Annotated in this window: 125 protein-coding genes, 1 pseudogene and 1 riboswitch (2 of these 127 running past the window's edge); of the genes and pseudogenes, 111 read left to right on the top strand and 15 right to left on the bottom strand. The window is 37.1% G+C overall.

What is annotated here, in order from left to right:
- The 5 genes from G3O09_RS22750 to G3O09_RS08585 all read left to right on the top strand — a co-directional run.
- Window positions 1-1,090: the end of a S8 family serine peptidase gene (locus tag G3O09_RS22750; RefSeq protein ID WP_163101084.1), read on the top strand. It extends 2,429 nt beyond the left edge of the window; the window shows 1,090 of its 3,519 coding nt (coding positions 2,430-3,519); its start codon lies off the left edge, out of view; its stop codon occupies window positions 1,088-1,090.
- 180 nt (window positions 1,091-1,270) lie between these two features.
- Window positions 1,271-1,474, top strand: a complete 204-nt coding sequence (locus tag G3O09_RS08600; protein ID WP_163101083.1) for a DUF3311 domain-containing protein — start codon at window positions 1,271-1,273, stop codon at window positions 1,472-1,474.
- Window positions 1,474-2,973: a sodium:solute symporter family protein gene (locus G3O09_RS08595; RefSeq protein WP_163101122.1), complete on the top strand. Its 1,500-nt coding sequence runs from the start codon at window positions 1,474-1,476 to the stop codon at window positions 2,971-2,973. Before G3O09_RS08600 ends, G3O09_RS08595 begins: the two co-directional genes overlap by 1 nt.
- Before the next feature lie 559 nt (window positions 2,974-3,532).
- Window positions 3,533-4,075 carry a DoxX family membrane protein gene (locus G3O09_RS08590; protein ID WP_240338382.1) on the top strand — a complete coding sequence of 181 codons (543 nt, stop codon included), beginning with the start codon at window positions 3,533-3,535 and terminating at the stop codon, window positions 4,073-4,075.
- Window positions 4,076-4,458: 383 nt separating this feature from the next.
- Window positions 4,459-5,715 (top strand): DUF445 domain-containing protein, encoded by a 1,257-nt coding sequence (locus tag G3O09_RS08585; RefSeq protein ID WP_163101082.1) that lies wholly within the window; start codon window positions 4,459-4,461, stop codon window positions 5,713-5,715.
- Window positions 5,716-5,822: 107 nt separating this feature from the next.
- Here the strand turns inward: G3O09_RS08585 and G3O09_RS08580 are convergent, their stop codons facing one another.
- Window positions 5,823-6,017 (bottom strand): hypothetical protein, encoded by a 195-nt coding sequence (locus G3O09_RS08580; protein ID WP_163101081.1) that lies wholly within the window; start codon window positions 6,015-6,017, stop codon window positions 5,823-5,825.
- Window positions 6,018-6,195: 178 nt separating this feature from the next.
- Complete coding sequence (locus G3O09_RS08575; RefSeq protein ID WP_163101080.1) at window positions 6,196-6,861, bottom strand: C40 family peptidase; 666 nt, start codon at window positions 6,859-6,861, stop codon at window positions 6,196-6,198.
- Between the two features lie 398 nt (window positions 6,862-7,259).
- On the opposite strand from G3O09_RS08575, the gene G3O09_RS08570 reads away from it, so the two are divergent.
- A complete protein-coding gene (locus G3O09_RS08570; RefSeq protein ID WP_163101120.1) occupies window positions 7,260-8,501 on the top strand; it encodes a Y-family DNA polymerase in 1,242 nt (413 codons plus the stop codon).
- Between the two features lie 33 nt (window positions 8,502-8,534).
- Window positions 8,535-8,867: a YolD-like family protein gene (locus tag G3O09_RS08565; RefSeq protein WP_163101079.1), complete on the top strand. Its 333-nt coding sequence runs from the start codon at window positions 8,535-8,537 to the stop codon at window positions 8,865-8,867.
- Between the two features lie 148 nt (window positions 8,868-9,015).
- Here the strand turns inward: G3O09_RS08565 and G3O09_RS08560 are convergent, their stop codons facing one another.
- Entirely contained in the window at window positions 9,016-9,225 is a 210-nt protein-coding gene (locus G3O09_RS08560) for a CDGSH iron-sulfur domain-containing protein (RefSeq protein WP_163101078.1), read from the bottom strand.
- Window positions 9,226-9,390: 165 nt separating this feature from the next.
- Between G3O09_RS08560 and G3O09_RS08555 the strand changes: the two genes are divergently transcribed.
- The gene (locus G3O09_RS08555; protein ID WP_163101077.1) at window positions 9,391-9,717 is read left to right on the top strand and encodes an iron-sulfur cluster biosynthesis family protein; all 327 of its coding nucleotides are present in this window, start codon (window positions 9,391-9,393) and stop codon (window positions 9,715-9,717) included.
- A 6-nt stretch (window positions 9,718-9,723) separates the two neighbouring features.
- On the opposite strand, the gene G3O09_RS08550 is transcribed toward G3O09_RS08555, so the two are convergent.
- Window positions 9,724-10,638, bottom strand: coding sequence for an alpha/beta hydrolase (locus G3O09_RS08550; RefSeq protein WP_240338381.1), 915 nt, complete (start codon window positions 10,636-10,638; stop codon window positions 9,724-9,726).
- A 360-nt stretch (window positions 10,639-10,998) separates the two neighbouring features.
- Here G3O09_RS08550 and G3O09_RS08545 point away from each other — a divergent pair, with 360 nt between their 5' ends.
- Entirely contained in the window at window positions 10,999-11,259 is a 261-nt protein-coding gene (locus G3O09_RS08545; protein ID WP_163101075.1) for a YqkE family protein, read from the top strand.
- 148 nt (window positions 11,260-11,407) lie between these two features.
- Here the strand turns inward: G3O09_RS08545 and G3O09_RS08540 are convergent, their stop codons facing one another.
- Window positions 11,408-12,328, bottom strand: a complete 921-nt coding sequence (locus tag G3O09_RS08540) for an aldo/keto reductase (protein ID WP_163101074.1) — start codon at window positions 12,326-12,328, stop codon at window positions 11,408-11,410.
- Between the two features lie 68 nt (window positions 12,329-12,396).
- Window positions 12,397-12,552: a Z-ring formation inhibitor MciZ gene (mciZ, locus tag G3O09_RS08535; RefSeq protein WP_163101073.1), complete on the bottom strand. Its 156-nt coding sequence runs from the start codon at window positions 12,550-12,552 to the stop codon at window positions 12,397-12,399.
- 79 nt (window positions 12,553-12,631) lie between these two features.
- On the opposite strand from mciZ, the gene G3O09_RS08530 reads away from it, so the two are divergent.
- The 8 genes from G3O09_RS08530 (at window position 12,632) to G3O09_RS08495 (ending at window position 19,989) form a co-directional block, all read left to right on the top strand.
- Entirely contained in the window at window positions 12,632-13,183 is a 552-nt protein-coding gene (locus G3O09_RS08530) for an NUDIX domain-containing protein (protein ID WP_163101119.1), read from the top strand.
- A 453-nt stretch (window positions 13,184-13,636) separates the two neighbouring features.
- Window positions 13,637-14,290, top strand: coding sequence for a stage II sporulation protein M (spoIIM, locus tag G3O09_RS08525; protein WP_163101072.1), 654 nt, complete (start codon window positions 13,637-13,639; stop codon window positions 14,288-14,290).
- Window positions 14,291-14,397: 107 nt separating this feature from the next.
- Window positions 14,398-14,859 (top strand): ferric iron uptake transcriptional regulator, encoded by a 462-nt coding sequence (fur, locus tag G3O09_RS08520; RefSeq protein WP_163101071.1) that lies wholly within the window; start codon window positions 14,398-14,400, stop codon window positions 14,857-14,859.
- A gap of 308 nt (window positions 14,860-15,167) precedes the next feature.
- Window positions 15,168-15,392: a YqzK family protein gene (locus G3O09_RS08515; RefSeq protein WP_163101070.1), complete on the top strand. Its 225-nt coding sequence runs from the start codon at window positions 15,168-15,170 to the stop codon at window positions 15,390-15,392.
- A 4-nt stretch (window positions 15,393-15,396) separates the two neighbouring features.
- Window positions 15,397-16,290 (top strand): site-specific tyrosine recombinase XerD, encoded by an 894-nt coding sequence (gene xerD, locus G3O09_RS08510; RefSeq protein WP_163101069.1) that lies wholly within the window; start codon window positions 15,397-15,399, stop codon window positions 16,288-16,290.
- A 352-nt stretch (window positions 16,291-16,642) separates the two neighbouring features.
- Window positions 16,643-17,830, top strand: a complete 1,188-nt coding sequence (deoB, locus tag G3O09_RS08505) for a phosphopentomutase (protein WP_163101068.1) — start codon at window positions 16,643-16,645, stop codon at window positions 17,828-17,830.
- A gap of 15 nt (window positions 17,831-17,845) precedes the next feature.
- Window positions 17,846-18,658: a purine-nucleoside phosphorylase gene (locus G3O09_RS08500; RefSeq protein WP_163101067.1), complete on the top strand. Its 813-nt coding sequence runs from the start codon at window positions 17,846-17,848 to the stop codon at window positions 18,656-18,658.
- 26 nt (window positions 18,659-18,684) lie between these two features.
- A complete protein-coding gene (locus tag G3O09_RS08495; RefSeq protein WP_163101066.1) occupies window positions 18,685-19,989 on the top strand; it encodes a pyrimidine-nucleoside phosphorylase in 1,305 nt (434 codons plus the stop codon).
- A gap of 121 nt (window positions 19,990-20,110) precedes the next feature.
- Here the strand turns inward: G3O09_RS08495 and G3O09_RS08490 are convergent, their stop codons facing one another.
- A complete protein-coding gene (locus G3O09_RS08490; protein WP_163101065.1) occupies window positions 20,111-20,482 on the bottom strand; it encodes a VOC family protein in 372 nt (123 codons plus the stop codon).
- Between the two features lie 175 nt (window positions 20,483-20,657).
- Here G3O09_RS08490 and G3O09_RS08485 point away from each other — a divergent pair, with 175 nt between their 5' ends.
- The 10 genes from G3O09_RS08485 to lysA all read left to right on the top strand — a co-directional run bounded on the left by G3O09_RS08485 (window position 20,658) and on the right by lysA (window position 29,832).
- Entirely contained in the window at window positions 20,658-21,830 is a 1,173-nt protein-coding gene (locus tag G3O09_RS08485; RefSeq protein ID WP_163101064.1) for a D-alanyl-D-alanine carboxypeptidase family protein, read from the top strand.
- A gap of 158 nt (window positions 21,831-21,988) precedes the next feature.
- A complete protein-coding gene (gene spoIIAA, locus G3O09_RS08480) occupies window positions 21,989-22,339 on the top strand; it encodes an anti-sigma F factor antagonist (protein WP_163101063.1) in 351 nt (116 codons plus the stop codon).
- On the top strand, window positions 22,339-22,779 hold the full coding sequence (spoIIAB, locus tag G3O09_RS08475; protein WP_163101062.1) for an anti-sigma F factor: 441 nt from the start codon (window positions 22,339-22,341) through the stop codon (window positions 22,777-22,779). Before spoIIAA ends, spoIIAB begins: the two co-directional genes overlap by 1 nt.
- Window positions 22,780-22,792: 13 nt before the next feature.
- Complete coding sequence (gene sigF, locus G3O09_RS08470) at window positions 22,793-23,551, top strand: RNA polymerase sporulation sigma factor SigF (protein ID WP_163101061.1); 759 nt, start codon at window positions 22,793-22,795, stop codon at window positions 23,549-23,551.
- Window positions 23,552-23,804: 253 nt separating this feature from the next.
- On the top strand, window positions 23,805-25,097 hold the full coding sequence (locus G3O09_RS08465) for an NCS2 family permease (protein ID WP_163101060.1): 1,293 nt from the start codon (window positions 23,805-23,807) through the stop codon (window positions 25,095-25,097).
- A gap of 144 nt (window positions 25,098-25,241) precedes the next feature.
- Entirely contained in the window at window positions 25,242-25,862 is a 621-nt protein-coding gene (locus G3O09_RS08460; RefSeq protein WP_163101059.1) for a stage V sporulation protein AA, read from the top strand.
- Entirely contained in the window at window positions 25,852-26,274 is a 423-nt protein-coding gene (locus G3O09_RS08455; protein WP_163101058.1) for a stage V sporulation protein AB, read from the top strand. Before G3O09_RS08460 ends, G3O09_RS08455 begins: the two co-directional genes overlap by 11 nt.
- 28 nt (window positions 26,275-26,302) lie before the next feature.
- Window positions 26,303-26,902 carry a stage V sporulation protein SpoVABEA gene (spoVAEA, locus tag G3O09_RS08450; protein WP_163101057.1) on the top strand — a complete coding sequence of 200 codons (600 nt, stop codon included), beginning with the start codon at window positions 26,303-26,305 and terminating at the stop codon, window positions 26,900-26,902.
- A complete protein-coding gene (locus G3O09_RS08445; RefSeq protein ID WP_163101118.1) occupies window positions 26,886-28,352 on the top strand; it encodes a spore germination protein in 1,467 nt (488 codons plus the stop codon). Before spoVAEA ends, G3O09_RS08445 begins: the two co-directional genes overlap by 17 nt.
- Window positions 28,353-28,512: 160 nt before the next feature.
- On the top strand, window positions 28,513-29,832 hold the full coding sequence (lysA, locus tag G3O09_RS08440) for a diaminopimelate decarboxylase (protein WP_163101056.1): 1,320 nt from the start codon (window positions 28,513-28,515) through the stop codon (window positions 29,830-29,832).
- A gap of 47 nt (window positions 29,833-29,879) precedes the next feature.
- Here the strand turns inward: lysA and G3O09_RS08435 are convergent, their stop codons facing one another.
- Window positions 29,880-30,752 (bottom strand): DUF1002 domain-containing protein, encoded by an 873-nt coding sequence (locus tag G3O09_RS08435; protein ID WP_163101055.1) that lies wholly within the window; start codon window positions 30,750-30,752, stop codon window positions 29,880-29,882.
- A gap of 455 nt (window positions 30,753-31,207) precedes the next feature.
- On the opposite strand from G3O09_RS08435, the gene G3O09_RS08430 reads away from it, so the two are divergent.
- Window positions 31,208-31,558 carry a GNAT family N-acetyltransferase gene (locus tag G3O09_RS08430; protein WP_163101054.1) on the top strand — a complete coding sequence of 117 codons (351 nt, stop codon included), beginning with the start codon at window positions 31,208-31,210 and terminating at the stop codon, window positions 31,556-31,558.
- A 32-nt stretch (window positions 31,559-31,590) separates the two neighbouring features.
- Here G3O09_RS08430 and G3O09_RS08425 read toward each other — a convergent pair whose 3' ends face one another.
- Window positions 31,591-32,121: a DUF309 domain-containing protein gene (locus G3O09_RS08425; RefSeq protein ID WP_163101053.1), complete on the bottom strand. Its 531-nt coding sequence runs from the start codon at window positions 32,119-32,121 to the stop codon at window positions 31,591-31,593.
- Between the two features lie 196 nt (window positions 32,122-32,317).
- Window positions 32,318-32,410, bottom strand: a complete 93-nt coding sequence (locus G3O09_RS08420) for a YjcZ family sporulation protein (RefSeq protein ID WP_163101052.1) — start codon at window positions 32,408-32,410, stop codon at window positions 32,318-32,320.
- Window positions 32,411-32,600: 190 nt separating this feature from the next.
- Between G3O09_RS08420 and G3O09_RS08415 the strand changes: the two genes are divergently transcribed.
- The 18 genes and pseudogenes from G3O09_RS08415 to G3O09_RS22890 form a co-directional block, all read left to right on the top strand.
- Window positions 32,601-33,365 (top strand): segregation/condensation protein A, encoded by a 765-nt coding sequence (locus G3O09_RS08415; protein WP_163101051.1) that lies wholly within the window; start codon window positions 32,601-32,603, stop codon window positions 33,363-33,365.
- Window positions 33,355-33,933 carry an SMC-Scp complex subunit ScpB gene (gene scpB, locus G3O09_RS08410; protein WP_163101050.1) on the top strand — a complete coding sequence of 193 codons (579 nt, stop codon included), beginning with the start codon at window positions 33,355-33,357 and terminating at the stop codon, window positions 33,931-33,933. Before G3O09_RS08415 ends, scpB begins: the two co-directional genes overlap by 11 nt.
- Before the next feature lie 398 nt (window positions 33,934-34,331).
- Entirely contained in the window at window positions 34,332-34,742 is a 411-nt protein-coding gene (locus G3O09_RS08405) for a hypothetical protein (RefSeq protein ID WP_163101049.1), read from the top strand.
- A 101-nt stretch (window positions 34,743-34,843) separates the two neighbouring features.
- A complete protein-coding gene (locus tag G3O09_RS08400; RefSeq protein WP_163101048.1) occupies window positions 34,844-35,332 on the top strand; it encodes a YpuI family protein in 489 nt (162 codons plus the stop codon).
- A gap of 201 nt (window positions 35,333-35,533) precedes the next feature.
- On the top strand, window positions 35,534-36,685 hold the full coding sequence (locus G3O09_RS08395) for a D-alanyl-D-alanine carboxypeptidase family protein (protein WP_163101047.1): 1,152 nt from the start codon (window positions 35,534-35,536) through the stop codon (window positions 36,683-36,685).
- Window positions 36,678-37,271, top strand: a complete 594-nt coding sequence (locus G3O09_RS08390; protein ID WP_163101046.1) for a nucleoside recognition domain-containing protein — start codon at window positions 36,678-36,680, stop codon at window positions 37,269-37,271. Before G3O09_RS08395 ends, G3O09_RS08390 begins: the two co-directional genes overlap by 8 nt.
- Window positions 37,271-37,804, top strand: a complete 534-nt coding sequence (locus G3O09_RS08385) for a spore maturation protein (protein ID WP_163101045.1) — start codon at window positions 37,271-37,273, stop codon at window positions 37,802-37,804. Before G3O09_RS08390 ends, G3O09_RS08385 begins: the two co-directional genes overlap by 1 nt.
- A 533-nt stretch (window positions 37,805-38,337) precedes the next feature.
- Entirely contained in the window at window positions 38,338-39,072 is a 735-nt protein-coding gene (locus G3O09_RS08380) for a pseudouridine synthase (RefSeq protein ID WP_163101044.1), read from the top strand.
- Between the two features lie 98 nt (window positions 39,073-39,170).
- Complete coding sequence (gene resA, locus G3O09_RS08375; RefSeq protein WP_163101043.1) at window positions 39,171-39,698, top strand: thiol-disulfide oxidoreductase ResA; 528 nt, start codon at window positions 39,171-39,173, stop codon at window positions 39,696-39,698.
- 16 nt (window positions 39,699-39,714) lie between these two features.
- Complete coding sequence (gene resB, locus G3O09_RS08370) at window positions 39,715-41,337, top strand: cytochrome c biogenesis protein ResB (protein WP_163101042.1); 1,623 nt, start codon at window positions 39,715-39,717, stop codon at window positions 41,335-41,337.
- Between the two features lie 14 nt (window positions 41,338-41,351).
- Window positions 41,352-42,530 carry a c-type cytochrome biogenesis protein CcsB gene (gene ccsB / locus G3O09_RS08365; protein ID WP_163101041.1) on the top strand — a complete coding sequence of 393 codons (1,179 nt, stop codon included), beginning with the start codon at window positions 41,352-41,354 and terminating at the stop codon, window positions 42,528-42,530.
- A gap of 135 nt (window positions 42,531-42,665) precedes the next feature.
- Window positions 42,666-43,382, top strand: coding sequence for a response regulator transcription factor (locus G3O09_RS08360; protein ID WP_163101040.1), 717 nt, complete (start codon window positions 42,666-42,668; stop codon window positions 43,380-43,382).
- A complete protein-coding gene (locus G3O09_RS08355) occupies window positions 43,379-45,163 on the top strand; it encodes an ATP-binding protein (RefSeq protein WP_163101039.1) in 1,785 nt (594 codons plus the stop codon). Before G3O09_RS08360 ends, G3O09_RS08355 begins: the two co-directional genes overlap by 4 nt.
- A gap of 180 nt (window positions 45,164-45,343) precedes the next feature.
- Window positions 45,344-45,898 carry an RNA polymerase sigma factor SigX gene (gene sigX, locus G3O09_RS08350; RefSeq protein ID WP_163101038.1) on the top strand — a complete coding sequence of 185 codons (555 nt, stop codon included), beginning with the start codon at window positions 45,344-45,346 and terminating at the stop codon, window positions 45,896-45,898.
- On the top strand, window positions 45,870-47,096 hold the full coding sequence (locus tag G3O09_RS08345; RefSeq protein WP_163101037.1) for a hypothetical protein: 1,227 nt from the start codon (window positions 45,870-45,872) through the stop codon (window positions 47,094-47,096). The genes sigX and G3O09_RS08345 overlap by 29 nt, the downstream gene beginning before the upstream one ends.
- Window positions 47,097-47,592: 496 nt before the next feature.
- Window positions 47,593-48,285 carry a peptidoglycan DD-metalloendopeptidase family protein gene (locus tag G3O09_RS08340; protein WP_163101036.1) on the top strand — a complete coding sequence of 231 codons (693 nt, stop codon included), beginning with the start codon at window positions 47,593-47,595 and terminating at the stop codon, window positions 48,283-48,285.
- A 102-nt stretch (window positions 48,286-48,387) separates the two neighbouring features.
- A complete protein-coding gene (locus G3O09_RS08335; RefSeq protein WP_163101035.1) occupies window positions 48,388-49,200 on the top strand; it encodes a histidinol-phosphatase in 813 nt (270 codons plus the stop codon).
- A 379-nt stretch (window positions 49,201-49,579) separates the two neighbouring features.
- Window positions 49,580-49,708 (top strand): annotated as a pseudogene (locus G3O09_RS22890) (transposase); the annotation flags it as partial.
- 247 nt (window positions 49,709-49,955) lie between these two features.
- Here the strand turns inward: G3O09_RS22890 and serA are convergent.
- Window positions 49,956-51,530: a phosphoglycerate dehydrogenase gene (gene serA, locus G3O09_RS08325; RefSeq protein WP_163101034.1), complete on the bottom strand. Its 1,575-nt coding sequence runs from the start codon at window positions 51,528-51,530 to the stop codon at window positions 49,956-49,958.
- A 288-nt stretch (window positions 51,531-51,818) separates the two neighbouring features.
- A riboswitch (FMN riboswitch) is annotated at window positions 51,819-51,954 on the top strand.
- 167 nt (window positions 51,955-52,121) lie between these two features.
- Between serA and G3O09_RS08320 the strand changes: the two genes are divergently transcribed.
- On the top strand, window positions 52,122-52,706 hold the full coding sequence (locus tag G3O09_RS08320) for an ECF transporter S component (protein WP_163101033.1): 585 nt from the start codon (window positions 52,122-52,124) through the stop codon (window positions 52,704-52,706).
- A gap of 424 nt (window positions 52,707-53,130) precedes the next feature.
- Here G3O09_RS08320 and G3O09_RS08315 read toward each other — a convergent pair whose 3' ends face one another.
- Complete coding sequence (locus G3O09_RS08315; RefSeq protein ID WP_163101032.1) at window positions 53,131-53,379, bottom strand: ferredoxin; 249 nt, start codon at window positions 53,377-53,379, stop codon at window positions 53,131-53,133.
- 282 nt (window positions 53,380-53,661) lie between these two features.
- Between G3O09_RS08315 and G3O09_RS08310 the strand changes: the two genes are divergently transcribed.
- From G3O09_RS08310 to G3O09_RS08255, 12 genes are all read left to right on the top strand, one after another.
- Window positions 53,662-54,693, top strand: coding sequence for a YpbB family protein (locus G3O09_RS08310; RefSeq protein WP_240338387.1), 1,032 nt, complete (start codon window positions 53,662-53,664; stop codon window positions 54,691-54,693).
- Window positions 54,690-56,195 (top strand): RecQ family ATP-dependent DNA helicase, encoded by a 1,506-nt coding sequence (locus G3O09_RS08305; RefSeq protein WP_163101030.1) that lies wholly within the window; start codon window positions 54,690-54,692, stop codon window positions 56,193-56,195. Before G3O09_RS08310 ends, G3O09_RS08305 begins: the two co-directional genes overlap by 4 nt.
- Complete coding sequence (locus tag G3O09_RS08300) at window positions 56,185-56,790, top strand: CPBP family intramembrane glutamic endopeptidase (protein ID WP_163101029.1); 606 nt, start codon at window positions 56,185-56,187, stop codon at window positions 56,788-56,790. The genes G3O09_RS08305 and G3O09_RS08300 overlap by 11 nt, the downstream gene beginning before the upstream one ends.
- A complete protein-coding gene (locus G3O09_RS08295) occupies window positions 56,790-57,443 on the top strand; it encodes a LysM peptidoglycan-binding domain-containing protein (RefSeq protein ID WP_163101028.1) in 654 nt (217 codons plus the stop codon). The genes G3O09_RS08300 and G3O09_RS08295 overlap by 1 nt, the downstream gene beginning before the upstream one ends.
- A 321-nt stretch (window positions 57,444-57,764) precedes the next feature.
- A complete protein-coding gene (locus G3O09_RS08290) occupies window positions 57,765-58,223 on the top strand; it encodes a YpbF family protein (protein WP_163101027.1) in 459 nt (152 codons plus the stop codon).
- 165 nt (window positions 58,224-58,388) lie between these two features.
- Window positions 58,389-59,021 carry a CBS domain-containing protein gene (locus tag G3O09_RS08285; RefSeq protein WP_163101026.1) on the top strand — a complete coding sequence of 211 codons (633 nt, stop codon included), beginning with the start codon at window positions 58,389-58,391 and terminating at the stop codon, window positions 59,019-59,021.
- Between the two features lie 58 nt (window positions 59,022-59,079).
- Window positions 59,080-59,472 carry a hypothetical protein gene (locus G3O09_RS08280; protein ID WP_163101025.1) on the top strand — a complete coding sequence of 131 codons (393 nt, stop codon included), beginning with the start codon at window positions 59,080-59,082 and terminating at the stop codon, window positions 59,470-59,472.
- 17 nt (window positions 59,473-59,489) lie between these two features.
- On the top strand, window positions 59,490-60,263 hold the full coding sequence (locus tag G3O09_RS08275; RefSeq protein WP_163101024.1) for a metallophosphoesterase: 774 nt from the start codon (window positions 59,490-59,492) through the stop codon (window positions 60,261-60,263).
- Between the two features lie 86 nt (window positions 60,264-60,349).
- Entirely contained in the window at window positions 60,350-61,258 is a 909-nt protein-coding gene (locus tag G3O09_RS08270) for a MerR family transcriptional regulator (RefSeq protein ID WP_163101023.1), read from the top strand.
- Between the two features lie 83 nt (window positions 61,259-61,341).
- A complete protein-coding gene (locus G3O09_RS08265) occupies window positions 61,342-61,923 on the top strand; it encodes an adaptor protein MecA (RefSeq protein ID WP_163101022.1) in 582 nt (193 codons plus the stop codon).
- Window positions 61,924-62,134: 211 nt separating this feature from the next.
- Window positions 62,135-63,409, top strand: coding sequence for a Glu/Leu/Phe/Val family dehydrogenase (locus tag G3O09_RS08260; protein ID WP_163101021.1), 1,275 nt, complete (start codon window positions 62,135-62,137; stop codon window positions 63,407-63,409).
- Between the two features lie 374 nt (window positions 63,410-63,783).
- Window positions 63,784-64,761, top strand: coding sequence for a YpdA family putative bacillithiol disulfide reductase (locus G3O09_RS08255; protein ID WP_163101020.1), 978 nt, complete (start codon window positions 63,784-63,786; stop codon window positions 64,759-64,761).
- A gap of 60 nt (window positions 64,762-64,821) precedes the next feature.
- Here the strand turns inward: G3O09_RS08255 and G3O09_RS08250 are convergent, their stop codons facing one another.
- Window positions 64,822-65,799, bottom strand: coding sequence for an asparaginase (locus tag G3O09_RS08250; protein ID WP_163101019.1), 978 nt, complete (start codon window positions 65,797-65,799; stop codon window positions 64,822-64,824).
- A gap of 157 nt (window positions 65,800-65,956) precedes the next feature.
- Here G3O09_RS08250 and prsW point away from each other — a divergent pair, with 157 nt between their 5' ends.
- The 9 genes from prsW to fni all read left to right on the top strand — a co-directional run bounded on the left by prsW (window position 65,957) and on the right by fni (window position 74,584).
- The gene (prsW, locus tag G3O09_RS08245) at window positions 65,957-66,631 is read left to right on the top strand and encodes a glutamic-type intramembrane protease PrsW (protein ID WP_163101018.1); all 675 of its coding nucleotides are present in this window, start codon (window positions 65,957-65,959) and stop codon (window positions 66,629-66,631) included.
- Between the two features lie 561 nt (window positions 66,632-67,192).
- A complete protein-coding gene (sleB, locus tag G3O09_RS08240) occupies window positions 67,193-67,996 on the top strand; it encodes a spore cortex-lytic enzyme (RefSeq protein WP_240338386.1) in 804 nt (267 codons plus the stop codon).
- A 315-nt stretch (window positions 67,997-68,311) separates the two neighbouring features.
- The gene (gene ypeB / locus G3O09_RS08235) at window positions 68,312-69,661 is read left to right on the top strand and encodes a germination protein YpeB (protein ID WP_163101016.1); all 1,350 of its coding nucleotides are present in this window, start codon (window positions 68,312-68,314) and stop codon (window positions 69,659-69,661) included.
- Window positions 69,662-69,831: 170 nt separating this feature from the next.
- A complete protein-coding gene (locus tag G3O09_RS08230) occupies window positions 69,832-70,488 on the top strand; it encodes a flagellar brake protein (protein ID WP_163101015.1) in 657 nt (218 codons plus the stop codon).
- 61 nt (window positions 70,489-70,549) lie between these two features.
- On the top strand, window positions 70,550-70,726 hold the full coding sequence (locus G3O09_RS08225; RefSeq protein ID WP_163101014.1) for a DUF5359 family protein: 177 nt from the start codon (window positions 70,550-70,552) through the stop codon (window positions 70,724-70,726).
- Window positions 70,727-70,990: 264 nt separating this feature from the next.
- Window positions 70,991-71,662 (top strand): (d)CMP kinase, encoded by a 672-nt coding sequence (gene cmk, locus G3O09_RS08220; protein ID WP_163101013.1) that lies wholly within the window; start codon window positions 70,991-70,993, stop codon window positions 71,660-71,662.
- Between the two features lie 5 nt (window positions 71,663-71,667).
- On the top strand, window positions 71,668-72,249 hold the full coding sequence (locus G3O09_RS08215; RefSeq protein WP_163101012.1) for a lysophospholipid acyltransferase family protein: 582 nt from the start codon (window positions 71,668-71,670) through the stop codon (window positions 72,247-72,249).
- Between the two features lie 146 nt (window positions 72,250-72,395).
- Window positions 72,396-73,529 carry a 30S ribosomal protein S1 gene (gene rpsA, locus G3O09_RS08210; protein WP_163101011.1) on the top strand — a complete coding sequence of 378 codons (1,134 nt, stop codon included), beginning with the start codon at window positions 72,396-72,398 and terminating at the stop codon, window positions 73,527-73,529.
- Between the two features lie 11 nt (window positions 73,530-73,540).
- The gene (gene fni, locus G3O09_RS08205; RefSeq protein WP_163101010.1) at window positions 73,541-74,584 is read left to right on the top strand and encodes a type 2 isopentenyl-diphosphate Delta-isomerase; all 1,044 of its coding nucleotides are present in this window, start codon (window positions 73,541-73,543) and stop codon (window positions 74,582-74,584) included.
- 61 nt (window positions 74,585-74,645) lie between these two features.
- On the opposite strand, the gene G3O09_RS08200 is transcribed toward fni, so the two are convergent.
- Complete coding sequence (locus G3O09_RS08200; protein ID WP_163101009.1) at window positions 74,646-74,780, bottom strand: YpzI family protein; 135 nt, start codon at window positions 74,778-74,780, stop codon at window positions 74,646-74,648.
- A gap of 111 nt (window positions 74,781-74,891) precedes the next feature.
- Between G3O09_RS08200 and G3O09_RS08195 the strand changes: the two genes are divergently transcribed.
- From G3O09_RS08195 to G3O09_RS08040, 32 genes are all read left to right on the top strand, one after another.
- Window positions 74,892-75,491 carry a YphA family membrane protein gene (locus G3O09_RS08195; RefSeq protein WP_163101008.1) on the top strand — a complete coding sequence of 200 codons (600 nt, stop codon included), beginning with the start codon at window positions 74,892-74,894 and terminating at the stop codon, window positions 75,489-75,491.
- Between the two features lie 3 nt (window positions 75,492-75,494).
- Window positions 75,495-76,400: a YIEGIA family protein gene (locus tag G3O09_RS08190; protein WP_163101007.1), complete on the top strand. Its 906-nt coding sequence runs from the start codon at window positions 75,495-75,497 to the stop codon at window positions 76,398-76,400.
- A complete protein-coding gene (locus tag G3O09_RS08185) occupies window positions 76,390-76,575 on the top strand; it encodes a capping complex subunit for YIEGIA (RefSeq protein ID WP_163101006.1) in 186 nt (61 codons plus the stop codon). The genes G3O09_RS08190 and G3O09_RS08185 overlap by 11 nt, the downstream gene beginning before the upstream one ends.
- Before the next feature lie 272 nt (window positions 76,576-76,847).
- Window positions 76,848-78,158, top strand: coding sequence for a ribosome biogenesis GTPase Der (gene der / locus G3O09_RS08180; RefSeq protein WP_163101005.1), 1,311 nt, complete (start codon window positions 76,848-76,850; stop codon window positions 78,156-78,158).
- A gap of 15 nt (window positions 78,159-78,173) precedes the next feature.
- Window positions 78,174-79,220, top strand: coding sequence for an NAD(P)H-dependent glycerol-3-phosphate dehydrogenase (locus tag G3O09_RS08175; RefSeq protein ID WP_163101004.1), 1,047 nt, complete (start codon window positions 78,174-78,176; stop codon window positions 79,218-79,220).
- 214 nt (window positions 79,221-79,434) lie between these two features.
- Window positions 79,435-79,635, top strand: a complete 201-nt coding sequence (locus G3O09_RS08170) for a DUF2768 domain-containing protein (RefSeq protein ID WP_163101003.1) — start codon at window positions 79,435-79,437, stop codon at window positions 79,633-79,635.
- The gene (locus G3O09_RS08165) at window positions 79,628-80,386 is read left to right on the top strand and encodes a hypothetical protein (protein WP_240338379.1); all 759 of its coding nucleotides are present in this window, start codon (window positions 79,628-79,630) and stop codon (window positions 80,384-80,386) included. Before G3O09_RS08170 ends, G3O09_RS08165 begins: the two co-directional genes overlap by 8 nt.
- 388 nt (window positions 80,387-80,774) lie before the next feature.
- On the top strand, window positions 80,775-82,253 hold the full coding sequence (spoIVA, locus tag G3O09_RS08160; protein ID WP_163101002.1) for a stage IV sporulation protein A: 1,479 nt from the start codon (window positions 80,775-80,777) through the stop codon (window positions 82,251-82,253).
- A gap of 853 nt (window positions 82,254-83,106) precedes the next feature.
- On the top strand, window positions 83,107-83,379 hold the full coding sequence (gene hbs, locus G3O09_RS08155) for a non-specific DNA-binding protein Hbs (RefSeq protein WP_163101001.1): 273 nt from the start codon (window positions 83,107-83,109) through the stop codon (window positions 83,377-83,379).
- A gap of 180 nt (window positions 83,380-83,559) precedes the next feature.
- Window positions 83,560-84,126 carry a GTP cyclohydrolase I FolE gene (gene folE, locus G3O09_RS08150; RefSeq protein ID WP_108671119.1) on the top strand — a complete coding sequence of 189 codons (567 nt, stop codon included), beginning with the start codon at window positions 83,560-83,562 and terminating at the stop codon, window positions 84,124-84,126.
- A 26-nt stretch (window positions 84,127-84,152) separates the two neighbouring features.
- Window positions 84,153-84,377 (top strand): trp RNA-binding attenuation protein MtrB, encoded by a 225-nt coding sequence (gene mtrB / locus G3O09_RS08145; RefSeq protein WP_163101000.1) that lies wholly within the window; start codon window positions 84,153-84,155, stop codon window positions 84,375-84,377.
- A gap of 143 nt (window positions 84,378-84,520) precedes the next feature.
- Window positions 84,521-85,342 carry a heptaprenyl diphosphate synthase component 1 gene (locus G3O09_RS08140; protein ID WP_163100999.1) on the top strand — a complete coding sequence of 274 codons (822 nt, stop codon included), beginning with the start codon at window positions 84,521-84,523 and terminating at the stop codon, window positions 85,340-85,342.
- 3 nt (window positions 85,343-85,345) lie between these two features.
- The gene (locus G3O09_RS08135; protein WP_163100998.1) at window positions 85,346-86,053 is read left to right on the top strand and encodes a demethylmenaquinone methyltransferase; all 708 of its coding nucleotides are present in this window, start codon (window positions 85,346-85,348) and stop codon (window positions 86,051-86,053) included.
- A 167-nt stretch (window positions 86,054-86,220) separates the two neighbouring features.
- A complete protein-coding gene (hepT, locus tag G3O09_RS08130) occupies window positions 86,221-87,183 on the top strand; it encodes a heptaprenyl diphosphate synthase component II (RefSeq protein ID WP_163100997.1) in 963 nt (320 codons plus the stop codon).
- 108 nt (window positions 87,184-87,291) lie between these two features.
- Window positions 87,292-87,738 carry a nucleoside-diphosphate kinase gene (gene ndk, locus G3O09_RS08125; protein ID WP_163100996.1) on the top strand — a complete coding sequence of 149 codons (447 nt, stop codon included), beginning with the start codon at window positions 87,292-87,294 and terminating at the stop codon, window positions 87,736-87,738.
- Window positions 87,739-88,115: 377 nt separating this feature from the next.
- Entirely contained in the window at window positions 88,116-88,889 is a 774-nt protein-coding gene (locus G3O09_RS08120) for a CheR family methyltransferase (protein WP_163100995.1), read from the top strand.
- A 156-nt stretch (window positions 88,890-89,045) separates the two neighbouring features.
- Window positions 89,046-90,215 carry a chorismate synthase gene (gene aroC / locus G3O09_RS08115; RefSeq protein ID WP_163100994.1) on the top strand — a complete coding sequence of 390 codons (1,170 nt, stop codon included), beginning with the start codon at window positions 89,046-89,048 and terminating at the stop codon, window positions 90,213-90,215.
- Between the two features lie 4 nt (window positions 90,216-90,219).
- Entirely contained in the window at window positions 90,220-91,299 is a 1,080-nt protein-coding gene (aroB, locus tag G3O09_RS08110) for a 3-dehydroquinate synthase (RefSeq protein ID WP_163100993.1), read from the top strand.
- 27 nt (window positions 91,300-91,326) lie between these two features.
- The gene (aroH, locus tag G3O09_RS08105; protein ID WP_163100992.1) at window positions 91,327-91,698 is read left to right on the top strand and encodes a chorismate mutase; all 372 of its coding nucleotides are present in this window, start codon (window positions 91,327-91,329) and stop codon (window positions 91,696-91,698) included.
- A gap of 13 nt (window positions 91,699-91,711) precedes the next feature.
- On the top strand, window positions 91,712-92,803 hold the full coding sequence (gene hisC, locus G3O09_RS08100; protein ID WP_163100991.1) for a histidinol-phosphate transaminase: 1,092 nt from the start codon (window positions 91,712-91,714) through the stop codon (window positions 92,801-92,803).
- A gap of 53 nt (window positions 92,804-92,856) precedes the next feature.
- Window positions 92,857-93,960 (top strand): prephenate dehydrogenase, encoded by a 1,104-nt coding sequence (locus tag G3O09_RS08095; protein WP_163100990.1) that lies wholly within the window; start codon window positions 92,857-92,859, stop codon window positions 93,958-93,960.
- 16 nt (window positions 93,961-93,976) lie between these two features.
- On the top strand, window positions 93,977-95,269 hold the full coding sequence (aroA, locus tag G3O09_RS08090; RefSeq protein WP_163100989.1) for a 3-phosphoshikimate 1-carboxyvinyltransferase: 1,293 nt from the start codon (window positions 93,977-93,979) through the stop codon (window positions 95,267-95,269).
- Window positions 95,270-95,408: 139 nt separating this feature from the next.
- On the top strand, window positions 95,409-96,275 hold the full coding sequence (locus G3O09_RS08085; RefSeq protein ID WP_163100988.1) for a hypothetical protein: 867 nt from the start codon (window positions 95,409-95,411) through the stop codon (window positions 96,273-96,275).
- Window positions 96,276-96,339: 64 nt separating this feature from the next.
- Window positions 96,340-97,602, top strand: a complete 1,263-nt coding sequence (locus G3O09_RS08080; protein WP_163100987.1) for a tetratricopeptide repeat protein — start codon at window positions 96,340-96,342, stop codon at window positions 97,600-97,602.
- Window positions 97,603-97,641: 39 nt separating this feature from the next.
- The gene (locus G3O09_RS08075; protein ID WP_163100986.1) at window positions 97,642-98,181 is read left to right on the top strand and encodes a ReoY family proteolytic degradation factor; all 540 of its coding nucleotides are present in this window, start codon (window positions 97,642-97,644) and stop codon (window positions 98,179-98,181) included.
- 161 nt (window positions 98,182-98,342) lie between these two features.
- Window positions 98,343-98,801 (top strand): YpiF family protein, encoded by a 459-nt coding sequence (locus G3O09_RS08070; protein ID WP_163101116.1) that lies wholly within the window; start codon window positions 98,343-98,345, stop codon window positions 98,799-98,801.
- A gap of 268 nt (window positions 98,802-99,069) precedes the next feature.
- Window positions 99,070-99,573, top strand: coding sequence for a QcrA and Rieske domain-containing protein (locus G3O09_RS08065; protein ID WP_163100985.1), 504 nt, complete (start codon window positions 99,070-99,072; stop codon window positions 99,571-99,573).
- Window positions 99,574-99,576: 3 nt separating this feature from the next.
- On the top strand, window positions 99,577-100,251 hold the full coding sequence (gene qcrB / locus G3O09_RS08060; RefSeq protein ID WP_163100984.1) for a menaquinol-cytochrome c reductase cytochrome b subunit: 675 nt from the start codon (window positions 99,577-99,579) through the stop codon (window positions 100,249-100,251).
- 53 nt (window positions 100,252-100,304) lie between these two features.
- On the top strand, window positions 100,305-101,066 hold the full coding sequence (locus tag G3O09_RS08055) for a menaquinol-cytochrome c reductase cytochrome b/c subunit (protein WP_163100983.1): 762 nt from the start codon (window positions 100,305-100,307) through the stop codon (window positions 101,064-101,066).
- Between the two features lie 102 nt (window positions 101,067-101,168).
- On the top strand, window positions 101,169-101,759 hold the full coding sequence (gene lhaT, locus G3O09_RS08050) for a lipoprotein heptaprenylglyceryl N-acetyltransferase LhaT (protein WP_163100982.1): 591 nt from the start codon (window positions 101,169-101,171) through the stop codon (window positions 101,757-101,759).
- An 84-nt stretch (window positions 101,760-101,843) separates the two neighbouring features.
- Window positions 101,844-102,635, top strand: coding sequence for a sporulation protein YpjB (gene ypjB / locus G3O09_RS08045; protein ID WP_163100981.1), 792 nt, complete (start codon window positions 101,844-101,846; stop codon window positions 102,633-102,635).
- A gap of 55 nt (window positions 102,636-102,690) precedes the next feature.
- Complete coding sequence (locus G3O09_RS08040) at window positions 102,691-103,365, top strand: zinc metallopeptidase (protein WP_163100980.1); 675 nt, start codon at window positions 102,691-102,693, stop codon at window positions 103,363-103,365.
- A gap of 164 nt (window positions 103,366-103,529) precedes the next feature.
- Here the strand turns inward: G3O09_RS08040 and G3O09_RS08035 are convergent, their stop codons facing one another.
- Window positions 103,530-104,402, bottom strand: a complete 873-nt coding sequence (locus G3O09_RS08035; protein WP_163100979.1) for a YitT family protein — start codon at window positions 104,400-104,402, stop codon at window positions 103,530-103,532.
- A gap of 255 nt (window positions 104,403-104,657) precedes the next feature.
- Between G3O09_RS08035 and G3O09_RS08030 the strand changes: the two genes are divergently transcribed.
- From G3O09_RS08030 to dinG, 11 genes are all read left to right on the top strand, one after another.
- Window positions 104,658-105,011 (top strand): nucleotide pyrophosphohydrolase, encoded by a 354-nt coding sequence (locus G3O09_RS08030; protein WP_163100978.1) that lies wholly within the window; start codon window positions 104,658-104,660, stop codon window positions 105,009-105,011.
- Window positions 104,998-105,798, top strand: coding sequence for a 4-hydroxy-tetrahydrodipicolinate reductase (gene dapB / locus G3O09_RS08025; RefSeq protein WP_163100977.1), 801 nt, complete (start codon window positions 104,998-105,000; stop codon window positions 105,796-105,798). The genes G3O09_RS08030 and dapB overlap by 14 nt, the downstream gene beginning before the upstream one ends.
- A 12-nt stretch (window positions 105,799-105,810) precedes the next feature.
- Entirely contained in the window at window positions 105,811-106,224 is a 414-nt protein-coding gene (gene mgsA / locus G3O09_RS08020; RefSeq protein WP_163100976.1) for a methylglyoxal synthase, read from the top strand.
- A complete protein-coding gene (gene bshB1, locus G3O09_RS08015) occupies window positions 106,221-106,934 on the top strand; it encodes a bacillithiol biosynthesis deacetylase BshB1 (protein WP_163100975.1) in 714 nt (237 codons plus the stop codon). Before mgsA ends, bshB1 begins: the two co-directional genes overlap by 4 nt.
- Entirely contained in the window at window positions 106,934-108,061 is a 1,128-nt protein-coding gene (gene bshA, locus G3O09_RS08010) for an N-acetyl-alpha-D-glucosaminyl L-malate synthase BshA (RefSeq protein WP_163100974.1), read from the top strand. The genes bshB1 and bshA overlap by 1 nt, the downstream gene beginning before the upstream one ends.
- A gap of 20 nt (window positions 108,062-108,081) precedes the next feature.
- Entirely contained in the window at window positions 108,082-109,272 is a 1,191-nt protein-coding gene (locus G3O09_RS08005; protein ID WP_163100973.1) for a CCA tRNA nucleotidyltransferase, read from the top strand.
- On the top strand, window positions 109,257-110,240 hold the full coding sequence (locus tag G3O09_RS08000) for a biotin--[acetyl-CoA-carboxylase] ligase (protein ID WP_163100972.1): 984 nt from the start codon (window positions 109,257-109,259) through the stop codon (window positions 110,238-110,240). Before G3O09_RS08005 ends, G3O09_RS08000 begins: the two co-directional genes overlap by 16 nt.
- Window positions 110,241-110,493: 253 nt before the next feature.
- On the top strand, window positions 110,494-111,327 hold the full coding sequence (panB, locus tag G3O09_RS07995) for a 3-methyl-2-oxobutanoate hydroxymethyltransferase (RefSeq protein ID WP_163100971.1): 834 nt from the start codon (window positions 110,494-110,496) through the stop codon (window positions 111,325-111,327).
- Entirely contained in the window at window positions 111,327-112,172 is an 846-nt protein-coding gene (panC, locus tag G3O09_RS07990; protein WP_163100970.1) for a pantoate--beta-alanine ligase, read from the top strand. Before panB ends, panC begins: the two co-directional genes overlap by 1 nt.
- A 74-nt stretch (window positions 112,173-112,246) precedes the next feature.
- Window positions 112,247-112,633 carry an aspartate 1-decarboxylase gene (gene panD, locus G3O09_RS07985; protein WP_163100969.1) on the top strand — a complete coding sequence of 129 codons (387 nt, stop codon included), beginning with the start codon at window positions 112,247-112,249 and terminating at the stop codon, window positions 112,631-112,633.
- 114 nt (window positions 112,634-112,747) lie between these two features.
- Window positions 112,748-115,343: the 5' portion of an ATP-dependent DNA helicase DinG gene (gene dinG / locus G3O09_RS07980; protein ID WP_163100968.1), read on the top strand. 203 nt of this gene lie beyond the right edge of the window; only the first 2,596 of its 2,799 coding nucleotides appear in the window; it begins with the start codon at window positions 112,748-112,750; the stop codon falls past the right edge of the window.

Raw genomic sequence — 115,343 nt, 5'->3', positions numbered from 1 at the left:
CAAAAATAGCGATTCAGCCGTCCCGTTAACAGTCCCTTACATGGGCTTCTATGGAAAATGGGATCAAGCGCAGAACCTTGACCCTGTTGCATGGGATAAAGATGCGTTCTTAGGATATACGGTTCTGTGGAATGATGAGCCATTCTCAGAAGGCACATTCCCATTAGGTTATGACCCAAGAAAAGGAACGTTTAATATGGATCGGATCGTAATTTCACCGAACTCGATCTATCCAGGTGTATTCCCAACATTCACCACACTTCGCAACTTACAGAAAACAGAAATGTACGTGGAGAATGAAAAAGGAGAATTGGTTCAATATCTTGGTGATTTTAGTGAATATACTGGGAAGCCGTGGAAGTTCCGGAAAAATATTATGTCATTCCGTGACTATCTGAATGGTGGTTATTTATGGAATGTAAAAGACCAAAGCGGACAAGTTGTCAATGATGGTACTTACAACTATGTAATTAAAACAACACTAGATTACAAGGATGCAAAACCGCAAGAAGTAAAAATTCCGGTGAATGTAGATTCTGTTGCTCCAGTAGTATCCGATATTCAAGTACAACCAAAAGACGGACAATATGAAATTTCCTTCAAAGCGAAAGACAACGAAAAAGGTAGCGGCTTTAACGGTGCAATCGTTTGGTATAACGGTAAGTATAAGCCTTTAGAAGAGGGACAAACATCGGTATTGGTAAAAGAAGAGCCTAAGAGTGTGGTAGTTTTAGGTGCCGATTATGCTCTAAACCATAGCTATACTGTTTGGGGAGATCCTTCCTATGTTAATGAAGGAATGCTTGTAAGTTGGTTCAGCGTATATCCAAATAAGAATGTTAATGCTAGTACTCCAGCAGGAATTAATGCCTTTGCCAATAACCGTGTAGATTGGAAAATAAACATTAAAGATGTAAACGGCAAGATCGTCGATTCTATCGAGGTTGAAAATGAGCATGAAATCCATTTGAACTGGACTCCGGAAGCGGATCTTCCTAGCGGGACGTATTCTGTCTCAGCGGATGTGGTAAACAAGCAAGGCTTTAAAGTAACGACAAGTTCTCAAACAGTGACAGTAGTTCAACAATAATTTTCATAAGTTTTGTAGATTGATAGTGCTGGAAAAAGCTCATCTTTGTAGAGGTACAAAGGATGAGCTTTTTCTGTGTGTTTTTTACCATTTTTAAACATTGTACTTGTTTTACTATAAATTAATTGATATATTCATAATATTCTAAAATAATATATTGTAAAAATAAGGAGGGTTAATATGAGTAAAAAAATCGTAAGTGTAATGCTAGTCGCAATACCTTTTATACTAATGCTAGTCGCAATACCTTTTGTAAATCGAATTGAGCCTATTATTCTAGGATTGCCTTTCCTCCATTTTTGGCTATTTTTAGGAATGATCATCACACCATTGTGCACGTATGGGATTTATCGAATCCAGAAATCTGAAGGGAGCATTGAATGATGCATGGAAATCTAACAGCCTTGTTAATCACAAGTTTCATTGTTTTAACTGTTGTATTAATCGGATTTATAGCTGGACGAGATAAAGCGAGTAGAAGCTCTGTGGAAGAGTGGTCTGTTGGTGGGAGACGATTTGGACCATTGCTAGTTTGGTTATTAGTAGGTGCTGATTTATATACGGCTTATACTTTTTTAGGGTTAACTAGTACAGCCTATGTAGGTGGGAGTCTTGCTTTCTTTGCCATTCCGTATACAATTATCGCTTTCTTTATTTCTTATTTCTATCTACCAAAGCTTTGGGAAGTTTCTAAAATACATAAATTAACAACACTTGCGGATTATGCAAAAGAAAGGTTCGATAGTAAATTTCTTTCTTTATTAATCGCAATTGTTGGTGTGTTAATGTTGATACCATATATAGATTTACAATTAGCAGGAATTCAAGATACGTTAACAGTAGCTGGAACAGGATACATCAATATAAAAGTTGTTGTAATCTTATCGTTCTTATTAGTAGCCCTGTATACATTCTTTAGTGGGATTAAAGGACCGACCTATACTGCGATTATTAAGGATATTTTAGTTTGGGTCATTATGTTATTCCTAGTTGCGTCGCTTCCAATCATTCATTTTGGAGGTTGGGGATCAATGATGGATAAACTGGTAGTGGAATCTCCACAGCTTTTAACCATTCCTACTACAGGTCCAAAAGGTATACCATGGTTTGTCACAGCATCATTAGTTTCTGGATTAGCATTATTTATGTGGGCCCATGCGGCAACGGGCGTATTTACAGCCAAAAGTGCTGACACTCTTCGCAAAAATGCAATTTATTTGCCACTATATAATATTGTATTGATTCTTGTTATTTTCTTAGGTTTCGTTGCATTTCATGTTCTTCCTGAAGGAAGCGATCCCCGTTTCGCATTATTAAATTTAATTCAAATGTCTTATGGCGGTGTCGTTCAAGGACTAGCATATTCTACAATTGCACTAGCCTCGCTTATTCCTTGTTCAATTATGGCAATTGGTGCTTCAAACCTTTTTGCGAACAACATTTACCGTGATTTTATTAATCCAAAGGTAAAACCTGCAAAATTAACGATGATTACCCGCTCGATGGTATTTGTCGTCATTGGACTAGCATTAATCTTTGGGATGCTATTCCCGACAGCACTTGTATCACTTCAGCTTTTAGGTGTTTCTGGAATGGTTCAAATCTTCCCTGCAATCGTCTTTAGTCTGTTCTGGAGACAACAAACTAGAGAGGCTACCATAATCGGTTTACTCGTTGGTTTAATTGTAACCTTTACTGTTTACGCAACTGGAAATTCATTAGGTATTTATGAAGGCTTCTGGGGATTACTTGCAAACGTCCTATCACTTCTTGTTCTAAATCCTATTTTCGTTAAGAAGAAAGTACACAAATCTAATCCAATATTCGATTACTTATTTTCGAAACAACAAGACTCAGAGATGAAAATAAGGAAAGGCGCTTAATGTTGCGTCGTACCTAAGGAACCTATCAACTAAAGATGAAAAGTCGTGACTTGGATGCAATTCACAACTTGTAAAAAGAGATAAATTAATAGAGTATGAGTGAGTAAAAAGCCTTTCCATCCGGAGAGGCTTTAACTTTTTTATGAAGGATACAAGAAATTCATTAGGATGCTATTCTACGTCAAATTTTTATTCAGTAATGAAGAAATCAACTCAATGATGGAGCAGGCGTACCAATAGATAAACCTAGATTTCTAAAACTCTAATTTAATGGTGTTTTTGCTATCCCACCATTGAAATAATCCATACGCACAAGCCGATAATATTTATTATTAAAAAAGAAATAATGGCAAGATTTTTTATTCGATGCATATTTCCTCCTGATTCTTATTACCTAGTATTCATTAATTAATAAATAATACTATCATTCTAACAGATTTTTGCAAGTTGGAATCATATTACCATTGACTATGCTTATCATTCTTGATAAATTTTAAATCGTATGATAATGATATTCATTTTCAATTATAAAATTTATAAGGATATAGAGGATGGTTATATGATGACATTACCAAAAATGCATTTTGAAAACAGGATTTTGCAATCATTGATTTTTTTATTGAGAATTCTTTTTGGGGTAGGATGGCTCTTGGCAGGAGTAACGAAAATTACTGAAAAGCATTGGTTTAGTGAACCAGGGGTATTTATTGAAAAGTATTTGTTAACAGCATTAGAAAAATCGAATGTCCCGGAATTTTACAAACATTTTATTGAACAGACAGCATTAGATCATGTTCTTTTTTTCAATTATACAATTCCTATTGCACAAATCATTGTGGGTATTTGTTTAATCGTTGGATTTATGATCATTCCATCCGTTTTTATTTGTCTTTTTATGCATGTTAACTTTATTCTTTCAGGCAATATGAATTTAATAAGCTTGACTCTTTATACAAGCGCATTTGGAATCTTACTTTTTATTGAACGTAGTTATGTTTTTAGTGTAGATCGTTATTTTGGAATAGACAAAAAGTTTTCATTAAAGAAGGTAAGAATGGTTGAGCCTATCATACAAAAAGAGCTCATTAAGAAAACTTCCTAATTTATATAAAATATGTTTTTAAGCTGTTAATATTGAAATACATAAAAACTGTGGTCATTTTCAGAATCATATGATGAAAAGCAACTGACTAACGCTCCTCCTGATTAGGAGCGTTAGCTGGTTGTAAGGAAATGCAAAATAACTATGTACATTCAATAGAATAGAAGATTAGTAAAAGAAGCTTTTTAACCCCTTCACCACCCTCTACTATGAATCTGGTTCCAGTTTCTGCTCCAACAAAGCTACTGCCTATATCAAACCTGTTGCATACCTGTAAATTTCCCAATCTCTATTCAATCAAGCAAGGAATGTTTGATTGGATAATTTGTATTTTGTTAAATTATTGATATAGTAAATTTATATTAATAACCGAGGGAGTTACAATGACGAAGCAAGAAAAAAAATCAAAGTATTTAGCAAAAATTTCATTAGGAATTATGGGTGCAGGATTTTTCATAACGATTCCTTTTCAAGATTCTTTAATGGGTAGATTACTGCAAGGGGGATTTGAGGCAGGATTAGTAGGAGGCCTTGCTGATTGGTTTGCAGTGACAGCCCTTTTCCGACATCCACTGGGTATACCAATTCCACATTCAGCCTTACTCCCAAAAAATCGCGATAGAATGATTAGGGCTGTAATTTCAATGCTAGAAAATGATTGGCTCACGAAAGAAAGTATACAGGGGAAATTTAAACAGATTAAAGTTACCGACAAGCTACTACAAAAAGCAGAGAAAGAATTGTATTCAGGCACCTTTAAAAATGGTATAGCTTCCATTCTTGAGCAAGTAATCAGCAATGTTGATTTACAAAAAATATCTCCTTTCATTGAGAAAGAGCTGAAGAATTATCTTTACACTCTAGATACGGGCGTTTTTCTTCAACCGGCTATCAATCAAGCACTGGCCCGCAAAATGGATGATAAAGCAATGGACTATATTCTGAATGAGACTGAACAGTGGGTGTCTAAAGAGGATACAAAAGTAAAAATGGGAATAATGGCAAAACAGTTTCTTGACAATACTGAAGCGGATGGCTTCATGAAGTTTGCTATCAATTCTTTTAGCAATTTAATAAATGAAGAAAAGCTCGGAAACATTCTTCAATCCTTTATTATTAAAAGAATCAGCAATCTGAATAAAAATGATAATAAATATAGGCTCCTAATCCTGGCTCGAATTCGTAAAGAGTTGCAAAGTATACACCAGCGAAAAGATCTAGTTTCTGAAATAAATCATTGGAAAGATACCCTGATAAATGATTGGAATCCTGGTGATCAAATTACGGAGATGCTTAGACAGCTTCAGAAGAAATTAGTTGATCTGATTCAAGATGAAGCCTTTATTGAAAAATATGTCCTTTCATTGATCAAGAATTTCTTGGATAGAGTGAATGCAGATCCTTTAAAAATCGAGGGTATCGAAAATTGGATTCATAATCAGATTTCCTATTTGATCGATAAAAATCATTCTAAAATTGGCATTCTTGTAAAAGAAAACCTTGAAAAGCTAGATAATGAAACTCTTATTGATATGTTGGAAAATAACGTAGGAAAAGATTTACAGTGGATTCGAGTAAATGGGGCTATTTGCGGGTTTATAATTGGTATCCTGGTGACTATTTTTAAGGCCATAGTATAAATGAAAACTGTCCTTAAGGGGTCAAGTGGACGTTATTCTATAGACAGACTGGAGGGTGACTCCAAAATCATGCACTGATTTGAGAATCACCCTCTGGGCTTTCATCCTTAGAAAAAACTAGGTGCATATTTAATCCAATAGTATAAAACATAAAACCAACTGAAAATGCCGTGTATGATTGCCCAACCGATTGACTGATAGGCTGTGTATGAGATTACCATTGCTAGGCAGCTTCCAAAACCTACCCCACTTTTTAGAACTGTTTTCGATTTATGGGGTTTATGCTGATAGGTGTGACTCATTTGATTTCCTCCATTTGACTTTCATTTTTTATTTACTTAATTAATGATACTGAGTAAATAAGGAAAATATTTCAATAGAACAAAATTTAATTAGCATCTATTCCAAATAAAAAAGCCAACCTATGGACTCATCAATCACATGAGAACTAGGTTGGCTTTTTCAATTATTCATTTGTTTTTATAACGTTTTCGCTCCTAAGTAACGAGGCTTCCAGTATGTGCTGCTCATATAGTCGATTTTGATGCCTTTTGAAGATGTCGCACTGATGAACTGGTTGTTACCTATGTAAATCCCTACATGTGATGGTCCAGTTGAATACGTTTGGAAGAATACAAGGTCTCCAACAACTGGAGCACTTACTTTTAAACCTACGTTTGAGAAAAGGCTTGCGGCTGTTCTCGGTAGGGCAATCCCTTGAGAGTTTTTGAATACGTAGTAGATGTAGCCAGAACAGTCAAATCCAGTCGGGCTCGTTCCACCCCATTTATAAGGAACTCCGATGAATTTTTTTGCATAACTGACTAAGGAAGTAGTGTTGACAGGATACACACCCAATTTATTGAACGTGTTACGTCCAGAAACGCCATCTGCAGTCAAACCTTTTGCGCTTTGAAACTTTTTAACAGCTCCAGTTGTAGATGTTCCGTAATATTTAGTTAAAGATCCACCATATGTAAGATAGCCTTTTTGTTTTAACAATGTTTGAAGCTGTAAAACGTCATAATGTGTCATAGTTGGTCGTAATGTTTGGTCTCCGATATTGGCAGATGCACCCGTTGGCGAAAAGAGAAGTGTAGAAGCTAAGACAGTGGCAGCGGCAGCGGATGAAATCCATTTTTTCATGTTGATTTGTTTCCCCCTATAACTCTTTTACTCTATGTATTTGATATTATCCTACGATAAATATGTAACAATAAACGCTCATTTTGATTACAGTTTTATTACAGATTTTAGGAGGTAAAACTTACTAAAAAAATGGGTATTGACTTAAGTTAATGCCATTAATTTTACAGATTTTAGTATGTATTTTGTATTAGTGCTTTTAGATTATATGTAAATATTTTCCTGTATTTCCATAATAGTGAAATAGTAATTTAGGGTCTATTTGGAAATGAAGTCGAATTGTAGAAGGGTGTCAGAAAATTACCATTGAATACGAACGTATATTCTATTACTATTAAGGAGAAGATAAATACGAACATATATTCTGTTTTGAGGTGAGTACCGTGGACTATGACAAAATGCCAAATCATCATATCATGTGTGTGGATATGAAAAGCTTTTATGCAAGCTGTTCGGCTGTCATGAGGGGAGAGGATCCGCTCGAGTCATATATCGCCATTGTTGGGAATGAACAACGTAAAGGGAGTGTCGTTTTAGCGGCCTCACCGCGATTAAAAAAAGAGTTCGGGATTAAAACCGGCTCTCGGATGTTTGAAATCCCGAATGATCCACGCATTCAATTCGTCGAACCGAAGATGGCGACGTATTTGCGGATTTCTACTGAAATTACCCGATTGTTTCAGCGTTACGTACCAAAGGAAGCAATTCATACGTATAGTGTCGATGAAAGTTTTTTAAAGGTCGATGGGGCATTACCTTTATGGGGGGATGTCAAAACCATCGCCCAAAAAATCAAGGATGAAATTGAACGGGAATTCCAGCTTCCATGTGCGATTGGAATTGGTCCGAACATGCTGCTGGCAAAATTGTGCCTGGACTTGGAAGCGAAGAAGAAAGGCATTGCGCAGTGGACATATGAAGACGTGAAGGAAAAACTTTGGAAGGTTTCACCACTCAGTGAAATGTGGGGTATCGGAAGAAGGGTTCAGAAAACATTGAATGGAATGGGGATTTTCTCAGTCGGCCAACTCGCTAATTATAGCCTGGAAAAGCTGGAGAAAAAATTCGGTGTCATGGGTAACCAGTTGTATTACCATGCATGGGGAATCGACTTGTCTGAGATTGGGGCCCCAATTATGGAAGGGCAAATCAGTTTTGGAAAGAGTCAAATCTTGCTTCGGGATTATAAAGAGGAACATGAAATCAAACACGTCATTCTTGAAATATGTGAGGAGGTGGCCCGTCGGGCACGTACCCATCACAAGGCAGGAAGAACGATCAGTCTTGGGATTGGCTATAGCCAGGATGAGTTCGGGGGAGGATTTTTACGGTCTAGGTCGATTGAGCAGCCTACCAACATCACCATGGATTTATATAAAATTTGCCTCGAACTGTTCCACGAAAATTATGAAAGGAAAACGGTCCGGCAAATTTCCCTTTCGCTATCGAATATTACCGATGACGTACAAATGCAACTAACCTTATTTGAACCGAATCGATGGAAAAAAAGGGAGCTCGGATATACAGTGGATCGAATACGTGGTCGTTTTGGCTCTAAATCATTACTTCGCGCCGTCTCCTACACAGAAGCAGGAACAGCGGTCTATAGAAGTAAGCTAGTAGGGGGGCATAAAGCTTAGGCTAAGTGTTATTGAAAAAGGGGAGGGATGATCATGATTCGAGATCGAGGTCGTATTAAATGGACAGCGATGATGCTGCCTGAGCATGTGAAGATGCTACGGGATTGGGCGCACGAAGATACGTATGAACAAAAGGCATTACTCGATGAACAGCAGTTAGAAGAGATGAATTCCGTCATCGGGGAAGCGATGGAGTGCCGCTCTCTTGTTGCCATTACGTACTACGAAAACCGTCGTCATCATTTACTGATTGGATTCATTCATTATTACAATGATTTTAAAAAACAGCTCCATGTGGTAGATCGCTTTGAGGATAAGCATTATGTGGCTCTAATCGATATTGTGGATGTCCGTTTTTACTCGTAACAAGAAAAAGCGTAAGCGCCATCAAAACAATCCGAAAGCAGATTGTTCTACGGGTTTAAGGCGCAGACGTCATGTGGTCATAGCTGGCACTGCTCTGACTTCAAAAAGAAGCAGCACAAATTTGTGTGCTGCTTTAATAGAAAGCTCATTATTCAGTTGGTTTTTCCACGCGTACGACAGATTCGAATCTCCCTTTATGTGAAGCATCACAATATGGCATTTTAGCAGAAAGGCCACAGCGGCAAAGAGAAAATGCTGGTTTGGGTTCAAACACATTGCCTTCCCCATCGATAAGTTCAACATCGCCAGTAACACGGAATGAACCGTTATCATTTACTTTGATTTGTACTTTAGACATAAAAATCCTCCTTCAAAAGTTCACAGTATTGCTACATTTTACCTTAATCCTACCGATAAGTCTTTCCTTTTTCAATGCTTTTCTAAACATGCTACAATTATAGCGGGAACCTGATGAGTATTAGGTATAGGGCGTTTAAACTTTTTCAATTAAGGAGAGGATTCTATGATAATCACCTGGACAGATACAGCAAAAGCCAAACTGATTGAAAAAACGCAAGAACAGGACGGATATCTAAAATTAAAGTATGATACAGAAGGCTGCGGATGTGTAGTGAATGGAGTCCCTACGTTATGGTTTGTTTCTGAACTGGATGATGACGATCAAAAGGTAGAGACGAACGCAGGCGACATCTATGTGGAGAAATCAAAACAAATTTTCATGGATGACATCATGAAGATTGATTTTGTTAAAGATGCAAACTGCTTTCAATTAAAGAGCCCTGGCGGTATGCTGAATCCTAGAATGGGATTCGTAAAAAAAGTGCACTGATTCAAATCAGTGCATTTTTCCATATTGGACTAAAAATTCATCCACTGCTTCTTCATATTCCTTCATATTTTCATTCAATGATTGGGCATGAACTCCTTTAGACGCGATAAACAACTGTTTCGGTCCTTGCTTCTGTTCGTATAGACTACGGGTCATATCAGCAAGGATGAAGTCATCACTCGCGCTATGGATAAACAAAATAGGCTTTTGAATCTGTTTAATGGACGAAATAGGAGATACCTCCTTAAAAGTATAGCCTTCGCGAAGCTTCAAGAAGGCATCAGCAATCGGAAGGACAAGAGGAGAAGGTATTTTGAAATCGACTTTCAGTCGGTGCTTCAATTGGTCGGTGAAATCTGAGAATGGGCAATCGACAATATAAAAAGCTGGATCATCGGCAATCGTTCCGCCATACAACAATGCTGTGACAGCCCCCATCGATTCACCGTGAATGCCGAATTGCACATCCACTCCTTCACGTTTTTTTAGTTCGTCAATGACTGCCTTCAAATCCCATTTTTCATAATGGCCGTAGCTGCTCGTTTTGCCGCCAGAAAGCCCATGTCTGCGATGGTCGTATATGATCGCGTTAAAGCCACGTTCAATAAAAAGATTCATATATTTTACAGAGTTATATTTGTTCTCTGTAATTCCATGACAGAAAATCATCCATTTATTATAGGGATAAGGATGTACGAATAGACAATCCAATTCATAGCCAAAGGGAGAAGACACTTTTATCTTTGATTGAGGTAGTTGCTGCAGTGCCTGTGGAGAAATTCGTTTTGCTCCGACTTCGCGTTGCCAAATGAACTCATCCTCTTTTTTCTTCAAAAACATGATGCGATTAGTGAAAAACACACCAATCCCGACTATATATAAGATGAAACCAAACAAAATCCAAAGTCCGCCTTTTTTCAAAGTCCATCCCTCCATGAACGTGGAACTTCATATATAGTATATGAATTAGTGTATCACTAAATTTGAAAAAGTTCCCAAAAAAGGCGTGTAACTATGAAAAATGTGCTTTATGTTAAAAAGCAAACCCATCGAGTAAGAAGCACAATGGTATGTTAAAAGGCAAATCCATCACGTAAAAAGCAAAAACGGACACTAAAAAGCGCAAAATTTCATTATCAAGCGCATTTTTATAATAAAGTGCACAAATGTTTAATTATCGTGCATAAAAGCAGAGATTATTAAGAAATCAAATCCAAAATCATTAATCCAAAACCGCATTATGCTATAATACATACACAAGTAACCGTGGAGGATCATCAAATGAAAAAGAAAAAAACTCAGTCTCAGCGACCACAATCAAACAGTCAAAAAAAGGAGAAATTGACGCTTGGGGATATGCTGAATGCGCAGATACTAGACAAACTAAAAGAAACGAAATCTCAGTTGTCTGCTGAGGAACAGGCGAAAAAAGAGCAGGAAGAATTGAAACGAAAAGAAGAGCTAAAACGAAAAGAGAAAAATAAAACGTTTGAAGAATTATTAAATGAGAACCCAATGAATTGGGCTGATTATAAAAAATAATTACAGAAAAGGCTCCTGTCAACGATGAGACAGAAGCCTTATTTTATTCTTTTAATATAGAAGGAAGTCGAAGTAGAGACCAATTTTTATGAACAAGTGGAAATCATCGCCGGCAAAGCTTGCGCAGCCAAGTGTTCTGAAAAAAACACTAAATCCGATGGTCCAAATACACACTCGCCTTCGAAATATCTTTAATCCAATCCACCTCTTCACGCGTCAAATGTCCAGCTTTGACAGCACGGGCATTTTCGCGAACCTGTTCGATTGAACTCGCACCGGGAATCACGGTCGCAACGGTAGGATGGGAAAGTACATAATGAAGCGCTACTGCATTCATGTTTAGCTCAGCAAACTTTTCACGTAGTGACTCGAGTAACTCCTTCAAATCGTTAAAGGAATAATCCAGATATCCTTTTTCCAAAATACTTGGAGACGCTTTATCGAGCAATTTTTCGCTTAACAAACCTTTAGCCAAAGGTCCTCGAGCAATCATGCTGATTCCGTTCGCATCCAAAACAGGCATGACTTCCTCTGGACGACGATCCAAAACGCTATATTGCATCATAACAGATGAAAGGGAAGCTTTCTTAGAAAATGAGTGTATGACATTCGGTCGAATAGAAGAAATTCCATAATTCAAAATTAGCCCTTCACGTTTTAATTCTTCGAATGCTTCAATTACTTCATCGTGGTTGTCTTCCATCGTTCCGCCATGTAATTGATATAAATCGATATAATCTGTTTGGAGGCGTCGAAGGCTACCCTTGACTGCTTCAAAAATATACGATTTGGAAGCATCCCATCTCCAGCCTTGTTTGTCATCATTCCACCGATTACCAACCTTTGTTGCAAGAATGATATCCTTACGGCGAGATTTGATGGCATGTCCAACCAGCTCTTCATTCAATCCATAATCATAAAGGTCAGCCGTATCAATGAAATTGATGCCTTCCTCTAGAGCAGCTGAAATAATTGCAGCAGATTTTATTGGATTTGTGCCAAGCGACATCGCACCAAGTCCAATTTCTGAAACATACAAATTGGATTTGCCTAATTGTCTTTTTTTCATATGACCGCTCCTTCGAACCAATTTATCTATATTGTATCGAAAGAGAATGAACTTTCCTAAATAAACGCCTATTCTTTCACTTTTTTACAAGAGTTGTTTTGAGAGATTCCATCGATCCATTGCTGAACATATTGATATTGCTGACTGTATTCTTTCAATTTGTGTTTGATTTCCCATGCCTTGCCACTAAGAGTAATTCCTTTTTCATGCACATAGATTTTCATAGGATAACCTCCGATTGGTATAATGGTAAAATGTATGAACAATAGGTCAAAAAATAGAACTAGGAGATTCAATATGGATATGAAAAAATTTGAAGAAGTCACGATTTCAACAAAGCCTATCTATTCTGGAAAGGTGATCAGCCTTCAAGTGGATGAAGTTACTCTTCCAGATGGGAAAACAAGCAAAAGAGAAATCGTCAAGCACCCAGGGGCTGTGGCCGTAATAGCAATTACAGATGAGGGAAGAATCATCATGGTAGAGCAATACCGTAAAGCGATGGAAAGAAGCTTGGTAGAAATACCTGCAGGTAAGCTTGAACCTGGGGAAGAGCCATTGAATACAGCCAAACGAGAGTTAGATGAAGAAACAGGATACGAGTGTGAAACAATGGAGCCACTAATCTCTTTTTACACATCACCTGGATTTGCAGATGAGATTATCCATCTTTTTGTAGCTAAAGGGTTAAAGAAAAAAGATGAGTCGGCAGCGTGTGATGATGACGAATTTGTTGAATTGCTAGAGCTGACGTTAGAAGAAGCAATGCAATATATAAAAGAAGAAAAAATTCAAGACGCCAAGACTGCGTACGCTGTTCAATATTTACAACTACAGCAGCTGATGGGGAAATAATACAGAATGCATCGGATATTAGCCGGTGCTTTTTTTTGTTTTTGGTTGGTTTCGTAAAGTTTGGTTGATTTTTGAATGTAATTTAATTTTAACGATCTGAGTTGATTGTAGCGGAGGGTACTTGACTCCTCGAAAATGTATTCGCATTTCCTTGGTACGGTGTTTATTCGAGGAAGTTTATTCAATGTCCGGGGGGAAAAAGTGGGAAGTGGGAGACCCTACAGGCGGTAACGCCGAGGAGGCCCCCATCCCTCCCCGCGGAAAGCAACAAATAAACTTTATAGTCTATAAACAATAACCTATACGAAAAGAGCTTTTTTGCAGAAAAATAAAAGGCTAGATTAACAGAGCCTTTCTATAAAACTACCAAATTGAAAAATGTAATCCTCCTGTCATAAATGGCTTAGATCATCCATACAATCTAGTAAGCATAAAACAGGAGGAAAAAATAGAATGAAGAAAAAATCGGCCTTTCAAAACGTAGCAATCGCTCATTTCAATGAACATTCCTCATTGTATGTATTTATCATTGTCTTATTTTTGATGGGGGTTATCTTCGGGGCAGTCATCGTCAATAGTTTAAGCTTTACTCAAAAGGAAGATTTGTTCTATTATTTGGGACAATTTTTCGGACAAGTTTCAGAAGGGAATTTATCCCCTTCTTATGATATGTTTCTTCAAAGCCTTCAGCATAATATGAAATACATTGTCCTAATATGGATATTAGGAGTTTCAATCATCGGCATTCCGGTCATATTGATATTATTGTTTTTAAAAGGGATGGTCGTAGGGTTCACTGTAGGATTCCTTGTGAATCAAATGGGGTGGAGTGGATTTGGTGTAGCCTTTGTATCGATACTTCCACAAAATATATTGATTGTACCTGTTTTTATCTTCATCACCACGTTAGCGTTATCATTAACCATTAAAATTGTTCGACGGATTATAATGAAGAACGTTCGTGAACCATTGAAGCCAATCATTTTTAAATATGTATTTTCCTTACTCATTAGCTTCTTGCTTTTGTCAGGAGCGGCTGCAATAGAAGCTTATTTTTCCCCTCCCTTAATGAAAACTGTAATTGGTGATAATTTTATTAAAAAATAATAATTTTTATTTAATAATCATTATTTATATTTATTTATAATAATTGTATTTTGACAGTTCCCTCCCATTTGATATAATAGTAAGGAAGTGGCGAGGGAGGGATTATTGTGGAAACAAGACTAGATAGAATAAAAAAGCAGTTGCACTCGTCCAGTTACAAATTGACTCCTCAACGGGAAGCTACCGTCCGAGTTTTACTAGAGCACGAAGAGGATCATTTAAGTGCTGAAGACGTGTACCTCCTAGTAAAAGAGAAATCGCCGGAAATTGGGTTAGCAACTGTATACCGAACACTGGAATTATTAACTGAACTTAAAATAGTCGATAAAATCAATTTTGGGGATGGCGTTTCCCGTTACGACCTGAGACAGGAAGGGGCTGCACATTTTCATCATCATTTAGTATGTATTGAATGTGGTGCTGTTGATGAGATTCAGGACGACCTGCTAGAAGATGTGGAAGCCATTGTAGAGCGGGATTGGAATTTCAAAATCAAAGACCATAGATTGACATTCCATGGAATCTGCCATCGTTGTCATTCTAAAGAAGAAAATAACGAACAAGAATAATACATAAAAATGCTTTATTTTCTAAAGGGAAAATAAAGCATTTTTTATTTTTGCTGTTTTCTTAAAGTTTATTGCTTTTTTGTAATTTATTTAACTATCTGAGTTGATTGTAGTGGAGGGCACTTGACTCCAGCGGGAAAAAGAGGGAAGTGGGAGACCCCACAGGCGGTAACGCCGAGGAGACTCCCTCCTCCCCACGGAAAGCAAGTGCCTCTCGTTACAATCAACGGACCTTTTTCCTCCAAATAACGTATAAATCTTGTCCGACGTGGCATAGATTGTAATATCAAGTGTTCGGAGGAAAGCAAATGAAGCAATCCATTAAACTAATCCTGCATACGACAAAAGTATTTATACTATTCGTAGGCTTTACTATTCTTTTTTATTTTGGAATGGTATGGTTAAATCAAGAATATGAGAATTATCATCGATACGATGAACCAAATGGGACCGCGATCAAGGCTTCAGCTCCCGTAGCAGAGGAGGGTAACTGGATTGATCGCTTGAAGCTGTTCTATATGAGTGGGGAGTAATGGGATGCAGGATCAAATTCGAGATTTCATACATTTTTTAACCGTTGAAAAGGGACTTGCTAAAAACACGCTCGTCTCGTATACAAGAGACTTGAAATCCTATCTAAAATATCTTCAACAAATCGAACAAATAACAAATTGGAATACTGTTTCTAGGGGACAAATCGTCCATTTTCTTGGGCATCTCAAGCAGCAAGGGAAGTCTTCAAGGACATTGGCGAGACATATTGCTTCCATCAGATCTTATCATCAGTTTTTGCTAAGGGAAAAGGTGACGGAGCAAGATCCTTCTGTACATATTGAAAGCCCTCAACCTGAACGATCTCTACCAAAAGTGATGAGCATGGAGGAAGTAGAAGCCCTCTTAGAGGTTCCTGAAAAAAATGATGTATTTGGAGCACGGGACAAAGCAATGCTCGAATTATTGTATGCGACTGGAATGAGGGTCAGTGAACTAATAGGATTAGATGTTTCGGATGTTCATGCGACGATGGGCTTTGTGCGTTGTGTGGGGAAGGGAAATAAGGAAAGGATTATTCCTATTGGGAGAACAGCTCTTTCTGCAATCGAGCATTATCTAGGAGCCAGTAGACAAACGCTTATGAACCGTAAGAATAAAACAGATGCTCTCTTCCTGAATCATCATGGCAATCGTCTTACACGGCAAGGATTTTGGAAAATCCTAAAAAAACTTGCTAACGAAGCAAGGATTGAAAAGGAACTTACACCTCATACGTTAAGGCACTCGTTTGCGACACATTTATTGATGAACGGGGCAGATTTAAGATCGGTACAAGAAATGTTAGGACACGCCGATATTTCTACAACTCAGATATACACACATGTAACCAATGTTCGCTTGAAGGATGTCTATAAAAAATTCCATCCTCGTGCCTGAAATTACTAGACTCAAAGATTAATAGAAGTGCAAAAGAAATCAGGGTACCCTGATTTCTTTTGTAGCTATAGCAATGCTGCCCGTTTCCGGTTCAAGAGAAAGAAAAAGGGAATCACACGAGCCCAATGAGGATTATTTTAAATCAACGAAGGAAAAGGCACCGAAAAGGAAAAATTACTAGTTGAAGGTTTTGTGAATATTACAGGAGATTTCTTTACTTTGGATTGATCAATCGATTACAATGTAGAGGTCAGACTTCCGACGAATGTTGTGTATGAAAAACGGTTATTTCTACCCTAACAAGGGGAAGATACAGAATTAGAGACGACTAAGATCAGAATGGGAGGATCTCATGAAATCATATAAAAATTTTAAGCGTATTTTTTTGGTAGTTATGGACTCCGTCGGGATTGGTGAAGCACCAGATGCTGAGAAGTTTGGAGATAATGGGGCTCATACGCTAGGTCATATCGCTGAGAAAATGAACGGTTTGAACATGCCAAATATGGAAAAACTAGGCCTTGGAAATATCGAGGATATAAAAGGGATTTCTAAAGTAAATGAGCCAATGGCTTATTATACAAAAGTTCAAGAAGCTTCAAACGGCAAGGATACAATGACAGGTCACTGGGAAATCATGGGCTTGAACATTGAAACTCCTTTCAAAGTCTTCCCAGAAGGTTTTCCGCCTGAATTGATTCAAGAATTAGAAGAAAAATCAGGAAGAAAAGTAATTGGTAATAAACCAGCGAGCGGCACTGAAATATTAGATGAGCTCGGAAAAGAGCATATGGAAACAGGAGCGTTAATTGTGTATACGTCTGCTGATTCTGTTTTGCAAATAGCTGCTCATGAGGAAATCGTACCTTTAGATGAATTATACAAAATTTGTGAATTAGCACGTAAAATGACATTACGTGAAGAGTATATGATTGGAAGAATTATCGCTCGACCTTTCTTGGGAGAAGCAGGAAACTTTAAGCGCACTTCGAATCGCCATGACTATGCATTAAAGCCGTTTGATCCAACGGTAATGAATGCATTAAAGGATTCAGGATATGATGTGCTTGCAATCGGGAAAATTTCTGACATTTTTGATGGTGAAGGGGTAACTCAATCGTTACGTACAGTTTCGAACATGGATGGCATGGACAAATTGCTTGAAACAATCAATATGGAGTTTACAGGCATGAGCTTTTCAAACCTAGTAGATTTTGACGCATTGTTTGGACATAGACGTGATCCAATTGGTTATGGAAAAGCTTTGGAAGAATATGATGTGAGACTGGCAGAAGTGTTGCCACAGCTTCAAGATGAAGATTTACTTATTATCACTGCTGACCACGGAAACGATCCAGTACACCCTGGAACGGACCATACTAGAGAATATGTACCTTTATTAGTGTATTCGAAGTCTTTACAAACACCGGGCAAGCTTCCAATCATGGATACTTTCGCAGATATTGGAGCAACAGTTGCTGATAATTTCGAAGTGAAAATGCCTGTTTACGGTAAAAGTTTTTTACAAGAATTGAAATAGAACGGAGAGAGAACCATGTTTGAACAAGCTCAAAAAGCCGCTCAATCTATTGAAGCAAAAATAAGCAATAAGCCGGAAATTGGACTAATCCTAGGTTCTGGTCTGGGAGTATTGGCAGATGAAATCGAAAACCCAGTAAAAATCCCTTATGAAGAAATTCCAAATTTTCCAACGTCTACTGTCCAAGGACATGCAGGGCAATTAGTCATTGGTGAATTGAATGGTAAAACGGTCATTGCGATGCAAGGTCGCTTCCATTTCTACGAAGGATACTCAATGGATAAAGTTACGTTCCCAGTACGAGTAATGAAATTACTTGGGGTTGAAAAGCTGATTGTGACGAATGCTGCAGGTGGAGTGAACGAAAGTTTCTCAGCTGGAGATTTGATGATTATCACAGACCATATTAACAATTTCGGAACAAACCCATTGATGGGCCATAATGATGAACGATTTGGACCAAGATTCCCAGATATGTCTCAAGCTTATGATGCTCAGTTTATTGCAATTGCAAAGGATGAAGCAAGAAAACAAAGCATAGATGTCAAAGAAGGAGTCTATGTAGGAAACTTTGGCCCTGCATACGAAACTCCAGCTGAGGTACGACTTGCACGTATTTGGGGTGGAGATGCAGTTGGTATGTCTACTGTACCGGAAGTAATTGTGGCTCGTCATTCGGGTATGAGAGTCCTAGGAATTTCTTGTATCACGAACATGGCAGCAGGAATCCTTGATCAGCCACTATCTCATGATGAAGTGATTGAGACGACAGAAAAAGTAAAATCAAGCTTTTTAAGCTATGTAAAAGGATTAGTTGAGAGCATTTAACAACTGATAAAGGATGGTAACCCAACATGAGAATGGTTGATTTAATTGAAAAGAAACGCGACGGACTTGAATTATCGACTGAAGAAATTACATTCATAATTAATGGCTTCACGAATGGAAGTATCCCTGATTATCAAATGAGTGCACTTAGCATGGCAATTTTCTTTAAAGGCATGACTGATAAGGAACGCGCTGATTTAACAATGGCTATGGTCAAATCAGGAGATCAAATTGATTTGTCGGCCATTGAAGGTGTAAAAGTAGATAAACACAGTACGGGCGGTGTAGGCGATACGACTACACTTGTACTTGGCCCACTAGTCGCTGCCTTAGATGTACCTGTTGCAAAAATGTCAGGTCGTGGACTTGGCCATACAGGTGGAACAATTGATAAACTTGAGGCTGTTGAAGGCTTCCATGTGGAAATTGAAAAAGAAGAATTCATCGATTTAGTGAATAAGAATAAAATCGCGGTTATCGGACAGACAGGTAATTTAACGCCTGCTGACAAAAAGTTATATGCATTGCGTGACGTAACTGCGACAGTAGATAGCATCCCATTAATAGCAAGCTCCATTATGAGTAAGAAAATAGCTGCTGGTGCAGATGCAATCGTTTTGGATGTAAAGACAGGAGCAGGGGCTTTCATGAAAACAGTGGAAGATTCTGAAGCACTTGCAAAAGCGATGGTAGGCATCGGAAACAATGTAGGACGTAAAACAATGGCGGTTATCTCAGATATGAGTCAACCACTCGGATATGCAATCGGAAACGCTTTAGAAGTAAAGGAAGCGATCGATACATTAAAAGGCGAAGGTCCAGAAGATTTAACCGAACTTTGTCTTGTTCTAGGTAGCCACATGGTTTACCTTGCTGAAAAAGCGTCTTCATTAGAAGAAGCAAGAAAAATGCTAGTTGAAGTGATGGAAAATGGAGCGGCTTTGGAGAAGTTTAAATTGTTCCTATCTTCACAAGGTGGAGATGGATCAGTCATCGACGATCCAACAAAGCTTCCTAAGGCACAATATACTTTTGAACTTGAAGCAAAAGAAGATGGTTATGTAAGAGAAATCGTTGCGGATGAAGTAGGGACAGCTGCAATGCTTCTAGGTGCTGGCCGTGCGACGAAAGAATCCGTGATTGATTTAGCGGTAGGTTTAATGCTGAATAAAAAAATCGGAGATGAAGTCAAAAAAGGCGAATCATTAGTAACGATTCATAGCAATTTCGAAGATGTAGAAAAAGTAAAAGAAATGTTATATGAAAACATTATCGTTTCTTCAGAGAAAGTAGAAAAACCAACACTTATTTATAAAGAGATTATGCTGTAGTAAGAAAAGCCACGGACTAGCACGTCTTGTGTGTCGGTGCTAGAAACTGGTCTAACTTCAAAAGTTATACTTCCTAATCTATTAATAAAGGCTGTTCCCAAAAATGGGAGCAGCCTTTTTCTTATTTATGAAATTCTAAAAACTCAATTCTATTCCCAAATGGATCACTGACAAAAAAGCGTGATCTTCCAGCAATCGGGGTATCTTCCTTAATTGCCACACCGCATTCCTCTAAGCGAGCCTGAAGCTGTTTAAGCTCCACGATTGTAAAAGCGGGGTGTGCTTTTTTGGCAGGACTAAAGTTTTGTTCAACCCCAATATGAAGTTCTTGGTTACCTACCTTGAACCATACCCCTCCTCGTCCTTGAAGGGACTCTGGTTTAGGGATCTCTTCCATGCCAAGAATGTCACCAAAAAATTTCCTTGCTGCCACTTCACAACCTTGAGGTGCTGCCAATTGGATATGTTCAATTCCTAAAATTTTATAATTCATTGTAATGTTACCTCCCCAAAAAAAGCATACTTCTATCCAATTCTAGATAAGTTTAACATCCCCTTTGTAATTAGTAAAAAAATCCATTAATAAGTCTTTTATAAAGAGGAAACATTTGTATAAAACAATTTTTATTGGAAAAAATGGAAGCTATTACTGATTGGAGGGTTTGGAGATGAAACGCTTTATTTCAATATGCCTAATTACTACATTCCTGTTTGGCTTTACCGTTCCAACAGCATTAGCTGCCGAGAAAAAAGGTGCGGATCTAGCGGAGCAATCGAAGTCAGCGATCTTGATTGAACGCGATACAGGAGCGATTTTGTATGAAAAAAATCGAGATGAGCAGCTACCACCTGCAAGTATGACAAAAATAATGACCATGGTATTAATCATGGAAGCACTTGATACAGGCAAGCTAACAATGAAAGAAAAAATTCGTACAAGCGAGTATGCTGCATCAATGGGCGGATCTCAAATTTTCCTTGAACCTGGTGAGGAAATGACTACTGAGCAAATGCTTAAAGGAATCGCGATTGGTTCGGCGAATGACGCATCAGTCGCATTAGCTGAGAGGATAGCAGGCTCAGAAGAAGCGTTTGTGGAAATGATGAATGACAAAGCGAAAGATTTAGGGTTGAAAAATACAAAGTTTCAAAATGCAACAGGATTGCCTGCTTCTGACCACTATAGCACAGCCCACGATATGGCTATGATGGCAAAAGAGTTACTGAAGTACGATACCATCACAAAATTCACTGGAACTTACGAATCTTATCTTCGAGAAAACACAAACAAAAAATTTTGGCTAGTCAACACGAACAAACTAGTCAGATTCTATACAGGTGTAGATGGCTTAAAAACAGGATTTACCAATGAAGCAAAGTATTGTCTGACAGCCACAGCGAAAAAAGGAAATATGAGAGTCATTGCTGTGGTGTTCGGTGCACCTTCACCAAAAGAACGTAATGCCCAAGTGACAAAAATGTTGGACTATGCGTATTCACAATATATGACTCATCCAGTCTATGAACGCGGATTCCAATTAAAAGACGTCCACGTTAGCAAAGGGAATCAAAAGACCGTGGCAGCAGTAACAAGTGAACCAATTTCCGTTCTAACGAAAAAAGGTGAAACCATCAAAGATATTAAAAAAGTAGTGGAATTAAAGAAAAATTTAAAAGCACCTATTCAAAAGGGTGACGAAATCGGAACGCTAAAAGTTATCAAAGGTGATAAAGTCATGGTTGAATCCCCGATTGTCGCCAAGAAGAACATTAAAAAAGCTAGCTGGTGGGACCTTTATAAAAGAGCCTTCGGCATGTTCACCCTATCAGACAGTAAATAAAGGAGGGTGGGGGCAAGCCCCTACTCATTTCGATTGTAGTATTTTATCGAATTTCGGCAAGTTTTCGAGAATGAACACTAGTTTTGTCAACTAGAAGGATATTACACCTTGGATATAGAAATTGACTCACTATAAGACAGTGAAGGAGGCTGTAAATAGTGGGTCTTGCTATTGACTTAGAGATTAAAGAAGATGTATTGTGCATCAGGCTAAAGGGTGAGCTTGATCATCATACCGCTGAGGAGTTGAAGGATAAAGCCTCTTCAGCTATCGAGAAGCATGGAATCAAGCACATCATCTTGAATTTAGATGAACTTTCTTTTATGGATAGTTCAGGTTTAGGTGTCATTCTTGGGCGCTATAAACAAATTAAACAGAATCACGGCGAAATGGTAGTTTGCGCAATCTCCCCAGCTGTAAAGCGATTGTTTGAGATGTCTGGTTTATTTAAAATTATTAAGCAGGAACCATCAGAAGAAAATGCTTTACTTAGATTGGGGGTTGCGTAATGAAGAATACAATGGATTTACAGTTTTCAGCATTAAGTCAAAATGAATCGTTTGCAAGGGTGACAGTAGCGGCATTCATTGCCCAGCTAGATCCAACCATGGATGAATTAACAGAAATCAAAACGGTTGTTTCAGAGGCGGTTACCAACTCAATTATCCATGGATATGAAAATGATCCAAAAGGAATTGTCTATATTTCTGTTAGCATTGAAGGCAATACAGTAGAGATGACAATCCGTGATGAGGGAATAGGAATTGAAGACATTGAAGAAGCACGTCAGCCTTTATTCACGTCAAAACCAGAACTTGAACGTTCAGGGATGGGCTTTACGATTATGGAAAACTTTATGGATGAGCTGAGCGTCGTGTCTCACAAAGAAGAAGGCACGATTATTCGATTGCGAAAACAGTTGATGTATAGCAAAGCTTTATGCAATTAAGGGAGATCTGCTTATGGATGTGGAGGTCAAAAACAGCAAGCAAACGGCCCATTTAAAGGATGAAGAAGTGAAAAAATTGATCCGCCTCAGCCAGAATGGGGACCAAAGCGCCCGAGACACCATAGTAAAAAGCAACCTAAGATTAGTTTGGTCAGTCGTTCAACGTTTCTTGAATAGAGGATATGAGCCGGATGACTTATTTCAGATAGGATGTATCGGTCTATTAAAATCAGTGGATAAATTTGATTTATCCTTTGATGTAAAATTTTCTACGTATGCTGTTCCAATGATTATTGGTGAAATCCAACGATTTATTAGGGATGACGGAACCGTAAAGGTTAGCCGCTCTCTAAAAGAAATGGCGAATAAAATACGTAGGGCAAAAGAAGAGTTGACTAAAGTCGTTGGAAGAAACCCAACCGTGAATGAACTGGCTGAATTCTTGCAAATCAGCCCAGAGGAAATTGTGCTCGCTCAAGAAGCGAGTAGGATGCCATCTTCCATCCATGAAACGGTGTATGAAAATGATGGGGACCCAATTACATTATTGGACCAAATTTCTGATAACCAAGAAGGTAAATGGTTTGAAAAACTTGCATTGAAGGATGCGATTCTCGAGCTGGATGAAAGAGAGAGATTGATTGTCTATCTTCGCTATTACAAAGATCAAACTCAATCTGAAGTAGCTGATCGTTTAGGCATTTCTCAAGTACAGGTTTCGAGACTGGAAAAAAAGATTCTACAACAAATGAAAGTCCGTATGAATGATTAATTCATACGGATTTTTTTTTTGCTCTGAAGCTACAATAAACAGAGAAAAAAGTAAGTAGAAGTAGGTAAGAGTTGCAGAAATAATGTATAGGTATAGCTATCCGTTTAATTAAAGTGTTTAGTCTATTCCAAAAAAAACAAAAAAAATAATGGGGAATCACCCTTGTATTTTTGATTAAAAACGAATATTATAGTTTAGGTTGTTTTTATTATTCGTATTTTAAATAGTTATTTGTAAGTCCGTTGGAGGTAATATGATGGAAAAGTATTTTCATTTAAAAGAATATGGTACAAATGTAAAAACGGAGGTTTTCGCAGGGATTACTACCTTTTTGACAATGGTGTATATCGTGATTGTTAACCCTGCTATTCTTTCTTCTGCAGGAGTCCCGTTTGAACAAGTATTCATGGCGACGATTATTGCTGCCGTGACAGGGACACTTATTATGGGTCTTGCGGCAAAATATCCAATTGCAATTGCACCAGGAATGGGACTGAATGCATACTTTGCAAGTGTCGTTGGAACACAAGGTTTGTCTTATCAAACGGTATTTGGAGCAGTCTTTGTGGCTGGTTTAATATTTATTTTGTTAAGCGTAAGCAAATTACGAGAATTGTTAATCATGGCAATTCCTCCGAGTTTGAAATATGGTATCACGTCAGGAATTGGATTGTTCATTGCATTTATTGGTTTGAAGTCTGCTGGTATCATCGTTCCAAATGAAGCTACGATGATTACTTTAGGTGATTTGCAAAATCCTGTCACAGTCTTATCCATTTTCGGTTTATTACTGACGCTTGCGTTAATGTCTAGAAGAGTAAATGGAGCATTGTTCTTAGGTATGATTATAACTGCAATAGTGGGTTATTTCTTTGATATGCTTCACTTCAAAGGAATTGCCTCAGTACCGCCTGCACCAGTGTTCTTTGATTTAGATTTAAGTGGTGTATTTTCAAATGGTTTGTATGCGGTTATCTTTGCTTTCCTACTCGTCACGATTTTCGATACTACTGGTACGATGATTGGAGTTTCTGAACAGGCTGGATTAATGAAAAATGGAGTTTTTCCTAGAGCGAAACAAGCTTTCTTAGGTGACTCCTTAGCAACGACTGTTGGAGCCATGTTCGGAACGAGTCCATCAACTGCATACATTGAATCAAGTACGGGGGTTGCAGCAGGTGGAAGAACAGGATTAACGGCGGTAGTGGTAGCCATCCTATTTACAATATCCATGTTCTTTTCTCCGGTGATTTCAGCGATTTCTGCATTGCCAGCTATCACAGCGCCAGTATTGATTATTGTAGGTTGTTTCATGATGGAAGGCTTGGCAAAAGTGAAATGGAATGAATTTGATGATGCATTTCCTGCATTTATCATCATCCTAACTATGCCATTAACATCGAGCATCGCAACTGGAATTGCAATTGGATTCATAACGTATCCACTATTAAAACTCTTCAGTGGAAAAGGAAAACAAGTTCATCCCATAATTTATTTTTTCGGGATCGTTTTCCTGATCCAAATGATTTTCTTCCCAGCACATTAATAGGAAAAAAACATCAGTCAACGGCTGATGTTTTTTTGTATTATTCCTCATTAGTAAATTATGGTTACTTTACTTCTGTATGTACTTCTTGGAAAAAAAGCATAATAAATCTACAACCTTTAAAGTGTGCGGGGTGAAAGTAATATGGAAAATGTCATTTATATCAGGATGAGACACCGTGTCCAATTACGGAAGAATCACCGTGTAAAAGTAAAGGACATTGCCAGGGTTGTGGGACCTGATCGTGTAGTAGAACAGGTTGAAGAAATGGATATCTATCAAATTACTGATGGAGACCAAAATATTGTCATTATTGATTTCATACAGTTGTTGCACATCATCTTGCAAAAGTTGCCTCAATTAGAATTACAGGGCATAGGGCCAACTCAGACAATTATCGAAGTTATTCATGAAAAGAAAAAAATGAATGTTCCTTTTTTTATCATCGTTTGGCTTCTGCTATTTGTCGGCGCTGCACTGGCAGTCATGAATTTTCATGAAGATGTAAGCATGCAATCTGTCCATCAGAAACTGTATACGATCATCACAGGAAAAACAGAGGAAAAGCCACTCCTTTTTCAAATTCCATATAGTTTTGGACTAGGGATAGGGATGATATTATTCTTTAATCATTTCTTTAGAAAAAGATTCAATGAAGAACCTAGTCCATTGGAAGTTGAAATGTTTAATTACCAACAGGATTTGGACCGATATGTAGTCATGAATGAAAACAAAGAAAGCGTGAAGCAGTTAGATGACAGGTGAAATCTTAATCTTACTCTTTATTGGTTTTGCAGGAGGGCTTGCAGTCGGGGCAGGATTCGTGGCTTTCTTAACAGTTTTAGGTGTAATACCACGACTTACACAGTTAACCAAAACAATGAAAATGATTCATTACTATGAGTTAGCAGTCGTTATGGGAGCAGTATTAGGAGGTTGGGTTAGCCTTCGAGAATCAATTTTGGGCCTTCCACCATTTATTCTACTCTTCTTGGGGATATTAAGCGGAGTATTTAATGGGATGCTTGCATCTGCATTGACTGAAGTGCTGAATGTTCTCCCTCTTTTGGCTAAACGTGTTGGTGTTCAAGAAAAAATCGTCTATTTATTAATGGCGATTGTATTTGGGAAAATTTTCGGCTCCCTTTTTCAATGGATATACTTCGTCGATCGATAAAGTTTCAACTAGGAAAGGAAAACCATCTATGAGTACTAGACGAAAAGTCATTTTGATTACGGATGGAGATGAATATGCAAGACACGCAGTGGAACTGGTAGCTAAAGAGATTGGTGGGCGATGCATTACCATGTCACACGGCAACCCTACTAATCGTTCTGGGAAAGAATTGGTCAGGATGATCAAAAAGGCTCCTTACGATCCTGTACTTGTGATGTTTGATGACAGTGGCTTTATTGGCGAAGGTAGTGGTGAAAAGGCGTTAATGTTTGTCGCGACCCATAATGATATTGAAGTATTGGGTATCATAGCAGTCGCATCAAAGACTAGGCAAAGAGAATGGACCAAAGTAGACGTGTGCATTGATCGCGACGGGAATTTGACGCCATATGGAGTCGATAAATTCGGAAATCCCGAACTAGAATTAGGCAAGATTACTGGAGATACGGTATATTGCTTAGACCAACTCGATGTTCCAGTGATTGTAGGGGTAGGGGATATTGGAAAAATGGGCAAGAATGATTCTTCAAAGACAGGTGCTCCTATTACGAAATTAGCAGTACAAATTATCCTTGAAAGGAGTGGGTTTCTTGAAAAACCAAACTCAAGCCATGATGCCGATTCCTAACAGTCTTACGAAGATTGAATCATTTATGAAAGAAAGGATTGGATTAGGAGAGAGCTTTGATCTTGGCATCCGGAAATTAAAAATATTAAAAAAGGATGTAAATCTTTATTTCTTAAATGGATTATGTGATACACAATTCATCGTTGAAATTTTACAAGAGATAGTAGTAATCAATAATGATGCTAGTAATCATAATCACAGGATTGATTTGTATGAGTTGATAGAAAATCGCTTAGTGCATCAATCAGTGAGCCAGGTGAAAACGCTAGACGAAATTGTCGATCAATTATTAACAGGACTAATTGTCTTTGTTGTTGAGGGAGAAACAAATGCACTAATTGTCGATGTAAGGAGTTATCCTGGAAGAACACCACAAGAACCTGATACAGAAAAGGTAGTCCGGGGTTCACGTGATGGGTTTGTTGAAAATATTATTGTCAATACTGCGTTGACGCGCAGAAGAATTAGAGACGAGCGTTTACGTTTTGAAATCATAAAAGTGGGGGAACGTTCAAAGACCGATATTGCGATTGCTTACATAAAAGATGTTGCCAATGAAGATTTGGTAGAGATAGTAAAGAAAGAAGTCCAGAATATAAAAGTCGATGGATTGACGATGGCTGATAAAACAGTGGAAGAATTCATAGTAGACCAAGGATTCAATCCATACCCGCTTGTACGTTATACGGAACGTGCTGACGTCGCTGCGACGCACTTACTTGAAGGTCATGTATTGATTTATGTGGATACATCACCAAGTGTCATCATCACGCCAACCACATATTTCCATCATGTACAGCATGTTGAGGAATATCGGCAATCACCAACGGTAGGTACATTTGTTAGATGGATCAGGTATTTGGGAATTTCATCCTCACTTTTCCTATTACCTTTATGGTTCTTATTCGTAGTAGAGCCACAAATGCTTCCAGAAAAGTTGGCATTTATTGGACCGAACGAGGAAACGAATATCCCGGTGATCATCCAAATATTTTTAGCGGAAGTTGGAGTTGAATTTCTGAGGCTTGCTTCTATTCATACTCCTAGTGCTTTATCAATTGCGATGGGATTGGTAGCAGCTGCATTGATTGGTCAAATCGCAATCGATGTCGGATTATTTGTGCCTGAGGTTATTTTGTACGTGGCAGTAGCTACCATAGGTACATTTGCTACACCAAGCCAAGAGTTAAGCGTAGCGAACAAAATGTCAACTCTGGCGATTATTATCCTGACGGCCATATTCCATGCACCTGGCCTTATCATTGGATTTACCATCTACATTATGTTTTTAGCTAGTATAAAATCACTGAATACACCATATTTATGGCCATTGATTCCTTTTCATCCTTATGCATTTTTTCGCATATTAGTCAGGAGAGCTGTACCTGGTTCAAGAATTAGACCAAGTATTGTCCATCCGAGAGATAAATACAGGCAACCACAAAATTGATTATTATTTACGAAGCATTGAAGTTGTCAAATAATTATGATACTGTATGTTTAATTTACTAAAGCAAGGACAGTTCTTTTTTAAAGGGGACTGTCTATTTCTATATAGCAAATAAGCGGCATTTCAGCTTCACGTCGTTTGGAGAAAGGGTAGAGGAAAGATGCATTTCTATGGGACGAGCAAGGTAAATGAGAAAGGGCATTTAGAGATTGGTGGCGTAGACACATTAGAGCTTGCCAAAAAATATGGTACGCCTTTATATGTTTACGATGTTGCTTTAATAAGGGAGCGTGCAAGAGGTTTTAAGAAAACCTTTGAACAATTAGGAGTTACATCCCAGGTAGCGTATGCTAGTAAGGCATTTTCTACAGTAGCAATGGTCCAATTGGCTGATGAAGAAGGACTTTCTTTGGATGTTGTTTCTGCAGGGGAATTATATACTGCTTTAGTGGCAGGGTTTCCACGAGAAAAGATTCACTTCCATGGAAACAACAAAAGTGAAGAAGAGATAAAAATGGCTTTAAACGAGCAAATTGGGTGCATTGTAGTAGATAACTTTTCTGAATTATTTTTACTGAATTCAATCTGTGACGAACTTAAACGTCCAATGTCTATTCTTTTACGTGTGACGCCTGGTATTGAGGCTCATACACATGACTATATCCTGACTGGACAAGAAGATTCAAAGTTTGGGTTTGATTTATTGAATGGACAAGCAGAGCAGGCAATTGAATTCTCCTTACAGTCCAGTTATATCAATCTTTTAGGCTTACATTGTCATATTGGTTCTCAAATATTTGAAACGACAGGCTTTATACTGGCAGCACAGAAAATAATGAAGCAGTTAAGCATTTGGCAAAATCAAATAAACTTTAAAGCTAAAGTGTTAAATTTAGGTGGAGGATTTGGAATCCGCTATACAAGCGAAGATGAACCCTTGCCTGCTGCAAAGTATGTAGAGGAAATTGTCAAAGAAGTACAAAATCAAGCATCCATTCTAGGGCTTGACATGCCAGAAATCTGGATTGAGCCAGGTCGCTCTTTAGTAGGAGATGCAGGAACGACTTTATATGAAGTAGGATCGCAAAAAGAAGTTCCAAATATTCGTAAATATGTTGCAGTTGACGGCGGCATGAGTGACAACATTCGACCAGCACTATATGATGCAAAATACGAGGCGGTTTTAGCTAATAGACCATTAGATGAAGTTGAAGAGACTGTCTCGATTGCGGGAAAATGCTGTGAGAGTGGTGATATGCTGATATGGGACCTTCCATTGCCGAAAGCGGGCAGAGGAGACATATTAGCTGTATTCTGCACTGGCGCATATGGGTATTCAATGAGTAATAATTATAATAGAATTGCCCGCCCAGCTGTTGTATTTGTAGAAGATGGAGAAGATACGCTTGTCGTGAAAAGAGAAACTTTAGATGATTTAGTAAAACAAGACTTACCTTATAAAAAGAAGGTTTGTAAATAAAAAGCAGCCGGCTCAAAAAATGAGCCGGCTGTTTCTTTACAAGCAATTTATTTGAATAAAGCTTTGATAGCATCAATTAAGCTTACGAAAACGTCCTTCAATTTTTCTAAAAACGTCTGTCCCTCTTCAGAGCTAAGGAAAGCATCTAATTGTTCCTTGGCTTTACTTAATTGGTCACCAACCTGGTTCCAATCAATATTTAATTCTTTCAATTTATTAAATAAATCGATTAAGCTTTGAATTTGTGCTTCGTCCAAAGTCAGTCCAAGTTCTTTGGCAGAGTTTTCAATTAAGGCCTTCAATTCCGCTTCAGTTTCTGGAGGATTTTTAGCGATTTCCTCTTTGATGCGTGTCATTAACGCAGAGGCTTCTTCTGTCCCAATTTGGTCCCCTAATGTAGCAGTTTTGACCATTTCTTCATTCGCAGCTTGTTTCACATCTTCAGGAATCACCTTATCAGAGGACAACTCATATGCTTTGATAAGTCCAGTTAAAGCAGCAGTACCGGAAACAGGGATAGGAGAAGTTACATAAATTTCTGCATCCTTAACTCCTGCTGTAATGAGTGCGTTCACATACATTTCATTCGTTACCCAGTTAATATTTTTTGTTTCGACCTTTAAACCTGAAGCTTTCTCTCCCAATGTGATAGAGGATGAAGAAATAGCTTTTGTACCTATTAATCTTTTAGAAATATAACTACCTAAATACTTGTGCTCTTCTTCATTTGTGACTGTAATAATTTCTTCGTTGTTGGTAGCCTTCATTTCAGAAAGTAACATGTTTTTTTGTTCTTCAGTTAAATTTGCACCTAAAGTAATGATTCGATCACCTGGTTGTGCATCTGCTGAAACGGATAAAGGCATGAGTAAACCAAAAGCCAACCCAGTAGCCAAGATTTTCTTAGTAAGAAATTTCATAAAACAACCTCCCTATACTAATAGACGGATAACTTTTTAAAAAGATTCATATTATTTTACAGGTAAAATTTTACATTTAAGATTCCTTAATCATCGTATGTAGAACTTTTTTAGAAATGGACTAGTTAAAATGTAGGGGAAAAATTGAGAATTGACAAGTTTAATTTGCAAAGGAGTCATTTCAAGCTAAAATAAGAGTGTAGACTGTTTGTTTTAGAAAGGACTGGACATCTTGAAAAAGACCAATATCATTTTACTTATAATATTATTAATCTTGTCAATTGCGTGGGGATATTTTTATTGGGCATTCATCGCATAATTAATAGGACTTATGCACTATGTCGATAAGAAGTTTATACTTTTTGTAGGGTTGAAGTTACTCGACTTTTTCTGTATGATGAAAACATTCATAATAGATGATAGGATAAAGTTTCATCACTAATGAGGGGTATATAATGCTAATACGCTATAAGAAAAGCTTCGAAAAGATTGCGATGGGATTACTATCCTTTATGCCAAATGAAAAGGATATTAAAAAGCTTCAAACGACAATGAAGCAATATGAAACGGATGAAAATTGGCATTTATTCCTCTGGAAGGAAGAAGATCCAGTAGGGATAGTTGGTATTGTAGAGGAACATGATCGAATTGTTGTTCAACACGTCTCTGTAAATCCGTCATATAGAAAACAAGGAATTGGAAAAAATATGGTAAAGGCTATCCGTGACATGTATCCAAATAGAGAAGTTGTCCCGACGGATCTTACACAACGATTTTTTGAAAAATGTATAGATGACGAATGTTAATAAAGCAGGGTGACTCAATTGAGCCACCCTTTTCATATATTTCTGCCTTTAATCTTCTTTTGTCGTAGGCGTTCTTGTATGACATCTGATCGATCCCTTGTATGATGGCGATGAATGATTGTATTTTCTATCGGTGAATTTTCCTGAGAGAACCATTCAAAGCCATTCTGAGTGGAATAAATTTTACAAGCATCTAGTAAGTCATCTGAGATAGGGAGTTTCATGCTATTATATGGTTCTTCATGCTGTATAACTTCTAATTGTTTTAAAACCATTTCATTCAAGCGTATTGAATCTAAGCCCAAGCAGTTTAAATGAACTTGAGTTGATTCGAGAGAAAGAATTTGAATGGATTTAAGTAATGTCCTCTCTGCGCCGGAAAAATTCTCTCTTCGATGATGATAACAAGAGACCGCTAATAGTATTAAACCTACCCAAGGAGACTGACGATTCTTAGGATCGGTTTCCTTCCAATACTCCTCCAAGATTTCATGGCACTCAAAATAATCACGAGTCGCATGGAAATGGACAAGAAAAGCAACAAATTCTTCTGGGTATTTCATTTCACACAACTCCTTATAACATTTCCTAAATTGTAGCAAAGGCTACTATGTAAAGCGAGCCTTCTGGAGCTGCAATTAAACACTCCATTGTAAAAATAGAAACAAAGTGTACGGAAACAGCCATTATAAATGGATGATTATTATCTATGCAACGCATGAAAATCAAAAAACCCCTCATTGCGAGGGGGAATTGGCATTAACACCAAGCTGCACCAACAATAATTAACAAAATGAATAGTACAACGATTAACGCAAAGCCACTGCTGTGTCCACCACGGGAGTCACCCATATTTGCTACCTCCTTAATATTCACTTCTTTCCATATCAGCATATGTGATAAAGTCAAAAGTGTATGGGCTTTAGCCTACTTTTTATACGTTTCCATAGATGTACACTGGACAAATGTCAGTAATCTACTATACTATGTATAGCCGAATTTTCAGGGGAAACGGCAAAACTATAGACCAATGGTGAGCGAAATGATTTATAATGTGAAAATCGATGCTTTTGAAGGTCCATTGGACTTGCTACTGCATTTAATAAATCGTCTAGAAATTGATATATACGATATTCCGGTTTCGGAAATAACAGAACAATATTTAATTTTTATACACACAATGAAGGAGCTTCAGCTAGATGTTGCAAGCGAATATTTAGTTATGGCTGCTACGTTATTGGCTATTAAGAGTAAAATGCTTTTGCCAAAGCATGAGGAAGAAACAGAGGATGAAAATCTTGAGTTTGGTTATGACGAAGATCCTCGTGATGAACTTGTTGAAAAATTGATAGAATATAAGAAATATAAAGAGGCTGCTGGAGAGTTTAAACAGCTTGAAACGGAAAGAGGAATGATCTTTACAAAGCCTCCTAGTGATTTATCCCAGTTATCAACTGAATTACAGCCAGAAAAACTAGATTTAAATGTCTCGCTTTATGATATGTTAAGTGCTTTCCAAAAACTGCTGAGAAGGCAAAAACTACAAAAACCATTACAAACCAAGATTACAAGGCAAGAAATTTCTATTGAAAAACGAATGAACGAAGTAATGGAGAAAATAAGGAAATTCAAGGGGAAAATAAGTTTCTTTACCTTATTTCCGTACGAAGATAGGGAGCATCTTGTCGTTACTTTCCTGTCAATCTTGGAGTTAATGAAAACCGATGAAATAATCGTTGAACAACAAAATAACTTTGAAGATATTGTAATTGCTCTAAAGAAAGGTGTCGTTACTGTTGGATCATAAAGAATGGAAGGGCGTACTCGAAGCACTCTTATTTGCTGCCGGAGATGAAGGACTATCTGTTAAACAAATATCTGCAGTTATGGATGTCACAGATTTGCAATCTGTCGAATGGCTTGAGGTGCTTAAAGAGGAGTATGCCAATTCAGAACGTGGGATACAAATTATTGAAATGGCAGGTGTGTATCAATTAGCCACTAAAAAGGAGCATTCTGACTATTTAAAAAAACTAGTGGAATCTCCTGGTAGTCAAACCCTATCACAGGCTGCGCTTGAAACACTTGCGATTGTTGCCTATAAACAGCCAATCACCCGAGCGGAGATTGAAGAAATTCGAGGGGTTAAAACAGAACGGCCATTGCAGACTCTCGGTGCAAAAGCATTGATAAAAGAAATCGGAAGAGCTGAAGGTGCAGGAAGAGCGATTCTTTATGGAACTACTAATGAGTTTTTAGACTATTTTGGTTTAAAGTCGATCGAAGAATTACCAGCCTTACCAGAAGCAATAGAAGAATCCTTTGAACAAAATGAAGCAGACCTATTTTTTGGTTTACAACAAAATAATGAATGAAAATTCCATAAATGCATTAAAATTAAAAAGTCTCTATTTGTACTGCCCCTTAAATGTTAGACACCAATCTAGCATTTATAGGGTGTTTTTTATTTAAAGGCTTTTTGAAAGCTCATGTTGATTTATGCATCGAAGAGGCTCAGTGTTTAAGTAATAACAACTTCCACACTTATGAAAAGAATATTAACCGAAAGTAAAACAAATATAATATGGGGCGTAGAGGAAAACATTAATGAGATGAAGAAATACTTTATACGGAGATAGCATTACATCAGATTTGTCTTTTTCACAGAAAAGGGAAATCGTGAAATGATGTAAGTCTTATTATCAGAATTGTGTTAAAATAATGTAAATAGTTACATACAATGATTTATGTTATAGGATTGCGAGGGAGTAAAATGTTGATTAAAACATGCAAGGGGTATGAGTTGGAAAAAGAAAAGTCCAATACATCCGAGGATTTCTTTAACCGTTCAGAAGTAACTTATATCGAGGATGGTGAAGAGAAAACTTTACATGTATTATATGTACGATTTTTTGATGAACATTTTAGTACATATACTCCATTTAAACACGATCCGGTTTTTACTGTCGACAACAGACCTGTACATTTTAAGGATTTGGTAGCTCTTGCCTGTTTAATTAAATTTCCTGGTTACCGGAATAGAAAGAGGGTATATATTAGTTCAGAAAGAGAATTTGAGAACCACTTTCAAGGAATTAATCTTGAAAAGTTTGAAGAAATCTTCATTTCTCTAAACGAAAACAATGGATATAGTCTACAATCGCCATTGGAATTTGTAAGATAAACATCTATAGAAGAGAACACCTGTGGGAATTCTTTTCTTTCATTAATGCTTTTGTGTTCTTTTGCTGCCCACCAAACTAGATATATAGAGGAGTGCTGTAATTGGGAAATACGATGGTTAAAACACAATTGGAAGATGTCAGAGCTTTTTTGCAGGAAACCGTTTCGAAATTGGAAGCCTACATAAATGAGGTTACCTATTCTAAATTACAGGATGAAAAAATGGGTGATGAGCTTTATTATAAGAGCATCTTATCTAATTTAAGAAGATTGCTTGTTAATTCTGAAGAAGGATTAGAGGCATGTAAGATTATCCTCAAAAATGAGGAGTTTCCAAAAGGTGCTGCAGAGAAAACGTTATACAAAATCTATCACCAATGTGTAGAGGAATTCTTTTCGCCAAAATATGATCAATGGTATGAAGATAGTCGTGCTGCCTATACTGGAAAAAATTCGATTAAATTCCACCAAGAAGTTCCCGGAAGTATCTCTAATTTGGTTAAGGAACTTGAGAGTGGGTTCCAACAAGTGCGAGAAGATCTTGAGTATTATGAAACGGATTATCGAACAAAAATGATGCAATCGAAATAATAGGAATAGAGGTCAATCCCAAAAAGGGGGTTGACCTCTTTTTTCTGATTAGTGCATGAAACCTCATAACTACCGAGAAAAACAAAGGAATATTGAATTCGGATTACGCGATGTATTCATAAATAGTTTTATATAAAAAACTCATAACCCTTGTCCTTGTGCATAAATTGTATTAATAAAATAAAAAAGGACGAGGTAGCCATGCGTATATTGAATAAAGGAATCTTATTTGCCCTTATTGCAGCCTTGTTATTTTCCTTGCTTCCAAATACGGTTAGGGCGGAAAGTTTCAGTGTAAGTGCAAAAAGTGCTGTATTAATGGAACAAATCAGCGGAAGGGTCATTTACGAGAAGAATGCCCATGAAAAAAGGAAGATAGCTAGTATTACTAAAATAATGACAGCAATATTAGCAATAGAATCTGGAAAAATGGATGAAACTGTAAAAATTAGTGACAAGGCAATCGGGACAGAAGGATCGACATTGTATTTGAAAAATGGTCAAAAGATGAAATTAAAAGATTTGGTCTATGGTCTAATGCTCCGCTCCGGAAATGATGCTGCTGTCGCGATAGCAGAGTATATTGGTGGAAGCATGGAAGGCTTTGTATATTTAATGAATGAAAAAGCAGCGGAAATAGGGATGAAAAATAGCCATTTTTCTAATCCTCATGGACTTGATAATACACCTGAACATTTTTCAAGCGCCTATGATATGGCACTTTTAACAAGGTACGCCATGATGAATTCTACATATTGTGAAATCTCCTCGACTAAAGTTCATCAAGCTCCAAATCCACACGAGAAATGGGATTATACATGGCATAATAAAAATAAAATGTTAAAGCTATACAAATATTCAACTGGTGGTAAAACAGGTTATACAAAGCTGGCAAAAAGGACCCTTGTTTCGACCGCCACAAAGGATGATATGAATTTAATAGCTGTCACTCTAGATGACCCAAATGATTGGGATGATCATAGAAACATGTTTGAATCAGCCTTTGATAAATTTGATGTAGTTGAAATTTTAGATGAAGACGATATAGATGAAGTTAGAGAAAAGCCGTATAAAGACAAAGTGATAATCAAAAATTCGTTTCAATATCCATTAAGCTTTGAAGAAAAACAACAAATTAAAATTGAATACAAACTGATAAAACCCTCAAAGGATTGGGAGGAAGACTCAGATTTCCCTGAAAAGGTGGGAAAAGCAATTGTTTATCTAGATGGAGAGGCAATTGGTAAACGTAATTTATTTTATGAACCTGTGGCGGAAACATGGAAAAGTACTTTCTTCAAAAGTTGGACATCATTATTTTTTATGACAGTAGGATTGAAAAATAATGGTTAATTATATTTGGGTAGGGATGACACTAATCGGGATTGTTTATGCCATCTTTAACGGGACAATCGAGGAAGTGAACGAAGCTCTTTTTAAAGGTGCAAAAGACGCGGTGACACTTTGTTTCGGACTGATGAGTGTGCTTGTTTTCTGGCTAGGTTTAATGAAAATAGCCGAGGATTCAGGACTATTGAACAAACTCTCCAAATTATTTCAGCCCATCGTTTCAAAATTGTTTCCTGATGTTCCCCCAGACCATCCTGCGATGGGGTATATCTTATCCAATATGATGGCAAATACTTTTGGATTAGGCAATGCAGCCACTCCCCTTGGAATCAAGGCAATGGAACAATTAAAAGAACTTAATGGTGGAAGGGATGTTGCCAGCAGGTCAATGGTTACTTTCTTGGCATTAAATACATCCGCCATCACGATTATCCCCACAACTGTGATTGCTATTAGGATGACACATCATTCAACATCTCCAACTGATATAGTAATGCCAACAATATTGGTGACTATATGCTCTACTATTGGGGCAATTATAATCGATCGCTACTATTACCATAAACGTAAAAAGAACGGAGGGTATTGATGCAGTGGATTACAATGATTTCCCTCTGGATCATTCCAATTCTGATTGCTTTCATATTAGTTTATGGCACATATAAAAAAGTACCAACATACGAAAGCTTTGTTGAGGGTGGTAAAGAGGGAGTAACAATCTCATTTTCCATCATTCCTTTTTTAGTAGGAATGCTTGTAGCAATTTCTGTTTTTCGATCATCAGGTGCATTGGATGCGTTTGTCAATTTGATGAAGCCTGCTTTTGAAGCGATTGGTGTGCCGGCAGAGGTCGTTCCACTAGCGATCATCAGGCCAATATCAGGCACTGCCGCATTAGGTATGACAAGTGATTTGATGGCAACTTATGGTGCGGATTCTTTTATTGGTAGATTGGCTTCAACCATTCAAGGGAGCACTGATACTACTTTTTATGTATTAACGGTTTATTTTGGTGCAGTAGGTATAAAAAAAATGGGTGATGCCTTAAAGGTAGGATTGTTGGCAGACCTTATCGGTTTTGCTGCAGCGATTATTGTAATCTCGCTTATTTTTGGAAGCTAATAATATTAAGAGAAATAAAGGCTTGCTACTTTGAAAAAAGAGCAGGCCTTTTATTTTTGGGCATTTTGTCCGTTGCTTTCCGCTCCTGGCACTTGCTTTCCGCGGGGAGGGATGGGAGCCTCCTCGGCGTTACCGCCTGTGGGGTCTCCCACTTCCCTCTATTTCCCGCAGGACATTGAATAAGCTTCCTCAAATAAACACCGCACGAAGAAAATGCGTATGCATTTTCGAGGAGTCAAGTGCCCTCCGCTACAATCAACTCAAATCGATGAAGTTTAATTACGCCTAAAATGAAACAAACCTTCCTTTTTTAAAAACAACGGTATATGTAATAAGAGCCTATTTTCACTCGCTTCCCATATTTTTGAGGATCTTTCCTGCAAGTACATATTCAGATTTCCGCATTTAGGTTGAAGGTAATAACAAAAGATAGTTTTTAAAACCTTTATTTCTCTTTTAGGGTCAAATGTGTCATAATTGTTTATTGCTTGAGAATTCATAGACGAGAAAGTAATATGTTAGAGGTGATATAGATGGAAAGATTGCAAAAAGTGATCGCTCATTCGGGAGTGGCTTCAAGAAGGAAAGCGGAAGAAATGATTCTTGCAGGTAAAGTAAAGGTAAACGGTGTGGTTGTTAAGGAATTAGGAACGAAGGTAACTTCAAAAGATCGTGTAGAAGTTGAAGAAGTTCAAATTCAAAGGGAAGAACCTGTATATTTCTTGCTATACAAGCCTAGAGGCGTCATTTCTGCTGTAGATGATGACAAAGGTAGAAAGGTAGTAACTGATTTTTTCCCACACATCCAAGCTCGTATATATCCAGTTGGTAGATTGGATTATGATACTTCTGGTCTCTTATTGCTAACCAATGATGGCGAATTTGCCAACTTGCTTATGCATCCAAAAAATGAGGTCGAAAAGGTATATGTCGCAAAAGTTAAAGGTTTAATCATGCGCGAAAGTATTAGAAAACTAGAAAAAGGAATTAAACTGGAAGATGGAATGACAGCACCGGCTAAAGTTAAGGTGTTATCTGCTGACAAGAAAAAGGATTCATCCATCGTTCAGATAACCATTCATGAAGGGCGTAACAGACAGGTAAGAAGAATGTTTGATGCTGTAGGGCACCCAGTAGTGAAATTGAAGAGGGAAATGTATGGCTTCTTGACATTACAAGGGTTAAGGACAGGTGATGCAAGAGAACTTAGCCCTCATGAAGTGAAGCAGCTAAGGGCTTTAGCATCAGCAACACCAAATAAAAAATAGTCATGATTTTTTGTCACATAACCTTCATATTTGAAAACAATGTGATGATATTATTAAATGCTATAATGGGTGGTAGATTGTAAATTAGGGGGATATTTATGGATAAAAAGAAACGTCTGATCATGAGGACAATTATCCTCATACTATTAGGCGCGGCCCTAGCGTACACTTTGTATGCCAATTTTACAAAGGAAAAAGACGAAGCAGTAAAATTAAATAGTCCAGCTCCTGATTTTGTTCTGAATGATATGGAGGGGAATAAACATAAGCTTTCCGATTATAAAGGGCAAGGAGTATTCCTTAATTTCTGGGGAACATGGTGTAAGCCTTGTGAAAAAGAAATGCCATTTATGAATAATCAATATCAAAAATATAAAGACCAGGGTGTACAAATCCTTGCTGTCAATGTTGGAGAGTCTGAATTTGCAGTCAAAAGTTTTGTTAATGACTTCGATCTGACCTTCCCTGTATTGATAGATAAGAAGAGCCAAGTACAAAACGCTTATGGGGTCAACCCTCTCCCTGTAACATTTCTTATTGATAAGGATGGAAAGGTCATAGATTCTATCACAGGAACTTTAACTGAGAAAGATATTCGGGATCTTATGGAGAGAATAAAACCATAATTGGGGAGTTTTTCACATGAATGAAGTAAAATGCGAATGCGGACATGTCAATCCGATAGGTACCGTATTGTGCGAAGCTTGTGGACGTGTATTAGACGAAGCGACGAAAGAACAAAAGCTAGTCGATATGCGTTACGAAGGTACTGCACGACGTTCACAAACTTACAATAAGACAATCATCGATAAAATATGGAATTTCTTTTCATCTGTAAAAGTTGGGGTCTGGCTTATCATATTGACTTTGATTGCTTCTGGGATAGGTACCATTTTTCCTCAAGAAATGTACATACCTCCAACAGTGCCAGCGGAACTTCATTACGAAGAAGAGTACGGATGGGCTGGAAAAGTGTATTATGAATTAGGTTTCCATAATCTTTATAGTTCATGGTGGTATTTGATTCTTGTTGCATCCATTGGGATTTCACTTGTCATATGTAGTTTGGATCGTGTCATCCCTCTATATCGTGCATTAAAAACTCAAAGAGTGGACAGGCATGAAGGATTCCTTAAACGTCAACGTGTTTTTTGGATTACAGAAGAAGCCAACGATATCGATTTTGAAAAAATAAAAACTAGATTGAAAGAACGCCGTTTTAAAGTAAGAGAAGAAAATGGGGCTCTATTAGCTGAAAAAGGGCGATTTTCAAGATGGGGACCTTATATAAATCACGTCGGTCTGATCATCTTTTTATTAGGTGCAATGCTTCGATCCGTTCCTGGTATGTATGTGGATAAAATCCTTTGGATCCGAGAAGGGGAAACAAAGGAAATACCTGGAACAGAAGGTCAGTACTACTTGAAGAGTGATAAGTTCCACCTTGATGTATATGATAAAGAAAAAGATGATAAAGTTTTTGAAGCTGCTTTGGAACAGAAGGGCTCTGTAGTAAAAAACTTCCAAACGGATGTTACTCTGTATGGAAGAAGCAAAGAAACACTTCCAGGAGAGGAAGCAGAATTAAATAAAATCAAAGATCATGAAATTAGGGTCAATGAACCGTTAAAGCATGATTCCTACGCCCTTTACCAAGTTGATTACAAACTGAATGAACTAAATAAAATGAGTTTCAAATTAACACGCAAAAGTGATGAAAAGGAATATGGTGATTTAACAATCGACCTTTATGATCCAAAGGAAAAATATGATTTAGGCAATGGTTATTCCGTAGAATTAAAGAAATATTTACCGGATTTTGAGTTTGATGAAAATGGAGTTCCATCAACTAAATCAAGAATTCCAAACAATCCAGCTTTTGTATTCAATATGATAACTCCTGATAAGCCAAAAGGGGAAGTAAGCTTTGTAGCCATTCGACAAACTGTTGAGCCAGGCGGTAATAACACTTATAAAATGAAATTTAACGGTGTGGACTACAAAAACGTATCTGCACTGACTGTACGAAAAGACAAAACCCTTTGGTATCTAGGTTTAGGTGGGGCTATATTCATGATTGGAGTGATCCAAGGTGCATATTGGAACCATAGAAGAATCTGGATTCAACGAAGAGGTCAACAAGTGTGGATTGCTGCTCATACCAATAAAAATTGGTATGGATTGAAAAAAGACATTTCAAATACAATTAAAGACCTTGGTCTAAACGAACCTATTGATCAGGTTCAAGAAGAAAAATCTACTTAATAGGGGGGATAGATGTGGCAGAATTAAGTAGTAACTTACTTTATATTGCATTTATCTTATATTTAATCGCTACATTCTTTTTTGGCGGTGCCATTAAGATAAAAAAGCCTGATGAAGAACTAAAGCTTAATAAATGGGGCCTTTTTGGAATTATTACGACAATAATCGGTTTTTCATTCCAACTAGGTTATTTTATAACTCGTTGGATTGCTGCAGGACATGCACCAGTTAGTAATCTATTTGAATTTATTACATTCTTTGGAATGATGCTGGTCGCTGCATTTATTATTATCTTTTTGATCTATAAGACCCCAGTTTTAGGTGTTTTTGCATTGCCAGTTGCAATTTTGGTTATTGCATATGCAAGCATGTTCCCACGTGATATTTCACCGTTGATTCCTGCTTTGCAAAGTGACTGGTTGCACATCCATGTAACTACAGCTGCAGCAGGTCAATCAATCCTTGCGATCAGCTTTGCTGCCGGAGTCATTTATTTAGTAAGAGCAATTGATCAAACTAAAAAGAGTAAAAAAACGTTCTGGCTCGAAGTAGTCATGTTCAGCCTTATTGCTACACTAGGATTTGTCATAATTTCTTCCATTTTCTCATTCCAAGGTTACGAAGCAAAGTTTGATTGGGTTGATAAAAAGGGAAATACAGTGGAAGAAACATATAATTTACCTGCCTTGGTCGGATTCAATGAAAATGAATTGAAAACAGCAGGGAAGTTGGAACCATTCTTTGACGTACCAGCCCTAATAAATGCTAAGAAGTTAAATACAGTGTTTTGGTCACTTATTTCCGGAGCAATTATTTATGGTTTGTTACGATTAATACTTCGTAAGAGAATCGCACATTCATTACAACCTTTGGTAAAAAATGTAAAGCTTGATTTGATGGATGAAATTGGTTATCGTTCCGTGTTAATTGGTTTCCCAGTGTTCACACTTGGAGCACTAATATTTGCTATGATTTGGGCACAAATTGCTTGGACCCGTTTCTGGGGATGGGATCCAAAAGAAGTATGGGCGCTTATCACTTGGTTATTCTATGCAGCATTCTTACATTTACGCCTTTCAAGAGGATGGCATGGAGAAAAGTCTGCGTGGTTAGCGGTAATAGGATTTGGCATTATGATGTTTAATACTATTGTAGTTAACCTTGTAATTGCTGGTCTTCATTCATATGCTTAAGATTTGAATGGAAGCCATGACAGATGAAAGGTCTCACAGATGTGAGGCCTTTTTGTAAAGATCGATCATCTTTTTGAGTTATTTTGTTTGAATAAAAGCATTTTAATATCAATGATAAATAAGGGAGTGGATGAAATGGAGCAAACGGTTAGAATTCTTGTGGTAGATGATGAGGAACGAATTCGTAGATTGTTGAAAATGTACCTTGAAAGAGAAGGATACGTTATTGATGAAGCTGAGGATGGAAATCAGGCTTTGGCGAAAGTGAATTCGACTGATTTTGATCTAATCTTGTTAGACATTATGATGCCAGGTAAAGATGGTATTGAGGTTTGTCGTGAAATTCGTGAGAAGAAATCCACCCCAATCATCATGCTGACAGCAAAAGGTGAAGAGATGAATAGGGTCCAAGGATTTGAAGTAGGGACGGATGATTATATTGTAAAGCCATTTAGTCCTCGTGAGGTCATCCTTAGAGTAAAGGCCTTACTGAGACGTTCTTCTAAAACAACATACTTACAAACAGATACGACTACGAAAGATGTTATCGTTTTTCCTCATGTTACGATAGACAACGATGCGCATAGGGTCACCGCAGACGGAAAGGAAGTCTCTTTGACGCCAAAAGAATACGAACTTCTTTACTTTTTAGCTAAGTCTCCTGACAAAGTTTTTGACCGCGAGCAATTATTGAAAGAAGTTTGGCACTATGAATTTTTCGGAGATTTACGTACAGTTGATACTCACGTAAAGAGATTGAGAGAGAAATTGAATAAAGTATCCGAAGACGCTGCGAAAATGATTGTGACGGTATGGGGTGTTGGATATAAATTTGAGGTCGTGAATGAATGATTTTTTGGAGAAGCGTAGTAGGGAAATTATGGCTTACCATTCTACTGCTAGTTTCATTTGTGCTTTTCATATTAACAGTTCTACTTCTAGAATTCTTTGAAAACTTCAATATTAATCAAGTTGAAGACGAGCTGACAGTCACCGCAAGCAGGATAGTGGAAATATTGCGGCACCATAAAGATCCACATGAATCTTTGGAAATTTCGTCACAATTGCTTGGAAGTTCAACGAGAATTATAGTAGTTGAAGGCGAGCACAAAGTATTAGCATCGAAAACTTTTTCAGATCCACCCCTATCTCTATCTGAAATTAAGAATGACCCTGAATTGTCTCAAATTTTCATCGATCGTAAAATAGTCCAAAAGGAATTATTGTTGAGCGATTTTTCTAATGATAAAAAAAATCAAGAGAAAATCCCAGTCATAATTGTAGGAGCCCCGATGGTGTTAGATAACCAAGAGGGTTATATCTTCATCTATCAAACGATGACTGCAATGGAACGAACGGTCAAGTCAACAACCAAATTCATTTTGCTAGCTGCTGGTGTGGCCATAGTTCTGACCACCATTTTTGCCTTTTTCTTATCTACTAGAATAACAGCTCCTCTCCGAAAAATGAGGGAAGCGGCATTTGAAGTAGCTAAAGGGAAATTTGAAACAAGGGTCCCAATTCTAACTCATGATGAAATAGGTGAGCTTGCTACAGCTTTTAATCAAATGGGCAAACAATTAACCTTTAATATGAATGCGTTGAGTCAAGAAAAAGAGAACCTTTCAAGCATATTGAGTAGTATGGCAGACGGTGTGGTAACCATAAATAGGGATGGGGCGATTTTGGCAACAAATCCGCCAGCAGAAACATTTTTGCAATATTGGTATTATGAAAAAGGTTTTATCGCAGATGATAAAGAAGCCCCTACAGTATTAATGAAGCTTTTTGAGAAAGCTGTGGAAACGGAAAGTGAACAGACGGGGGAAATTTCATTGCAAGGCCATCATTGGGTCATTATTGTGAGTCCCCTATACAATAATGAGCATATTCGAGGTGCGGTTGCCGTTTTAAGGGATATGACCGAAGAAAGAAAACTGGATAAACTTCGGAAGGATTTTATCGCGAACGTGTCGCATGAACTTCGAACGCCCATTTCGATGTTACAAGGTTACAGTGAGGCAATCATAGATGATATTGCAGGGACGGAGGAAGAAAAGAAAGAATTGGCCCGCATCATTTATGATGAATCTTTAAGGATGGGGAGACTCGTAAATGATTTATTGGATCTAGCAAGAATGGAAGCTGGTCGAATTTCATTGCATAATGAAGAAATATTACTTCAACCTTATTTTAAGAGAATAGCTTCTAAGTTCACTGGTCTCGCTAAAGAAAAAAACATTAACGTTGAAAATGAAATTAATAACCAACATCTAGTCTGGGAATTTGATGGTGATAAAATTGAACAGGTTATGACTAATCTGATTGATAATGCCATCCGACACACTCCCGATGGCGGGGTAGTAACCATTAAGCAGTCAGTAGATAAAAAACATAATCTCGTTATAGAAGTAAGTGATTCTGGCACAGGAATACCAAGTGAAGACCTTCCATTTGTTTTTGAACGGTTTTATAAAGCTGATAAGGCCAGAACTAGAGGTGAATCAGGTACAGGACTTGGTTTGGCAATCGCTAAAAACATCATTACGGCTCATGGTGGAGACATTTCAGTGAAAAGCAAACTTCATCATGGTACGACATTTACCTTTACCATTCCCCATCATTCGATTTAAAAATGACGCTGATGATGGAATGTGCCGAAAAATCTCGTTACATGAGAAACGTTCGACTTCATAGTACAAAAGGAAGAGCGCTGTATTACTCTTCCTTTTTTTGTATAAAAAGACTATAGTAAAAAGTGTAACTTTTATACATAACGTTACGACTAATATTATAACGGAGGAGGGGGATAAATGGACTCCGTTTTCCAGGATTTATATGAAAAGTACCATCATGATGTATTTCAGTTTTTATTTTATATGGTGAAGAATAGGGAGACAGCAGAGGATTTAGTGCAGGAAGTCTATATACGTGTCTACAAATCCCATCAAAAATTTGAGGGGAAAAGCAGTGAGAGGACATGGCTATACTCGATAGCGCGGAATGCTGCAATCGATCATTTTAGAAAACAAAAAAGCTGGAAGCAAAGATTGATGGAAAATTTCGATTGGGATAAGCAACAAATTAAGGATGAGCATCCAATCCCTGAAGAAATTGCTCTACAAAAAGAGGAAATACAATGGATTTACAAAAGTTTGGATGAATGCACAGTCGATCAACGATCTGTCATCATTCTTCGTTATATCCAATCCCTATCTATTTCGGAAACAGCCGAGGTTTTAGGTTGGACGGAAAGTAAAGTAAAGACTACTCAACATAGGGCATTGAAAGCAGTGAAGAAAATTCTTGAGGCTAATGTAGGAAAGGAGGGAAGCCCTCTTGAAAAGATCACAATGGACAGATCATGAAGTTGAAGAATTGTTTTCAAAATTACCTGGCATAAAGGACGAGCGAAGTGCACAGGAAGTTTTAGCGAATATTCAACTGGCAACTAGAAAGAAAAAGTCGGTTCAAAGATGGCTTCCAGCGATGGCGGGCATAGCGGCAGTTTTCCTATTTGCAATTATTACCTCATCTTTTTTCTTTAATAACCCTTCAGGAGATAAAAGTTCTGAAAGTAAAGTAGCAATATCAGATGAATCACAAGCTTCACAATCTTCACAATCTTCCAAGGATGAAGCTGTGATAAAAAAGGAACCGTCTTCTGAGCCTAAAAAGGAAATCGCGCTAACTAAGGGTAAGGAAGATGGATCCACAGAAGATTCAAAAATAGGAATTACCAGTGCCTCATCAGAGCCTTCTATCATTGTCCCAGATGAAAATGATAATCAAACCGAGATAACAATAGCCGTTCCAGATATGAATGTGAATTATATTGTTCCAATCACTTTCACTGTACAAGGCACAGAATCCAAAGGAATCCCTCAGCTTGAAACCTTTGAAAAAATCATGCAGGAATTAGATGAGGAACAACTTGGCTTGGGAGAATACTATCCTCTTCCATCAACGATACTATCTATAGATCACGAATCACGTACATTAAATGTAGACCTTTTAGAAGGCCATCCATTTATCAATATGGATTATACTTTTTTTGAGGCTTTAAAGGATACTGCAGGATATTCAGGGATAGATAAAGTTACATTCAGTCAGGAAGGTAATCCAGGAGTAGAATTTTCAAGCTTTGGGCTTAAAACTGAGCTTGAGATACTCCCGTTCGAACGAAAAAGGGGTTATTTGATTTACCAATACAATAACCAAACTAAAAAATTACTTGTACCGACCTTAAATGGTTTTGAGAATTTTGAGTCAGCATTACATGATATGAAAAAACCTTTGGATGTTTCATATATCTATCCTTCTATTCCAGAATCCTTTCAATTTACCGTCAAACAAGAAGGCCATAAAGTAATTGTTTCATTTACTGAGGAGACAATGCTTGATGAATCAGAAGTGACTATTAGAGCTTTAGAAGCAATGGTTCTAACAGCTCGTGAATTCGGTTTTAAATCTATCACATTCGAACATCCTACCATTCAGCAAGTTGGATTGATTAAAATGAATCAAGAAACGACCGTCTTCGTCCATCCTAATAAAGTGAATTAATGAAAAATAACCAATGAATCTCATTGGTTATTTCAGATTGTCGACAAAAGGTATCGAGAGTACGCTCTCTCGATACCTTTTGTCGTTTTTGATATGTATGGTAGGGAAAGGTTGATTTCCGCTCCAGCTTGCTTTCCGGGGGGCGTTCGCCGAGCCTCCTCGTCTCTACCGCTCCTGCGGGATCTCGCCTGTAACGCTAATCCCTCGTCTCTACCGCTCCTGCGGGATCTCGCCTGTAACGCTAATCCCTCGGAGCGGAAATCAACTTCTCTAATTCATAGTTAATTTTTTTCTTTAAAAACGAATATGTACAACTCATTCTTGAATATAATACCTCGTTGCCATCTTTGAAAAGAAAAAATGAATAAATCTAAAGGACTTTGTTCAATCTAAAAAACGTGAGTCTATTCAAAGGGATGATTTCCCAAAAAACATGTTCTACTTTGAAATAAGGATTCATAGTGTAGGATGGACGAGCGATTAAAGGAGGAAGAAAATGCTGGACTACGGAAAAAGAATTCTAATCGCGCTAATCATTGCAGCTTGTATTGGATTACTATTTTTAGGTGGAAGCGTAGGGCATGCAGAAGAGTACCCGATAATAGACCAGTGGGTTTGGCCCACTGATGGTGTAATAACGGATCATTACGGAACGAGAGAGGGATCTCATAAAGGCATTGATATAGCCGCTGATATGGACAGTGAAATCGTGTCAGTAGATAAAGGAATTGTCTCGAAATCTTATTTTTCAAATACATATGGAAATGTTGTTTTTATAGAACATGGTGATTATGAGACTGTGTACGCACATCTGAATAAACGTCTAGTAGAGCAAGGTGAGCCAATTGAAAAAGGACAGAAAATTGGTACCATGGGTAATACAGGAAGATCAAGGGGAGTGCATCTCCATTTTGAAGTTCATGAAAAAGAATGGACATTTGAAAAGGAGAATAGTCTAGATCCTCTTTTAGTACTAGATATTAACCATTTGGCCACAAAGGAAGCAATTCCTGTACATGCTTCAAATAGTGAAGACAAATATGTAACACATCACGTTGCTGTAGGGGAAACATTATGGTCCATCTCGAAAGAATATGGGACCACCATCGAACACCTTAAGTCTCTGAATCATTTAAGTGAAGATACGATATACACCGACCAATTATTAATTGTTTCTGATGAAAAATGAGATAGCATTATACCTACATAGCTTAATGAAACTTAATCTAGATTTTAACTAGGATTCCCCGTTTACCCTTTGTATAATTAAAGGGATAAAGGGGGAATTGGAATGTTGACGGATTTTCATAATCATTTGGAAACGGGCACACTTACATTAGATTATTTAACGAAGTTTACGGATCAAGCTAAATTAAAGGGAATTGATTATTTCGGAATTTCTGAGCATGCCTATCATTTTTATCAAACTGCAGATATTCTTCAAAATGAGTGGGTCAATCCACGTAGATATTATGATATGAAGGATTATCAAAATCTCTTTCAGGAAGCGTGGAACGCTAAAATTGATGTAAAAATGTCAATTGAGATGGATTATACTCCAAGTAAGCACAAAGAAATGAAAAAGTTCATTTCTGCTTATCCATTTGATTATGTAATTGGTTCTATACACTGGATCGATGATTTTGGCATTGATCTTAAGGAGTACATACACGAGTGGGACCGTCGTGATTTATTTGATGTGTACAGACGATATTTTGATCAGGTTGTCACTCTAGCTGAATCTAACCTATTCGATATTATTGGACATATCGATCTCGTGAAAATCTTTAAATACATTCCAGATGATGAAGAATTTTTATTAGAACAATATGAACGGGCAACAAATGCATTGAAAGATTCAAAGACTTGTGTCGAGATAAGCACAGCAGGTTTAAGAAAACCGATAGGCCAATTGTATCCTGATAAGAGACTGCTTGAAATGTGTTTCAATAAAAATATTCCTATCGTACTTTCTTCAGACGCTCATTTCCCTGAACATGTAGGAGCTGATTTTGATCAAGCGATTACATTAGCTAAAACAGTAGGATATGAATCATTAATGACCTTCTCAAGGGGAGAGCGAAAAGAGATTCCCTTAGGATAACCTAAAAAAAGCTTGTTAACGAAAGTTAGCAAGCTTCAGACTGTAGGCAAACTCGAAAATTTTCGAGTTTGCCTACAGTCTTTTCTTATACAATGAAAAAAGTAGTGCTAAGAACTAGAAGTTGATTTCCGATCCGGGCGAACGCTTTCCGCGGGCGAGGCTTGAGCCTCCTCCTTCGCTACGCTTCGTGCGGGGTCTCAAGTCTCACGCTTTTCCCGCAGGAGTCGTCGCCCTCCTCTCCAATCAACCGTGCTCGTACATAATTTTGAGGTGATAAACATTGATGACTAAAAATCAAATCAATGAACGTGAACAATAGAAATGCTGGCCATTGAACAACTTTTTCCACAAGACCACTTAGTCCGAAAACTCGATGCAGCAGCATGGTATGCGATGGACAACCCTACAAGGCCTAAAAAAATTGTCCATGCAAGCGATGCTTACTTTTGCATCCATGAATTTAAAGAAACTGGCAACTTGGACATCAAAGTTGCTTGAGGATGATTGATAAAGCTTAAATAACAGGTTTTTTAGTTGATTTTTCAAGGACACTGGTTGATTGGAGTGGAAGGCGCTTGACTTCTGGGGGATTAGCGTTACAGGCGAGACCCCGCAGGAGCGGTAGCGACGAGGAGGCTCGGCGAACGCCCCCCGGAAAGCAAGCGCCTGGAACGGAAATCAACCTTTTCCCCGACAATACCTATCAAAAATGACAAAAGGTATCGGAGAGCGTGCTCTCGATACCTTTTCTCTATTTATAAAGTAATGGAATACATAAAAGAGATATCGTCTAGGTTCTCCATAATGGAAAACATCTCTTCTCTAAGTGGTTTATCAAAGGCCATAACCATTATGGCCTCCCCACCAACCTGTTTTCTTCCAACTTGCATCGTAGCGATATTCACACCATGATCTCCTAAGATTTTCCCGACTCTTCCGATGACTCCAGGCTTATCTGTATGCTGAATATACAAAAGGTTGCCAACTGGGTTGAAATCAATATGGAAACCATTTAAACTTACGACACGTGGACCATAATTCTCAATATAAGTTCCTTTTAGTTCAAAGGTTTTTGTATCACCTTTTACTGTTACAGAAATGCAATTTGAATATCCGAACGTGTTTTGTGATATTTTTTCTCCAATCGTTATTCCTCTTTCTTTAGCTGTCAGTATTGCATTTACTTCATTTACAGTTGCATCCACTCTTGATTGAAAAAAGCCTGAAAGTAAGCTTTTAGTTAAAATGGAGGTATCAAAATCCATGCCGCTGCCAGCGTAGGTCACAGAGATTTCGTGTATGCCTTCTTTCATACATTGTGAAACAATTGATCCTAGTTGTTTCACTAATTGATAATAAGGCTGTACCTTCTGGAATAGTTCTTTTGAGATAGCAGGCAGGTTAATACTATTGGCAACTGGATTCCCATTCAAATACTGTAAAACCTCTTGGGCCACCTGGGTTGCCACGTTCAGCTGTGCTTCTTTCGTCGATGCTCCTAGATGAGGTGTGACGATGACTTGATCAAGCTCTAACAGGCTATTATGAATGGCAGGTTCTTCTACGAATACATCAAGCGCAGCTCCTGCGATGTGGCCCTCAACAATCAGTTCATATAAATCCTCTTCTTCAATGATTCCACCGCGTGCACAGTTCAAAATATAGACACCTTTTTTAGCCGTTCGGAGGTTTTCTTTATTCAATATACCTGTTGTTTCTTTGGTCAATGGGGTATGTACGGTAATAATATCGGAGCTTTTGATTAGGTCGTCCAGAGATAATAGAGTAACGTTCAATTTTTTTGCACGGTCTGCTGTTAAAAAAGGGTCATAGACTTGGACATCCATTCCGAATGCCTTAGCTCTTTTGGCGATTTCTCCTCCGATCCTTCCAAATCCAACGATCCCTAATGTCTTTCCATTTAATTCTGTACCTGTAAAAGAATTGCGCATCCATTCTTTGTTTTTCAAAGACGAATGGGCTTGAGGGATGTGTCTAAGTAAGGATGCCATCATAGCAAAAGTATGCTCTGCAGTTGAAATGGTATTTCCGTCAGGTGCATTCACTACTACAATCCCATTTTTTGTTGCTGCAGCTACATCTACATTGTCAATTCCAACACCAGCTCGGGCAATGATTTGTAGCTTTGGCATTTTGTTCATCAATTCTTCAGTTACTCTGGTCGCACTACGGACTAAGATGGCATCCATTTCATGTAGTTCCGACTGTGCTTCATTGACTGTCTTTTGAATTAATTCAATTTCTTTAGCTTCTAATAAAGGATATAATCCTTCAGGCTTAATGGAATCAGCGACTAATATTTTATACACTCCCAAACACCATCCTATTTTGACTAAATATTATAAATTTTTGTTTATTTTACATAAATAAAGTACAACTGTCAATTTAAGATGGACACCAATATATAAAAAACGAACAATTTATTATGAATTAGAAGATTTATTCGTGTTTGTTAAAGTGAGATATATTCGTATAAACTACATATAATAACAAATTGAAAAATCTTTTGGGATAAATTTGTTTATATAATTCAAAACAAATTTCTTCACAGATATCTCTATTTCTTATATAATCTTTATTGTAGTAAAAATTTAATAGTCTATCTTCGGGGCAGGGTGTAATTCCCGACCGGCGGTGATGAGGATGTTTCTCTAAGCCCGCGAGCCGTTTCTAATGGCAGGATTTGGTGCGATTCCAAAGCCGACAGTATAGTCTGGATGGGAGAAGGTGGAGGTTCAAAAACGTTTTAATTTTTATAAGTTATAACGTTTATTTGAATGTGCTTTTTTCTCCCTACAGAAAGTTCTATTCTGTAGGTTTTATTTTTGATGGGGAAAAAAGACGTGCAATGAACCAATCCTCTTTTCGTGGAGTAGACACAAAAAGAAGGAGAGAAAAGAATGAAGCAAGAAAGTAAGGTTAAGAAGTATGTAGCGATTGGTATGTTCAGCAGTATAGCGTATATATTGATGCTGCTAAATTTTCCTTTCCCTGGGTTGCCAAATTATTTATTAATCGATTTTAGTGATGTGCCAGCATTGATTGCCGCACTATTATTCGGCCCGATGGCAGGGATTTTGGTTGAACTAATCAAAAATATTTTGGACTATATCATGACAGGAAGTTCTACAGGTGTGCCGATTGGCCATCTGGCAAATTTAACTGCCGGATTATTATTCATCCTCCCAACATACTATGTTTATTCTAAGCTTCTTACAAAAAAGGGTATGACGTTTGGGTTGGTTGTAGGAACATTATCAATGGCATTGATCATGTCGGTGTTAAATTATTTTGTGATTTTACCAGCATACTCCATTTTTATGGGATGGGAAGCAATGTCGGCAAGTGCGACAAGACAGATGATTGTCACAGCTATTCTACCATTCAACCTAGTTAAAGGAATTTTTATAACGATTCTATTCATGTTGCTATTTTCAAAGCTTCAGCCTTGGATTAATAAAAAGTCCATGCTGAAGGGAGCTTAATATATATCTAAAAACCGTTTTCATTAAGGGGAATCCTTTTGAAGACGGTTTTTTTGTGGGTAATAAATATAGGCTGTTTTCGTAAACTTTGTTGCTATTTAACAAGGGAGTGGTTGATTTCCGCTACAGGATACTCGCTTTCCGCGGGGCGGGCGGTGAGCCACCTCGGCGCTTTTCGCCTGTGGGGTCTCACCAGTCATTCTACTCCTACAGGACATTGAATAAGCATCCTTGAATTAACACCGCACGAAGGAAATGCGAATGCATTTTCGAGGATCTCGAACCTCGCAACTCGCACCAATCAACCTGTTTATTAACCGTTTTCTTTTACAAAACCAATTTATAAAACAACAATTTTTTAAAAGAGAGCCTAAATAAAAAAATAAAAATACCACCCGATTGGGGTGGTATTTCCGTCTAAGAATTATTCGAATTTCATTGCGTCGCCATCGAACGGTGCTTCAGCAACTTTAATGGAATCAGTAGGACAGCCTTCAAAAGCATCCATCATATCATCTAATAAGACATCAGGAATTTCAACAATCCCTTGGTTATCGTCTAGTGTAACAAACGCAATGCCTTCATCATCATAATCATAAATGTCTGGTGCAGCAGCACCACAAGCACCACAAGCGATACATGTTTCTTTGTCAACAATCGTGTATTTAGCCATGTAATAAATCCTCCCGCCAATAATTTTGTTTCCATGATTTCACATAAGAAACATTCTTTCTAACTTTATTGTAAATCTCATTATCAAACTTTTCAATAGAAAATCTATTGAGAATGCTTATCACATAAGGGTTTTATAGATATTCACCTTCTTAGTTATCGATGACAAAATTCAATTTTTCTCTACAAAATGTCCCTTAATTTGATAAAATGTTGTGTAAGATAAAAAATAAAAAGTGAGTGATATAAAATGATTTCATTTATGGAGGCACTCATTTTGTCCATGCTTGTCAAAGTGAATGGAGAGCGCACGATCTATTCAATTTTTCACATATTGAATGGAAAAAAAAGCTTCCAAACAATCCAAGACAGCCATTTATATAGCATATCAAAATGGTTTGATACATCCAAAAACATGAATCGCAGAGATTTTGAAACGATTGTAACAAAATTACACAATCAAGGATTCATTCATTTTATTACCGACAAGAAACATGTCATTGTAAAGACTGAAGGTCAAAAAGTGTTAAATGAAACCTTTTCAAAAATGGATATTCCGAAATATATTGATGGGATTAGTCTTCAACGTCAAGCAAGGATCTTTTGGAAAAGACTGTCACTGTTTGTACAGGTTATTTCTAATATTAATCATCAAACTTCCATATATATTCCTATTCAAAGGGATTCAACTATCCAACATTTTGTGAAACAGTATCTTATGTCTTTTTCTAATCGCCTTACTATTGGAGAATGCTTGCATAGGGAATTATTGACACTCCTTCAACATTTACCAGAATCGCAGCGACATATATTCGTTTGGAAGCTGTCTGGCTTCCATAGAGCAGGATGGACCAATCAACAGATTTCAAAGAAACTTACAATGGATGAATGGCACATCCATTATTTATTCTTAAATACTCTTCACTATATTATTCAAGAGATTAAAAATGCGCCAACTCAATTTCCTATTTTATTCAACTTATGCAATGATCTATTTACAGAGCATTTAACCCATATTACAGAATCCAGCCAAGTGACTTATAGGATGTTAGAAAAAGGTTATGGAGTAGATGAGATAGCTGCTACAAGGGGCTTGAAAACGAATACGGTTGAAGATCACATTGTCGAACTTGCATTAAGCATTAGGGACTTCGATATATCACCATATGTAAGTCAAATAGTCTTTCAAGAAATCCTTACCATTTCAAATAGGCTAAAGACTAAACAATTGAAAGTGATTAAGCAAGAGCTTGATCATTTAGTAAGCTATTTTCAAATTAGGCTGGTATTGGCAAAAAGTGGTGGGGGATTATGAATTTATTGTCTTATTTAGAGCATCATTTTGGTTATAGCTCCTTTAGATATGGACAAGAAGAGACTATAGTTAGCTTAATTGATGGCAAAGATACACTTGCGATGCTTCCTACTGGAACAGGAAAATCACTTTGCTTTCAATTACCTGCATACGTTATGGATGTCAAAACAGTTATTGTATCACCATTAATTTCTTTAATGCAGGATCAAGTGGAACAAATGATGTCTAGGGGAGAGAAGAAGGTGGTCGCACTAAATTCTTTTCTTTCTATAGACCAAAAGTCTAAGGTACTGGAAACACTTCATCAATTTAAATTCATATTTCTTTCACCTGAAATGCTTTCAAATGAAAATATTATACGAGTTTTACAAACAATCGGAATTGGATTATTTGTCATTGATGAAGCGCACTGTATTTCTCAATGGGGATACGATTTTCGTCCCGATTATCTGAAGTTGGGAGAAGTTAGAGAAAAGCTGAATTTTCCATTAACATTGGCTCTGACAGCAACAGCTACCGAAAAAGTTAGAAAAGATATCAAAATGAGACTTCGAATTGAAGAGGGCAATGAAGTTGTTTCGACAGTGAATCGGCCCAATATAACCTTGCAGGTTGTAAACTGTGGAAATCATGCAAATAAATTAAAACAGTTACAGGAGTTAGTTGTCCAGTTGAAACCACCGGGGATTATATATTTTTCAAGTAAAAAACTAGCGGAGCAAGTAGCGAACCAGCTATCGAAAGACGATCTTTTAGTGTCTCATTATCATGGTGGCATGGAGCAAGAACAAAGAATATTAATCCAACAACAATTCTTAAGTGGTCAACTGGATGTGGTTTGTGCTACAAGTGCATTTGGGATGGGAATAAACAAAGAGGATGTAAGGTATGTTATCCATTTTCATATGCCTGGGGACCTTGAATCGTATGTTCAAGAGATTGGGAGGGCCGGGCGAGATGGGCAACAAAGCTGTTCGATTCTTTTATATGGAGAAGGAGACGAAGCGATACATACCCATTTAATGGATTTTGAAATACCAGGTAACTCTTCGATGGACCTATTTTTCGATTACAAGGAGTCAATTAAAGATTATAATGAAGTTGAGAAAAAGGATTTACTGTCTGATAGGATGAAACAATTAGGATTTAATGAAATTCAAGTTAGACTTATTGAATCATTACTCCAACAAACTAATGGTCTCTTTAATCAGAGGCAAATAATGCTTGATTACATGAATGAAAGAAGAGCAATTAAACTTACAAAGCTCTCAAACATGCAAAATTGGGTACATAGTGAATCCTGTAGGAGAAAAAAGTTATTACAATATTTCGATGAAATATATCAGGACACACAAGAACCATGTTGTGATAAATGCGGGCATCCAATACCTGAATGCTTGTGGATTGGTAATGAGACTTTAATTGGAAAGCCGGATATCTTTAGGGAATGGGAACAAGAATTGGGGAAATTATTGTTGGAAAAGAGAAGCCATGAAAAATAAACAAGCAGAACTAATAAAACATCTTACGGATAAGCAGCTTTTAGCGAATGTTTTACTGACCCAAGTTTTAGTCTTAGTCGTTGCTGCAATAGTCGGTTTTTTTGCTTTTGACAGCTTCCAACAATTTTCTAGTTTGTTCCGTTGGGATTATGGTCAAATTTTGATTTTTGGCGGCCTATCAGGATTACTTATAGTTTCTATTGATATTCTCTTCATGAAGATTTTACCTGAACGCTATCACGATGATGGCGGCATCAATAAAAGGATATTTGGAAGTTTATCCTATCCGAAAATTATAACTGTCGCCTTTATAGTGGCAGTTGCAGAAGAAGTTCTATTTCGGGGAGTTTTACAATCAACGTTTGGTTTAATTTTGACAAGTATCATTTTTTCAATCGTTCATTATCGATATTTGTTCAATTGGTTCTTGTTTATAAATATAGTGTTACTTAGTTTTTTTATTGGCTTCCTATTTGAATGGACAGGGAATTTGAATGTCACGATATTTGCCCATTTTCTTATAGATTGTATTTTAGGAATAATCATCCGAAGATCAGCAAGCAAAGAAATGACACTAGAAGTGAGGGAAGATTAGTGGAAAGTAGATCGAATAAGCAACTTGATCAAGCTGATGGGCTACGTTCAGAAGTAGCAGGGATGAAAAGAAACTCATCATCGATGCCAACCAGAAGCGAATTACATGCAAATAAGAAGCAAAAAACGAAATGGAAAGTCAAATTCCCATTAATCAAGCTCTTATCATTATTTTTTATTTTGATTCCAATTACGATTTATGCCATCTATGCTGCAAATCACCAGGATGATCCATCTGCTGTTACTTCCATTGATGAAGTGCACGGTGTTGAGACCATTGAATTTAATGAAAATGAGGAAATTACTGAAACGGAAGATACGGATAAAACCGATAATCAGAATGAAACAACGACATCAGATTCCAAAACCCAAGCAAGTCCAAATACTGAATCGGATTCACAAACCTCCGAAGGTGCAGAGAGTTCAAGTTCAGAAGACGAACAACAGGATGGGGGCCTGATTAGTAAGGATTCCTCAGAAGAGGACTACAATATCGTATATCATGTTGTACAGCCTAAAGAGACTGTTTTTCGTATCGCTATGAAATATTATAAAACCCAAGAGGGAATCGAACTGATTAAAGAATGGAACAACCTTAAAGATAATAATATTGAGGTTGGACAAGAATTGAAAATACCAATAAAAAAACAATAATTAATTTTTATTATTCAAAGTTGAGTTTATAAAGTTCGTTACTTTTTTAGTGTAATTTACTTTGACAATCTGAGTTGATTGTAGTGGAAGGCATTTGACTCCTGCGGGAAATAGAGGGAAGTGGGAGACCCCACAGGCGGTAACGCCGAGGAGGCTCCCACCCTCCCCGCGGAAAGCAAGTGCCTGGAGCGGAAGTCAACGGGTGAACTTTATTGTCTAAAAGAGCCTTATTTAAAGATACCTCTTGATCATTTTCAGGTCTACATTGTAGGACAAGGTCATACAATGTTGTAAACTGTGAATGCTCCGGAGGTATTTTATATGGAAACGTCCGTTATCAAGCTAGAAGATTGGACTGACCAAGCAACAAAAGTAATGTTAAATAATGTGATTGAAAGAAAGAAGAAGTTTGACAAACTAAAAAGAAAACACTTTCAAACTAGTGTTTCGTCATTTATCCTTGGATTGCTTTTCATGGTCTACCTGTATCAATTCATTTTAAAGCCATATTCGTATTCATTTTTTGATATGTATTCCGTTTTCGTTGATGACTTTATGAATTTAATCTATATGTTAATAGTCTTTGGATTATATGGATATATGCTTTTCTTGAAAAAGAAATTAGATAAGGCAGAAACGGAATACCATGCACTTAGATGTGAAATCATCGATAGAAGCAAGGATTTATGGAAGCATGAGGACTCTTGGAAAAAAAGGCATAAAGTATATGAAATGATGAAGAAAAACTATGACATCAATCTATATCATGAAAATAAATAGTAACTGAAGGCTATAACTTTGTTGCTCAACGGACTAAATTTCTAATCTGAAAACTCCAATTCACGCGAAAAAAACTAAGTAAAAAAATATTTTAGAAAAAAAGGTAAATGACTCCGTTTGTTGAATACATTATTTAAGAAATAATACATAAACGGGGTGTACAATATGTTTGTTAAAAGTATTATGATCCCTAATCATAATTGCTATGTCATTAGTCATAAAGACACACTTATCAAAGCATTACAAAAGCTTGAAGAGCACAAAATTGACGGATTGCCTGTACTGGATGGGGAGAAATATGTAGGTATCGTGACTAGGTACGAAATCTACGAGAACTACTTCCAGTCTAACCTTACTAAGGACGAATTCCTAAATAGTACACTTGCTAGTGACATTGCCACGCATTCCGACAATTATCTAGTTGGGCAGGAACTTTTTGAAAATACACTGATAGAATTGAAAGATTTCCCATTACTTGCAGTTGTGGATGAAAATAAGAAATTCCTTGGTGTGGTAACTAGATTTGATGTTCTAGAGCAATTCCAAAGTGCTTTTGGTGTTCATAGACCAGGAGTCAGGATCGCCTTCACTTCAGTTGAAACGGAGGGACGTCTTGCAAGGTTGTCTGAAATTGCCCATCAATTCCATGAGCACATCATTTCGTTAGTGACTTTTGATGATACTGACAAACTTGTTCGTCGTATCGTGATGAAAATCGAGAAAAATCCTAATATAGATAAATTCACGAAGAAAGTGGAAGAAGCAGGTTTCAGAATTCTAGATATTCACGAAGATTAATTATAGCTGTTATGAAACTATTTTCCTCTCATACATTTGATATGGGAGGGATTTTTTTATGTTTATAAAAAGTGTGAAATTTCTTATTGGTGTTGTATGTGGTCTAGCGTTTATTAAGTGGTTTCCTCTTGAACTTCCTTTTTCATTAAATCATTTTTTAACAGAATGCATTCTAAATCCATTGGATTTCTTTGCTTCTTCCATCAGTTTTATCATCGGTTTCCTATGCTATGCCAGTATTTTAAAAGAAGGTTTTGTAGCGTTTGTAGAAATAATTAAGGATAAAAAAGGTCAGATGCGCTTACTTATTATTCCTATTTTATCTTTGGTGAGTTTTTACTTGTTATCAACTATGAGTGTGCTACATACTGCTTTGTTTTTTAGTTTTTCTATTCTATATGGTATTATTTCATTAGATTATTACAGCATTAGGGAAAAAACGGTTGATTAATTTTTAGGAGAGACACGATGGTTTATATCTTGCTTTTTTTGCTTTTTGCTATTCTGTTTGTTTTTTATATGTGGAGGACTGCCAATCAAAATAAGGTGTATTACAAAGAATTTTCATTCGAGCAATTTCCTTCAAGCTTTGGTGAGCTTAAGGTTTTTTTTATTTCTGATATCCATAAACGATTAGTTAGCGACAAGATTATAGATGAAGTTAAGGGTAAGATGGACATCATTATTATTGGTGGTGACTTGACCGAAAAAGGAGTGCCACAAAAAAGGGTAGAAGAGAACATCCGTAAATTGAAAAGTCTGGGGCCAACTTATTTCGTCTGGGGAAACAATGATTATGAAGGTGATTATCATTGGTTGGATGCAACATTGCTTCAATATGGGATTAAAATCCTAGATAATACATCCGTTATTTTCGAGTCAGAAAAAGGGGATGTTATCTCTTTAGTCGGAATTGATTATTTGGGTTTTCAAAAAGATAAACTGCCTTTAGCCTTATCCGATTCTATTGAAGGGTCTTTTCGTATTTTGGTTAGCCATCATCCTGGCATCATCAAAAAGATTAAAGAATCGGATAACATCCCGTTGATTTTGAGTGGACATACTCATGGAGGGCAGATAAGATTCCTAGGTTTTGGACCTTATGAAAAAGGTGGAATTAAAAAACAAGGAAATTCACTTTTGTTCACATCTAACGGTTACGGAACAAGTCTTGTCCCATTAAGACTTGGGGCGAAACCTGAAACGCATTTAATTACTATTAAGCATAAAAATGTAGGGTAATTGCTTGCAAAACCTATACAAAATTTACACAAAAACAAACGTTCAGTATACTAGGAAATAATCATGTTTAGTTTTGGAGGATTTGTATGGCTTTTACTGAAGGGAAATACAACATAAAAGCAGTTTCGAAAATGCTAGGTATTCAGCCGGGGACCCTCAGAGCTTGGGAACGTAGATATCAATTTATCGCACCTGTTAGAAATGATTCTGGGCATCGGCTATATACCGACGAGCATGTTCGGATCCTAAGATGGTTGATTGATAAAACAAATCAAGGTTTTACTATTAGTCAGGCAGTCACTCTCCTGGAAAGACAGGAAGTTTTGAGCCACACTTATATCCCGGAAGAGATGAATGGCGATCAAACCAAAAATATGAGTTCGGACTTATTGGATGCCTTACTTAAATTCGAAGAGAACAAGGCACACGAATTAATTAACCAAGCATTTGCGATGTTTTCGATTGAGAAAGTGGTTATCGATATATTAGGTTCGATCTTAGTTAAAATAGGCGATCTCTGGGAAAATGGTAAAATTACGACTGCCCATGAACATTTTGCATCCTCCATAGTAAGATCTAGAATTGGGTTTATTATGCATACGCTGCCACAAAACACTTTACTTCCTAAAGCAGTTGCTGTATGTGCACCCAATGAATCACATGAATTTGGCATATTAATATTTACTTTATTTTTACGAAGAAAAGGTTTTGAAGTGATATATTTAGGAGGAAGTTTAGAGACCAAGGATTTATTTACTGTGATTGATACTGTAAAGCCTAAGTTCCTGTTCATGTCTTGTACAATGAAAGGAAATGTGGACGATACTTTTTCCTTAGTTAAAGATCTTCAAAGTAAATTTACCCATCTGGAAATTGGTCTAGGCGGAATTGCAATGGAATATGCCACTGAGTTGGATAAAGAAGTCTTTTCAGACCAATTGTTAGGTAATGATAAAACCTATTGGGAAAAATGGTTAGCGTCTAAAATCAACTAAAGCATCGGTAGTTGGAAAGGCACCCTACATCTTCTTATACATAGGATATAAGAAGATGGAATCATCACAGGGGGCAATTGACTATGAAGCTTGAGCGGTTAAATTATAACAAAATAAAAATATTTTTAACCTTTGATGATTTAATGGAATATGGACTCACCCTAGATGATATTAAAGGACATTCCTTGAAAGTCCAAAAGATATTCCAATCTATGATTGAAGAAGCATGTGATGAAATGAATTTTCTGATGGTTGGAGCAATTGAAATTGAAATATTTTCATTACATGCCCAAGGATTAGTAATCATCGTTACTAGGGAAGATGATGAAAGCACAGAGGAAGAAGAATTTTTTGATCTCCATGTGAAAATGGGGGAGCAACCTCATATCATATTCTCTTTCAAGGAATTTGAACATCTGATTCAGCTTGCCCATCGATTAAATTCCATAGAGATAAATGCAGGTGCGGTCTATTGGTTTGAAGACAAATATATATTTTATTTTGAGGAAATTCCAATGGAAAAATACGATGCAGCGATTTCGCTTGCAGCTGAGTATGGAACCACCTCTACATTATCGTTATATAGAATTCAGGAATATGGAAAAACGATTTTCTCAAGTCATGCAATTTCGCAATTGTGTGATTTTTTCAAAAATATTAAATGAGTTAAAACCCCATCAAATAGTTGAAAAGATGGGGTTTTTTAATGTGTGAATGGAGAAAATAAAACTATATCGAGATAATAAAAAGTATGCATTAAAAAAAAAGTAAAACCTGTTAATTTTTCTTTGCATAAATTGCCCAAAGGTGTATACTATCTCTGAAAGGTGACCAAAATTGCTAATTTTAGATATGATTTTTTTAGGAGGTACATGAATGGTAGCCGATAAAGGTACGGATAATGCTAACCATGAAAAACATGATGTGCTGAAATCCACCCAAACTGTAATCCATAAAGCTTTAGAAAAATTAGGATACACAGAAGAGGTATATGAACTTCTAAAGGAACCATTACGTATGCTGACAGTGAAAATTCCTGTTAAGATGGATGATGGTTCAGTAAAGATATTCACAGGATTTAGAGCGCAACATAACGATGCTGTAGGTCCAACAAAGGGAGGAATTCGCTTCCATCCTAATGTTACTGAAAGAGAAGTTAAAGCGCTTTCAATATGGATGAGCCTTAAATGTGGTATTGTAGACCTTCCATACGGAGGAGGAAAAGGTGGGATCATTTGTGATCCAAGAAATATGTCCTTCCGTGAATTGGAAAGGTTGAGTCGTGGCTACGTAAGAGCAATCAGTCAGATTGTAGGACCAACTAAAGATGTTCCTGCTCCAGATGTATTCACTAACTCACAAATCATGGCTTGGATGATGGATGAGTATAGCAGAATTGATGAGTTTAACTCTCCTGGTTTCATTACAGGTAAACCACTTGTACTAGGAGGTTCACATGGTCGTGAAACTGCTACTGCTAAAGGTGTTACAATCTGTATTCATGAAGCTGCTAAGAAAAAGGGTATTGATATCAAAGGTGCTAAAGTAGTTGTTCAAGGATTCGGAAATGCAGGAAGCTTCCTGGCTAAATTCATGCATGATGAAGGAGCAATCGTTGTCGGTATATCAGATGCATATGGTGCGTTATATGACCCTAACGGTTTAGACATTGACTACTTATTAGATCGTAGAGATAGCTTTGGAACAGTCACTAAGCTTTTCAATAACACTATTACTAATAAAGAGCTATTGGAACTTGAATGTGATATTCTTGTGCCAGCAGCTATTGAAAACCAAATTACTGAAGAGAATGCTCATAATATCAGAGCTAAAATTGTTGTAGAGGCTGCTAATGGCCCAACAACTTTAGAAGCTACACAAATCCTGACAGAAAGAGGCATCTTGCTTGTTCCAGATGTATTGGCTTCTGCAGGTGGTGTTACAGTTTCTTACTTTGAATGGGTTCAAAATAACCAAGGTTATTATTGGTCGATAGAAGAGGTAGAGGAAAAACTAGAAAAAATTCTAGTGAAATCCTTTAACAACATTTATGAAACTGCCCAGACTCGAAGAGTGGACATGCGTTTAGCGGCTTATATGGTCGGTGTTCGCAAAATGGCGGAAGCTTCCAGATTCCGTGGTTGGATTTAATCCCTCAACAAGAAGTAAGTAAGAACATTTGCAATTTGTTTGAAATAATATAAGATAAATCCTATCATTATTGTTGATGATAGGATTTTTTATTTTTTTGTGCTATGTTACATCTCATTGTTGATTTTTGCACTGTTTTGATTGTAACGGAGGGCACTTGACTCCTGCGAAAAAAGAGGGAAGTGGGAGACCCCACAAACGGTAACGCCTAGGAGGCGCCCATCCCTCCCTGCGGAAAGCAAGAGTCTCTCTTTACAATTTTTTACAAACTTTATAGTCTAAAAACAACAATCTATTCGAAAAGATCCTTTTGTAAAAAGGAAATAATATAATGATGATTTCTTGGTGTTGTTGTACGTTTAGGAGGAATGTTCATGAAGGACGAAAGTGTGATCATAGTAGGTGGTGGACCGTGTGGTCTTGCAGCTTCCATTGCTTTACAGGAAAAAAATATAGATGGTGTCATTATTGAAAAAGGTAACATTGTAAATGCAGTATATAATTATCCAACCCACCAAACCTTTTTTAGCTCGAGTGAAAAACTGGAGATAGGGAATGTGCCATTTATAACTGAAAATAGAAAACCAGTTCGCAATCAAGCGTTGGCTTATTACCGTGAAGTGGCTAAACGTAAGGAATTAAGAATTAACACTTTTGAGAGGGTATTGGATATCAGTAAAAATAATGATGGGTTTTTCAACGTTAAAACATCGAAGGAAGAGTATGTCGTTAACAAAGTCATAATCGCTACTGGATATTATGATAATCCCAATTTCATGAATGTTCCAGGAGAGGATTTGTCACATGTTTTTCATTATTTTAAGGAAGCACATCCTTATTTCAACAGGGATGTAACGGTTATAGGAGGCAAAAACTCTAGTGTAGATGCCGCTTTAGAATTGGTGAAGGCAGGAGCTAGAGTCACTGTTTTATACCGAGGAACACATTATTCTCCAAGTGTAAAACCATGGATATTGCCCGAGTTTGATGCTTTGGTACGTGATGGCACGATAAAAATGGAATTTCAAGCTAGGATAGATGAAATAACAGAAGACAAAGTCAAATATGATATTAACGGTGAAAAAAGAGAAGTTATTGCAGATTTTGTTTTTGCCATGACTGGTTATCGTCCGGATCATAAATTCTTAATGAAAATGGGTGTGGATATTGATTCAGAATCTGGCCGGCCAATTTTTAATCCAGATACCATGGAAACGAACGTCGAAGGTATCTATATCGCAGGAGTAATTGCTGCAGGTAATAACGCTAATGAAATATTTATAGAGAATGGAAGGTTTCATGGTGGTTTGATAGCCAAACACATTTGTTCGAAAAAAGAATTAGGAGAATAAAAAAGCCAGGCTCTCTTATCGGGGCCTGGCTAGAGTATTTTATAATAAGGATTCCCTGTCCTAATTTGCGAAAACAACTGGTAATTGATTCTTTTTACAATTTGCTTCCAATGCAATCAAAAGTTTGATACGGGCTTTCTGTCCATTTAAACCATTGGAGAAGATGACACCATAATCTTTTAATTGTTTGCCTCCACCCTCATATCCATAAACATCTTCTGCAATTCCATTGAAACAACGAGAAACTAAAACAATTGGTATATCTTTTGCTAGAAGGGCTTTAATTCCTGGAAGCGTAGCAGGCGGAAGATTACCTTGACCTAAAGCTTCTATTACTAGACCGTCAATGTTATTTTCATTCAATGCAAATAAAAGGGATGAGTCCATTCCTGCATGAGCTTTAAGTAGAGGGACAGATTTGGTGACAGACTGTATGTCATATTTTTCACTGTTAATAGGCTTATGGTGAAAGACAATGCCCCTCTTAGTCACTATGCCGATAGGTCCGTACTGTGGGCTCTGAAAAGTCGATACATTGCTTGTATGTGTCTTTGTAACGTTCATCGAGGTGTGAATCTCATCATTCAGTACAACAAGAACTCCTTTTTTCTGTGCATCTTCACAAATGGCGACTCGAACGGCAGAAATGTAGTTATAAAGTCCATCAAACCCGATTTCATTGCTTGACCGCATTGCACCAGTCAAAACAATCGGAATATCAGTTTTAACAGTTAAATCTAAAAAATACGCTGTCTCTTCTAGTGTATCTGTACCATGGGTAATAACTACCCCTTCAATATTGGACGTATCAATGTGACTGACTATAAGATCTTTGATAAAAAGCATTTCCTTCGGTGTTATGTGAGGAGAAGGTAATATAAAAGGATCTTCCAAAATAAGCTCTGCTAATTCATATATACCTTCTGAGCTAGATTTCATAGGATTTTCTTTTGTGGGTTTGACAGAACCAGTCTCTTGATCTTCTGACATAGAAATAGTTCCACCTGTATGTATGACTAATATTTTTTTCTTTTTCATATTATCCTCCTCAGGGCGTTGTGAAACAAGGAATTTATCCTATAAATGAACAATTTACATACCGTTTTCTTTTTTATCATATCATGATACGATTATAGATAACTAATGAAATCAATTTTACCAATTAGTTAGTTCTTCATAAGAAAGGGGTCAGCCTATGCTGATTGTACTATCGGCCGGAATTGCACCAGGGCTGGCGATATTGAGTTATTTTTACCTGAAGGATTATTATGAAACAGAACCGGTTTCTGTCGTTTTCAAATCCTTTTTATTTGGAGCAATCCTTGTTTTTCCAATCATGTTTATCCAATATGTACTTACATCTGAGCAAATAGTAACGAATCATTTTATAAATGCTTTTCTAACTACCAGTTTTCTTGAAGAGTTCTTTAAATGGTTTGTATTAATTTATACTATCTACCAGCATGTTTCATTCGATGAGCCGTATGATGGCATCGTTTATGGTGCAGCTGTATCACTAGGTTTTGCGACAGTCGAAAATATTCTTTACTTATTTGGTAACGGTATAGAATTCGCTCTTGGTAGGGCATTTTTACCGGTTTCATCCCATGCGCTTTTCGGTGTTATAATGGGTTTTTATTTAGGAAAAGGAAAATTTCAAAAGCATAGAAAGAAGCTAATGCTATCACTTGCCTTCGTGATACCATTCTTTTTGCATGGAGTTTATGATTATATCCTAATAACCCAGGTAAAATGGATATATTGGATATTACCATTCATGATATTTCTATGGTGGTTTGGACTTAGAAAAGCAAAGCTGGCTAGAACTCTTTCTGATATACATGCTGCTAGCTCTTCGGTAAATATGTAATTTTATTTAAATGGCTTAAACAATCGTTGATTAGCGATTGTTTAAGCCATTTTTGTTTTATTTAAACGGTTACTAAACAGGTTGATTGGAGCGGAAGGTGCGAGATCCTCGAAAATGCATTCGCATTTCCTTCGCGCGGTGTTTATTTGAGGATGCTTATTCAATGTCCTGCGGGAGCAGCGGGACAGGTGAGACCCTACAGGTGTAAGACGCCGAGGATGCTCACCGCCCGCCCCGCGGAACGAGAGCATCCTCTCGCTGCAATCAACCACTCTATTGTAAAAATAACAACAAAATATATGAAAAAAGCAGTATTTATATCTAAGGGAATGAGGAAAGGTAAAAACCAAGACAATTTGTAATATATCCTTTACCCATAAATATAGATTGTTGTTAATAAATACCATTTAATAAAATCATTTGACTAATCTATCAATAGGAATAAAAAGATTGTAAATGAAGAAAATAGGTGTAATTCCAATTAAAGAAAAGGGAGTGTAAATAATGAAAGGAATTCCTTCAAAATTGAGGGTCTTTTTCTTCATTTTCCTAGTAACTATAATGTCCTTCACAAGTTTTGGATTGAAAGCAGAGGCTTTTTCCAATCAAGTGATACAGAAGGGAGCCGAGGGTAATGATGTCATCGAATTACAAGCTCGTCTTCAAAACATAGGATTTTATAATGGGAAAATAGATGGTGTCTTCGGATGGGGCACATACTGGGCATTACGCAATTTCCAATACAAATTTAAGTTACCTGTAGATGGGATAGCAGGTAAAACCACTAAAAATAAGCTTGTGAATGCTTCGAATTTTAACAAGGCTTGGGTACATGATCAAATCAATAAAGGTAACGACTTTACCTATTACGGCGGAGTACCTATTAAAAATCAAGTCAAGAAAAAGGCAACCACTTCTAAAACAAAAGGTGCTACAGCTAAGAAAGCTACGACGACTAAAAAAGCTACGACAAAAAAAACCAGTACAGCATCCAATGTTCCGGCAGGATTTTCTGCAAATGATATTAAATTATTGTCCAATGCAGTTTATGGTGAAGCAAGGGGCGAGCCTTACATAGGGCAAGTAGCTATTGCAGCAGTAATCCTTAACCGTTTGGAAAGTCCAACCTTTCCTAATACAATATCAGGGGTTATTTTTGAGCCCCTAGCATTTACAGCTGTTGCCGATGGACAAATTTGGCTGACTCCAAACGAAACAGCAAGAAAAGCAGTCATTGATGCAATTAATGGCGTGGATCCAACGGGTAATGCTTTGTACTATTTTAATCCTGCAACAGCAACCAGCAAATGGATTTGGAGCCGTCCTCAAATTAAGAGAATAGGTAGACATATATTCTGTGAATAAATGAAAGTATAAGAGCCTAATTCAAAATCTGGTTTTTGCAATTGGCTATGTTAAAGCTCAATGTTGAATTGGTCCTTTGTTGATTGGAGCGGAAGGCGCGAGACTCCTCGAAAATGCATTCGCATTTCCTTCGTGCGGTGTCAATTCGAGGAAGCTTATCCAATGTCCTGCGGGAAATGCGGGTCAAGGGAGCCCCGCAGGCGTGTAATTCGCCGAGAAGGCTCCCGAACCGCCCGCGGAAAGCGAGTGCCTGGAGCTACAAATCAACAGGCTAGTTTAACAGAGCGTAGCTATTAAATAAAGGAGTGAAAGTCATTGCTGCGAGGAATATTGATTGCTGTGCTGGCTGTTGGTGTTGCCGGAACTGCATTTTGGGGATATCAGGAGCATAAAGAAAAGAATGTCATTCTTTTAAATGCTGAAAATATATATCAAAGGTCTTTTCATGACCTCACTTATCAAATAGATTTACTAAATGATAAAATTGGAACGACATTAGCTATGAATTCAAAAAAATCATTATCGCCTGCATTGGCAGATGTATGGAGAATAACGTCGGAAGCACAAAATGACGTTGGTCAGCTTCCTTTGACCTTACTCCCATTTAACAAAACAGAAGAATTTCTTTCTAAAATAGGAGACTTTAGCTACAAGGCAGCAGTAAGGGATCTTGATAAGGCTCCATTGGATAAAAAGGAGTATAAGAAACTACAAGATCTTTATAAGCAATCTGCGGACATTCAACAAGAATTAAGAAAAGTTCAATACCTTGTTTTAGAGAATAATTTAAGATGGATGGATGTCGAGCTTGCTCTTGCTTCTGGAAAAGAAGCGGCAGACAATTCAATTATTGATGGATTTAAATTAGTAGAAAAAAAAGTATCTGGATATTCTGAAGCCTCCGAGATGGGACCAACTAATTTAAGCAGTGGTGAAAAAAATCAAGCGTTTAAAAATTTAAAGGGGAAAGAGATAAGTAAACAGGAAGCCATTGATATTGCTAAGAGGTTTGCCAAAGTTGATGGATCAAAGGTTAAAGTAGAGGAAAATGGAAAAGGTTCACAATTTGGATTCTATAGTGTTAGTTTGCAAAATCCGAAATCAAAGATTGAAGCCAATTTAGACATTACCAAAAAAGGCGGTTATCCGGTTTGGTTCATCAATAATCGCCAAGTGAAAACAAGTAAATTAAGCTTAAACGATGCTACTAACAAAGCAACTGAATTCTTGAAGGAAAATAAATTCTCTTCTCTTGATCTATTTGAAAGTACACAATATGATAATATTGCGATGTTAAACTTCGTAACCATTGTTGACAATGTAAGAGTATACCCTGATTCTGTCAAGATTAAGGTTGCTTTAGATGATGGTAGCATAATCGGATTTTCAGCAAATGATTACCTGAAATCCAATAAGGTTAGACAAATGAAGACTCCAAGCATTTCTGCGGATGAAGCACGACAATACATCAGTCAAAATGTAAATATTATGGAAAATCGCCTTGCTATCATTGTCAATGATATTGGTGAAGAAGTACTATGTCATGAATTCATGGGTGTTATAGGCGATGATACTTACCGTATTTTCATAAATGCAGATACAGCACAAGAAGAAAAGGTAGATAAACTTCAAAATGCAGAGCCTGTTTATGAAAATATGATCTAAGCTCCTTAAGATTTATGGAATTTTAAGGATTATTATTGAAAATATGCTATAGTAAAAGGAAAGGCAATTTAATGCTTTTCCTTTTTATATTGCATTAAATACATTCCCTTGAGCGGGTGCCTCCGCTTTTCTTAAATCAACTTGAAAAAACGTCCGGAAGTGTGGAGATTATGATAAAAATAGGAGAAACTCTCATACTTGAACCAAAATTCTCATTACAACCAGAAAAGTATAAATCAAAAATACAAGAACTCTCTGGCGATTATTTTTATGTAGATTATCCTGTGAATCTTTCTACCAATCGTACAGTCTTCATGACGGATGGAACACAGTTAAAATGTACATATATTGGCGCAGATCAATCTGTTTACATTTTTGATACTGAGGTATTAGGAAGGAAAAAAGGAGAACTTCCCCTTGTGCAATTAAGAAAGCCACCAGAGGATCTTTTTGTGAAAATTCAAAGACGCCAATTTGTGCGTGTCGACGCTTCGGTTGATGTTGCCATTCATCCAATGAAGTTTGAATTCCAGCCTTTTCTCGCGGTTACTGATGATATTAGTGCAGGTGGGGCGGCCGTCATGGTTCATAAAAGAATAAACCTCATTCCATCCACCCACATACAGGTATGGCTTTCTTTGCCGCTTAAATCAGGTGAGATTCATTATCTTCAAATAAAATGCAAGATTATTAGAGTCATAGAAGTAGATGATTCGAAGTTCAATCGTGTTTCAATTCAGTTTGAAGACCTTAGTCAATCAGATAGACAATTAGTGATTCGTTTCGTGTTTGAACGACAATTGGAAATGCGTAATAAAGGATTATAGATGTAATGAATGCAAACTTTCAAATCTGTCTATACTTATAGAAAAACAAGTGGTGGTATCTTTGAAGACATTTGAAAGAATCCTTATAAAACTTATTGTCATCCAATTCGTATTCTTACTTTTTTTTCAATTATTTTTCCATAAAGAAGACTCTTTCCTGGAATTAAAAAAACTTGCTCAATATGAGGGAGTAAATAAAGATAATTACACAAATGTATTAGAAACGATAGGTAATTAAAAAGTCACATGTTACCGGGGCACTATAGCCCCCTGGTATTGCCATGATGTTATAGGTAGGTCCCTTCTTGCTACTCCCATCCCTAATAGGAAAATATAGAAGGATAATAGAGATTATTATTTCATGAAAAGCCTCCAGATTTGAAGGAGGCTTTTGTCATTTTTAATAGAAATCAAATATAAGCTTTCGTGCATAATTAAATCTATGTTTATGATAAAATAGAAAAGTAATTTGTAATTTGCATAAGGCAGTTCAGGAGGAATTATGATTAAACAAATATCAGTTGCGATTGATGGACCAGCGGCTGCTGGTAAAAGTACGGTAGCTAAAATTGTTGCCGAAGCATTCTCTTATATTTATGTAGATACTGGTGCCATGTACAGGGCATTAACTTATAAGGCGTTAAAAAATAACGTCGATATAGAAGATGAAAATAAGTTACATGATTTGTTATTGAATAGTGTGATTGAATTAAAGCCTAGTGATAAAGGACAACTTGTTTTCCTTGATGGAAAGGAAGTAACTGAAAAAATCAGGACTCAGGAAGTGACTTCATCTGTTTCAGCCGTTTCAAAGCATGAACAAGTGAGAAAAGAAATGGTTAAATTGCAACAGGAGCTAGGGAAAAATGGAGGAGTTGTCATGGACGGTAGAGATATCGGTACTTATGTCCTCCCGCATGCTGAGTTGAAAATTTTTATGATTGCTAGTGTCGATGAACGTGCACAAAGAAGGCATCAGGAAAATGTAGCAAAAGGTTTTACATCGGATCTTAGTCAATTAAAGTTGGAAATTGCCGCTCGTGACAAGTATGATTCTGAACGGGAATTCGCTCCATTGAAAAAAGCAGATGACGCCATTGAAATCGACACAACTTCATTGAATATTCATCAAGTGGCAGATCGTATTATCTCTTTAATTAAAGAAAGGGCTTGATGACGGTGAGTTTATATAAATTTGCAAAAACAGTTGTGGGTATGGCGTTATATCCAACCTATCGCATTGAAGTCATTGGCAAAGAAAACTTCCCAAAAGAAGGGGGAGTTCTTCTTTGTGCAAATCACATCGATAATCTAGATCCACCAGTGGTTGGAATTACAGCCCCTCGTGATGTTCATTTTATGGCTAAAGAAGAATTATTTAATCTACCCATTCTAAAACAATTACTACCAGGAATCCTTGCATTCCCTGTTAAAAGAGGAATGAGTGATAGGGAAGCACTAAGAAGAGGTTTACAAGTTTTAAAAGATGGGAATGTATTAGGGTTGTTTCCTGAAGGAACTAGAAACAAAACTGGTGAGATAGGTAAAGGTCTGGCTGGGGCAGGTTTCTTTGCTTTAAGGTCAGATGCTTTGGTGGTCCCTTGTGCAATCATAGGTCCATATAAGGCTTTCAAAAAACTTAAAGTCGTATATGGGGAACCGATAAATGTAAAAGAATATCAAGGTGAGAAATTAAATGCTGAACAAGCTACCGATTTAATTATGGGGAAAATCGGTGACCTAATCAATCAGCATAGATAAGCCACTTTACTTGACAAATTTCGCTTTTTGTTAGAATTTATTTAATAAGAATATTTCTATTTATTCAAACAATGGTGACTTTAATGTAACCAAAACGATGAAATAGTATACGCTGCTAAGCAGACATGGGATAAGGAGGAGTACATATGACAGAGGAACAACAGTTTGAAGTGAACAATTTTGGTGTTGGCGACAAAGTGAAAGCAAAGGTAATCAAGGTAGAAGAGAAGCAAGTCATTGTCGATGTAGAAAACAGTAAGTCCGATGGTATTATTCCTATTAGTGAATTATCCAGTCTTCATATCGAAAAAGCTACTGATGCAGTTAATGAAGGTGACGAATTAGAGCTTGAAGTCATCAAAGTTGAAGAAGAAAACTTAATCCTTTCAAAACGCAAAGTCGATGCATTAAAAGCATGGGATGAGCTTGAAAGAAGTTTTGAGTCTCAGGAAGTTTTCGAGGCGGTTGTAAAGGACGTCGTTAAGGGGGGCTTAGTAGTCGACCTTGGAGTTAGGGGATTTGTACCTGCTTCTTTAGTGGAAGACTATTTTGTCGAGGATTTTTCAGATTATAAAGACCGTACTATGACATTTAAAATAGTGGAACTTGATAAAGAAAAAAATCGACTTATTTTATCACATCGTGCAGTGGTTCAAGAAGAAAAGGGTAAGCATAAGCAAGACCTACTAAGCAATATACAAGTAGGGCAAGTTCTTGAAGGGACTGTACAGCGTTTGACTGACTTTGGTGCGTTTGTTGATATTGGTGGTGTGGATGGTCTAGTCCATGTATCTCAATTATCCCATGAACATGTAAATAAACCTGCTGATGTTGTCAAAGAAGGAGATAAAGTCAACGTAAAGGTCTTATCGGTTGATAGAGATAATGAGAGAATTTCATTATCCATCAAGGAAACTCTTCCTGGACCATGGGCTTCAATATCTGTAAAAGCACAAAAAGGAGCAGTCCTTGAGGGTGTCGTTAGAAGATTAGTTTCTTTTGGTGCCTTTGTTGAAGTTCTGCCAGGAGTGGAAGGACTTGTACACATCTCTCAAATTTCCCATAAACACATTGCAACACCGCATGAAGCACTAAAAGAAGGGCAAACTGTTAAGGTGAAAGTTCTTGACGTAAATGAAGAAGAGCAACGTCTATCCTTAAGCATCAAGGAATTACTGGAAAAGGATTCATTTGATCATGTGGATTATGAACTTCCAGAAGAAAACAAAGGGTTTCAACTTGGTGATATGATAGGTGACAAATTAAAAGACTTAAAATAATGGTGATGAGCTTGACTAGGACAAAACGTAAATTAGATCATATCGAGCATGCCCTTACAATTGGGCAAGAGGGTAAAGCGGGTTTCCATGATCTGATGTTTGTTCATCAAAGCTTACCAGATATCAATGTTGATGAAATTGATTTAACTACTGAAATTGGCGAACTTACTTTAAGTTCGCCAATTTTTATCAACGCAATGACTGGTGGTGGCGGTGAAGAAACAAAAGATATCAACCGAGCATTTGCTATGGTTGCCAAGGAGACTGGAATAGGAATGGCTGTTGGTTCACAGATGGCCGCAATAAAGGATTCCTCTCAAATATCCACATATAAGATAGTTAGAGAAATGAATCCTAAAGGAATCATTATTGGGAATTTGGGAGCGGAGGCAACAGCTGATCAAGCTAAACTAGCTATAGAAATGATAGAAGCCAATGCTTTGCAAATTCATTTGAATGTGATTCAGGAATTGACAATGCCTGAGGGCGATCGATCTTTTGCAGGTGCCCTTACCAGGATTGAACAAATCGTGAATTCTGTTGAAGTTCCGGTTATTGTAAAAGAAGTAGGATTTGGAATGAGCAAGGAAACAGTTGATAAACTTACTTCAGTAGGTGTAACCATTGTTGATGTCGGAGGGTTTGGTGGCACCAATTTCGCTAAGATTGAAAATAATCGTAGAAATAGAGGTTTATCGTACTTTAACCAGTGGGGTATATCAACAGTTTGCTCAATAATGGAAGCAAAATCAGTTGGGAAGGATCTTACAGTTATTGCTTCTGGCGGCATTAAAGATTCACTTGATATTGTAAAAAGTTTGGCACTAGGTGCCAAAGCAACTGGACTGGCTGGTTTATTATTAAAAGTATACAAAGAGCGTGGATTTGAGGCGTTAAAATCACAAATTGAAGACATCCAAGAAGACATAAAATTAATGATGGTGGCATTAGGTAAAAAGAAGATCGAAGATTTGAATTCTGCCCCTTATGTTTTATTAGGACATTCTCTTGAATGGGCCAAACAAAGAAATTTATTGAATAATGATTCCAAATAGTGAACTTTACAGTGAAAGACCCGTTGTTAACGAACAACGGGTCTTAAAATGATGCCATTTTTTAATGTTTATTTCGTTTTCTCGCTTCTTCCGGACCTTCAAGTGAAGTCGCTCCTGGATAATGTAGCGCCTGATCACGATCGGATTCTACTCTTTTACTTTCTCTTAGTTTTTTTTCTTGCCTATCCTTACCCATCCATTAACACCTCCCTGCACTTACCTTTCCATGATTAAGAGAGATTATTCCTGCTTAGTTGATTAAGCATTCGCTTGAAAAGACATAATGGATGTTAAAGGAGGAATCTCGATGGAAGGTATTTTTTTTATTTGGCTTGCTTGGATTATTTTCGTGATACTCACATTCTTCTATAATTCCTCTTCTAATAGGAATAGAAATATCTTTCATGTGTTGGTGTTAATCATATTATCACCATATGAATTTCCGATTCCTGTTTCATCAATTCATGTAAGCCTAGCCGCACTTTATCTGATAATCATTCTTTTTCTTCATACAAGGACCTTTAATTTAAAACAAATTTCACATCTATTCATCTCATCATTAATCATTGGATTATGTATAGCAAGCTTTGGGATATTCGCAATGATTGATCCTGTGTGGATTTTATTTGATCCTACATGGATGCTTACAATAATTTTACTCTACTTGAGCATAATACTCGTGTATCAATGGAAATTACGAATTGTTTCATTATTGTTAGGGATGATTGTAGGTGAAATGCTCATGTTCATGGCGGTTTACAGACTAGGTTTGCCGTACCACCCCTTTTCTAACAGTTGGATGGACCAAGTGGCAAAAGTAGGTGCAGGTAATATGATTTGGAGACTATTTGAAATATCGGCAACTGCCATAACACAAACGAGATTTGCAGCGAAGAAAGAGGTGTAGCGGGTGAATGAATATTTTTATCCAATCGTTTTCGGTGTCATAACAGGGACCCTTGCAAGAATTTTTATGCTTAGAAGTGATTATCGCCAATATCCCACCTATTTGCATGGTAAAGTCATACATCTTGCAATAGGATTCATTGCGGCTGGTTTAGGTAGTATAGTTCTCCCAGCTGTTTTTGAGGAAGAATTTACAGCCATAACTTTTTTGGCTCTTGCCGCTTCTCAATTTAGGGAAGTCAGGAACATGGAACGTAATACATTAACAGAATTGGACCAGTACGAGCTAGTTAAAAGAGGGAGTACATATATTGAAGGGATTGCCATCGCATTCGAAGGTAGGAATTATCTTGTAATCATGACTTCCTTGGTTTGCACAGGGGGATATTTAATATGGAATGTATGGGTCGGAATCGTTGCTTTTTTACTATCACTTATAATTTGCAAAAAATTCATGACAGGTACACATCTTAAAGACATTGTAGAGATTGAATACGTTAAGCCACGATTCGAAGGACCAGGGTTGTATGTTGATAATATTCATATTATGAATATTGGACTTCCAGATAGACAGAAAGCATTGCTAGAGCATGGAATGGGATTTATCCTAAAACCGAAAAACTTCAATGTTCGTTCTACAATATCTAATTTAGGCCAAAGACAAGCAATTCTACATGATGTATCTACAGCAATGGGTGTGTACCGTGATTCAGGGACACCGTCTTTGATTCCTCTGGTAAAAAGGGATTTAGAGGATGGAAGAGTCGCAGTATTCGTATTGCCACAGGAAAAAGATGTAGAACAAGCAATCAGAGTCATTGGGAATGTTCCTACTTTAGAGAATGCAATTCGAATGCCGTCAGAATCGGCTGACCGCAAAATGAAGGGAAGTGGACCTCATGGCACTTGAAAAATGTATTTTAGCTGTGGTCACTACGAAACCTGAAAAAGTACCATTTGGAGGCTATGTGTTTCATTGCGAATCAAAGGATGAGATGGAGCATTTCGCAGCGAATCTAGAAGCAATTCTTGATGGAATAGCCCATATGCTTTGCGAAGAAATGCTAATAATTGTAAAACATTAGTTGTGTAGTGTAAATAGATAGGTTTACGACGCAAGAGAGTTAGTTTAGTCATCATTTTGTAATGGATAAAGATTGTTGTTGTTAGGATAATTTGGTACTATTAGATAGCTATACCCTTCTTAGTGGACAAGAAGGGTTCTTTTCGCTAGCAAGATACAATTGGACAAAACAAATCATGCAGTTTTCGGGAGGTACCATTTTGGGCTCAAAGTCAGTTTGGGCCTTGCCTATTGAATCTGCTTTTGAAAAATAAAAAAGAAAGGGTGACTTCCATGCCAAAACCAGTCGTTGCAATTGTTGGAAGGCCTAATGTAGGGAAATCCACCATTTTTAACAGAATTGTAGGAGAAAGAGTATCCATTGTCGAAGATATTCCAGGAGTGACACGTGATCGAATTTATAGCTCAGGGGAATGGTTGACTCACGATTTCAATATAATTGATACAGGCGGAATTGATATCGGTGACGAGCCGTTTTTGGAGCAGATTCGTCAACAAGCAGAGATTGCCATTGATGAGGCTGATGTCATCATTTTAATGACGAATGGTCGAGAAGGGGTTACTTCTGCAGATGAAGAAGTAGCTAAAATTCTATACAAAACGAAAAAACCAGTGGTTCTTGCAGTCAATAAAGTGGACAATCCTGAGATGAGGGACCAAGTATATGATTTTTATTCCTTAGGCTTCGGTGAACCGTTCCCGATTTCGGGTACACATGGTCTTGGTTTAGGGGATCTTTTAGATGAAGTAGCTAAGCATTTCCCGAATTACAATGGTTCGGATTATGATGATGATGTTACGAAGTTTAGCTTAATAGGTAGACCGAATGTAGGGAAATCCTCTCTTGTAAATGCTCTTTTAGGGGAAGATCGAGTAATTGTTAGTGACATTGAAGGTACTACTCGTGATGCTATTGACTCTCCTTACACGTATAATGGACAAAAGTATGTCATTATTGATACAGCAGGGATGAGGAAAAAAGGAAAAGTATACGAAAGTACAGAAAAATATAGCGTATTACGTGCTTTGCGTGCAATTGAAAGATCAGATGTAGTCCTTGTCGTCCTTAATGCAGAAGAAGGCATTCGGGAACAAGATAAAAAAATTGCTGGTTATGCACATGAATCTGGTAGAGCTGTCATCATTGTTGTGAATAAATGGGATGCGGTTGAAAAAGATGAAAATACAATGCGCGATTTTGAGAAAAATATTCGTGAGCATTTCTTGTTCTTAGATTATGCACCAGTTGTTTTCCTTTCAGCTAAAACTAGAAAAAGGACACATACGTTAATTCCTGTAATAGATACTGTAAGTGAAAATCATTCAATGCGTGTTCCAACCAATGTATTAAATGAAGTCATCACTGATGCTGTAGCAATGAACCCAACTCCAACACATAAAGGTCAGAGATTGAAGATTTTCTATACGACACAGGTTGCGGTCAAACCACCAACATTTGTCGTCTTTGTAAATGAACCGGAACTACTTCATTTCTCATATGAGAGATTTTTAACGAATAGAATTCGTGATGCATTCGGATTTGAAGGCACACCGATAAGGATATTCGCAAGACAAAGAAAATAAAAAGGTTGTGATGATATGGTTCATAGTCGTGAAAAAGTCGCAGTAATTGGTGCAGGAAGCTGGGGGACAGCTCTTGCAATGGTTCTCGCTGACAACGGCCATGATGTCCGCTTATGGGGGCATAACGCAAGCCAAATTGAAGAAATAAACACATATCATACAAATAAAAAATATTTACCTGAAATTGAATTGCCTGTTTCAATCATTGGCTATGATTCATTAGAGAAAGCTCTAGATGGAGTGGAGAATGTAATTCTTGCTGTACCTACAAAAGCGATTCGTGAGGTACTTTCCTCCATTTCGGAAGTTATTTCACATCCTATTGTTGTCGTCCATGTGAGCAAAGGGATCGAACCAGATACACTCCTTCGCATTTCAGAAATGATTGAAGAAGAAATGCCATCTGAACTATTAAAAGATGTTGTAGTCTTATCTGGGCCAAGCCATGCTGAGGAAGTAAGTTTGCGACACCCTACCACTGTTACGGTTTCTTCAACAAATATGAACGCAGCGGAAGTCATTCAAGATCTGTTCATGAACACGAATTTCCGTGTGTACACGAATGCTGATGTAATTGGGGTTGAAATTGGGGGAGCATTGAAGAATATTATTGCTCTTGCTGCTGGAATTACGGATGGCCTTGGTTATGGTGATAATGCCAAAGCAGCACTAATTACAAGAGGATTAGCCGAGATTGCTCGCCTTGGTACAACTATGGGGGCAAACCCACTTACCTTTTCAGGATTAACGGGTATAGGTGACTTAATTGTTACCTGCACTAGTGTGCACTCTCGAAATTGGAGAGCTGGAAACATGTTGGGACAAGGGCAAAGACTTGATGAAGTGCTTGAAAATATGGGAATGGTTGTCGAGGGCGTCCGTACTACTAAAGCAGCTTACCAGTTAGCTCAGAAATATGAAGTGAAAATGCCGATTACAGAAGCATTGTATGGTGTGTTATTTAATGGCGAACCCGTAAAGGCAGCCGTTGATTCGTTGATGTCTAGGACAAAGAAAGCTGAAATGGAAGACTTAGTCAATATCTTGGATGTGACTAAATAATTCCCTTCACTCCATTATTTTAGGAAATTTCAATGAATATAGGCATTTATGGGTGCAGTGGTTCACCTTGATGCATACTATACAGAGTACCAAACTGGTCAATGAACCTAAAATGGTGATAAATTAGTCAGAAAACAGGAGAATCGAAATAAGATTTTCCTGTTTTTTTTCTGCTTATGATATAATACTTTTCGTGAAAAGGAGTGAATTCGAAATGACACCAGCTTTACAAAAGATGTGGATCTCACTTGCATCAATGGGATTTATGTTTTTATCCATTATTTTGATTTATCTAAGCCGCTATAAACTAAAGGGGTTTTTCCGTGTATTGACTGCTATCTTTGCGTATATGTTAATGATCATTTCAGGCATAATCATATTTTTAGTAGTCCTAAGCGGACCGACGAATGGGTGACAAGATGAATATACATATTAATAACCCAAGTAAAAAATGGAGCTTTATTCTTTTATGTATAATCCTTTCATTTTTATTGACAGGCTGTCTATATCCTACTGATCAAAGAAAGGAAAACCAGGTTCCATATAAAGATCAAATAATGATGGTACAAACAGCAGTCAATCAATACAAGACGGATCAAACTGGTTTGTTACCAATCAAAACGACAGAAGCAGGGACACCTATATATCAAAAATATTTAATTGACTTTAAAAAGATCGTCCCAAAATACTTAGCAGAACCTCCAGGAAATGCATATGAAAGCGGAGGGGTTTTTCAATACACACTTGTGGATGCTGAAACTAATCCTACTGTTAAGTTATTTGATATGAGAATTGCAAACACATTGCAGGACTTGAATATCCGATTGATGGTTTATCGCCAAGCGAATGGTTATCCTCCTTTTAAGGAGAGATTGACCAATGATGTTTATACATTGGATTATAAAAAGCTTGGAGTAAAAGAAATCCCTACTGTATTAAGTCCTTTTTCTCAAAAACAATTAGGATTAGTGATAGATACTAATGGAGAATTATTTGTCGATTATACTCCAGATTTAATCTCTGCGCTTGAAAACAATAAGCATAATTTCAAACCAGGTGATGATATTCGTAATATTTTAGTTGAAAACTCATTCTTTGTTCCAGCCTATTCTTTGCCCTATACAATCAGCGAAGATGGAAAGATGCCGAAATTCATGACAAAATAGGAATAACCCTTTTCCTGTGCAAATATATTGCAGGAGAAGGGTTTTTTGTTTTTTCAACAAGTACTTAAAACTTAGCATATTGCTGCAATTATATAAATGTCACCAAAACCTTTCCATCAGAAACCGATATGAATTAATCATTTTTGCCAACTAGCATGAGAATATTATGGTTCTGGTAAACCATCATTCAAAATAGTGGGCGTAGCGTCAAAAATAGGGGTTTGTGTTCTCCGGCAATGGAAGATTTGGAAAACCTAAAAGAAAAAAGGAGGCATATAAGAAAAAATAAGCATATTTGTACAAGGTAGTCTCATACACATATATTGTCCAATACTATTAAAAATGGATAGAAAAATCCCAGGAACTCTAAATATCGGGAGGGAATCTCGTGGAAAAAGTAGATATTTTTAAAGATATTGCAGAACGGACTGGCGGAGACATTTATTTAGGAGTTGTTGGTGCTGTACGTACTGGCAAATCCACCTTCATAAAAAAATTTATGGAATTAGTAGTGATTCCTAACATTCGAAATGAAGCTGATCGATCCAGAGCACAAGATGAACTACCACAAAGTGCAGCCGGAAAAACAATCATGACAACAGAGCCTAAATTTGTCCCAAATACTGCGGCATCTGTAAAAGTGGATGATGGGCTTGAAGTGAACATTAGATTAGTTGACTGTGTTGGCTATACCGTACCGGGAGCAAAAGGATATGAGGATGAAAATGGTCCTCGAATGATTCATACTCCATGGTATGAAGAACCAATTCCATTTCATGAAGCAGCAGAGATTGGCACAAGAAAAGTCATTCAAGACCATTCCACTTTAGGGGTAGTCATAACGACAGATGGAACAATCGGTGAAATCCATCGCTCGGACTATGTTGAAGCGGAAGAAAGAGTGATAAATGAGCTTAAGGAAGTAGGAAAACCATTTATCATGGTAATCAACTCTGTCCAACCTCATCACCCAGACACAGAATTGTTACGTACATCCTTGCAAGAGCAGTACGACATTCCAGTGCTAGCCATGAGTGTTGAAAGTATGCGTGAATCAGATGTTCTTAACGTTTTGCGTGAAGCATTATTCGAATTCCCTGTATTGGAAGTGAATGTTAACCTTCCAAGTTGGGTTATGGTTCTTCGGGAAAATCACTGGTTACGTGAGAGCTATCAGGAAGCTGTTAAAGAAACAGTTAAGGATATTAAGAGATTGCGTGATGTGGATAGAGTCGTTAGCCATTTCAATGACTTCGAATTCATCGACAGTGCTGCCTTGGCTGGTATCGATATGGGGCAAGGGGTGGCAGAAATTGATTTACATGCCCCTGACGAACTATACGATACGATCCTTAAAGAGATTGTAGGTGTCGAAATCCGAGGGAAAGATCATTTGCTGGAATTGATGCAGGATTTCGCACATGCCAAAGCTGAGTATGACCAAGTGTCTGATGCATTGAAAATGGTTAAGCAAACGGGATATGGCATTGCAGCGCCTTCTTTGTCTGACATGAGTCTAGATGAGCCTGAAATCATCCGTCAAGGAGCTAGATTTGGTGTTAGATTAAAAGCGGTAGCCCCGTCAATCCATATGATTAAAGTGGACGTGGAATCAGAATTTGCACCGATCATTGGAACAGAAAAACAAAGTGAGGAATTAGTCCGATACTTAATGCAAGATTTCGAAGACAATCCACTTTCAATCTGGAATTCAGATATCTTCGGACGCAGCTTAAGCTCCCTTGTTCGTGAAGGAATCCAAGCAAAGCTTAGCCTAATGCCAGAAAATGCGCGTTACAAATTAAAAGAAACCTTAGAAAGAATCATTAATGAAGGCTCTGGTGGGTTAATCGCGATTATATTATAAACATAGAGTGCTCAAATGGTCGAAAATGACGACTGTTTGAGCATTTTTTTGTTTCGTATTTGGCCGCCAAATATTAAAATGCCGGGCTTTTCAAGCTAACCTAGACAACTAAAGTAGAAATACTAAAATGGATCTAACCAATGAGGAATTTTGTTTAGGTTTTTGATTGTTTTTGTCGAAAAATCGATATTTATTGATTTTCGAATGTATTTTTCCAGTTTCGATTTAAATTCTTTCAGTTTCGATAAAGATATGGGGTTCCTTCTAAAAAACCATTAAATATCAAAAAGTATTTTGGATTTTAAGGTAGAATTTACGATAAAAATGCATTTTTCAGTTATTAATGGACTATAAAAGTCTTCTTTTAATTCAAATGAGTCAAAAAACAACACTATACTTTAACAAAGCATTTGTTTTAAGGATATTTTTCTAAAAAAAGACTATCCTTAAAAACTATTATCTATTTACAAGAACCTAAAAATAATGGTTAAATAAATTGCAACTTGAAAATAATCCCTTATCCTTATCAGAAAATTTTTACGCTTTATGAGAGAAGGGTTTAAACCTTGATATTTAAGGGAAAGATGGCATTTGAGGACAAAAACCAAGAAAATTGTTAATTTTAAACAAAAGATTCTCATTATTTATTGAATTCTCTTGCTAACCCTATGTGATTATGATAATCTACTAACAGAAAACGCAGAGTAAAGCCATTCTACCGATACTCGTATTTATTTTTTCTTGCAATTGGTAGAGATTTGATAGTAGAATAAGCCGCAATGATTATTCATGGATTATTCGGTATTACATACTTCTTTTTTTGAAAAATTCCTTTTGGGAGGAGGTGAATGGCATGAACAAAACAGAACTAATTAATGCAGTCGCAGAAGCTAGCGAACTTTCAAAGAAAGACGCAACAAAAGCTGTTGATGCTGTTTTTGATACAATTCTAGACGCATTGAAAAACGGTGATAAGGTACAACTTATCGGTTTTGGTAACTTCGAAGTACGTGAGCGTGCAGCCCGTAAAGGTCGCAATCCACAAACTGGTGAAGAAATCGAAATTTCTGCAAGCAAAGTTCCTGCATTCAAACCAGGAAAAGCGCTTAAAGACGCTGTTAAATAATCTAGCCATAAATTAATGGCAAAAATCTTACATAATTAAGGCCTGTCTACATGACAGGCCTTAATTTTTTGAATCCAAATACACAATTCTTCTACATATTTTGCGTCTGTTTTTGTAAATGTGCTAATATGAAGACGTGAATACATAAAACTATGATTGGCCTTTTGGGAGGATATTAGATTGACGAATATAAATCACGCACAAATTGAAGAAGCGATACGAATGATCCTAGAAGCGGTAGGTGAAGACCCTAATAGGGAAGGGCTACTGGATACTCCAAAACGAGTTGCAAGAATGTATGAAGAAATCTTCTCTGGATTAAGAGAAGATCCATCCCAACACTTTCAAACTATTTTTGGAGAAGATCACGAGGAATTGGTCTTAGTAAAAGATATTGCCTTCCATTCAGTTTGTGAACATCATTTAGTGCCGTTTTACGGACATGCACATGTAGCATATATCCCTAGAAATGGCAAGGTAACGGGATTAAGCAAGCTTGCTAGAGCTGTAGAAGCAGTCGCTAAAAGACCACAATTACAAGAAAGAATCACTTCTACGGTAGCTGATGCGATAATGGGGAAACTTGAACCTCATGGTGTTATGGTCATTGTCGAAGCAGAGCATATGTGTATGACAATGCGTGGCGTAAAAAAACCTGGGGCTAAAACGGTCACATCCGCAGTTCGTGGAATATTTGCAAAAGATTCGAAAGCAAGGTCTGAAGTTTTATCATTGATTAAATCCTAGCCTACATTGTCATGGGGGTACTTCAAATGAAAGAAAAAGTGATGGACTATGTTGTTATTAAAGCGATAGAAGATGGAGTCAATGTAATCGGTTTGACACGTGGTTCAGATACTAGATTCCATCATTCTGAAAAATTGGATGCAGGTGAAGTAATGATTGCACAATTTACAGAACATACTTCTGCAATCAAGATCAGGGGCAATGCGAAAATCTTTACACCTTTTGGACAGATGGAAAGTGAAAAGAAATAATGTTGCTTATAAAAAAATGCATAAACCGAGCCACTAATCCCATTGTATGTTATAATGACATGTGCTTTTAAGGTTTTCGCTTAAAAATAATGGTATATGGAAATAATAACTATACATAATTTTGGCTACAAGGGTGATGAAAGGTGAAGGATTTGAACATGTACATGGAAGAACTCAAAAGTTTAATTTTATCAAAGGCAGGACATCCTTACCTTCTTCACTTTTTAGAAAAGCCGTTCATTGATGATAATAAACTTTTCCTCCTTGTATCTATGTTAGAGGATTTGGACTTATCGGATGAAGAGATTGATAAATATATCACTTCTACCATGTTAGTTCAAATTGCCTTGGATACCCATGAACTAGTAACTAATTCAACCCTTAAAACTGAAAATATGTCCATTTTACGCAATAGACAACTAACAGTGCTTGCAGGGGATTATTATAGCGGGCTCTATTACAAGATCTTGTCTGATATCAGTCAAGTGCCACTTATTCAAGCATTAGCTGGAGCCATAAAGGATATCAATGAACAAAAAATTAAAGTCTATCAATCGACGATAGATGATATAAATGACCTTTTAGATAGCGTTAGGATCATAGAAGCATCCCTTGTCCTAACGATAGCTGAATTTTTTAATAAGACTGCCTGGTCTGAATATATTTCGAACCTATTGCTTTTGAATCGTTTAATTGACGAAAAGCAAGCTTTTGAAAATAAAAAGGGCTCACCAATTGTCGATGTATTGAAGAAAATCTTGTTTCCGAAAATGGGAATGCATTTGACTGATGACCAAAGAATTTTCGTTGTCCGAAAATTGGATCAATGTATCATACATGTGAATAACCTTACCGAGCAGGCAAGAAAAACGCTGACCCCTATCAATGAACAAGTGAAAATCAGATTAGATGCGATAGGTAAACATAATTTGGTAATTGCCAATTCGTTCGCGGAAGAAGGGTAAACAATGCAACATTCGAAAGAGGAAAAAGTACACAAAGTCTTTGAGAAAATATCACAAAACTACGATAAAATGAATTCAGTCATCAGCTTCCAACAGCACATTAAATGGCGTAATTCCACGATGAAAATCATGAATGTGAAAAAAGGTTCAAAGGCTCTAGATGTTTGCTGTGGAACTGCGGACTGGACCATAGCATTGGCACATGAAGTAGGGAATGAAGGAATTGTTAAGGGGGTAGACTTCAGCCAGAACATGTTGAATGTCGGAATCGAGAAAGTAAAAGATCGACACCTTGAACAAGTCGAATTAATTCATGGCAATGCAATGGAACTGCCCTTTGAAGACAATACTTTTGATTATGTGACAATAGGATTTGGTTTAAGGAATGTACCCGACTACCTTCACGTTTTAAAGGAAATGAATCGTGTTTTAAAGCCTGGAGGTATGGCAGTTTGTTTAGAAACTTCACAACCTACTATGATAGGGTTTAGACAACTCTATTATTTTTACTTCAGATTTTTTATGCCTCTATTCGGAAAACTTTTTGCAAAAAGTTATAATGAATATTCTTGGTTACAGGAATCAGCTCGGGATTTTCCAGGAATGAAAGAGCTTGCGAATATGTTTAAGCAAGCAGGTTTTGAAAAGGTTACATATAAACCTCATAGTGGTGGAGTTGCTGCAACACATATTGGGTATAAACCTAACTAATTAAGAGAGTTACTATTGGTTGTTAGGCCACGGGTCTAGCTTCGGATTATCAAACATTCGGGAGTGCCTACAAGATCCAGGACGATATTGTTTAGTGGTCGTCCCATACAAATGGGCTCTTCTCGCATTTTTTAGAAGACTTGATGAAGTAAAGCTGGGTGGATTAAATGAAATTAAAAATGTTGTATTCTTTTTTGAATGCAGACCTACAAATAATCGAAAAAGAATTAGAAGCTACCATTCAAGCAAATTCGCCTGTTCTTCGTGAGGCTTCTATGCATTTATTGCAGGCAGGTGGGAAAAGAATTCGCCCAGTGTTTGTTTTATTGGCGTCAAAATTTGGAACACATGATATTCATGTGACGAAGAATGTGGCCGTTGCCTTAGAATTGATTCATATGGCTAGCCTAGTACATGATGATGTCATTGATGATGCAGAATTAAGAAGAGGTGCGCCAACTATTAAGTCTAAATGGGACAATAGGGTAGCAATGTACACGGGTGATTATATTTTCGCTCGTTCATTAGAGTTGATGGCTAATATTGACAATTCAGTTGCGCATCAAATTCTTTCCAACACTATTGTAGAAGTTTGTATTGGGGAAATTGAACAAATTAAGGACAAGTTTAATTTTGAACAAAACATCAAAACATACTTCAGAAGAATTAAGCGTAAAACTGCTCTTTTGATAGCAACGAGCTGTCAACTTGGTGCGGTTGCTTCAGGTGTTTCAGAAGATATACATAAAAAGTTGTTCCTTTTCGGATACTATGTCGGTATGTCTTATCAAATCACAGATGATATTTTGGATTTTACTGCATCTGAAAAAGATCTTGGCAAGCCTGCGGGAAGTGATTTACTACAAGGAAATATTACCTTACCGGTATTGTATGCCATGGAACATGACAGCAATAAGGAAATCCTGGAATCGATCAATGAAAATTCAACTCAGGAAGACATTGCCCGTGCAATCAGTGTAATTAAGTCCTCTGGTGCCATCGAACGATCAATAGCTGTAAGTGATTTGTACTTGAAAAAAGCACTGTTCATTTTAAGGCAATTACCAGAAAACAAAGCTAAGAAAACATTCATGGAAATTGCGAAAAATATCGGAAAACGAAAATTCTAATAGATTTTGGTCATTATATTGCGAATTTTTTAAATCAATGATAATATTTTTCGTGGATTGTCCATTTGGATGTCACATACATACAGGAAATAGGAGTGGATTACTAACATGGAAAAAACTTTCTTGATGGTAAAACCTGACGGAGTACAACGTCAGTTAATTGGTGAAATCGTTTCTCGTTTCGAAAAGAAAGGGTTTACATTAGCTGGAGCTAAATTAATGTCAATCTCACAAGAGTTAGCTGAGCAACACTATGGTGAGCATAAAGAACGTCCTTTCTTCGGAGAGCTAGTAGATTTCATTACTTCAGGCCCAGTATTTGCAATGGTTTGGGAAGGCGAAAATGTAATCGCTACTGCTCGTCAAATGATGGGTGCAACTAATCCTAAAGATTCTGCTCCAGGAACAATCCGTGGTGAATTTGCTGCTACAGTTGGTAAAAACATCATTCACGGTTCTGATTCACCTGAGAGTGCAGAGCGTGAAATTGGTCTATTCTTCAAACAAGAAGAACTAGTAGAATACACAAAATTAATGAACGAGTGGATTTACTAATACGAAAGTATATAAATCCATTTAAAAAACTCTATCGCCTTGATAGAGTTTTTTTATTGCTAAGTAAAAGTTCATTGTTGAATTGACACTATGTTGATTGGAGTGGAAGGCGCAAGACTCCTGCAGGAAATGCGGGTAAAAGGAAACACCACAGGCGCAATGCTCCGAATAGTCTACTTTACCCCCTCGGAAAGCGAGTGCCTCTCGCTGCAATCAACAAGCTAGTTTAGTGAGGCATTATGTATAATTGTGTTTTCGGTTTTCTTTGAATTTTTTGTTAAATTACATAAAAATATAAAGTAAATTCCAAGATATTCCGCTATACTTTAATTATTATAAAAGGTTCCTTTTATGGGAGTTAGAGGAGTAGAAAATCAATGTCTCAGGACTATCAAGAATTTATTGCACAGGTAAAAATATTGACTGGAATCGATTTGAATTTATATAAAGAAGCACAAATGAAACGAAGGTTGACCTCCCTTTATGAAAAGAAAGGATACGGAAGTTTCCGTGATTTCCTTTCAGCAATCAAAACGGATAAACAAATGCTAAACGAATTTTTAGATAGAATGACCATAAATGTATCGGAATTTTATCGAAACGGTAAGCGATGGGAGGTTTTGGAGGAGAAAATTCTACCGCGCCTTTTACAATCGAATAGGAAACTTAAGATATGGAGCGCTGCTTGTTCTACTGGTGAAGAACCTTATACAATTGCAATGGTATTATCAAAATTTCTTCCATTATCGCAGATTAAAATTTTAGCTACTGATATCGATGACAATGTAATTGCTAGAGCAAAAATAGGAGTATATCATGAACGATCCTTGAATGAAGTACCTTCTCCTATTAAGGCAAAATATTTTGATAAACAAGGCGATTATTACAAAGTAAAAGAAGAAATTAAGAATACAGTTACTTTTAAAAAACATAATTTACTTGCTCTAGCTTTTGAATCAGATTATGATCTAATCGTTTGTCGCAATGTTCTAATATATTTTACTGAGGAAGCAAAAGAACAGCTTTATAATAAATTCAGTCAAGCATTAAAACCTGAGGGTGTTTTTTTTGTAGGAAGTACAGAACAAATTTTTAATCCTTCTAAATACGGGTTAGAAACAGAAGATACTTTTTTTTATAAAAAAGTGTAAAATGAAAAAAGATAACCATTCAAGGGTTTGAAATTAAGTTGATTAATTTCAAACTTTTTTTGTACACATTATTTTTATTTATGATATAGTGTTACATAACACTACAGTGCTTTTAAGCGCTAAAGTATATAGATTCAGAAATGGGGGTACCACCAAGTGAGATACTTAACTGCAGGAGAATCACATGGACCAAAACTTACAACCATCCTTGAAGGGCTTCCAGCAGGGATGCCATTAATCGCCGAAGATGTAAATAAAGATCTTGCTCGTAGACAAAAAGGTCACGGTAGAGGTCGTAGAATGCAAATTGAAAAGGATACGGTAGAAATTACATCCGGGATACGCCATGGGTCAACACTAGGATCACCCATTTGCTTAGTTGTAGAAAATAATGATTGGAAGCATTGGACAAAAATAATGGGAATTGAGCCACTACAAGAGGATGCGGATGATGTAAAAAGGAAAATAACTAGACCACGCCCAGGACATGCAGATTTAAATGGTGGCATTAAATATGGACATAGGGACCTTAGAAATGTCCTTGAAAGGTCATCTGCCAGGGAAACAACGGTAAGGGTAGCAGCAGGTGCTGTAGCGAAGAAACTTCTTTCACTACTAGGAATACATATTGCTTCACATGTGGTTGAAATTGGGGGAGTAAAAGCTGAGCGAACTTCAGAATTAACTATTTCACAAATACAGGAAATATCAGAAGCTTCACCTGTTAGGTGCCTTGATCAAGATGCTGGGCAAAAGATGATGCAAGCGATCGACGATGCTAAAAGCAATGGTGACTCCATTGGTGGGATTGTTGAAGTAATCGTGGAAGGGATGCCAGTTGGTGTTGGTAGCTATGTGCACTTCGATCGGAAGCTCGATTCTAAATTGGCCGCAGCTATTGTCAGCATCAATGCATTTAAGGGAGTAGAGTTTGGAATTGGCTTTGAGGCAGCAAGAAAATTTGGAAGTGAAGTCCATGATGAAATAGGCTGGTCCGAAGAACAAGGATATTTCCGTCAAACCAATCGTTTAGGTGGGTTAGAAGGTGGAATGACTACAGGCATGCCAATTGTATTAAGAGGCGTGATGAAGCCTATTCCTACTTTATATAAACCTTTGAAAAGTGTAGATATTGATTCTAAAGAAACGTTTGAAGCTAGTATTGAGAGATCGGATAGCTGTGCCGTTCCTGCGGCTGCGGTTGTAGCAGAAGCGGTTGTTGCATGGGAATTGGCATCTGCGATAGTCAATCAATTTCCATCAGACAAATTTTCCACTCTTCAGAATTTCATAGAACAATATAGAGAAGAAACAAAGGGATTTTAAGTGCATGAAAGTACAGCACATTAAAACTCAAAGTAAAATTTATCCAGTCATTATTGACAAAAAAGCAATCTTTTCCATAACGGATATTCTGGCTGAAAAGTTCAAGAATCATAAAATATGGATTATCACGGATGAGAATGTGGCCCCTCTTTACCTGGACTTTGTAAAAACAGCGATTAAATCCAAGCTTCAATCTCCCATTTTTCACACAATCGTCCCAGGGGGTGAAGAAGCTAAATCACTTGAAGTATTTCAAGCTTGCCATACCGATGCACTACAAGCAGGACTTAACAGAAAATCTATTGTCCTTGCATTAGGTGGTGGGGCAGTTGGAGACTTAGCTGGTTTTGTAGCTGCCACGTATATGAGAGGGATTCCCTTTATTCAAATACCGACAACAATATTGGCACATGATAGTGCTGTAGGTGGGAAAGTGGCTGTCAATCATCCGCTAGGGAAAAACATGATAGGGACGTTCTATCAACCAGAGGCTGTTATCTACCATTTAGATTTCCTATCAACATTGCCTAAAAAAGAAGTGCTTTCTGGTTATGCTGAAGCGATTAAACATAGTTTAATTGCTCCCAAACCATTTTATACTGAAATGCGAAACCGGATTGTTTCTTTCGAAGATATTGCAGATGAGAATCTATCGTGGTTTCTAGAAGAAGGCATTGAAGTAAAATCTAACATTGTTGCAGAAGATGAAAAGGAAACAGGAGTTAGAGCATATTTGAATTTCGGACATACACTTGGTCACGCTATCGAAGCCCAACTAGGATACGGAGTCATTTCCCATGGTGAAGCGGTTCTTCTAGGGATGGTATTCGCGTTACAATTAAGTATTGAATATATTGAATTGGAGTTCGATCTTGCCCAATTTAAGAAATGGGCACAGGATTTAGGATATACATTAAGAATTCCAAAAGAACTGGAACCTACTACTTTACTCTCCACTATGAAAAAAGATAAAAAAACAACCACTGACCGAGTAAGATTTGTATTGTTATCATCAGTTGGTTCACCAGTTATGAAAGAATTTTCAGATGTAGAGATATCAAAGGTTCTACAAACCATGTATTAGAAAAGAAACTTATGAAAGGGTGGTAGTATGATAAGGGGAATCAGGGGGGCTACTACCGTCTCTATGAATGAAGAAAAGGAAATCTTGCATAATACCGAAGAGTTAATTCTTCAAATCATTAACGAAAACCAAATTGAACCTGAATCTGTGGCTTCAGTTTTCATTTCTGTTACAGAGGATATAACAGCTGGATTTCCTGCAAAGGCTCTTAGGAACTTTGAGGGATGGTCATTTGTCCCAGTGATGTGCATGCAGGAGATTCCTGTCCCTGGTTCATTGCAAAAGTGTATCCGAATCATGATGCACGTTAATACGTCAAATCCTCAGAATGAAATAAAGCATATTTATTTAAAAGAAGCAATTCAGTTGAGACCAGATTTAAGTCATTCCAATAAATAAGGAGAAGACCGCCGTGAAATGGAACGAATCCGTCTTATCATTAAAGCCTTATCAACCTGGAAAATCAGTCGATGAAGTAAAAAAACAATTGGGATTAAATGAAATAACAAAATTGGCCTCCAATGAAAATCCATATGGGAGTTCTGACATTACGAAACAAGCATTATATGAATGGAATCGATCCTTCGCTTTATATCCTGATGGATACGCTACTGTATTGAGAAGTGCTTTAGCTAATTTATATAATGTGCGAGAAACACAATTGATTTTTGGGAATGGTTCGGATGAAATTATTCAAATAATATCCAAAAGCCTGTTGGAACCAGGAAAAAACACAGTTATGCCTACACCTTCTTTTCCTCAATATAAACATAATGCAGTTCTACAACTAGCTGAATCAAGAGAAGTTGCGCTTGTGGAAGGGGCACATGATTTAAATGAGATGCTAAATAGAGTAGATGAGCATACATCTGTGGTTTGGTTATGCTCGCCTAACAATCCGACCGGTCTTTATATCCATAATGGAGATTTAATCAATTTCCTTGAACAAGTGCCATCCAATGTGTTGGTAGTTTTGGACGAAGCATATTATGAGTACGTAACTGCGGAGGATTATCCAGATACACTTGCTTTCTTAGAAAAGTTCCCTAATATCATCATTCTTCGTACTTTTTCGAAGATTTACGGTTTAGCAGGTTTCCGTGTTGGTTATGGAATTGCTTCTGAAGAAATCATTTCAAAACTTGAACCTGCACGGGAACCTTTCAATGTAAATAGCCTTGGGATGTATGTGGCTGCTAAAGCATTGGAGGATCAAACGTTTATTGTGGAATGTAAAAAGAAAAATGCAGAAGGACTTGAGAAATTTTATAGGTTCTGTAATGAGTCTGGACTTAATTACTACCCTTCTCAAGGGAATTTTATTCTAATAGACTTTGGAATAGATAGTGATGAAGTCTTTCAATTTTTACTTTCCAAAGGTTTTATAGTAAGGTCGGGAAAAGCACTAGGCTTCTCTACTTCGATTAGAATAACTGTTGGTACAGAAGAGCAAAATGAGAAATTAATTCAATTCATGAAGGAATTTATTAAAACGCCGGTGTAAAAGCCGGCATTTTTCCTTATGATTAATATAAAGTTGAGGAGGGAGAAGTTAGAATGAGGGGGAATATCTTTGTCATAGGAATTGGCTTGATTGCCGGTTCAGTGGCCCTTTCAATCAAACAAGCTCATTCTTCGGCAGTTGTGATAGGCTACGATATTAATGAGCAAAATATTCAATTGTCCAAAGCGCTAGGTATCATAGATAAAGCTTGCAATAGTTTTGAAGAAGGCGCCAAAGAAGCTGATTTGATAATTATTGGAACACCTGTTAAACAAACAGAAGAAATTTTGGAACAGCTAACTAAAATAGACTTAAAGCCTCAGGTAATTGTAACGGATGTAGGCAGTACAAAGAAAAGAATAACGGAAAAAGCACAACCTTTAATAGATCAAGGCTATACATTTATCGGTGGGCACCCAATGGCAGGATCGCATAAAAGCGGTCCTGCTGCAGCAAAAGCGCATTTATTTGAAAATGCTTTTTACCTCTTGACTCCATCTAATCATGTGGAAGATAGAAAGCTTGCAGAATTAAAAGCATGGCTTAGTGGCACAAAGGCGAGGTTTTTAGTAGTGGATCCCGATAAACATGATGAATTAACGGGTGTGGTTAGTCATTTTCCCCACTTGATTGCAGCCTCCTTGGTTAATCAAGCTCGTACGAGAAATCTAGAGGATGATTTAGTAATGAGATTGGCGGCGGGGGGCTTTAGAGATATAACTCGAATAGCATCCAGCAGCCCTGAAATGTGGAGAGATATCTTCATTCATAACAAGGACGTATTGATATCTTTATTAGATAAATGGGTGGATGAAATGGATGATCTCAAAACACAATTACTAACTGAAAATGAAATTGGGTTATTCCGTTATTTTCAACAAGCTAAAGACTTTAGAGATGGATTGCCTGTTCAAGAAAAAGGGGCATTGCCTTCGTTTTATGATCTATTTATCGATGTACCAGACTATCCAGGTGTCATCTCTGAAATTACAGGCCTGTTAGCAAAAGAAAGTATTAGTATAACTAATATTCGTATTTTAGAGACACGTGAAGAAATATACGGAGTTTTGGTGATTAGCTTCCAAACAGAAGAAGATAGAATAAGTGCAGAGAAGTGCATACAGTCAAATACCACGTATGAAACATATCTTTCGTAATTAGAAAGGAGCATATATGAAAGTTCTACCTTTAAACACTAATGCCTTACGCTTAAAAGGTGAAATTCAGGTCCCAGGCGATAAATCCATCTCTCACAGATCCATCATGCTTGGTAGTATTGCTGAAGGCAAAACTACCGTTTCTAATTTCCTTCCAGGAGCGGATTGTTTAAGTACGATTTCGTGTTTTTCCCAGATGGGAATTGTTATTGATAGAAACGGGGATTCTGTAACCATCCATGGAAAAGGGGTGAATGGATTACAAGAGCCTGAACAATTATTGGATGTAGGAAACTCAGGAACGACAATCCGATTAATCATGGGGATACTTGCTGGTCAATCCTTCTTCTCTGTGTTGGCAGGAGATGAGTCCATTGCAAGACGGCCAATGGTACGGACAGTGACTCCCCTTCGCGAAATGGGGGCTGTGATTGATGGAAGAATGGAAGGGAAACGGACTCCCATTAGTATCAGAGGTGGAAATCTTACACCAATTACATATGAATTGCCGGTCGCAAGTGCACAAGTCAAATCATGTGTATTATTGGCAGGTCTTTTTTCAAAAGGGACAACCACTGTCATTGAAAAAGAAAAAACAAGAGACCATACGGAAAGAATGCTTGCTAAATTTGGAGTGAATGTGGAAATCGAAGGTCAGAAGATATCTATTGAAGGGGAACAAACGTTAAAAGGGACCCATATTAACGTTCCTGGCGATATTTCTTCTGCAGCTTTCTTTTTGGTTGCAGGAGCATTGGTAGAAAACAGTGAAGTCAGATTGAATAATGTAGGGATTAATCCCACTAGGTCGGGTATTATCGATGTTCTGAAAGAAATGGGAGCAGATCTTGAAATCCATTCTTATAATGAGAATGTTAAGGAAGAACCAGTCGCAGATTTAATTATTAGAACTTCAAGTCTTAAAGGTACAGAGATAAATGGAAGTTTGATTCCTCGTTTAATAGATGAAATTCCTATCATCGCATTATTGGCAACACAAGCGGAAGGAAAAACGATAATTTCTGATGCAAAAGAGCTAAGAGTAAAAGAAACAGATCGAATTCAGACAGTAGTAGAAGAATTGTCCAAACTTGGGGCAGACATAGAAGCTACAGAAGATGGGATGATCATTAATGGAAAAACGCCACTAAACGGTGGTTCAGTGAATAGCCGTGGTGATCACAGAATTGGAATGATGCTTTCGGTTGCAGCCCTTCTATGCAAAGAAAATGTGGAATTGGAAGACTCGGAAGCAATCAATGTATCGTATCCTAACTTCTTCGAACACCTACAGAGTTTATTAAAGTAATGTGGTTAAATATAGGAGAAGCCTAATAGGACTAAGGTTCAAAAGGGCTTCTTTTTCTGTATTTGAATGGATTATCCAACATATTTTCACTAGACTAATCATACATTGCCTTAAATAAGTAAAGAAGAGAGGTAATGCGATGCCATATGTAGTCGAAAATATGTCCATTGTTCAAAATGGTTTCTTGCAGAAAACCAATCTTGTTGTGAAGGAAAATAGAATTTATAGCATGTATACACCAGTCAATCGGTTGAAATTTATCCGAATGGATTTGGACAAGTATATTATGACTCCTACAAATGTCTATCTCTATTCGATGGACAAGGAGTTGGATTCAGGGCTTTGGAGAAAGATGCTTCAGCTTGGAGCGGATACTCTACTTGCTATATTCAAAATTGATTTTGAATTTCATATACAAACACAATATAAGCAAACAATTGAACAATTAAAAGACTTTCCTCTGGACTATTCAATAGGATTAAAAATCCCAATTCACCTTTTATCTTCAAAAGTGATTCGTTTTTGTAAGAGAGAAAAAATCCCTACTATTTTTGTCGAAGTTGAAACCTATGAATCCATGCATAAATTAGCCTGGGAAAGAGTAAAAGAAGATTTATTTCCTTATCAATCTGTTCTGATCCCTATCTTTACTGGTGAATCAAAACAAAATGTCAATCTTGAAAAGAAATGGAAGGAACTAATGGAGGACCATCGGATTCCAACTGCATTTGTTTCACACCTTTTCAATCAAAACCTTTCCTTGCAAAATTTGAAGAAATTTGGACTATACCCGAAAAAAGGGTTTTTGCATATTGGTGGTGAACTAAACTATAACCTCTATCGTAAGGAAGAGGTTGATACTAAATATGTCGTTAATGAAAGCAATTATGATAAAATAGATTTTACTGTTTTCAAAAACACGGTGGTCAGGGCAGGGGACAATTTCTACCAACCTGATGGTCTCGGTGAAAGGCTTGATATAAAAGTACCTGGATTCTTTCAATAATATTTTATCCTTGTAAAATTTTAGCGATTAATATAAAAAATTAGAATGGCAGGATTGTTTGCATATGAAAAATACGTCAGTAAGAATTATTGAACTCTTAAAAAATGGGAATCTCCAAGATGCAGAATTAAAAATAAAGGGATTAGCAGCTACACATGATTATGAAGAAATATTAATAACGGCAGAAGAAGCAATGGAATTAGGTTTTTATGATCACAGTATTCCACTTTATGAAGCGTTATTAAAAGGATATCCAAATGAAGGAGAATTGATTGTAACCTTAGCTGAATTATATTTGGAGCAGGACAGAGAAGAAGATGCACTGCAATTGCTTAGTCAAGTTAAACAGGATGATGACATGTATGCAAGTGCATTGCTTCTAGAAGCAGATCTTTACCAAATACAAGGATTAAGTGAGGTTGCTGAACAAAAATTAACAAAGGCCAAAATTTCATTGCCTAACGAACCTATTATAGATTTTGCACTTGCTGAACTTTATTACCAAGAAGGCAGATTTGGACGAGCAATTGAAAGTTATAAAAAAGTAAGGGAGAAACACTCAAAACTTGCGGGAGTAAGTATCGATCAGAGGTTAGCCGAATCCTACAGCAACAGTGGTCAGTTTGAAGAAGCACTCCCTTATTATGAATCGGCAATCGAGGATAAGACTGAATTAAATACACTGTTTGAATATGGGTTCACTGCATATCAAGCTGGTTATCCAACAAAAGCGATACAATTATTAACTGAACTAAAAAACATGGACCATGAATTCCATTCATTATATGTGCCTTTGGCAAGTGCCTATGAACAAATGGAGGAATTAGATCAAGCATTGACAACACTCGAGCAAGGAATCAAGGTAGATGAGTTCAATAAAGAATTATTCTTTAAGGCTGGGAAGCTTGCTCTTAAACGCCATAAAAAAGATGATGCTATTGAATACTTAAGGCAAGCTATTGCACTTGATCCAGGATATTTGGAAGCCTCTCTAACATTAATAAAAATTTTTCAGCACGAAGAACAATACGAAGAGGTTGTTGAAACCATTGATTCCATAAGGAAGTACGGGGATGACGACCCTCAATTTGACTGGATGCTGGCAAGCGCTTATCAACATCTGGAGCAATTTTCACAGTCATTAAAGCATTATGAAGAAGCATATAATTTCTTTAAAACTAATCCAGAATTTTTAGAGGATTATGGATATTTTCTATTAGAAGAAGGGAAGTTTGACCAAGCAGGTGAAATATTTAATAAGCTGCTTGAAATGGACCCTTCCAATGAAGAATTTATCCAAGTAGTCGAACGATTGGGCGAAAACTAGGTGGTAAAGAATTAATAAGGACAAGGGAGGGAATTTACCATGACAGCCCCTGTTTCTGTAAACGAGAAAAAGGAATTCATCAGATGGTTTTTAAACCACTACCAGTTGAAACGAAGAGAATGTGTGTGGATCCTAAATTACTTAATGAGCCATGACCAACTAATGAATAAGGTCCATTTTGTCGAGCAGGCACAATATTGTCCAAGAGGTTTAATCATGTCAACCCATTGTGTTGAGGAAGCTCCTTTTCGTTTCTACAAATCGAACATCATGACTACTGATGCAGAAAAATCCTTTCATGACATCCGTTTAAACCGGGAAGAAGAGATTTATATTCAATTAAATTTCCGTTCTTCCTATGCATCCCATCAATATGCTGGTGTTTTAGAAGAAAACCCATACAAACCGAAGATCTCTAAGGCGAATGAAAAAGATAAACTGCTCGCTGAACAATTCCTTGAAACATCATTAGTTAATTATCAACGTGAAAAACTGCTGGAATTGATCGATAAGGCGTTAGATGAGCAAGATGAAGAATCATTTAAGAAACTGACTTCTCAGTTAAATAACTATTTATAAACCATGCGGAAATCGCATGGTTTTTCTTTTTTTAGGCTAATTTCATAAAGTTTATTGCATTTTTAGATTTGGGATGTGTTATAAAGCATGATTTGTTACAATGTATTCTGATGTTTATGTTTATCAATAATAATGGAACCATCCAAAATGAGGTGTAGTTGATGAAGTGGATCGCTCAAGATGTAGATTTATACTCTCAATCAAAGGAATATGTAGATACTGTGTTAATTCCATTGAGCCCATTGTCCTTTGGGGCTCAAATGAAGCAATTTGCTTCCATGCATGAATTTAATACTATTCTTACCAATGAAATCGAAAGACAATTTAAAGGAAGATTATTTTTATTTCCTGCAGCGACATATTTCCCAGATTGGCAAAAAGAAAAAAAAATCGAGTATATTAACGAATGGACAAGCAAATTATCTGTAGATGGCGTAAAACATGTATTTTTCATTACTTCCGACCCTGATTGGAAACAGATTGAGCCTGAGATCAAGGGTACATTAATTTGGTCACCTTATATTCCTATGGAACATGTAGAAGATAAATACAAGCGCTCCATGATGGAGGACCAAGTAAGGCAATTGTTACATATTTTTATCCAAAAATGGCGACAATAATTTCAAAGGTCAATAATGGTATATCACTATAAAACTAAATCTAATTTCTGATGATCACAGATCAACGATTAGCAATTGTTTGGGTCCTTTCATTCAATAGGAATGAGAGTGATTATCAATCGCTTTCATGGTCACATAGTTGCCATCTTTTCTACTTATCAGATTATTGACCTGTTGGACATATTGATATATCATTGTAATGTCTTAGTTTTGTAGTGTAACTATTAATGTCCGTTGGACTCAGCTTAGCGATAGAGGGGGGAAAAATATGAGCAAACATCGAGTATCAAGACGTCAATTCCTGAACTACACATTAACAGGTGTAGGGGGCTTCATGGCTGCAGGTATGTTAATGCCTATGCTTAGATTTGCTGTTGATCCTGTTTTAAAGGCAGGCGGTAAAGCTGACTACATTGCTACTAAATTAAAAATCAGTGATGTGACTGAAGAACCACAACGTGTGGACTTTACAGTTGAAGTAATCGATGCATGGTACAAGTCAGAAGAAACTAGAACTGCTTGGGTTTACAAAGATGGTAATAATATTATCGCTTTATCTCCAGTATGTAAACATTTAGGCTGTACGGTTGACTGGAATGCAGACAAAAGTAATCCAAACAAATTCTTCTGTCCATGTCACTATGGAATGTATGAAAAAGATGGTACAAATGTTCCTGGCACACCGCCACTTGGGCCTTTGGACCGATATGAACATACTGAAAAAGATGGAATTTTATATCTTGGAGCTGTAAAGCCACAGAAGGGGGCGTAATAATTGTTAAACAAGATTTATGATTGGGTTGACGAGCGATTAGATATTACGCCTTTGTGGCGAGATATTGCTGACCATGAAGTACCTGAGCATGTTAACCCTGCACACCATTTCTCAGCATTTGTATATTGCTTCGGTGGGTTGACATTCTTTGTTACTGTAATTCAAGTTCTATCTGGTATGTTCTTGACAATGTACTATGTACCTGATATTAAGAACGCTTGGGAATCCGTTTATTATTTACAAAATCAAGTTGCATTTGGACAAATTGTTCGTGGTATGCATCACTGGGGAGCTAGCTTAGTAATTGTAATGATGTTCCTACATACTTTACGTGTGTTCTTCCAAGGTGCTTACAAAAAACCTCGTGAACTTAACTGGGTTGTTGGGGTATTAATTTTCTTCGTAATGCTTGGACTAGGTTTCACTGGTTACTTATTACCATGGGATATGAAAGCGCTATTTGCGACTAAAGTAGGTCTTCAAATTGCTGAATCTGTTCCATTCATCGGTGGAGCAGTCAAGACATTATTAGCGGGTGATCCACATATCGTTGGTGCCCAAACATTGACACGTTTCTTTGCGATTCACGTATTCTTCTTACCTGCTGCTTTATTCGGATTAATGGCAGCTCACTTTATGATGATTCGTAAGCAAGGTATCTCTGGACCGCTATAAGAAACAATTTTTGAACATTATTTCACCTTTTAAAAAAGGAGGGGGATTGCTCGATGCATCGTGGAAAAGGTATGAAGTTCGTAGGAGACTCCCGTGTTCCTGCTGGACGCAAGCCTAATATTCCGAAAGACTATTCGGAATATCCAGGTAAAACAGAAGCATTCTGGCCTAACTTCCTATTAAAGGAATGGATGGTTGGTGCTGTTTTCCTTGTAGGTTATTTATGTTTGACAGTAGCTCACCCGTCTCCACTTGAGAGAATAGCTGATCCTACTGATACTGGCTATATTCCTTTGCCGGACTGGTATTTCTTATTCTTATACCAATTACTGAAATATACTTATGCTTCTGGTCCGTATAATACAATTGGTGCAATAGTTATGCCAGGTCTTGCTTTTGGTGCATTATTATTGGCTCCTTTCATCGATAAAGGACCACACCGTCGTCCAACTAAGCGTCCAATCGCAGTTGGTATGATGCTTTTAGCTTTAGCAGGTACTATTTATTTGACTTGGGAATCTGTTGCTCACCATGACTGGGAAGCAGCTAAAGCTCAAGGACAAATTGTTAAGGGTGCTGAATTTGATAAAGAGGACCCTGGTTATAAAGCTTATGAAGCTCAAGGTTGTATCAACTGTCATGGAGCTGAATTGACTGGTGGAGCAGCAGCACCATCTCTTGTTGGCACAGGCTTGGCTCCTGAAGATATAGCTAAGATTGCCAAAGAAGGTCAAGGCTCAATGCCAGCTGGTGTCTTTAAAGGTACTGATGATGAATTGAAAGCACTTTCTGATTTCATTTCTGGTCTTGAATAGAGTTAATATTAAGAGCTGACGGTTTCCGTCGGCTTTTTCTTTTTTTTCTTTGATCGATACTTTATAGTAGGAATTAGTAAAGCAAAAAAGTGAGGGAATTGAATGAATTGGATTTATCAATATCTTGGTAATATACATATGATCCGGTTATTGTTAGGAATCAATGTTCTGGGTACTCTTTACGGTTATTATTGGTACAAATCACAGTTGGAAACAACAGCTGCGATCTTTATTCCATTTGTACCTGATAGTCCTACAGCATGTCTTTTTTTTGTAATCGCTTTAATAGGTTTTACATTAAGGAAAAATTGGGGCCTGTTTGAAGCGCTAGCGGTAATTTCATTATTTAAATATGGAATATGGGCTGTGGTTATGAATCTGTTCACTTTAGTAGAAACTGGTAGTTTGCATTGGACAGGCTATATGCTGATTGCTTCTCATTTTGCAATGGCACTTCAAGGTCTCCTGTATGCTCCCTATTACCGGATAAAGCCTTGGCACATTGTGGTGGCAGCGATTTTCACTTTACATAACGAGATGATTGATTATGTTTATGGTCAAATGCCATGGTATGGAGATCTTGCTTATTATATGAGCGGAATCGGTTATTTTACATTCTGGTTGAGTATCCTAGCCATAGGCTTATGCTACATTGCTGCATTCAAAGTGGATAGGAAAAATATTTTTTACTAAATCAATAAAATCTATCAATTAATAGGTCTATACTTTTCCTCTCAATCATAAGTTTTAATAGAACTATGAGGAGGGACAAGTATTATGGTTATTAGAATCCTATTATTCGTTTTAGCACTGGTTTTAGCTCCTATTTCAACAGTATTGGCTCAATCCTCTCCTGACTTGAAAAAATTGGATGAAATTTCAGATGAAGCATTGCAGATGGTAAAGGTAAAAAGATATGAAGAGTCTGAAAGGTTATTGGAATATTTCTCAACTCAGTTTTTAAGCATGACAGTGGAAGCAAAGTTCTTCAGTATGGATGAATTACGTATTATTACGGTGGCACATAATGAAGCTTTGGTCACAGTTCAGGATGAGTCCTTATCTTATGATAAAAAAGTAAATGCTGTAACAAAGCTAAGATTGGTTACAGATGCCGTATATTCAAACCATCAGCCTTTATGGACTGAAATGGAAGGTCAAATCATGAGCACTTTTAATCAGACTAAGATTGCGATGAAGAACAAGGATTCTGATGGCTTCTATAGTTACATCAATCGTTTGCTTAACCAATATGATCTAATCTACCCTAGTTTGAAAGTGGACGTAGCACCTGAGAAAATCCAAAAGCTTGATGCGAGGATGAGTTTTATTGAACAATACAGACCTCAAGTGTTTTCAGATTCTACAAGTCAAAAAGAACTGGAAGCTTTAGAAAAAGATTTAGAATCGATTTTTGACGAGATGACAGAAGATGAAACGGATCCATCTCTATGGTGGGTTATCATTTCTACAGGTAGTATTATTATTTTGACATTATCCTATGTAGGCTGGAGAAAATACAAAGGGGACAAAGAAGAGAAAAAATCAGATAAAGAGCTAAATAATTGACAATCCTTTATGATTTTTTTTACTATTAGAGTAAATACATTATCAGGAGGCAACAATGTTTCTTATTTACTTTGCTATTATCATCCTAGTACCAATAGTTGCACAGCTAATGGTAAGAGGTGCTTACAATAAGTATTCAAAAGTGTCTTCCTCTACTGGGATGACTGGTGCACAAGTAGCACGTAGGATTTTAGATGACAATGGCTTATATCATGTCCATGTAGAAGAGGTAAGGGGATTTTTAAGTGATCATTATGATCCACGCTCAAAAACGGTTCGCCTTTCTTCGAATAACTTCCATAGTCACTCTCTAGCAGCGACTGCTGTGTCTGCCCATGAAGTTGGTCATGCCATTCAAGATCAACAAGACTATGCTTTCCTTCGTTTCAGGCATGCGCTTGTACCAGTGGCAAGTATCGGTTCAAACTTTGCATGGATTTTCATCCTAATCGGGATTTTTGCATCTCTTTCTGGGATGATCCTATTAGGCATTATCATGATGGCTGCAGCAGTGGTATTCCAGATTGTGACACTCCCTGTTGAATTCAATGCTTCAAATCGTGCGATGGATCAAGTCGTTTCCTTAGGAATCATTCGTAATGATGAAGAAAGAGAAACGAAAAAGGTCTTAAATGCAGCAGCAATGACCTATGTAGCTGCAGCAGCAGTGGCAGTACTTGAATTAGTACGTCTAATCCTGATTTACACAGGGATGACAAGAGACGAATAAACCAATACTAAAAGTCGATTAGTGTCGTTGATGACCTAAATCGGCTTTTTTATTTTGAAAATTTATTCCGAAGTAAATCTTGCCATTCTTTTCAAATGTAGAAGTGACTGAGAAAGTAAGTAGCCAAAAAAATAAACACACCTGATAACAGGTGTGCCTATTTTTTATCGTTCAATTGGATTCTTGTTTTCATCTAATGTAAACCCTTCTCCAAGCACGTCGTGAACGATGCTTACAGATACAAAGGCATGTGGATCAACAGAGGTGATCGAATTTTTCAAACGGACAATTTCGTTTTTTCCTACAACGCAATAAAGAACTTCTCGTTCATTCTTTGTAAAAGAGCCATAACCTTTTAGTACGGTGACTCCACGTTCTAAATCCTTCATAATTTTAGCGGCAATTTCATCATTTTTATCACTGATGATCATCGCGCCTCTCGCAGAATAAGCACCCTCCTGCATGAAGTCAATCACTCTTGCTCCGATAAATACTGCAATTAGCGTATACATACCTTCTTTATAATTTAAGTAGGTAAGCAATGAGGCAACAATGACAATCGCATCAAATAGGAACATTGTTCGGCCCATGCTCCAACCAATATATCGATGTGCTAAACGGGCAATGATATCAACCCCACCTGTAGTACCTCCATATCGGAAGATGATACCTAATCCTACCCCGATGAAACCACCTGCGAACAATGCGACGAGCATTAAATCATCGTCCAGGTCAATGATGATTTGATATCTTTCAAATATCCATAACCAAATAGATAACCCAACTGTACCAATAATGGTATAGATGAAAGAAACTCTTCCAAGGAACTTCCACCCTATTAGAAACAATGGGATATTCAATATTAAGTTAGTATAAGAAGGTTTGATGGAAAACAATTGATACAAAATCAGAGTAATCCCAGTGAAGCCACCTTCAGCTAAATGATTTTGCATATTAAAATGCACTAAACCAAAGGCAAAAATCATTGCACCAAATAAAATAAACAAAATATTTTTAAACTTAAGTCCTAAAAACATAAATAGCCTCCACTTTCTATTATTGTAGAAAAAAGCTTTGGCGGTTTAACCGATAAGCTCAATGCTCATAATTATAATGGAAGAATTGAGTCATCAGCAACCCGTTTCTAGTATATTTTTCCGCTATACACCATATTTCATCCCTTCATGATCCACTATTCATGAAGAGTAAAAATATTTGTCAATATGAAGAGTTTTAGCTAACATGAAATAGTGATTGAATCGTAATTATTCATAAAGGGAAAGAGTGGTACTATGTCAGAACAAAAAACGATGCAACAGCTACAAGCTGAAGTGGATGAATACATAAGTCAATTCAAAGAAGGTTATTTCAGCCCATTGTCAATGCTTGCTAGAATGACAGAGGAGATTGGTGAACTGGCGAGGGAAATTAATCATCATTATGGAGAAAAGCCGAAAAAAGAAAGTGAAGACGCAAAAGAAATAAAAGAAGAGATGGGAGACTTGCTATTCGTTTTAATTTGTTTTGCTAATTCATTAGGAATAGACTTACAGGATGCACATGATGTAGTTATGAAAAAATTTAATGTGCGTGATAAAGATAGATGGACACGAATAGAAGGGGGAAATCAGAATGGGGTCAATTAAAATCGTTATTGCTGGTCCAAGAGGTAGAATGGGGCAAGAAGCTGTTAAAATGGTCCATCAAACAGATGGATTTGAATTAGTGGGGGTCATTGATCGAAAAAAAGAATTTGGTAACTTAAGTGAACTAGAAGGGTTTACTTCAATCTCTGCACCGATATTCGTTGATATGGAAGAATGTCTAGTTGAAACAAAGCCCGATGTTCTAATTGATTTAACTTCACCAGAAACAGGAATGGTCCATACGCGATTAGCCCTAAATCATGGTGTAAGACCTGTAGTGGGAACGACTGGGTTCTCGAATGAAGACCTGCAAGAATTGGAACAACTATGTGAAAAGACAGGCAAAGGATGCATTATTGCACCGAATTTTGCAGTTGGGGCTATCTTAATGATGAAGTTTTCTCAAATGGCGGTAAAATATTTTGAAGATGTTGAAATCATTGAATTACATCATGATCAGAAATTAGACGCTCCATCTGGAACGGCCATTAAAACAGCAGACATGATATCAAAAATAAGACCAACAAAAGTCCAAGGTCACCATAATGAGAAAGAGACCCATCCTGGTGCGCGGGGGGCTAATTTCGATGGCATGAGAATTCATAGTGTAAGGCTACCGGGATTGATTGCACATCAGCAAGTGATGTTTGGGGCAGATGGGCAAACGCTATCGATCCGTCATGATTCCTATAATCGTGCCTCTTTCATGTCAGGAGTTAAACTAGCAGTAGAACAGGTTATGAAGCTGGATGTTCTAGTATATGGTTTAGAAAATATCCTTGAATAGGGGGTCATGTGAATGAATATAGCATTAATAGCGCACGACCGAAAAAAAGAAGATTTGATTACCTTCGTAACTGCATATAAAGGTACATTTGAGAAGCATACATTATTTGCAACAGGTACAACAGGGTTGAAGTTAAAAGAAGCAACAGGACTAGACATACATCGCTTTCAATCAGGTCCCTTTGGTGGTGACCAGGAGATAGGAGCCTATGTAGCGAATAATAAAATGGATTTGGTTATTTTCTTCCGAGATCCGCTTACTGCACAGCCACACGAGCCTGATGTTACTGCACTCATTAGATTATGTGATGTGTATGCTGTTCCATTGGCAACGAATATGGGAACAGCTGAAGTATTGATTCATGGTCTTTCAAGAGGAGACTTTAACTGGAGAAATAATGTAAGGAATAAAGGTGGAACTAAATGAGTTCGGTAGGCATTGATATTCTTTGTTTTGGCGCACATGCAGATGATGTCGAGATTGGGATGGGTGGAACGATCGCTAAATACGCCAGAATGGGGAAAAAAATCGTCATTTGCGATCTCACCGAAGCGGAACTTTCATCAAATGGAACTGTTTTCCTAAGGAAAGAAGAAGCGAATAGAGCTGGTGAAATAATAGGGATTACTGAGCGAATGACTTTAGGATTGCCAGATAGAGGGCTATACTTGACTGAAGAGGCTGTAAAAAAAATCGTTCGTGTAATAAGGACTTATAAGCCAAAATTAGTTTTTGCCCCATATATGATCGATCGACACCCTGACCATGGGAACTGTGCTAGATTGGTTGAGGAAGCGTATTTTTCTGCAGGAATCCAAAAGTTTGATCAGGACAGTGATTTACCTTGGCATAAGTCTTATAGAATGTATTATTACATGATTAATGGATTCCACAAACCTGATTTTATAGTGGATATTTCAAGTGATATGAAAAATAAGATTGAGGCACTAAAGGCATATGAAAGTCAGTTCGTAAAATCTGATAAGACAATCGACACCCCTTTGGTTAATGGATATATAGAGTCAGTTGAAGCAAGGGAACGTTTATATGGAAAAGAAGTAGGGGTCCAATATGCAGAAGGGTTTATGACGAAGACTCCAATACTTTTGGCAAATGATTTATTAGGAGATACATAATGAAACTAAAAATAGGTATTACTTGTTATCCGACAGTAGGTGGATCGGGAGTAGTGGCAACAGAACTTGGAAAACTACTTGCTGAAAGAGGGCATGAGATTCATTTTATTTCAACCAGCATGCCTTTTCGATTAAAAAAGATGTATCCAAATATCTTTTACCACCAAGTCGAAGTCAATCAATACTCCGTTTTTCAATATCCACCATATGATTTAGCTCTTGCTAGTAAAATGGCTGATGTAGCAAAAAGAGAGAAATTGGACATTCTTCATGTTCATTATGCTATCCCACATGCAGTATGTGCAATTTTAGCTAAACAGATGTTGAATAACGACTTGAAAATCATAACTACCCTACATGGTACAGATATTACGGTATTAGGATATGACCCATCACTCTCAGAATTAATTAAATATGGAATCGAAAAATCGGATGTAGTTACAGCAGTATCCAATTCTCTGGTTCAACAAACTAAAGAGCTTTTGAATCCGGATAAGGATATACACACGGTCTATAACTTTATAGATGAACGAGTCTATAAAAAAAGAGAATCCTCCCATTTGCGAGAAGAGTTTGGAATCAAGCCAGATGAAAAAATCATCATACATGTATCTAATTTTAGAGCTGTAAAACGCGTTCAAGATGTAGTGAAAGCTTTTTCAATGATTGCAAAGAATATTCCAAGTAAACTACTTCTCGTTGGTGACGGGCCAGAAATTACGATAGTTTGCAAACTAGTGAAAGAATTAGGTCTAGAGAACCATGTTCTATTTCTTGGGAAACAGGACAATCTAGAAGAGCTTTACTCAATTAGTGATTTGATGCTCCTGTTATCACAAAAAGAAAGTTTTGGACTTGTCCTCTTAGAAGCGATGGCCTGTGGTGTACCTTGTATTGGAACGAATATTGGGGGAATTCCTGAAGTCATTCAAGAAGGCAAGACTGGATTTTTGTGTGAGCTTGGGGATTATCAATCCGTTGCAGAAAAGGCGATTTTCTTATTAAATGACCCAATAATGCATAAAAAATTCTCAGATGCAGCCATTGAGACTGTCCTTACTAGATTCAAATCAGAGGTCATAACGGAGCAATATGAAACTATATACTTTGATTTACTTAAAGACTGAAGGGTAGGAAAATCAATTTGATGGATCCACTATTTATTAAGGCGATTCCAATCCTCAAGACGATTGAAAATGCAGGTTATGAAGCATATTTTGTAGGCGGTTCGGTGCGTGATTCATTATTGGGAAGACCGATTCATGATGTAGATATTGCTACATCTGCAACGCCAGATCAAGTCAAAAAGTTATTTTCCAAAACGATTGATGTAGGCATCATGCATGGGACGGTCCTTGTAGTATGGCAAGAAGATTCATATGAAATCACGACTTTCAGGACTGAAACAGGATACAGTGACTTTAGGCGTCCAGATCAAGTTGATTTTGTTACGTCACTTTCAAAAGATTTACAAAGACGTGATTTCACGGTTAATGCCATCGCCATGAATAGCAATGGGATGATTATTGATCCATTTGGTGGACAAGAAGACTTGCAAAAGAAGAGATTAAGAACCGTTGGGTTAGCAGATGAAAGGTTTAAAGAAGATGCATTGCGAATGATGAGGGCCGTTAGGTTCGTTGGTGCCTTGGGTTTTACTTTGGATCAAGAAGCACTTTCATCAATGAAAAAAAATGTATCCTTGTTGGCCAACATCTCGATTGAACGTAAGACAGTGGAATTTGAAAAGCTATTGGATAGTAAGTATGCTGATAAAGGTATGAAGCTTTTAATTGAAGCAGGTATCCATCAGCAATTACCTGGATTGAAAAATGAAGAGGAAGCACTCAAAGCTTATGTTGAATATAATCAAAAATCGTTTTTATCATTAGAATCTAAATGGTCACTGTTAATGTATCTTGTCCATAATGATCAGCCAGTAGAAGTGTTAGTCCAATGGAAATTACCTAACAAAAAAATAAAAGTAATTTTGCATATTTGTTCTCATTTAAAGCAACAAATAACTTGGTCTAATAAGATACTTTTGGAAACAGGTATAGATATTGCAATCCAAGTTGAGGCAGTTAGGGCCGTTCTGTCAGAAAGCCCAATCAAAAATGCTGAAGATAACCTAATGAAGAAGTGGGAAGAACTCCCATTGAAAAACAAGAAGGATCTAAAAGTAAGTGGTAATGATTTAATGGAATGGTCTGGCAGAAGTAGAGGCATATGGATCAAGGAAGGTTTGGAAGGAATTATGGAAGCAATTTTGCAAGGGGAAGTGGATAATTCTCTGGCATCAATAAAAAGGTGGTGGGAATCATGCAATCAGAAATAAGAAACAAGCTGCTAGATGCATTTTCAAAACAAGCTGGTGATTTCGTTTCAGGACAACAGGTTGCAGACTATCTAGGATGTTCGAGGACTGCAGTCTGGAAGCATATTGAAGAATTGAAAAAGGATGGCTATGAGGTGGAAGCAGTCAGGAAGAAGGGATATCGCATTCTAGGTACCCCTGGAAAAGTAAGTGAAAGTGAAATTAGGATGGGATTAAAAACGAAAACGATGGGACAAGCCATTTCGTACTTTGAAACCATTGATTCAACTCAAAAGGTTGCCCATATGTTGGCAAATGAAGGGGCCGACGAGGGAACAATCGTCATAGCCGAAGAACAGATTCAAGGTAAAGGTAGAATGGCGAGGAATTGGCATTCACCCAAATATACTGGAGTATGGATGAGCACTATTCTAAAACCTAATATTCCTTTGCAGCGTGCACCACAGTTGACGCTCCTAGCAGCTGTTGCAGTAGTTCAAGCGATAGAAGAAATTACAGATTTATCGCCTTTAATTAAATGGCCCAATGATATCCTAGTGAACGGAAAAAAAATTACTGGTATACTTACCGAAATGCAAGCTGAAAGCGATAAAATTAATTCAATCATTCTAGGGATTGGAATAAATGTGAACCAGAAAAGAGAAGATTTTCCTGAAGAGTTACAGGAAAAAGCATCTTCCATATATATAGAAACTGGAAAAGAACATTCTAGGGCCCTAATAGTTCAAACCGTTTTGGAAAAGCTCGAAGCCCTTTACAACTTATATTTAACTAAAGGGTTTATGCCTATTAAACTACTTTGGGAAAGTTATGCCATCAGCATTGGAACTGAAATCATTGCGACCACCTTACACCAAGTCATTAAAGGGAAAGCAATCGGGATAACCGATGAAGGCGTCCTTTTACTCCAGGATGATGAAGGTGAAATTCATTCCATTTATTCTGCGGATATCCATCTTTCCTCATAATGTAGAATTTCCTATTCATGTACAAATAATATTAGCTTACTTTTTATTTATTTTGTTATAATGTATTTGGGCAGTATCATTTGAACTGCACCTGATAAATACTAACAAAAAAATAGATTCTGCCTAGATCCATGTATGGACGGGGACAGAGGGATGAAACTTTTCTTTTAAACGACGGGATCCTTCTGCATTTTAGAAGGATTTTTTTTCGCCATCAAACGTTTCGTCTCCTCGTAAAAAAGGAGGAAGAAAGATGAAGCTTTCCAGTCATTTTTTTAAGATGAAGGAACAAAGAGAAAAGATTGTAATGCTTACCGCTTATGATTATCCATCCGCAAAGCTTGCTGAAGCGGCTGGCGTGGACATGATTTTAGTCGGCGATTCGTTAGGTATGGTCGTATTAGGATATGATTCAACTATTCCAGTAACGGTCGAGGATATGGTCCACCATACGAAAGCAGTGAAAAGAGGGGCACAAAATACCTTTATTGTTACAGATATGCCTTTTATGAGTTATCACTTATCCATTGATGAGACCTTGCGTAATGCTGCTAGAATCATACAAGAAAGTGGTGCAGATGCAGTGAAGGTCGAAGGAGCCGATGAAGTACTTTATAAAATAGCTGCCATGACAAAAGCTGGAATACCTGTCGTTGCCCATTTAGGTTTGACTCCTCAGTCGGTTGGGGTTTTAGGTGGATACAAGGTTCAAGGGAAAAGTGCTGACGACGCAAAAAAACTGATAGAGGATGCAAAAAAATGTCAAGAAGCAGGTGCGATGGCTCTTGTACTTGAATGTGTACCTTATCAAGTCGCAGCAATTATTTCACAGGAACTGGACATTCCTACAATTGGCATTGGAGCCGGAATTGGTACGGATGGACAGGTTTTAGTTTACCATGATGTCGTCAAATATGGTGTGGATCGTGTTCCAAAGTTTGTAAAAACATATGGCAATAGCAATGATGAAATCTACAATGCGCTCTCAGCTTATGTTAAAGATGTAAAAGACCTTTCTTTTCCTGAAGAGAAGCACTCTTTTACAATGAAAGACGAAGATCTTTCATCTTTATATGGAGGAAAATAATGAAAATTATTGCGAATGCACTTGAAATGCAAAACATCATACAAAGACACAAATCTGATGGGAAAACGGTTGGATTTGTACCTACGATGGGGTTTCTGCATGAAGGTCATAAAAGCTTACTTCAAGAGGCAAGGAAACACCATGATATTGTAGCTTTAAGCATTTTTGTAAATCCTTTGCAATTCGGACCAAATGAGGATTTTGACACGTATCCCCGCGATATGAAACGGGATGAAACCATTGCTTCTGAAATGGGAGTCGATATCATTTTTTATCCAACAGTTAACGAAATGTACGGAGATGAGTTGACTGTTAGTGTGAAGGTAACAAATCGTACTGATGCCTTATGTGGTCGAAAAAGACCTGGGCATTTTGACGGAGTAGCGACTGTACTGACAAAGCTATTCAATATAGTATTGCCAGATGAAGCATTCTTTGGATTAAAGGACGCTCAGCAAGTTGCAATCGTCCAAGGTCTTGTAGACGATTTTAATTTTCCAGTAAAAATTGTTCCAGTTTCGACAGTTCGTGAAGAAGATGGTCTTGCAAAAAGCTCTAGAAATGTGTATTTATTAGAAGAAGAGCGTAAGCAAGCACCTGAACTATACCGTAGTCTTCTTATGGCTAAAAAGTCAATTGAAGAAGGTGTAATTGAGCCTTCTGTAATAGTGAGCTTTATTGAAGGTCATATCAAGGAAACGACTAACGGTTTAATTGATTATGTCGAGGTTTACTCGTACCCACAATTAAAACCATTAGAGCAATTATCCGGGAAAATCATTATCGCTATAGCTGTGAAATTTTCAAAAGCTAGATTAATTGATAATATCATTTTAGATGTATAAGGTTATGTAGTAAAAAATACATGCTTGAAAAGCAAGACATAAAAAGCTGATCGGACAAACAGGGGGAATACAACATGTTTAGAACGATGATGAACGGAAAAATCCATCGAGCACGAGTAACAGAAGCTAATTTGAATTACGTTGGAAGCATTACGATTGATCAAGATATTTTAGATACGGTTGATATGTTGCCAAATGAAAAGGTTAGCATCGTTAATAATAATAATGGGGCTCGTTTTGAAACATATATTATTGCTGGGGAAAGAGGAAGTGGAGTGGTATGCCTAAACGGTGCAGCTGCTCGTTTAGTCCAACCAGATGATGTTGTCATTATCATTTCATACACTATGGTGCCAGAAGAAAACGTAAGACAACATAAGCCTAAAGTGGCAATTATGGATGAAAATAATCGTATTACTCAAATGATTGATTATGAGCCTGAGGCTACAGTTCTAGTATAAACATAAACCTTGCCCATTAATTTGGGCAAGGTTTATGTTTTTTAAACAAATTTTATTTATTTTGGAAAATACTATAGAATGTATATAGTATTTTTGAATTTTGAGGTGTACAAAATGGCCCAGCGATATGTGGTTGTTGATCTTGAAACAACCGGTAATTCCCCCAAAAAAGGAGACCGAATCATCCAGTTTGCTGGAGTTGTTATTGAAGATGGATTAATTACTGAACAATTCTCTACATATATCAATCCGGGGAGACCAATATCAATATTTATAGAAGAACTTACTGGAATTAATGATTCCATGGTTAAGGATTCTCCTACTTTTGATCAAGTCGCCCCACAAATTATAAGCTTGTTGCATGACGCTTGTTTTGTTGCCCATAATGTTTTATTTGACTTGTCCTTTTTACAGGATGAATTAATAAGATGTGGGTTTGATGGATTTTATGGGTCAACGATTGATACAGTTGAACTTGCACGTATAATGAGACCTACCGCTGATAGTTATAAGCTTTCTTCACTTGCTGAAAAAGAAGGCTTTAATCACGATCGTCCTCATCAAGCCGATAGTGATGCCCTAGTTACCGCGCAATTGTTCATAAAACTATATGATGACTTGAAAGTTCTTCCTTTAGTCACATTGAAACATATGCTGCGATTATCCTATTCTTTAAAAAGTGAAATATCAGAGCTGCTTACTACTATTGTCAAGGTAAGAATGACTCATAAGGTTCTTCATCATGATGATATATCAGTTTTTAGGGGAATAGCACTTAAAGACTGGAAAGAGAACGAATTACAAATAGGAAATATTCCTGATTATCCGTCTGAAAATGAACTAAAAATGGAGTATTTCAAGAAAGCTTTCTATAAAGCGGAGGAAAGACAAGATCAGTTAAAAATGATGGATCTAGTCTATAAGTGCATGACAGAGCAAAAATCTGCGCTTATTGAAGCGGGCACAGGGCTTGGGAAAACGCTAGGATATCTTCTTCCTGCTGCATTCTTTTCAAGAAAGTACAATCAACCTGTCATAATTAGTACAAACACCCTTCAACTTCAAGGTCAATTGTGGTCAATAGAGCTTCCAAAATTGGAATCCATGGTACCATTCCCTTTAAAATCTTCCATTCTAAAAGGAAAAAACAATTACCTTAGCCTCCCGAAATTTGAGCGTGCATTAAAAAGTAAAGATAATCATTATGATACTGCTTTGGCTAAATTACAGATTCTTGTTTGGCTAACGATTACGGAAACTGGAGACAAGGATGAGTTGAATTTTTCAAGTGGTGGAGAATTGTTTTGGGAAAAATTACAATACGATAACTATATTATACCTGCATTTGAAGCCCCTTGGAAGCCAGTAGACTTTTATAGTAGGGCAAAACATAAAGCACAAATATCTGATTTAATATTTACGAATCATTCGTTTCTTATGGCAGACTTACTTTCAACAGAAGAATCTGTTATACGGGATGGGATAATGATAATTGACGAAGCCCATCAACTTGAAAACGCTGCTTCTAGATTTTTAGGTGAAAACATCGATTATGACTACATGAAAATGATGCTCAATAAATGGGGTACTTTTGATCAACGTCAATTATTTTATAAAGGAATGGAAATATGTAAGTCTTTTGACCCTTCCACTAATCTAAGGTCAACAGGCAGCGATTCATTTGTCCAAGATATCCAATTTGAGATGGACGAGTTATTTTATATGGTTTCTAATCGGACCCGACAAAAATTAGGAAGTAAGGGGTTCACGAAAGAAAACATTCTTTTGAAAAGTCTTTGGGAATCGGAAAGAACGAAGGAATCATTTGTTGCAGCTGCAGAAAGATTATCTTCAAATATTAAGAAGTTAGTACATGAGATGCAGAAAATGATTGATTTGATTTGTGTGAATGAAAAAGATTTAAACAAAAACATTATGTACTATATAAGTGAAGCCAATTTATTAGTACAATATTTCACCCATTTATCAAGTCGGTTAATACAATTTGCAAAGGAATCAGAAAAAGATTATATCATTTGGGTTGAATTTAATAAGAACAGTCCTCATCATGGAATCAGGTTTTTTTCTCAACCAATTTACGGTGGTAAAAATCTATGGCATAGGTTTTTCTCGAATCAAAAATGTAATATTTTAACCTCTTCTACGTTAACAACTGGCGGTTCTTTCCAGTTTATTAAAAATCAACTTGGATTGTCTGATATACCATTAAAGACGGCAATTTTCCCATCACCCTTTGCGTATAAGGAAAAAGTGAAACTGCTGATTCCGGTAGAAATATCAGATATTAATTCTGTATCAAATGATGAATATGTAAATCAAACAGTTAATCATATTTCCTTAGCTTCTTTTGCTGCAAAGGGGAGAACGTTAGTATTGTTTAATTCGTACGATATGCTTCGTAAAGCATACGTAGAGTTGAAAAGTGATCCAGATTTATCTGATTTTAATATCTTCGCACAAGGAATTACTGGGGGAAGCCGTACAAGAATCATCCGTAACTTTCAAAGTATGGACAAAGCGATATTGTTAGGTACGGCTAGCTTTTGGGAAGGTGTGGATATACCTGGAGAAAAGTTATCGAGTGTGATTATGGTTAGGTTGCCGTTCTCATCGCCAACTGAGCCCATTACAGAAGCACGTAGTAATGATTTAAAGGATGCGGGGAAAAATCCTTTTTCATCTTATTCCT

It is taken from the genome of Peribacillus alkalitolerans (assembly GCF_010882125.1).
GTDB lineage: Bacteria > Bacillota > Bacilli > Bacillales > DSM-1321 > Bacillus_BN > Bacillus_BN alkalitolerans.
This window is presented reverse-complemented; position numbering and strand designations above follow the sequence as displayed.

Bases quoted from the DNA above. Each gene is read 5' to 3' on its own strand.
- G3O09_RS08600 (WP_163101083.1), top strand. From the start codon at position 1,271: ATGAGTAAAAAAATCGTAAGTGTAATGCTAGTCGCAATACCTTTTATA.
- G3O09_RS08595 (WP_163101122.1), top strand. From the start codon at position 1,474: ATGCATGGAAATCTAACAGCCTTGTTAATCACAAGTTTCATTGTTTTA.
- G3O09_RS08590 (WP_240338382.1), top strand. From the start codon at position 3,533: ATGATGACATTACCAAAAATGCATTTTGAAAACAGGATTTTGCAATCA.
- G3O09_RS08585 (WP_163101082.1), top strand. From the start codon at position 4,459: ATGACGAAGCAAGAAAAAAAATCAAAGTATTTAGCAAAAATTTCATTA.
- G3O09_RS08580 (WP_163101081.1), bottom strand. From the start codon at position 6,017: ATGAGTCACACCTATCAGCATAAACCCCATAAATCGAAAACAGTTCTA.
- G3O09_RS08575 (WP_163101080.1), bottom strand. From the start codon at position 6,861: ATGAAAAAATGGATTTCATCCGCTGCCGCTGCCACTGTCTTAGCTTCT.
- G3O09_RS08570 (WP_163101120.1), top strand. From the start codon at position 7,260: ATGCCAAATCATCATATCATGTGTGTGGATATGAAAAGCTTTTATGCA.
- G3O09_RS08565 (WP_163101079.1), top strand. From the start codon at position 8,535: ATGATTCGAGATCGAGGTCGTATTAAATGGACAGCGATGATGCTGCCT.
- G3O09_RS08560 (WP_163101078.1), bottom strand. From the start codon at position 9,225: ATGTCTAAAGTACAAATCAAAGTAAATGATAACGGTTCATTCCGTGTT.
- G3O09_RS08555 (WP_163101077.1), top strand. From the start codon at position 9,391: ATGATAATCACCTGGACAGATACAGCAAAAGCCAAACTGATTGAAAAA.
- G3O09_RS08545 (WP_163101075.1), top strand. From the start codon at position 10,999: ATGAAAAAGAAAAAAACTCAGTCTCAGCGACCACAATCAAACAGTCAA.
- G3O09_RS08540 (WP_163101074.1), bottom strand. From the start codon at position 12,328: ATGAAAAAAAGACAATTAGGCAAATCCAATTTGTATGTTTCAGAAATT.
- mciZ (WP_163101073.1), bottom strand. From the start codon at position 12,552: ATGAAAATCTATGTGCATGAAAAAGGAATTACTCTTAGTGGCAAGGCA.
- G3O09_RS08530 (WP_163101119.1), top strand. From the start codon at position 12,632: ATGAAAAAATTTGAAGAAGTCACGATTTCAACAAAGCCTATCTATTCT.
- spoIIM (WP_163101072.1), top strand. From the start codon at position 13,637: ATGAAGAAAAAATCGGCCTTTCAAAACGTAGCAATCGCTCATTTCAAT.
- G3O09_RS08515 (WP_163101070.1), top strand. From the start codon at position 15,168: ATGAAGCAATCCATTAAACTAATCCTGCATACGACAAAAGTATTTATA.
- xerD (WP_163101069.1), top strand. From the start codon at position 15,397: ATGCAGGATCAAATTCGAGATTTCATACATTTTTTAACCGTTGAAAAG.
- deoB (WP_163101068.1), top strand. From the start codon at position 16,643: ATGAAATCATATAAAAATTTTAAGCGTATTTTTTTGGTAGTTATGGAC.
- G3O09_RS08500 (WP_163101067.1), top strand. From the start codon at position 17,846: ATGTTTGAACAAGCTCAAAAAGCCGCTCAATCTATTGAAGCAAAAATA.
- G3O09_RS08495 (WP_163101066.1), top strand. From the start codon at position 18,685: ATGAGAATGGTTGATTTAATTGAAAAGAAACGCGACGGACTTGAATTA.
- G3O09_RS08490 (WP_163101065.1), bottom strand. From the start codon at position 20,482: ATGAATTATAAAATTTTAGGAATTGAACATATCCAATTGGCAGCACCT.
- G3O09_RS08485 (WP_163101064.1), top strand. From the start codon at position 20,658: ATGAAACGCTTTATTTCAATATGCCTAATTACTACATTCCTGTTTGGC.
- spoIIAB (WP_163101062.1), top strand. From the start codon at position 22,339: ATGAAGAATACAATGGATTTACAGTTTTCAGCATTAAGTCAAAATGAA.
- sigF (WP_163101061.1), top strand. From the start codon at position 22,793: ATGGATGTGGAGGTCAAAAACAGCAAGCAAACGGCCCATTTAAAGGAT.
- G3O09_RS08465 (WP_163101060.1), top strand. From the start codon at position 23,805: ATGATGGAAAAGTATTTTCATTTAAAAGAATATGGTACAAATGTAAAA.
- G3O09_RS08460 (WP_163101059.1), top strand. From the start codon at position 25,242: ATGGAAAATGTCATTTATATCAGGATGAGACACCGTGTCCAATTACGG.
- G3O09_RS08455 (WP_163101058.1), top strand. From the start codon at position 25,852: ATGACAGGTGAAATCTTAATCTTACTCTTTATTGGTTTTGCAGGAGGG.
- spoVAEA (WP_163101057.1), top strand. From the start codon at position 26,303: ATGAGTACTAGACGAAAAGTCATTTTGATTACGGATGGAGATGAATAT.
- G3O09_RS08445 (WP_163101118.1), top strand. From the start codon at position 26,886: ATGATGCCGATTCCTAACAGTCTTACGAAGATTGAATCATTTATGAAA.
- lysA (WP_163101056.1), top strand. From the start codon at position 28,513: ATGCATTTCTATGGGACGAGCAAGGTAAATGAGAAAGGGCATTTAGAG.
- G3O09_RS08435 (WP_163101055.1), bottom strand. From the start codon at position 30,752: ATGAAATTTCTTACTAAGAAAATCTTGGCTACTGGGTTGGCTTTTGGT.
- G3O09_RS08430 (WP_163101054.1), top strand. From the start codon at position 31,208: ATGCTAATACGCTATAAGAAAAGCTTCGAAAAGATTGCGATGGGATTA.
- G3O09_RS08425 (WP_163101053.1), bottom strand. From the start codon at position 32,121: ATGAAATACCCAGAAGAATTTGTTGCTTTTCTTGTCCATTTCCATGCG.
- G3O09_RS08420 (WP_163101052.1), bottom strand. From the start codon at position 32,410: ATGGGTGACTCCCGTGGTGGACACAGCAGTGGCTTTGCGTTAATCGTT.
- G3O09_RS08415 (WP_163101051.1), top strand. From the start codon at position 32,601: ATGATTTATAATGTGAAAATCGATGCTTTTGAAGGTCCATTGGACTTG.
- G3O09_RS08405 (WP_163101049.1), top strand. From the start codon at position 34,332: ATGTTGATTAAAACATGCAAGGGGTATGAGTTGGAAAAAGAAAAGTCC.
- G3O09_RS08395 (WP_163101047.1), top strand. From the start codon at position 35,534: ATGCGTATATTGAATAAAGGAATCTTATTTGCCCTTATTGCAGCCTTG.
- G3O09_RS08390 (WP_163101046.1), top strand. From the start codon at position 36,678: ATGGTTAATTATATTTGGGTAGGGATGACACTAATCGGGATTGTTTAT.
- G3O09_RS08385 (WP_163101045.1), top strand. From the start codon at position 37,271: ATGCAGTGGATTACAATGATTTCCCTCTGGATCATTCCAATTCTGATT.
- G3O09_RS08380 (WP_163101044.1), top strand. From the start codon at position 38,338: ATGGAAAGATTGCAAAAAGTGATCGCTCATTCGGGAGTGGCTTCAAGA.
- resA (WP_163101043.1), top strand. From the start codon at position 39,171: ATGGATAAAAAGAAACGTCTGATCATGAGGACAATTATCCTCATACTA.
- resB (WP_163101042.1), top strand. From the start codon at position 39,715: ATGAATGAAGTAAAATGCGAATGCGGACATGTCAATCCGATAGGTACC.
- G3O09_RS08360 (WP_163101040.1), top strand. From the start codon at position 42,666: ATGGAGCAAACGGTTAGAATTCTTGTGGTAGATGATGAGGAACGAATT.
- G3O09_RS08355 (WP_163101039.1), top strand. From the start codon at position 43,379: ATGATTTTTTGGAGAAGCGTAGTAGGGAAATTATGGCTTACCATTCTA.
- sigX (WP_163101038.1), top strand. From the start codon at position 45,344: ATGGACTCCGTTTTCCAGGATTTATATGAAAAGTACCATCATGATGTA.
- G3O09_RS08340 (WP_163101036.1), top strand. From the start codon at position 47,593: ATGCTGGACTACGGAAAAAGAATTCTAATCGCGCTAATCATTGCAGCT.
- G3O09_RS08335 (WP_163101035.1), top strand. From the start codon at position 48,388: ATGTTGACGGATTTTCATAATCATTTGGAAACGGGCACACTTACATTA.
- G3O09_RS08320 (WP_163101033.1), top strand. From the start codon at position 52,122: ATGAAGCAAGAAAGTAAGGTTAAGAAGTATGTAGCGATTGGTATGTTC.
- G3O09_RS08315 (WP_163101032.1), bottom strand. From the start codon at position 53,379: ATGGCTAAATACACGATTGTTGACAAAGAAACATGTATCGCTTGTGGT.
- G3O09_RS08310 (WP_240338387.1), top strand. From the start codon at position 53,662: ATGCTTGTCAAAGTGAATGGAGAGCGCACGATCTATTCAATTTTTCAC.
- G3O09_RS08305 (WP_163101030.1), top strand. From the start codon at position 54,690: ATGAATTTATTGTCTTATTTAGAGCATCATTTTGGTTATAGCTCCTTT.
- G3O09_RS08300 (WP_163101029.1), top strand. From the start codon at position 56,185: ATGAAAAATAAACAAGCAGAACTAATAAAACATCTTACGGATAAGCAG.
- G3O09_RS08290 (WP_163101027.1), top strand. From the start codon at position 57,765: ATGGAAACGTCCGTTATCAAGCTAGAAGATTGGACTGACCAAGCAACA.
- G3O09_RS08285 (WP_163101026.1), top strand. From the start codon at position 58,389: ATGTTTGTTAAAAGTATTATGATCCCTAATCATAATTGCTATGTCATT.
- G3O09_RS08280 (WP_163101025.1), top strand. From the start codon at position 59,080: ATGTTTATAAAAAGTGTGAAATTTCTTATTGGTGTTGTATGTGGTCTA.
- G3O09_RS08275 (WP_163101024.1), top strand. From the start codon at position 59,490: ATGGTTTATATCTTGCTTTTTTTGCTTTTTGCTATTCTGTTTGTTTTT.
- G3O09_RS08270 (WP_163101023.1), top strand. From the start codon at position 60,350: ATGGCTTTTACTGAAGGGAAATACAACATAAAAGCAGTTTCGAAAATG.
- G3O09_RS08265 (WP_163101022.1), top strand. From the start codon at position 61,342: ATGAAGCTTGAGCGGTTAAATTATAACAAAATAAAAATATTTTTAACC.
- G3O09_RS08260 (WP_163101021.1), top strand. From the start codon at position 62,135: ATGGTAGCCGATAAAGGTACGGATAATGCTAACCATGAAAAACATGAT.
- G3O09_RS08255 (WP_163101020.1), top strand. From the start codon at position 63,784: ATGAAGGACGAAAGTGTGATCATAGTAGGTGGTGGACCGTGTGGTCTT.
- G3O09_RS08250 (WP_163101019.1), bottom strand. From the start codon at position 65,799: ATGAAAAAGAAAAAAATATTAGTCATACATACAGGTGGAACTATTTCT.
- prsW (WP_163101018.1), top strand. From the start codon at position 65,957: ATGCTGATTGTACTATCGGCCGGAATTGCACCAGGGCTGGCGATATTG.
- sleB (WP_240338386.1), top strand. From the start codon at position 67,193: ATGTCCTTCACAAGTTTTGGATTGAAAGCAGAGGCTTTTTCCAATCAA.
- G3O09_RS08230 (WP_163101015.1), top strand. From the start codon at position 69,832: ATGATAAAAATAGGAGAAACTCTCATACTTGAACCAAAATTCTCATTA.
- cmk (WP_163101013.1), top strand. From the start codon at position 70,991: ATGATTAAACAAATATCAGTTGCGATTGATGGACCAGCGGCTGCTGGT.
- rpsA (WP_163101011.1), top strand. From the start codon at position 72,396: ATGACAGAGGAACAACAGTTTGAAGTGAACAATTTTGGTGTTGGCGAC.
- G3O09_RS08200 (WP_163101009.1), bottom strand. From the start codon at position 74,780: ATGGGTAAGGATAGGCAAGAAAAAAAACTAAGAGAAAGTAAAAGAGTA.
- G3O09_RS08195 (WP_163101008.1), top strand. From the start codon at position 74,892: ATGGAAGGTATTTTTTTTATTTGGCTTGCTTGGATTATTTTCGTGATA.
- G3O09_RS08185 (WP_163101006.1), top strand. From the start codon at position 76,390: ATGGCACTTGAAAAATGTATTTTAGCTGTGGTCACTACGAAACCTGAA.
- der (WP_163101005.1), top strand. From the start codon at position 76,848: ATGCCAAAACCAGTCGTTGCAATTGTTGGAAGGCCTAATGTAGGGAAA.
- G3O09_RS08175 (WP_163101004.1), top strand. From the start codon at position 78,174: ATGGTTCATAGTCGTGAAAAAGTCGCAGTAATTGGTGCAGGAAGCTGG.
- G3O09_RS08170 (WP_163101003.1), top strand. From the start codon at position 79,435: ATGACACCAGCTTTACAAAAGATGTGGATCTCACTTGCATCAATGGGA.
- G3O09_RS08165 (WP_240338379.1), top strand. From the start codon at position 79,628: ATGGGTGACAAGATGAATATACATATTAATAACCCAAGTAAAAAATGG.
- hbs (WP_163101001.1), top strand. From the start codon at position 83,107: ATGAACAAAACAGAACTAATTAATGCAGTCGCAGAAGCTAGCGAACTT.
- mtrB (WP_163101000.1), top strand. From the start codon at position 84,153: ATGAAAGAAAAAGTGATGGACTATGTTGTTATTAAAGCGATAGAAGAT.
- G3O09_RS08135 (WP_163100998.1), top strand. From the start codon at position 85,346: ATGCAACATTCGAAAGAGGAAAAAGTACACAAAGTCTTTGAGAAAATA.
- hepT (WP_163100997.1), top strand. From the start codon at position 86,221: ATGAAATTAAAAATGTTGTATTCTTTTTTGAATGCAGACCTACAAATA.
- ndk (WP_163100996.1), top strand. From the start codon at position 87,292: ATGGAAAAAACTTTCTTGATGGTAAAACCTGACGGAGTACAACGTCAG.
- G3O09_RS08120 (WP_163100995.1), top strand. From the start codon at position 88,116: ATGTCTCAGGACTATCAAGAATTTATTGCACAGGTAAAAATATTGACT.
- aroB (WP_163100993.1), top strand. From the start codon at position 90,220: ATGAAAGTACAGCACATTAAAACTCAAAGTAAAATTTATCCAGTCATT.
- aroH (WP_163100992.1), top strand. From the start codon at position 91,327: ATGATAAGGGGAATCAGGGGGGCTACTACCGTCTCTATGAATGAAGAA.
- G3O09_RS08095 (WP_163100990.1), top strand. From the start codon at position 92,857: ATGAGGGGGAATATCTTTGTCATAGGAATTGGCTTGATTGCCGGTTCA.
- aroA (WP_163100989.1), top strand. From the start codon at position 93,977: ATGAAAGTTCTACCTTTAAACACTAATGCCTTACGCTTAAAAGGTGAA.
- G3O09_RS08085 (WP_163100988.1), top strand. From the start codon at position 95,409: ATGCCATATGTAGTCGAAAATATGTCCATTGTTCAAAATGGTTTCTTG.
- G3O09_RS08080 (WP_163100987.1), top strand. From the start codon at position 96,340: ATGAAAAATACGTCAGTAAGAATTATTGAACTCTTAAAAAATGGGAAT.
- G3O09_RS08075 (WP_163100986.1), top strand. From the start codon at position 97,642: ATGACAGCCCCTGTTTCTGTAAACGAGAAAAAGGAATTCATCAGATGG.
- G3O09_RS08070 (WP_163101116.1), top strand. From the start codon at position 98,343: ATGAAGTGGATCGCTCAAGATGTAGATTTATACTCTCAATCAAAGGAA.
- G3O09_RS08065 (WP_163100985.1), top strand. From the start codon at position 99,070: ATGAGCAAACATCGAGTATCAAGACGTCAATTCCTGAACTACACATTA.
- G3O09_RS08055 (WP_163100983.1), top strand. From the start codon at position 100,305: ATGCATCGTGGAAAAGGTATGAAGTTCGTAGGAGACTCCCGTGTTCCT.
- lhaT (WP_163100982.1), top strand. From the start codon at position 101,169: ATGAATTGGATTTATCAATATCTTGGTAATATACATATGATCCGGTTA.
- ypjB (WP_163100981.1), top strand. From the start codon at position 101,844: ATGGTTATTAGAATCCTATTATTCGTTTTAGCACTGGTTTTAGCTCCT.
- G3O09_RS08040 (WP_163100980.1), top strand. From the start codon at position 102,691: ATGTTTCTTATTTACTTTGCTATTATCATCCTAGTACCAATAGTTGCA.
- G3O09_RS08035 (WP_163100979.1), bottom strand. From the start codon at position 104,402: ATGTTTTTAGGACTTAAGTTTAAAAATATTTTGTTTATTTTATTTGGT.
- G3O09_RS08030 (WP_163100978.1), top strand. From the start codon at position 104,658: ATGTCAGAACAAAAAACGATGCAACAGCTACAAGCTGAAGTGGATGAA.
- dapB (WP_163100977.1), top strand. From the start codon at position 104,998: ATGGGGTCAATTAAAATCGTTATTGCTGGTCCAAGAGGTAGAATGGGG.
- mgsA (WP_163100976.1), top strand. From the start codon at position 105,811: ATGAATATAGCATTAATAGCGCACGACCGAAAAAAAGAAGATTTGATT.
- bshB1 (WP_163100975.1), top strand. From the start codon at position 106,221: ATGAGTTCGGTAGGCATTGATATTCTTTGTTTTGGCGCACATGCAGAT.
- bshA (WP_163100974.1), top strand. From the start codon at position 106,934: ATGAAACTAAAAATAGGTATTACTTGTTATCCGACAGTAGGTGGATCG.
- G3O09_RS08005 (WP_163100973.1), top strand. From the start codon at position 108,082: ATGGATCCACTATTTATTAAGGCGATTCCAATCCTCAAGACGATTGAA.
- G3O09_RS08000 (WP_163100972.1), top strand. From the start codon at position 109,257: ATGCAATCAGAAATAAGAAACAAGCTGCTAGATGCATTTTCAAAACAA.
- panB (WP_163100971.1), top strand. From the start codon at position 110,494: ATGAAGCTTTCCAGTCATTTTTTTAAGATGAAGGAACAAAGAGAAAAG.
- panC (WP_163100970.1), top strand. From the start codon at position 111,327: ATGAAAATTATTGCGAATGCACTTGAAATGCAAAACATCATACAAAGA.
- panD (WP_163100969.1), top strand. From the start codon at position 112,247: ATGTTTAGAACGATGATGAACGGAAAAATCCATCGAGCACGAGTAACA.